At 54.9% G+C, this 110,571-nt stretch carries 126 protein-coding genes and 2 tRNA genes (2 of these 128 cut by a window edge); 81 read left to right on the forward strand and 47 right to left on the reverse strand.

The window, feature by feature from the left end:
- Together ACZ5FM_RS05940 and ACZ5FM_RS05945 are read left to right on the forward strand one after the other, a co-directional pair.
- Window positions 1-199: the 3' end of an AzlC family ABC transporter permease gene (locus tag ACZ5FM_RS05940; RefSeq protein WP_464039969.1), read on the forward strand. 557 nt of this gene lie to the left of the window's left edge; only the last 199 of its 756 coding nucleotides appear in the window; its start codon lies beyond the left edge, outside the window; its stop codon occupies window positions 197-199.
- Window positions 199-540, forward strand: a complete 342-nt coding sequence (locus tag ACZ5FM_RS05945; RefSeq protein WP_464040429.1) for an AzlD domain-containing protein — start codon at window positions 199-201, stop codon at window positions 538-540. Before ACZ5FM_RS05940 ends, ACZ5FM_RS05945 begins: the two co-directional genes overlap by 1 nt.
- A gap of 90 nt (window positions 541-630) precedes the next feature.
- Here the strand turns inward: ACZ5FM_RS05945 and ACZ5FM_RS05950 are convergent, their stop codons facing one another.
- The 4 genes from ACZ5FM_RS05950 to ACZ5FM_RS05965 are packed head-to-tail and all read right to left on the reverse strand — an operon-like array spanning window position 631 to window position 3,510.
- The gene (locus tag ACZ5FM_RS05950) at window positions 631-1,053 is read right to left on the reverse strand and encodes an HIT family protein (protein ID WP_192487767.1); all 423 of its coding nucleotides are present in this window, start codon (window positions 1,051-1,053) and stop codon (window positions 631-633) included.
- 53 nt (window positions 1,054-1,106) lie between these two features.
- A complete protein-coding gene (locus ACZ5FM_RS05955) occupies window positions 1,107-2,291 on the reverse strand; it encodes a GNAT family N-acetyltransferase (protein WP_464039970.1) in 1,185 nt (394 codons plus the stop codon).
- The gene (locus ACZ5FM_RS05960; protein ID WP_250982632.1) at window positions 2,288-3,043 is read right to left on the reverse strand and encodes a glycerophosphodiester phosphodiesterase; all 756 of its coding nucleotides are present in this window, start codon (window positions 3,041-3,043) and stop codon (window positions 2,288-2,290) included. Before ACZ5FM_RS05960 ends, ACZ5FM_RS05955 begins: the two co-directional genes overlap by 4 nt.
- The gene (locus ACZ5FM_RS05965) at window positions 3,040-3,510 is read right to left on the reverse strand and encodes a RidA family protein (protein WP_250982631.1); all 471 of its coding nucleotides are present in this window, start codon (window positions 3,508-3,510) and stop codon (window positions 3,040-3,042) included. The genes ACZ5FM_RS05960 and ACZ5FM_RS05965 overlap by 4 nt, the downstream gene beginning before the upstream one ends.
- A gap of 118 nt (window positions 3,511-3,628) precedes the next feature.
- Here ACZ5FM_RS05965 and ACZ5FM_RS05970 point away from each other — a divergent pair, with 118 nt between their 5' ends.
- From ACZ5FM_RS05970 to ACZ5FM_RS06050, 17 genes are all read left to right on the forward strand, one after another.
- A complete protein-coding gene (locus ACZ5FM_RS05970) occupies window positions 3,629-4,474 on the forward strand; it encodes a cell envelope integrity EipB family protein (RefSeq protein WP_192487771.1) in 846 nt (281 codons plus the stop codon).
- A 227-nt stretch (window positions 4,475-4,701) separates the two neighbouring features.
- Complete coding sequence (gene rpsB / locus ACZ5FM_RS05975) at window positions 4,702-5,469, forward strand: 30S ribosomal protein S2 (protein ID WP_192487772.1); 768 nt, start codon at window positions 4,702-4,704, stop codon at window positions 5,467-5,469.
- Window positions 5,470-5,724: 255 nt separating this feature from the next.
- Window positions 5,725-6,651, forward strand: a complete 927-nt coding sequence (gene tsf, locus ACZ5FM_RS05980) for a translation elongation factor Ts (RefSeq protein ID WP_250982630.1) — start codon at window positions 5,725-5,727, stop codon at window positions 6,649-6,651.
- A 98-nt stretch (window positions 6,652-6,749) separates the two neighbouring features.
- Entirely contained in the window at window positions 6,750-7,472 is a 723-nt protein-coding gene (gene pyrH / locus ACZ5FM_RS05985) for a UMP kinase (protein WP_192487774.1), read from the forward strand.
- 65 nt (window positions 7,473-7,537) lie between these two features.
- The gene (gene frr / locus ACZ5FM_RS05990; protein ID WP_192487775.1) at window positions 7,538-8,095 is read left to right on the forward strand and encodes a ribosome recycling factor; all 558 of its coding nucleotides are present in this window, start codon (window positions 7,538-7,540) and stop codon (window positions 8,093-8,095) included.
- A 72-nt stretch (window positions 8,096-8,167) separates the two neighbouring features.
- Window positions 8,168-8,911: an isoprenyl transferase gene (locus ACZ5FM_RS05995; RefSeq protein WP_250982629.1), complete on the forward strand. Its 744-nt coding sequence runs from the start codon at window positions 8,168-8,170 to the stop codon at window positions 8,909-8,911.
- Window positions 8,911-9,744, forward strand: coding sequence for a phosphatidate cytidylyltransferase (locus ACZ5FM_RS06000; RefSeq protein ID WP_312944015.1), 834 nt, complete (start codon window positions 8,911-8,913; stop codon window positions 9,742-9,744). The genes ACZ5FM_RS05995 and ACZ5FM_RS06000 overlap by 1 nt, the downstream gene beginning before the upstream one ends.
- Window positions 9,745-9,797: 53 nt before the next feature.
- On the forward strand, window positions 9,798-10,919 hold the full coding sequence (gene rseP, locus ACZ5FM_RS06005; protein ID WP_312945947.1) for an RIP metalloprotease RseP: 1,122 nt from the start codon (window positions 9,798-9,800) through the stop codon (window positions 10,917-10,919).
- 200 nt (window positions 10,920-11,119) lie between these two features.
- Window positions 11,120-13,441, forward strand: a complete 2,322-nt coding sequence (gene bamA / locus ACZ5FM_RS06010) for an outer membrane protein assembly factor BamA (protein ID WP_275641037.1) — start codon at window positions 11,120-11,122, stop codon at window positions 13,439-13,441.
- A 50-nt stretch (window positions 13,442-13,491) separates the two neighbouring features.
- The gene (gene lpxD / locus ACZ5FM_RS06015; RefSeq protein WP_312944019.1) at window positions 13,492-14,556 is read left to right on the forward strand and encodes a UDP-3-O-(3-hydroxymyristoyl)glucosamine N-acyltransferase; all 1,065 of its coding nucleotides are present in this window, start codon (window positions 13,492-13,494) and stop codon (window positions 14,554-14,556) included.
- Window positions 14,549-15,016: a 3-hydroxyacyl-ACP dehydratase FabZ gene (fabZ, locus tag ACZ5FM_RS06020; protein WP_192487780.1), complete on the forward strand. Its 468-nt coding sequence runs from the start codon at window positions 14,549-14,551 to the stop codon at window positions 15,014-15,016. Before lpxD ends, fabZ begins: the two co-directional genes overlap by 8 nt.
- Complete coding sequence (lpxA, locus tag ACZ5FM_RS06025; protein ID WP_464039972.1) at window positions 15,013-15,825, forward strand: acyl-ACP--UDP-N-acetylglucosamine O-acyltransferase; 813 nt, start codon at window positions 15,013-15,015, stop codon at window positions 15,823-15,825. Before fabZ ends, lpxA begins: the two co-directional genes overlap by 4 nt.
- A gap of 2 nt (window positions 15,826-15,827) precedes the next feature.
- Entirely contained in the window at window positions 15,828-16,694 is an 867-nt protein-coding gene (locus tag ACZ5FM_RS06030; RefSeq protein WP_464039973.1) for an LpxI family protein, read from the forward strand.
- Entirely contained in the window at window positions 16,691-17,875 is a 1,185-nt protein-coding gene (gene lpxB, locus ACZ5FM_RS06035; RefSeq protein ID WP_464039974.1) for a lipid-A-disaccharide synthase, read from the forward strand. The genes ACZ5FM_RS06030 and lpxB overlap by 4 nt, the downstream gene beginning before the upstream one ends.
- 228 nt (window positions 17,876-18,103) lie before the next feature.
- Window positions 18,104-18,991 (forward strand): DMT family transporter, encoded by an 888-nt coding sequence (locus tag ACZ5FM_RS06040; protein ID WP_192487784.1) that lies wholly within the window; start codon window positions 18,104-18,106, stop codon window positions 18,989-18,991.
- Between the two features lie 134 nt (window positions 18,992-19,125).
- The gene (locus ACZ5FM_RS06045) at window positions 19,126-20,097 is read left to right on the forward strand and encodes a glutathione S-transferase family protein (protein WP_464039975.1); all 972 of its coding nucleotides are present in this window, start codon (window positions 19,126-19,128) and stop codon (window positions 20,095-20,097) included.
- 11 nt (window positions 20,098-20,108) lie between these two features.
- Window positions 20,109-20,732 carry an alpha/beta hydrolase gene (locus ACZ5FM_RS06050; RefSeq protein ID WP_464039976.1) on the forward strand — a complete coding sequence of 208 codons (624 nt, stop codon included), beginning with the start codon at window positions 20,109-20,111 and terminating at the stop codon, window positions 20,730-20,732.
- 45 nt (window positions 20,733-20,777) lie between these two features.
- Here the strand turns inward: ACZ5FM_RS06050 and ACZ5FM_RS06055 are convergent, their stop codons facing one another.
- A complete protein-coding gene (locus tag ACZ5FM_RS06055; protein WP_464039977.1) occupies window positions 20,778-21,674 on the reverse strand; it encodes a LysR family transcriptional regulator in 897 nt (298 codons plus the stop codon).
- Window positions 21,675-21,983: 309 nt separating this feature from the next.
- Between ACZ5FM_RS06055 and amaB the strand changes: the two genes are divergently transcribed.
- Window positions 21,984-23,516, forward strand: coding sequence for an L-piperidine-6-carboxylate dehydrogenase (amaB, locus tag ACZ5FM_RS06060; protein ID WP_464039978.1), 1,533 nt, complete (start codon window positions 21,984-21,986; stop codon window positions 23,514-23,516).
- Between the two features lie 736 nt (window positions 23,517-24,252).
- Here amaB and gltA read toward each other — a convergent pair.
- On the reverse strand, window positions 24,253-25,542 hold the full coding sequence (gene gltA, locus ACZ5FM_RS06065; RefSeq protein WP_192491214.1) for a citrate synthase: 1,290 nt from the start codon (window positions 25,540-25,542) through the stop codon (window positions 24,253-24,255).
- Between the two features lie 301 nt (window positions 25,543-25,843).
- Here gltA and ACZ5FM_RS06070 point away from each other — a divergent pair, with 301 nt between their 5' ends.
- On the forward strand, window positions 25,844-28,342 hold the full coding sequence (locus ACZ5FM_RS06070) for a ComEC/Rec2 family competence protein (protein ID WP_464039979.1): 2,499 nt from the start codon (window positions 25,844-25,846) through the stop codon (window positions 28,340-28,342).
- A 104-nt stretch (window positions 28,343-28,446) separates the two neighbouring features.
- Here ACZ5FM_RS06070 and lexA read toward each other — a convergent pair whose 3' ends face one another.
- Window positions 28,447-29,175 carry a transcriptional repressor LexA gene (gene lexA / locus ACZ5FM_RS06075; protein ID WP_250982617.1) on the reverse strand — a complete coding sequence of 243 codons (729 nt, stop codon included), beginning with the start codon at window positions 29,173-29,175 and terminating at the stop codon, window positions 28,447-28,449.
- 450 nt (window positions 29,176-29,625) lie between these two features.
- Here lexA and ACZ5FM_RS06080 point away from each other — a divergent pair, with 450 nt between their 5' ends.
- A complete protein-coding gene (locus ACZ5FM_RS06080; RefSeq protein WP_250982616.1) occupies window positions 29,626-31,143 on the forward strand; it encodes an ATP-binding protein in 1,518 nt (505 codons plus the stop codon).
- Window positions 31,144-31,344: 201 nt separating this feature from the next.
- Here the strand turns inward: ACZ5FM_RS06080 and ACZ5FM_RS06085 are convergent, their stop codons facing one another.
- Window positions 31,345-32,328 (reverse strand): TerC family protein, encoded by a 984-nt coding sequence (locus ACZ5FM_RS06085; RefSeq protein ID WP_250982615.1) that lies wholly within the window; start codon window positions 32,326-32,328, stop codon window positions 31,345-31,347.
- Between the two features lie 443 nt (window positions 32,329-32,771).
- Here ACZ5FM_RS06085 and rpsD point away from each other — a divergent pair, with 443 nt between their 5' ends.
- From rpsD to ACZ5FM_RS06125, 8 genes are all read left to right on the forward strand, one after another.
- Entirely contained in the window at window positions 32,772-33,389 is a 618-nt protein-coding gene (rpsD, locus tag ACZ5FM_RS06090; RefSeq protein WP_192491219.1) for a 30S ribosomal protein S4, read from the forward strand.
- Between the two features lie 257 nt (window positions 33,390-33,646).
- Window positions 33,647-35,158, forward strand: a complete 1,512-nt coding sequence (locus ACZ5FM_RS06095; RefSeq protein WP_464039980.1) for a glycosyltransferase family 39 protein — start codon at window positions 33,647-33,649, stop codon at window positions 35,156-35,158.
- 29 nt (window positions 35,159-35,187) lie between these two features.
- Window positions 35,188-36,180, forward strand: a complete 993-nt coding sequence (locus ACZ5FM_RS06100) for a glycosyltransferase family 2 protein (RefSeq protein WP_464039981.1) — start codon at window positions 35,188-35,190, stop codon at window positions 36,178-36,180.
- A complete protein-coding gene (locus ACZ5FM_RS06105; protein WP_464039982.1) occupies window positions 36,177-36,995 on the forward strand; it encodes a ChbG/HpnK family deacetylase in 819 nt (272 codons plus the stop codon). Before ACZ5FM_RS06100 ends, ACZ5FM_RS06105 begins: the two co-directional genes overlap by 4 nt.
- A 287-nt stretch (window positions 36,996-37,282) precedes the next feature.
- Window positions 37,283-38,212 carry a glutaminase gene (locus ACZ5FM_RS06110; RefSeq protein WP_250982611.1) on the forward strand — a complete coding sequence of 310 codons (930 nt, stop codon included), beginning with the start codon at window positions 37,283-37,285 and terminating at the stop codon, window positions 38,210-38,212.
- 76 nt (window positions 38,213-38,288) lie between these two features.
- Window positions 38,289-39,197, forward strand: coding sequence for a tRNA 2-thiocytidine(32) synthetase TtcA (gene ttcA / locus ACZ5FM_RS06115; RefSeq protein WP_312944055.1), 909 nt, complete (start codon window positions 38,289-38,291; stop codon window positions 39,195-39,197).
- A gap of 14 nt (window positions 39,198-39,211) precedes the next feature.
- A complete protein-coding gene (locus tag ACZ5FM_RS06120; protein WP_464039983.1) occupies window positions 39,212-40,042 on the forward strand; it encodes an inositol monophosphatase family protein in 831 nt (276 codons plus the stop codon).
- Between the two features lie 15 nt (window positions 40,043-40,057).
- Window positions 40,058-40,882 carry an inositol monophosphatase family protein gene (locus ACZ5FM_RS06125; RefSeq protein ID WP_464039984.1) on the forward strand — a complete coding sequence of 275 codons (825 nt, stop codon included), beginning with the start codon at window positions 40,058-40,060 and terminating at the stop codon, window positions 40,880-40,882.
- Between the two features lie 368 nt (window positions 40,883-41,250).
- Here ACZ5FM_RS06125 and ACZ5FM_RS06130 read toward each other — a convergent pair whose 3' ends face one another.
- From ACZ5FM_RS06130 to ACZ5FM_RS06160, 7 genes are all read right to left on the reverse strand, one after another.
- The gene (locus tag ACZ5FM_RS06130; RefSeq protein ID WP_464040430.1) at window positions 41,251-42,456 is read right to left on the reverse strand and encodes a multidrug effflux MFS transporter; all 1,206 of its coding nucleotides are present in this window, start codon (window positions 42,454-42,456) and stop codon (window positions 41,251-41,253) included.
- Window positions 42,457-42,594: 138 nt separating this feature from the next.
- Window positions 42,595-42,930, reverse strand: coding sequence for a Grx4 family monothiol glutaredoxin (gene grxD, locus ACZ5FM_RS06135; protein WP_259146559.1), 336 nt, complete (start codon window positions 42,928-42,930; stop codon window positions 42,595-42,597).
- A 158-nt stretch (window positions 42,931-43,088) separates the two neighbouring features.
- Entirely contained in the window at window positions 43,089-43,352 is a 264-nt protein-coding gene (locus ACZ5FM_RS06140; protein ID WP_250982608.1) for a hypothetical protein, read from the reverse strand.
- A 7-nt stretch (window positions 43,353-43,359) separates the two neighbouring features.
- Complete coding sequence (locus tag ACZ5FM_RS06145) at window positions 43,360-43,593, reverse strand: BolA family protein (protein ID WP_192491229.1); 234 nt, start codon at window positions 43,591-43,593, stop codon at window positions 43,360-43,362.
- Window positions 43,594-43,611: 18 nt separating this feature from the next.
- Window positions 43,612-45,846, reverse strand: a complete 2,235-nt coding sequence (purL, locus tag ACZ5FM_RS06150; RefSeq protein ID WP_464039985.1) for a phosphoribosylformylglycinamidine synthase subunit PurL — start codon at window positions 45,844-45,846, stop codon at window positions 43,612-43,614.
- A gap of 306 nt (window positions 45,847-46,152) precedes the next feature.
- Window positions 46,153-46,707 (reverse strand): acyloxyacyl hydrolase, encoded by a 555-nt coding sequence (locus tag ACZ5FM_RS06155; RefSeq protein ID WP_464040431.1) that lies wholly within the window; start codon window positions 46,705-46,707, stop codon window positions 46,153-46,155.
- Between the two features lie 321 nt (window positions 46,708-47,028).
- Window positions 47,029-48,447 carry an aminotransferase-like domain-containing protein gene (locus ACZ5FM_RS06160; protein WP_464039987.1) on the reverse strand — a complete coding sequence of 473 codons (1,419 nt, stop codon included), beginning with the start codon at window positions 48,445-48,447 and terminating at the stop codon, window positions 47,029-47,031.
- A gap of 94 nt (window positions 48,448-48,541) precedes the next feature.
- On the opposite strand from ACZ5FM_RS06160, the gene ACZ5FM_RS06165 reads away from it, so the two are divergent.
- Window positions 48,542-48,829, forward strand: coding sequence for a DUF1127 domain-containing protein (locus ACZ5FM_RS06165; RefSeq protein WP_259146551.1), 288 nt, complete (start codon window positions 48,542-48,544; stop codon window positions 48,827-48,829).
- A gap of 382 nt (window positions 48,830-49,211) precedes the next feature.
- Here the strand turns inward: ACZ5FM_RS06165 and ACZ5FM_RS06170 are convergent, their stop codons facing one another.
- From ACZ5FM_RS06170 to purC, 4 genes are all read right to left on the reverse strand, one after another.
- The gene (locus ACZ5FM_RS06170) at window positions 49,212-49,619 is read right to left on the reverse strand and encodes a hypothetical protein (protein ID WP_192491233.1); all 408 of its coding nucleotides are present in this window, start codon (window positions 49,617-49,619) and stop codon (window positions 49,212-49,214) included.
- A gap of 66 nt (window positions 49,620-49,685) precedes the next feature.
- Window positions 49,686-50,357: a phosphoribosylformylglycinamidine synthase subunit PurQ gene (gene purQ / locus ACZ5FM_RS06175; protein WP_275641053.1), complete on the reverse strand. Its 672-nt coding sequence runs from the start codon at window positions 50,355-50,357 to the stop codon at window positions 49,686-49,688.
- 16 nt (window positions 50,358-50,373) lie between these two features.
- Entirely contained in the window at window positions 50,374-50,616 is a 243-nt protein-coding gene (gene purS, locus ACZ5FM_RS06180; RefSeq protein ID WP_464039988.1) for a phosphoribosylformylglycinamidine synthase subunit PurS, read from the reverse strand.
- A 21-nt stretch (window positions 50,617-50,637) separates the two neighbouring features.
- Complete coding sequence (gene purC, locus ACZ5FM_RS06185) at window positions 50,638-51,402, reverse strand: phosphoribosylaminoimidazolesuccinocarboxamide synthase (protein WP_192491236.1); 765 nt, start codon at window positions 51,400-51,402, stop codon at window positions 50,638-50,640.
- 637 nt (window positions 51,403-52,039) lie between these two features.
- Here purC and ACZ5FM_RS06190 point away from each other — a divergent pair.
- Window positions 52,040-52,351, forward strand: coding sequence for a DUF1476 domain-containing protein (locus ACZ5FM_RS06190; protein WP_250982602.1), 312 nt, complete (start codon window positions 52,040-52,042; stop codon window positions 52,349-52,351).
- Window positions 52,352-52,397: 46 nt separating this feature from the next.
- Here the strand turns inward: ACZ5FM_RS06190 and ACZ5FM_RS06195 are convergent, their stop codons facing one another.
- Complete coding sequence (locus tag ACZ5FM_RS06195) at window positions 52,398-54,956, reverse strand: sensor domain-containing protein (RefSeq protein WP_464040432.1); 2,559 nt, start codon at window positions 54,954-54,956, stop codon at window positions 52,398-52,400.
- 573 nt (window positions 54,957-55,529) lie between these two features.
- Between ACZ5FM_RS06195 and ACZ5FM_RS06200 the strand changes: the two genes are divergently transcribed.
- A tRNA-Ser gene (locus tag ACZ5FM_RS06200) sits at window positions 55,530-55,619 on the forward strand.
- Window positions 55,620-55,862: 243 nt separating this feature from the next.
- On the opposite strand, the gene ACZ5FM_RS06205 is transcribed toward ACZ5FM_RS06200, so the two are convergent.
- Window positions 55,863-56,612: a hypothetical protein gene (locus ACZ5FM_RS06205; protein WP_464039989.1), complete on the reverse strand. Its 750-nt coding sequence runs from the start codon at window positions 56,610-56,612 to the stop codon at window positions 55,863-55,865.
- A 137-nt stretch (window positions 56,613-56,749) separates the two neighbouring features.
- Between ACZ5FM_RS06205 and ACZ5FM_RS06210 the strand changes: the two genes are divergently transcribed.
- From ACZ5FM_RS06210 to ACZ5FM_RS06225, 4 genes are all read left to right on the forward strand, one after another.
- Window positions 56,750-56,956 carry a hypothetical protein gene (locus ACZ5FM_RS06210; protein WP_464039990.1) on the forward strand — a complete coding sequence of 69 codons (207 nt, stop codon included), beginning with the start codon at window positions 56,750-56,752 and terminating at the stop codon, window positions 56,954-56,956.
- Between the two features lie 60 nt (window positions 56,957-57,016).
- Window positions 57,017-57,649, forward strand: a complete 633-nt coding sequence (locus ACZ5FM_RS06215) for a hypothetical protein (RefSeq protein ID WP_464039991.1) — start codon at window positions 57,017-57,019, stop codon at window positions 57,647-57,649.
- A 118-nt stretch (window positions 57,650-57,767) separates the two neighbouring features.
- The gene (locus ACZ5FM_RS06220; protein ID WP_464039992.1) at window positions 57,768-58,142 is read left to right on the forward strand and encodes a hypothetical protein; all 375 of its coding nucleotides are present in this window, start codon (window positions 57,768-57,770) and stop codon (window positions 58,140-58,142) included.
- A gap of 145 nt (window positions 58,143-58,287) precedes the next feature.
- Window positions 58,288-60,498: a bifunctional DNA primase/polymerase gene (locus tag ACZ5FM_RS06225; RefSeq protein WP_464039993.1), complete on the forward strand. Its 2,211-nt coding sequence runs from the start codon at window positions 58,288-58,290 to the stop codon at window positions 60,496-60,498.
- Between the two features lie 180 nt (window positions 60,499-60,678).
- Here the strand turns inward: ACZ5FM_RS06225 and ACZ5FM_RS06230 are convergent, their stop codons facing one another.
- Both ACZ5FM_RS06230 and ACZ5FM_RS06235 read right to left on the reverse strand, forming a co-directional pair.
- Window positions 60,679-61,434 (reverse strand): RelA/SpoT domain-containing protein, encoded by a 756-nt coding sequence (locus tag ACZ5FM_RS06230; protein ID WP_464039994.1) that lies wholly within the window; start codon window positions 61,432-61,434, stop codon window positions 60,679-60,681.
- The gene (locus ACZ5FM_RS06235; RefSeq protein ID WP_464039995.1) at window positions 61,431-62,531 is read right to left on the reverse strand and encodes a ParA family protein; all 1,101 of its coding nucleotides are present in this window, start codon (window positions 62,529-62,531) and stop codon (window positions 61,431-61,433) included. Before ACZ5FM_RS06235 ends, ACZ5FM_RS06230 begins: the two co-directional genes overlap by 4 nt.
- Window positions 62,532-63,157: 626 nt before the next feature.
- Between ACZ5FM_RS06235 and ACZ5FM_RS06240 the strand changes: the two genes are divergently transcribed.
- From ACZ5FM_RS06240 to ACZ5FM_RS06345, 22 genes are all read left to right on the forward strand, one after another.
- The gene (locus ACZ5FM_RS06240; protein ID WP_464039997.1) at window positions 63,158-63,337 is read left to right on the forward strand and encodes a hypothetical protein; all 180 of its coding nucleotides are present in this window, start codon (window positions 63,158-63,160) and stop codon (window positions 63,335-63,337) included.
- A gap of 135 nt (window positions 63,338-63,472) precedes the next feature.
- The gene (locus tag ACZ5FM_RS06245; RefSeq protein ID WP_464039999.1) at window positions 63,473-63,952 is read left to right on the forward strand and encodes a VRR-NUC domain-containing protein; all 480 of its coding nucleotides are present in this window, start codon (window positions 63,473-63,475) and stop codon (window positions 63,950-63,952) included.
- 8 nt (window positions 63,953-63,960) lie between these two features.
- The gene (locus tag ACZ5FM_RS06250; RefSeq protein WP_464040000.1) at window positions 63,961-64,866 is read left to right on the forward strand and encodes a hypothetical protein; all 906 of its coding nucleotides are present in this window, start codon (window positions 63,961-63,963) and stop codon (window positions 64,864-64,866) included.
- Between the two features lie 234 nt (window positions 64,867-65,100).
- A tRNA-Met gene (locus tag ACZ5FM_RS06255) sits at window positions 65,101-65,177 on the forward strand.
- Window positions 65,178-65,342: 165 nt separating this feature from the next.
- The gene (locus ACZ5FM_RS06260; RefSeq protein ID WP_464040001.1) at window positions 65,343-65,696 is read left to right on the forward strand and encodes a hypothetical protein; all 354 of its coding nucleotides are present in this window, start codon (window positions 65,343-65,345) and stop codon (window positions 65,694-65,696) included.
- Complete coding sequence (locus ACZ5FM_RS06265; RefSeq protein ID WP_464040003.1) at window positions 65,693-66,076, forward strand: hypothetical protein; 384 nt, start codon at window positions 65,693-65,695, stop codon at window positions 66,074-66,076. Before ACZ5FM_RS06260 ends, ACZ5FM_RS06265 begins: the two co-directional genes overlap by 4 nt.
- A gap of 5 nt (window positions 66,077-66,081) precedes the next feature.
- Window positions 66,082-66,399, forward strand: coding sequence for an HNH endonuclease (locus tag ACZ5FM_RS06270; protein WP_464040004.1), 318 nt, complete (start codon window positions 66,082-66,084; stop codon window positions 66,397-66,399).
- Window positions 66,400-66,625: 226 nt separating this feature from the next.
- A complete protein-coding gene (locus ACZ5FM_RS06275; RefSeq protein WP_464040005.1) occupies window positions 66,626-67,081 on the forward strand; it encodes a terminase small subunit in 456 nt (151 codons plus the stop codon).
- Between the two features lie 14 nt (window positions 67,082-67,095).
- On the forward strand, window positions 67,096-68,751 hold the full coding sequence (locus tag ACZ5FM_RS06280) for a terminase large subunit (protein WP_464040007.1): 1,656 nt from the start codon (window positions 67,096-67,098) through the stop codon (window positions 68,749-68,751).
- Window positions 68,748-68,921, forward strand: coding sequence for a hypothetical protein (locus tag ACZ5FM_RS06285; protein ID WP_464040008.1), 174 nt, complete (start codon window positions 68,748-68,750; stop codon window positions 68,919-68,921). The genes ACZ5FM_RS06280 and ACZ5FM_RS06285 overlap by 4 nt, the downstream gene beginning before the upstream one ends.
- On the forward strand, window positions 68,921-70,156 hold the full coding sequence (locus tag ACZ5FM_RS06290) for a phage portal protein (protein ID WP_464040010.1): 1,236 nt from the start codon (window positions 68,921-68,923) through the stop codon (window positions 70,154-70,156). Before ACZ5FM_RS06285 ends, ACZ5FM_RS06290 begins: the two co-directional genes overlap by 1 nt.
- An 11-nt stretch (window positions 70,157-70,167) precedes the next feature.
- Window positions 70,168-71,034 (forward strand): head maturation protease, ClpP-related, encoded by an 867-nt coding sequence (locus ACZ5FM_RS06295; protein ID WP_464040011.1) that lies wholly within the window; start codon window positions 70,168-70,170, stop codon window positions 71,032-71,034.
- A complete protein-coding gene (locus ACZ5FM_RS06300; RefSeq protein WP_464040012.1) occupies window positions 71,031-72,407 on the forward strand; it encodes a phage major capsid protein in 1,377 nt (458 codons plus the stop codon). Before ACZ5FM_RS06295 ends, ACZ5FM_RS06300 begins: the two co-directional genes overlap by 4 nt.
- A 54-nt stretch (window positions 72,408-72,461) precedes the next feature.
- Window positions 72,462-72,848: a hypothetical protein gene (locus tag ACZ5FM_RS06305; protein WP_464040013.1), complete on the forward strand. Its 387-nt coding sequence runs from the start codon at window positions 72,462-72,464 to the stop codon at window positions 72,846-72,848.
- Window positions 72,848-73,171, forward strand: a complete 324-nt coding sequence (locus ACZ5FM_RS06310; RefSeq protein WP_464040014.1) for a hypothetical protein — start codon at window positions 72,848-72,850, stop codon at window positions 73,169-73,171. Before ACZ5FM_RS06305 ends, ACZ5FM_RS06310 begins: the two co-directional genes overlap by 1 nt.
- 2 nt (window positions 73,172-73,173) lie before the next feature.
- On the forward strand, window positions 73,174-73,761 hold the full coding sequence (locus ACZ5FM_RS06315) for a head-tail connector protein (RefSeq protein WP_464040015.1): 588 nt from the start codon (window positions 73,174-73,176) through the stop codon (window positions 73,759-73,761).
- 147 nt (window positions 73,762-73,908) lie between these two features.
- On the forward strand, window positions 73,909-74,265 hold the full coding sequence (locus tag ACZ5FM_RS06320; RefSeq protein WP_464040016.1) for a phage head closure protein: 357 nt from the start codon (window positions 73,909-73,911) through the stop codon (window positions 74,263-74,265).
- Complete coding sequence (locus ACZ5FM_RS06325; protein WP_464040017.1) at window positions 74,262-74,756, forward strand: HK97 gp10 family phage protein; 495 nt, start codon at window positions 74,262-74,264, stop codon at window positions 74,754-74,756. Before ACZ5FM_RS06320 ends, ACZ5FM_RS06325 begins: the two co-directional genes overlap by 4 nt.
- Entirely contained in the window at window positions 74,756-75,163 is a 408-nt protein-coding gene (locus ACZ5FM_RS06330; RefSeq protein WP_464040018.1) for a DUF3168 domain-containing protein, read from the forward strand. Before ACZ5FM_RS06325 ends, ACZ5FM_RS06330 begins: the two co-directional genes overlap by 1 nt.
- A 32-nt stretch (window positions 75,164-75,195) precedes the next feature.
- Window positions 75,196-75,630: a phage tail tube protein gene (locus ACZ5FM_RS06335; protein WP_464040019.1), complete on the forward strand. Its 435-nt coding sequence runs from the start codon at window positions 75,196-75,198 to the stop codon at window positions 75,628-75,630.
- Between the two features lies 1 nt (window position 75,631).
- Window positions 75,632-75,991 (forward strand): hypothetical protein, encoded by a 360-nt coding sequence (locus tag ACZ5FM_RS06340; protein WP_464040020.1) that lies wholly within the window; start codon window positions 75,632-75,634, stop codon window positions 75,989-75,991.
- Entirely contained in the window at window positions 75,988-76,191 is a 204-nt protein-coding gene (locus ACZ5FM_RS06345; RefSeq protein ID WP_464040433.1) for a phage tail assembly chaperone, read from the forward strand. The genes ACZ5FM_RS06340 and ACZ5FM_RS06345 overlap by 4 nt, the downstream gene beginning before the upstream one ends.
- A 6-nt stretch (window positions 76,192-76,197) precedes the next feature.
- On the opposite strand, the gene ACZ5FM_RS06350 is transcribed toward ACZ5FM_RS06345, so the two are convergent.
- A complete protein-coding gene (locus ACZ5FM_RS06350) occupies window positions 76,198-76,461 on the reverse strand; it encodes a hypothetical protein (protein WP_464040021.1) in 264 nt (87 codons plus the stop codon).
- Between the two features lie 53 nt (window positions 76,462-76,514).
- Between ACZ5FM_RS06350 and ACZ5FM_RS06355 the strand changes: the two genes are divergently transcribed.
- Complete coding sequence (locus ACZ5FM_RS06355) at window positions 76,515-78,812, forward strand: phage tail length tape measure family protein (RefSeq protein WP_464040022.1); 2,298 nt, start codon at window positions 76,515-76,517, stop codon at window positions 78,810-78,812.
- Here the strand turns inward: ACZ5FM_RS06355 and ACZ5FM_RS06360 are convergent, their stop codons facing one another.
- Window positions 78,813-78,992, reverse strand: a complete 180-nt coding sequence (locus ACZ5FM_RS06360) for a hypothetical protein (protein WP_464040024.1) — start codon at window positions 78,990-78,992, stop codon at window positions 78,813-78,815.
- A gap of 63 nt (window positions 78,993-79,055) precedes the next feature.
- Here ACZ5FM_RS06360 and ACZ5FM_RS06365 point away from each other — a divergent pair, with 63 nt between their 5' ends.
- The 15 genes from ACZ5FM_RS06365 to ACZ5FM_RS06435 all read left to right on the forward strand — a co-directional run bounded on the left by ACZ5FM_RS06365 (window position 79,056) and on the right by ACZ5FM_RS06435 (window position 91,785).
- Window positions 79,056-79,433 (forward strand): hypothetical protein, encoded by a 378-nt coding sequence (locus tag ACZ5FM_RS06365; RefSeq protein WP_464040025.1) that lies wholly within the window; start codon window positions 79,056-79,058, stop codon window positions 79,431-79,433.
- A complete protein-coding gene (locus ACZ5FM_RS06370; protein WP_464040027.1) occupies window positions 79,433-80,077 on the forward strand; it encodes a hypothetical protein in 645 nt (214 codons plus the stop codon). The genes ACZ5FM_RS06365 and ACZ5FM_RS06370 overlap by 1 nt, the downstream gene beginning before the upstream one ends.
- Window positions 80,077-80,742: a hypothetical protein gene (locus ACZ5FM_RS06375; protein ID WP_464040028.1), complete on the forward strand. Its 666-nt coding sequence runs from the start codon at window positions 80,077-80,079 to the stop codon at window positions 80,740-80,742. Before ACZ5FM_RS06370 ends, ACZ5FM_RS06375 begins: the two co-directional genes overlap by 1 nt.
- A complete protein-coding gene (locus ACZ5FM_RS06380; protein ID WP_464040029.1) occupies window positions 80,742-81,173 on the forward strand; it encodes a GNAT family N-acetyltransferase in 432 nt (143 codons plus the stop codon). Before ACZ5FM_RS06375 ends, ACZ5FM_RS06380 begins: the two co-directional genes overlap by 1 nt.
- 19 nt (window positions 81,174-81,192) lie before the next feature.
- Window positions 81,193-83,679, forward strand: a complete 2,487-nt coding sequence (locus ACZ5FM_RS06385) for a phage tail protein (RefSeq protein WP_464040031.1) — start codon at window positions 81,193-81,195, stop codon at window positions 83,677-83,679.
- The gene (locus ACZ5FM_RS06390) at window positions 83,676-85,220 is read left to right on the forward strand and encodes a hypothetical protein (RefSeq protein WP_464040032.1); all 1,545 of its coding nucleotides are present in this window, start codon (window positions 83,676-83,678) and stop codon (window positions 85,218-85,220) included. The genes ACZ5FM_RS06385 and ACZ5FM_RS06390 overlap by 4 nt, the downstream gene beginning before the upstream one ends.
- A gap of 4 nt (window positions 85,221-85,224) precedes the next feature.
- Window positions 85,225-85,419, forward strand: a complete 195-nt coding sequence (locus ACZ5FM_RS06395) for a hypothetical protein (protein ID WP_464040033.1) — start codon at window positions 85,225-85,227, stop codon at window positions 85,417-85,419.
- Window positions 85,412-87,286: a discoidin domain-containing protein gene (locus tag ACZ5FM_RS06400; RefSeq protein ID WP_464040034.1), complete on the forward strand. Its 1,875-nt coding sequence runs from the start codon at window positions 85,412-85,414 to the stop codon at window positions 87,284-87,286. Before ACZ5FM_RS06395 ends, ACZ5FM_RS06400 begins: the two co-directional genes overlap by 8 nt.
- Before the next feature lie 2 nt (window positions 87,287-87,288).
- Window positions 87,289-87,597: a hypothetical protein gene (locus ACZ5FM_RS06405; protein WP_464040035.1), complete on the forward strand. Its 309-nt coding sequence runs from the start codon at window positions 87,289-87,291 to the stop codon at window positions 87,595-87,597.
- A gap of 22 nt (window positions 87,598-87,619) precedes the next feature.
- Window positions 87,620-87,835, forward strand: a complete 216-nt coding sequence (locus tag ACZ5FM_RS06410) for a DUF7940 domain-containing protein (RefSeq protein WP_464040036.1) — start codon at window positions 87,620-87,622, stop codon at window positions 87,833-87,835.
- On the forward strand, window positions 87,822-88,451 hold the full coding sequence (locus ACZ5FM_RS06415; protein WP_464040037.1) for a lysozyme: 630 nt from the start codon (window positions 87,822-87,824) through the stop codon (window positions 88,449-88,451). Before ACZ5FM_RS06410 ends, ACZ5FM_RS06415 begins: the two co-directional genes overlap by 14 nt.
- Window positions 88,448-88,816, forward strand: a complete 369-nt coding sequence (locus tag ACZ5FM_RS06420; RefSeq protein WP_464040038.1) for a hypothetical protein — start codon at window positions 88,448-88,450, stop codon at window positions 88,814-88,816. The genes ACZ5FM_RS06415 and ACZ5FM_RS06420 overlap by 4 nt, the downstream gene beginning before the upstream one ends.
- Window positions 88,817-89,035: 219 nt before the next feature.
- On the forward strand, window positions 89,036-89,380 hold the full coding sequence (locus tag ACZ5FM_RS06425; protein WP_464040039.1) for a hypothetical protein: 345 nt from the start codon (window positions 89,036-89,038) through the stop codon (window positions 89,378-89,380).
- 24 nt (window positions 89,381-89,404) lie between these two features.
- Complete coding sequence (locus ACZ5FM_RS06430; protein WP_464040041.1) at window positions 89,405-89,719, forward strand: hypothetical protein; 315 nt, start codon at window positions 89,405-89,407, stop codon at window positions 89,717-89,719.
- 38 nt (window positions 89,720-89,757) lie between these two features.
- The gene (locus ACZ5FM_RS06435; RefSeq protein ID WP_464040043.1) at window positions 89,758-91,785 is read left to right on the forward strand and encodes an SGNH/GDSL hydrolase family protein; all 2,028 of its coding nucleotides are present in this window, start codon (window positions 89,758-89,760) and stop codon (window positions 91,783-91,785) included.
- Window positions 91,786-91,955: 170 nt separating this feature from the next.
- Here ACZ5FM_RS06435 and ACZ5FM_RS06440 read toward each other — a convergent pair whose 3' ends face one another.
- From ACZ5FM_RS06440 to ACZ5FM_RS06460, 5 genes are all read right to left on the reverse strand, one after another.
- Window positions 91,956-92,846: a hypothetical protein gene (locus ACZ5FM_RS06440; RefSeq protein ID WP_464040045.1), complete on the reverse strand. Its 891-nt coding sequence runs from the start codon at window positions 92,844-92,846 to the stop codon at window positions 91,956-91,958.
- A 125-nt stretch (window positions 92,847-92,971) separates the two neighbouring features.
- Window positions 92,972-93,235: a sunset domain-containing protein gene (locus ACZ5FM_RS06445; RefSeq protein WP_464040046.1), complete on the reverse strand. Its 264-nt coding sequence runs from the start codon at window positions 93,233-93,235 to the stop codon at window positions 92,972-92,974.
- 388 nt (window positions 93,236-93,623) lie between these two features.
- A complete protein-coding gene (locus ACZ5FM_RS06450) occupies window positions 93,624-93,815 on the reverse strand; it encodes a hypothetical protein (protein ID WP_464040047.1) in 192 nt (63 codons plus the stop codon).
- 220 nt (window positions 93,816-94,035) lie between these two features.
- Window positions 94,036-94,290, reverse strand: a complete 255-nt coding sequence (locus ACZ5FM_RS06455) for a hypothetical protein (protein ID WP_464040048.1) — start codon at window positions 94,288-94,290, stop codon at window positions 94,036-94,038.
- 541 nt (window positions 94,291-94,831) lie between these two features.
- Window positions 94,832-95,200 (reverse strand): hypothetical protein, encoded by a 369-nt coding sequence (locus ACZ5FM_RS06460; protein ID WP_464040049.1) that lies wholly within the window; start codon window positions 95,198-95,200, stop codon window positions 94,832-94,834.
- Between the two features lie 146 nt (window positions 95,201-95,346).
- Here ACZ5FM_RS06460 and ACZ5FM_RS06465 point away from each other — a divergent pair, with 146 nt between their 5' ends.
- Window positions 95,347-95,862 carry a Panacea domain-containing protein gene (locus ACZ5FM_RS06465; RefSeq protein ID WP_464040050.1) on the forward strand — a complete coding sequence of 172 codons (516 nt, stop codon included), beginning with the start codon at window positions 95,347-95,349 and terminating at the stop codon, window positions 95,860-95,862.
- A 53-nt stretch (window positions 95,863-95,915) separates the two neighbouring features.
- The gene (locus ACZ5FM_RS06470) at window positions 95,916-96,599 is read left to right on the forward strand and encodes a hypothetical protein (RefSeq protein WP_464040051.1); all 684 of its coding nucleotides are present in this window, start codon (window positions 95,916-95,918) and stop codon (window positions 96,597-96,599) included.
- Here the strand turns inward: ACZ5FM_RS06470 and ACZ5FM_RS06475 are convergent.
- Both ACZ5FM_RS06475 and ACZ5FM_RS06480 read right to left on the reverse strand, forming a co-directional pair.
- The gene (locus ACZ5FM_RS06475; protein ID WP_464040052.1) at window positions 96,596-97,636 is read right to left on the reverse strand and encodes a tyrosine-type recombinase/integrase; all 1,041 of its coding nucleotides are present in this window, start codon (window positions 97,634-97,636) and stop codon (window positions 96,596-96,598) included. The genes ACZ5FM_RS06470 and ACZ5FM_RS06475 overlap by 4 nt on opposite strands.
- 129 nt (window positions 97,637-97,765) lie before the next feature.
- Window positions 97,766-98,110, reverse strand: coding sequence for a helix-turn-helix domain-containing protein (locus tag ACZ5FM_RS06480; RefSeq protein WP_464040054.1), 345 nt, complete (start codon window positions 98,108-98,110; stop codon window positions 97,766-97,768).
- 86 nt (window positions 98,111-98,196) lie between these two features.
- Here ACZ5FM_RS06480 and ACZ5FM_RS06485 point away from each other — a divergent pair, with 86 nt between their 5' ends.
- Complete coding sequence (locus ACZ5FM_RS06485; RefSeq protein ID WP_464040056.1) at window positions 98,197-98,562, forward strand: hypothetical protein; 366 nt, start codon at window positions 98,197-98,199, stop codon at window positions 98,560-98,562.
- A 376-nt stretch (window positions 98,563-98,938) separates the two neighbouring features.
- Here ACZ5FM_RS06485 and ACZ5FM_RS06490 read toward each other — a convergent pair whose 3' ends face one another.
- From ACZ5FM_RS06490 to ACZ5FM_RS06520, 7 genes are all read right to left on the reverse strand, one after another.
- Window positions 98,939-99,148 carry a helix-turn-helix transcriptional regulator gene (locus ACZ5FM_RS06490; RefSeq protein ID WP_464040057.1) on the reverse strand — a complete coding sequence of 70 codons (210 nt, stop codon included), beginning with the start codon at window positions 99,146-99,148 and terminating at the stop codon, window positions 98,939-98,941.
- Between the two features lie 68 nt (window positions 99,149-99,216).
- Window positions 99,217-100,479: a tyrosine-type recombinase/integrase gene (locus tag ACZ5FM_RS06495; protein ID WP_464040059.1), complete on the reverse strand. Its 1,263-nt coding sequence runs from the start codon at window positions 100,477-100,479 to the stop codon at window positions 99,217-99,219.
- A gap of 162 nt (window positions 100,480-100,641) precedes the next feature.
- Window positions 100,642-100,977: a GCG_CRPN prefix-to-repeats domain-containing protein gene (locus ACZ5FM_RS06500; protein ID WP_275641055.1), complete on the reverse strand. Its 336-nt coding sequence runs from the start codon at window positions 100,975-100,977 to the stop codon at window positions 100,642-100,644.
- A gap of 487 nt (window positions 100,978-101,464) precedes the next feature.
- Window positions 101,465-101,683 (reverse strand): hypothetical protein, encoded by a 219-nt coding sequence (locus ACZ5FM_RS06505; protein WP_250982594.1) that lies wholly within the window; start codon window positions 101,681-101,683, stop codon window positions 101,465-101,467.
- A 33-nt stretch (window positions 101,684-101,716) separates the two neighbouring features.
- Window positions 101,717-101,953, reverse strand: coding sequence for a 30S ribosomal protein S21 (rpsU, locus tag ACZ5FM_RS06510; protein ID WP_192491246.1), 237 nt, complete (start codon window positions 101,951-101,953; stop codon window positions 101,717-101,719).
- Window positions 101,954-101,980: 27 nt separating this feature from the next.
- Window positions 101,981-102,271, reverse strand: a complete 291-nt coding sequence (locus ACZ5FM_RS06515; RefSeq protein ID WP_464040060.1) for a cold-shock protein — start codon at window positions 102,269-102,271, stop codon at window positions 101,981-101,983.
- 109 nt (window positions 102,272-102,380) lie between these two features.
- Window positions 102,381-102,590: a cold-shock protein gene (locus ACZ5FM_RS06520; protein WP_192491248.1), complete on the reverse strand. Its 210-nt coding sequence runs from the start codon at window positions 102,588-102,590 to the stop codon at window positions 102,381-102,383.
- Window positions 102,591-103,215: 625 nt separating this feature from the next.
- Here ACZ5FM_RS06520 and ACZ5FM_RS06525 point away from each other — a divergent pair.
- The gene (locus tag ACZ5FM_RS06525; protein ID WP_464040061.1) at window positions 103,216-103,419 is read left to right on the forward strand and encodes a hypothetical protein; all 204 of its coding nucleotides are present in this window, start codon (window positions 103,216-103,218) and stop codon (window positions 103,417-103,419) included.
- On the forward strand, window positions 103,400-103,606 hold the full coding sequence (locus ACZ5FM_RS06530) for a PAS domain-containing protein (protein ID WP_464040062.1): 207 nt from the start codon (window positions 103,400-103,402) through the stop codon (window positions 103,604-103,606). The genes ACZ5FM_RS06525 and ACZ5FM_RS06530 overlap by 20 nt, the downstream gene beginning before the upstream one ends.
- A gap of 194 nt (window positions 103,607-103,800) precedes the next feature.
- Here ACZ5FM_RS06530 and ACZ5FM_RS06535 read toward each other — a convergent pair whose 3' ends face one another.
- From ACZ5FM_RS06535 to ACZ5FM_RS06565, 7 genes are all read right to left on the reverse strand, one after another.
- Window positions 103,801-104,007, reverse strand: a complete 207-nt coding sequence (locus tag ACZ5FM_RS06535; protein WP_192491253.1) for a CsbD family protein — start codon at window positions 104,005-104,007, stop codon at window positions 103,801-103,803.
- Between the two features lie 78 nt (window positions 104,008-104,085).
- Window positions 104,086-104,658, reverse strand: coding sequence for an RBBP9/YdeN family alpha/beta hydrolase (locus ACZ5FM_RS06540; protein WP_192491408.1), 573 nt, complete (start codon window positions 104,656-104,658; stop codon window positions 104,086-104,088).
- A gap of 176 nt (window positions 104,659-104,834) precedes the next feature.
- Window positions 104,835-106,142, reverse strand: a complete 1,308-nt coding sequence (gene purB / locus ACZ5FM_RS06545; RefSeq protein ID WP_464040063.1) for an adenylosuccinate lyase — start codon at window positions 106,140-106,142, stop codon at window positions 104,835-104,837.
- Window positions 106,143-106,202: 60 nt separating this feature from the next.
- On the reverse strand, window positions 106,203-106,691 hold the full coding sequence (locus ACZ5FM_RS06550; protein ID WP_464040064.1) for a hypothetical protein: 489 nt from the start codon (window positions 106,689-106,691) through the stop codon (window positions 106,203-106,205).
- 24 nt (window positions 106,692-106,715) lie between these two features.
- Window positions 106,716-107,447, reverse strand: coding sequence for a DUF2259 domain-containing protein (locus tag ACZ5FM_RS06555; protein WP_464040065.1), 732 nt, complete (start codon window positions 107,445-107,447; stop codon window positions 106,716-106,718).
- Entirely contained in the window at window positions 107,444-108,121 is a 678-nt protein-coding gene (rpe, locus tag ACZ5FM_RS06560) for a ribulose-phosphate 3-epimerase (protein ID WP_192491257.1), read from the reverse strand. Before rpe ends, ACZ5FM_RS06555 begins: the two co-directional genes overlap by 4 nt.
- A 149-nt stretch (window positions 108,122-108,270) precedes the next feature.
- Complete coding sequence (locus ACZ5FM_RS06565) at window positions 108,271-109,365, reverse strand: ABC transporter substrate-binding protein (protein ID WP_464040066.1); 1,095 nt, start codon at window positions 109,363-109,365, stop codon at window positions 108,271-108,273.
- A 222-nt stretch (window positions 109,366-109,587) separates the two neighbouring features.
- On the opposite strand from ACZ5FM_RS06565, the gene ACZ5FM_RS06570 reads away from it, so the two are divergent.
- Entirely contained in the window at window positions 109,588-110,040 is a 453-nt protein-coding gene (locus ACZ5FM_RS06570) for a flavin reductase family protein (RefSeq protein WP_192491410.1), read from the forward strand.
- A 461-nt stretch (window positions 110,041-110,501) separates the two neighbouring features.
- On the opposite strand, the gene ACZ5FM_RS06575 is transcribed toward ACZ5FM_RS06570, so the two are convergent.
- Window positions 110,502-110,571: the final stretch of a glycosyl hydrolase 108 family protein gene (locus ACZ5FM_RS06575; protein ID WP_464040067.1), read on the reverse strand. 746 nt of this gene lie beyond the right edge of the window; 70 of the gene's 816 nt are visible here — the last part of the coding sequence; the start codon falls outside the window, past its right edge; the stop codon is at window positions 110,502-110,504.

The following is a 110,571-nucleotide window of genomic DNA, read 5'->3' on the forward strand; positions in this document are numbered from 1 at the left end:
CATCTGGGCGTCTGCCACCCATTCGGTGGTCAAGGTCGCCTTTATCATCGGCCTGATCGCCGGCCCGCTCTTTGCGATGATCGAACCGGAATTCGACATCATCTACGCCGGACTAGGCGGCGGTACGCTGGCTTATTTCATTGACCGCCGGTGGTTTCGCCGCAAGATCCAGTCGCAACCCGGGGAGATCGAACCATGATCGCCCTGGAAGGCTGGTGGCCTTATCTGCTGATTGCCGTTGCCGGCTGGCTTGCCACCGACATCTGGCGCTGGCTTGGCGTGATTGCCGGCAACAGGCTGAAAGAGGGCTCTGAGGCGCTGTACTGGGTGAGGGCGGCTGCCACCGCTCTTGTCATGGCCGTGACTGCCAAGCTGATCGTGTTTCCAACCGGCACGCTGGAGCAAACGCCGATGTGGTTGCGCATTGGTGCTGCAAGCCTCGGTTTTGCGGCGTTCCTGCTTTTGGGCCAGCGCGTGCTGGTGGGTGTGGCAGTGTCGATCCTGCTGCTGACCGCAGGGCTGTTGTTCATCGGTTTCTGAATTTGATACCGCGCATGAAAAAGGCAGCTTACCCCGGGGGAAGCTGCCTTTTCGTTTTTCTGTCAGACGCATTGATATGCGCCGAGATGATTACAGTGCGTCGCGCACCTTCTGTGCATTGGCAGCCAATACAGCGCCATCTTCCATCGTGCCGGAATGCGGCTTCAACGGCTCGCCTTCCTTGCGTGGCACGACGTGGAAATGCAGATGGAACACGGTCTGGCCGGCCGCCGGCTCGTTGAACTGCGCGACGTAAACGCCATCCGCATCAAAGGCTTCCTTTGCGGCATTGGCGAGTTTTTGCACGACAGGCAGGGTCTTTGCCAGCACGGCCGGGTCCGCATCGAACAAATTGCGCGAACCGGTCTTTGGTATCACCAGCAGGTGACCCGGCGCCTGCGGCATCACATCCATGAAGGCCAGCGTGTCGTCATCCTCGTAAACCTTGTGGCAGGGAATTTCGCCACGCAGGATTTTTGCAAAGATGTTGTTGTCGTCATAACCGGTGGTCATTGGAAGCTCTCCTCATGAAATAAAGGGCAATAGACGGTCTGGAGATTAAAGGTTCACTCCTGCCGTTCGCCTTTGCGGAATGGGCTGTGGTCGTCAAGATAGTCGCTGATCTGCTCCACTTCCTCGCGCTCTCGTTCGAGATAGGCGGAAATGGCGTTGCGCAGACCGGCATGGGCAATGAAATGCGCCGAATGGGTGGTAACCGGCGTATAACCGCGCGCCAGCTTGTGTTCGCCCTGTGCACCGGCCTCAACCCGCTGCAGGCCGCGAGACAGCGCAAAATCGATGGCCTGATGGTAACAGACCTCAAAGTGCAGATAGGGGTGGTCTTCAATGCAGCCCCAATGGCGGCCATAAAGCGCATCGGAGCCGATGAAGTTGATGGCGCCAGCCACATAACGACCGTCACGCTTGGCCATGACAAGCAGAATGTCATCGGCCATGCGTTCGCCAATCAGCGAATAGAAGCTGCGCGTCAAATAGGGGCGGCCCCATTTGCGGCTGCCGGTATCCATGTAGAAGGTATAGAACTGGTCCCAGATTTCCTCGGTCAGGTCGCTGCCGGTTAGCCAGTCGATGCTGATGCCGTTATCCAGTGCTGCCTTGCGTTCCTTCTTCAGGTCCTTGCGTTTGCGCGACGACAGCGCATCCAGAAAATCCGCATGGTCGCGGAACCCAGTATTGATGAAATGGAACTGCTGGTCGGTGCGATGCAGAAAACCTGCATCCGTCAGAGCCCGTGTGTCACCATCCGGTGTGAAGGTGACGTGGGCGGAGGAAACGCCAATCTTTTCCGTAACCTGACGAAGACCAGAGGCCAGTACCGGCCGGAAGCGGGCAGCATCGACATCACCTGCCGTCAGCAGGCGCGGGCCGGTTGCCGGCGTGAACGGCACTGAACATTGCAGCTTGGGATAATAGTGGCCGCCAGCCCGCTCGAAAGCATCGGCCCAGCCATGGTCGAACACATATTCGCCCTTGCTGTGGTTCTTGAGATAAGCGGGGATGGCGCCAACGAGAACGCCGTCACCGCGCTCCAGCAGCATATGGTGGCCAAGCCAGCCGGTTTCTGCGGTGGCTGATCCGGACTGTTCCATGGCCGATAGAAAGGCATGGGAGACGAACGGATTATAAGGTTCCATCCGCATTGTTTTCGACGCGCCGGAAAGCCTGTTCCAGTCTTCCGGGTCGATATCGCCAAAGGATTGTTCAATACGGATGGAGTATTCTTCGCTCATGCGTTTGCCGACTGGCTCTCTCTTGGGTCAGAACCGCGAGGGTCAAATCCCTCGAATGTCATCTGGTCTGCATATTTATAGGTAATCGCACGGGCATTTTCATCCCTTACCGTCCAGGTAATTACCGGAATGCTCAATTTGCGCTGCGCTTCGATGAAGCTGTTGGGCAAATGACCGTAGTGATAGGAAATGAAATCGATACCGATCTGCATCGCCTCGTCGTGACGGAAAAACTCTTCCGGCTTGTCACCTTCCGCTGTCAGGCCGATTGGCCATGGCGAACCGGCCCTTTTAAGGTCCTTCAGCAGGTGGTGGTCAAAGCTCATCAGCGCAACTGGGCCCTGATAACCCTCAAGGTCTTCCAGCACGGCTTCGGCAAAACCGTCATCCACGCCTTCACCTTCGCGGCCCTTCAGTTCGATGACCAGCGGCACCTTGCCGGCGCACAGCTTCAACAACTGTTTCAGGGTTGGAATACGGTCCTTTGTCTGGCCGACCGACAACAGACCAAGCTCGGCGGAGGTCTTTTCGCGCACATCGCCCTTCATGCCGGTCAGGCGCTCCATATCGTCATCATGGAAAACAACGGGAACACTGTCTGCTGCCAGTTGCACGTCGCACTCAATGGCGAAACCGGCCTCGATGGCACGGCTGAAGGCGGACAGCGTGTTTTCCCACACCTGATGGTTCATGTCATGATAGCCGCGATGGGCGACGGGCTGGGCTGTCAGAAAGGCAAGCTTTACGGTCATACGTCTATTTCCACGATTGCGTCGATCTCGACGGCAGCATTGAAGGGGAGGGAGGCAACGCCAACGGCGGCGCGGGCATGTTGGCCCGCTTCACCGAAAACATGGCCAATGAGGTTGGAAGCCCCGTTGATGACAAGGTGCTGTTCTACAAATTCCGGAACCGAGGCCACGAAGCCGGTCAGCTTGACCACGCGGCGTACTTTGGAAAGGTCTCCATCAAGGGCGGCTTTGACCTGTGCGATGATATTGACGGCGCACAGTTCTGCGGCGCGTTGGGCGCCTGCCACGTCGACATCTTGGCCCACATGACCGGTCACCGCAATCTTGCCTGATTCCATGGGCAATTGCCCCGAGACATAAAGAAGATTGCCGCTGATGGCGAAAGGAACGTAGTTTGCCGCAGGTGCCGCAGCAACTGGCAGTGTATAACCAAGCTCTTTAAGGCGCCCTTCAATGACATCAGACATTTTTGACTCGCGGTTTTGTTGTAAAACGAACAAGAATCCGGCATTCAGGATGGACGATCCCAAGCGACGGGCGCATGCTTTCTACAATATGGGCGATGAGTCCAACAGGAGATATTGAATGTTAGTTCGCAACATTGCGTTTGTTTTCGTCGCCAGCCTTTCAGGCTCCATTGCAGGCGCGGCGCAAGCAATACCTGGCACTGCTGCGACAGGCCTGATTGCCCACCGTGCGGTTTATGATCTCGAACTGCGCGATTCCACCGATCGTTCCGGCATTGAAGACATGTCCGGCCGCATGGTCTACGAATTTACCGGCTCTGCATGTCAGGGATACAAAACCGATTTCCGTTTCGTCACCCAGATCAATACCGGCGATGCCGTGCGCATGACCGACCAGCAGACGACGACGTTTGAAGACGCGGCCGCAAAAAAGTTCACCTTCGACACCAAGTCGTTCACCGACGACAAGCTGGACAAGGAAGTCGGCGGCTCGGCAGCCGAATCGGACGCCGGCACGGTTGTCGATCTGGTGCGGCCCGATAGCCGCAAGGTCGATCTGGTGGCCAGCGACTTCCCGACCGAACACATGCTGCAGGTCATCGACAATGCCCGCGCCGGCAAGCGCATGTTCGAATCACGTATTTTTGACGGTTCCGACAATGGCGATGAAAGCCTGATCACCTCAACGCTTGTCGGCAAATCGCAGACACCAGTCTCTGATGACAAGGAAGCAGGCGAGGCGGGCCAGTTTTCCAAGGCGCCGTTCTGGCCTGTGACCATTGCCTATTTCAATGACAAGAGCGGCACGGATGCGCTGCCGATCTACCGCATGTCGTTCAAGCTCTATGAAAATGGCATCACCCGTGATCTGGTTCTCGATTACGGTGACTTTGTTTTGACCGGCAAGCTGAAAAAGCTCGATATTCTCGAAACGGCTTCCTGCGACAAGCAAACCCAGAAATGACATGGGCGTGCCTGAAAAGCGTGTAACAAACGCAGTTCAGGCGCCTGTTGTGTCAAAATTCTCTCTTATTCGCTTGCTTTTTTCGTAAAGCGGCGGTATGCGCCACACCATTCCACACGCGAAGCTTGGGATGTTCCGGGAGAAATCCGGTTCGTTCCGCCCGGTGGCACTCTTTAAAACAGTGCTGTTCGCTTCGCGGGGGTTAAACCGGAAAAGGAGTTACAGGCATGGCATTGCCAGATTTTTCTATGCGCCAGCTTTTGGAAGCAGGCATTCACTTCGGTCACCAGACACACCGCTGGAACCCGAAAATGAAGCCGTACATCTTCGGCGATCGTAACAACATTCACATCATCGACCTGGCTCAGACCGTTCCGATGCTGTCGCGCGCCCTTCAGGTCGTGTCCGACACCGTTGCTCGTGGCGGCCGCGTTCTGTTCGTTGGTACGAAGCGTCAGGCTTCCGACATCATCGCAGACAGCGCAAAGCGTTCGGCTCAGTACTACGTCAACTCGCGTTGGCTCGGTGGTATGATGACCAACTGGAAGACGATCTCCAACTCGATCCAGCGTCTTCGCAAGCTCGACGAGATCCTGAATTCGGAAGGCTCTGGCTACAACAAGAAAGAGCGTCTGAACCTTGAGCGCGAGCGCGAAAAGCTCGACAAGGCTCTCGGCGGTATCCGCGATATGGGCGGCACCCCAGACCTGATGTTCATCATCGACACCAACAAGGAAAAGATCGCAATCGAAGAAGCCAAGCGTCTTGGTATTCCGGTTGTTGCAATCATCGACTCCAACTGCGATCCAGACAGCATCGACTTCCCGATCCCAGGTAACGACGACGCTTCCCGCGCAATCGCGCTGTACTGCGATCTGATCGCTCGCGCTGCCATCGACGGCATCGCACGCCAGCAGGGCGCTTCGGGCCGTGACCTCGGCGCTTCCGAGGAGCTGCCAGTTGAGCCAGCTCTCGAAGACGAAGCAGGCGCCTGATATTAAGGCCGTTGGGCGACCCTAGGGTCGCCTTTCACAATCAGGATGCGCAAGGCCGTTTCTGACCGTCAGGTCGACGGCCTTGTTTGTTTAAGCCCGCTCTGTCCTTTGAGTTTTCGGGGCAGGGCGAGCTGATAAAGTTTCGTGATGGGTTTTTCATCACGCTGTCATAATACCGGGACATTCGTTCCAAAACTTGGCGTCGGTGCCGCGTGATTCCGCCGGTTGACCGACTGAAGCGACAAGAGGCACACAATGACTGAAATCACAGCCGCAATGGTAAAGGAACTGCGCGAGAAGTCCGGCGCAGGCATGATGGATTGCAAAAAGGCTCTGGCCGAAACCAATGGCGACATGGAAGCCGCTATCGATTGGCTGCGCGCCAAGGGTATCGCCAAGGCTGACAAGAAGTCTGGCCGTACCGCTGCTGAAGGTCTCGTTGGCATTGCAACGATCGGCCACAAGGCTGTTGTCGTTGAAGTTAACTCTGAAACCGACTTCGTTGCCCGTAACGATGCCTTCCAGGACATCGTTCGCGGTATTGCGCAGGTTGCTCTGACAACCGATGGCACTGTTGAGGCAGTTGCTTCCGCCAACTACCCTGCAACTGGCAAGTCTGTTTCCGACTCGCTCAAGGACGCTATCGCGACCATTGGCGAAAACATGACCCTGCGTCGTTCGGCTGCTCTTGAAGTTGAGCACGGCGTTGTTGCAACCTACATCCACAACGCTGCTGGCGACGGCATCGGCAAGCTGGGCGTTCTGGTTGCTCTGAAGTCTGTTGGCGACAAGGAAGTTCTGAACTCTGTTGGCCGTCAGGTTGCCATGCACATTGCTGCAACCAACCCGCTTGCTATCCGTTCTGAAGAAGTTGACGCTGCTGTTGCAGAGCGCGAGCGCAACGTATTCATCGAGCAGGCCCGTGAATCCGGCAAACCAGAAGCCATCATCGAAAAGATGGTTGAAGGCCGTATGCGCAAGTTCTTCGAAGAAGTTGCTCTTCTGTCGCAGGCTTTCGTTGTTAACCCGGACATCACCGTTGGCCAGGCTGTCAAGGACGCTGAAAAGCTCGCTGGCGCTTCCATCGAAGTAACCGGCATGGTCCGTCTTCTGCTCGGCGAAGGCGTCGAAAAGGAAGAAAGCGACTTCGCTGCTGAAGTTGCAGCGGCTGCAAAAGGCTGATTGCCTCTTCACCAAACAGTGAAAAAGCTGAGGGCATCGCGTGACAACGCGGTGCCCTTCGTGTATCGGCGTTTCGGATAGATTGCGAAGGATCAACAATGTCTCCCAAACCGCTTTATAACCGTGTTCTTCTCAAAGCGTCTGGCGAAGCCCTGATGGGGGATCAGGGGTTCGGTATTGACGTGAATATCGTCGACCGTATTGCTTCTGATATTGCCGAGGCCCGCGCTATGGGTGTCGAGGTTGGCGTCGTGGTCGGCGGCGGCAATATTTTCCGCGGCGTGGCCGTGGCGTCCAAGGGTGGTGACCGCGTCACCGGCGACCATATGGGCATGCTGGCAACCGTCATCAACGCGCTGGCGCTGGCGACATCCCTGCGCAAGCTCGACATCGACACCGTTGTGTTGTCGGCCATTGCCATGCCTGAGATCTGTGAGAGCTTCTCGCAGCGTGCGACGCTCTACCACCTGTCGCTTGGCCGCGTTGTGATCTTTGCCGGTGGCACAGGCAACCCGTTCTTCACCACCGACTCGGCTGCCGCACTGCGCGCAGCGGAAATGGGTGCACAGGCCATTTTCAAGGGCACGCAGGTGGACGGCATTTATTCTGCCGATCCGAAGAAGGTTCCGGATGCGACCCGCTTTGACGAGCTGACGCATTCCGAGGTTCTTGCCAAGGGCTTGGCAGTCATGGACGTTGCAGCCGTTGCTCTGGCCCGTGAGAACCATATTCCGATCATCGTCTTCTCGATCCACGAGAAGGGCGGTTTTGCACAGATATTGACCGGCGGCGGCCGCAAGACCATCGTGCACGATAAATAATCAGTATGAGGTGATTCCGTTTCCCGGAATTTTGCCTTTGCTGCCTGAAAAAGATGGAGTGAAAAATGAGTGGTGTTGACCTCAATGACATCAAGCGTCGTATGGATGGCGCAATTAACGCATTCAAGAGCGATATCGCGTCCCTGCGGACGGGCCGTGCTTCGGCCAACATTCTTGATCCGGTAACAGTTGATGCCTATGGTTCGCGTGTTCCGCTCAATCAGGTGGCCAACATTACCGTTCCAGAATCACGCATGCTTGGCGTGTCCATCTGGGACAAGACCATGGTTGGTGCTGTTGACCGCGCCATCCGCGAATCCAACCTCGGCCTGAACCCGATTGTTGACGGTCAGAACCTGCGTATTCCTCTGCCTGAGCTGAACGAAGAGCGCCGCAAGTCGCTCGTCAAGGTCGCGCATGATTATGCGGAAAAGTCCAAGGTCGCTATTCGCCACGTTCGCCGTGACGGCATGGACGACCTGAAAAAAGCCGAAAAGGATGGCGACATCGGCCAGGACGAGAGCCGTTCGCTTTCTGAAAAGGTGCAGAAAATGACGGATGATACCATTACGGATATCGACCGCTTGCTTTCTGAAAAGGAAAAGGAAATCATGCAGGTTTGATGGCGTATTTACAGCCTCGTTATACTGCAGTCTTAATGCTTTTCGTGTCCGTTTTTGTTGACTTGGATCCCCATGCCAAACGTTGATAGTTCTTCTATTCCCGAGCATGTTGCCATCATTATGGATGGTAATGGACGCTGGGCAAAGCAACGTGGCCTTCCTCGTGTCATGGGACACAAGCGAGGCGTTGAGGCTGTGCGCGAGGTTGTGCGTGCATCTGCTGATTATGGCATCAGGTATCTGACCCTGTTTGCCTTTTCCTCTGAAAACTGGCGCCGTCCGGAAGCCGAGATCAATGATCTCCTGGGCCTCCTGAAGGCGTTCATCCGCCGCGACCTGGCTGACCTGCATCGCTCGAACGTGCGCGTTCGGGTGATTGGTGAGCGCACAAATCTCGGTTCGGACATCAAGTCTCTGTTGCTGGAGGCTGAGGAAACCACACGCAATAACACCGCGCTGACGCTGGTGATTGCGTTTAATTACGGCTCGCGCGATGAAATTGCGCGTGCTGTCGCTGGCATGGCGCGGGATGTTGCTGCGGGACTTCTGTCTCCCGCCGACATTACCCCCGACAGCATCTCTGCACGGCTGGATACGGCCGGTATTCCAGACCCGGACCTGATTATTCGTACCAGCGGCGAGGAGCGTCTGTCCAACTTCCTTCTGTGGCAGGCCGCTTATTCCGAACTGGTGTTTGTGCCGGACTTCTGGCCAGACTTTGATCGCCATCACTTCATGGCAGCCCTAGAGCAGTACAGATTGCGTGACCGCCGCTTTGGCGGGTTGACAGCGCAGGCTGCTGTGGCTGGTGCCTGATGAGCCGTGAACTCAAGCTGCGGATCGTTTCCGCATTGGTCATGGCTGCGGTCATTCTGTTCGCAACATGGAACGGCGGAATGATCTTCCGTTTCGTGGCGGCGGCTATTGCCTTGTTGATCTATTACGAGTGGACCAAGATCACCAAGCTCGGTGAAACCAACCCTGCCGGTTATTCCTGGGGCTGGTTTGCCATTGCCGTCATTGCCGGCAATACACTGTTTGGTGAACCGTCGCTCGACCTGCCATTGTTGTGCGGTTTTACCCTGACGGCGACGATTTTCCCCATTCTGCGCGGCAAGAACTGGTGGCTGGTTGGTGGCATCGTTTACGCCGGCCTCAGCGGCATTTCGCTGGCAGCCATCCGTGGCGATGACATCCCCGGTCTCGTATCGATGCTGTTCATCTTCGCGGTTGTCTGGGGAACCGACATCCTGGCCTACTTCGTGGGCAGGGCGATTGGCGGTCCAAAGCTTGCGCCATCCATCTCGCCTGGAAAGACCTGGTCAGGTGCAATCGGCGGTACGGTTTCTGCTGTCATTGCCGGTGGTATCGTGGCCTTTGCCTATAAGGGCGAGTTGAGTTTCAGCGTCATTTTGCTGGCCGTGGTCTTGTCTGCCTTTAGTCAGATCGGTGACCTGTTCGAATCATTTATCAAGCGTCGTTTCGGCGTGAAGGATTCCAGCCATTTGATCCCTGGCCATGGCGGGGTTATGGACCGGGTTGACGGACTTGTTTTCGCCTGCTTTACCGTATTTGTAATCGCGGTTGTCCATGCCGCCTACACCGGTTACGCACCCGGTTCGACTGGTGGGCTTCTGCTGGGCTTTTGATTCGCAGATATTTCGCAATCGTGTGAAGAACGGAAGTTATGATGAGTGTGCTGATGTCGGTGCTGGGTTTCCTCGGGGGCTATATTGTTCCGTTCATCCTCGTGCTCACGGTTCTGGTGTTCGTGCATGAGATGGGCCACTACCTCGTCGGTCGCTGGTCTGGTGTGCGCGTAACCGCCTTTGCCGTCGGTTTCGGCCCAGAACTTCTCGGTTATACCGACAAGCACGGCACGCGCTGGAAACTCTGCGCAATTCCGCTTGGCGGCTATGTAAAATTCTTCGGCGATGAAGACGCAGCCAGCAAACCGGACAGCGATGGCCTGTCCAGAATGTCGCTGGAAGAGCGCGGCCAGACGCTGGCTGGCGCAAAACTGTGGAAAAGAGCGGCCACTGTTGCCGCCGGTCCCATCGCCAACTTCATTCTCGCCATTGCGATCTTTGCCGTCATGTTCGGCATTTACGGTCGCATGGTTGCCGATCCTGTGGTGGCCGAAGTGCGCGAAAACAGTGCCGCGGCCGTCGCCGGTGTCTTGCCGGGTGACCGCCTGATCGCGCTTGATGGCAACCGCGTTGCAACCTTCGAAGATGTGCGTCGCTACATCAGCATTCGTCCGGGTTCGCAGGTCGATGTGACGATCGAGCGTGGTGGCCAGCAGCAGGTTTTGAAGATGGTGCCGGAACGCACCGACACGACTGACCAGTTCGGCAACAAGATCGAATTGGGCATCATTGGCATCGTAACCAACCAGGATAGCGGCAATTTCCGCCATATTACCTACACGCCAATCGAGGCATTGGGTGAGGGCGTGCGCGAGACCGGACAGATCGTCACCGGTACATTCCGCTATATTGGTAATCTCGTCATGGGTCGCATGAAACCCGATCAATTGGGTGGCCCTGTGCGGGTCGCACAAGCTTCGGGCCAGATGGCAACTCTAGGTGTTTCTGCAGTTATCCAGTTGGCGGCGGTCCTGTCGGTTTCGATAGGCTTGCTTAACCTTATGCCTGTTCCGGTTCTGGACGGCGGCCACTTAGTATTCTATGCGGTCGAGGCAGTGCGGGGGCGGCCATTGGGTGCTGGCGCACAGGAAGTTGCGTTTAGGATAGGGCTTGCCATGATTTTCAGCCTTATGGTATTCGCGACATGGAATGATATCAGCAGCTTGCTCGGGTAAGGTGCGTATTTAAGTAGTTTTGTTAGTCGATTGTTTACTATGTTTTCACGCCGTCGTGGCGATTTGGTCACGCGAAGCGACGAAGTAAACAGAAATTAACGTTGGCGCTTGCTTGTAGAGGAAAAGCAGGTAAAACGACGCAGATGGCCGGAGTCGGGTTCTGCCCGCTGAGGGACAACGGGAAAAGGTAAGAAGTGAAAATGAAGGCTGGTTCAAGATTTTTGAACGCGGTATCGGCGGTTGCGCTATCTGCTGGTGTTGCTTCGGTTGTGGGCGTGGGAGTGCTTGCTTCTTCGGGTGTTGCTAACGCTGCTGTTATTAACAGAGTGGATGTGCGTGGCGCTGAACGGGCAGGGGCTGATGCCGTTCGTTCCAACATCACGATCCAACCCGGCAAGAACTTTTCCAACGCTGATATCGACGAATCCGTAAAGCGTCTTTACGCGACGGGTTACTTCTCTGGCGTCAGCATGAGTGTTTCCGGCAGCACACTGGTTGTGACTGTCAGCGAAAACCAGCTGGTCAACCAGGTTGTTTTCAACGGTAACCGCAAGATCAAGGATGACAAGCTGTCTGGCGTCGTGCAGACCCAGCCGCTCGGCCCTTACGATCCTTCGCTGGTAACCGCTGATATCGAGCGTATCAAGCAGGCTTATTCTGCAATCGGTCGTAGCGACGTTGAAGTCACGACGCAGACGGTAACGGTTGGCGAAGGCCGCGTTAACCTCGCATTCGTGATCAACGAAGGCGAGCGCACCAAGATTGCACGCATCGATTTTGTTGGTAACAAGGCTTACAGCGACGGCCGCCTCGCAGCCGTTCTGTCGACCAAGAAGTCCAACATGCTGTCGTTCCTGACCCGTAAGGACGTTTACAGCGAAGACAAGTTGCGCGCCGACGAAGAAACTCTGCGTCAGTTCTACTACGACCGTGGTTATGCTGACTTCCGCGTTGTTTCGTCTGAAGCCGTTCTGGACGAGCAGTCCAACGAATACACAATCACCGTTACGGTTGAAGAAGGCCCACGTTACGACTTCGGTCCTGTTGCTGTCGAATCGACAGTTGACGGCGTTGACTCCGGCGAACTGCAGGGTCTGCTGGAAAGCCGCGAAGGCAATCATTACAGCGCCACCAATGTTCAGAAGAGCATGGAATCCATTTCCAAGCGTGTTGCTGCTGCCGGTTATCCGTTTGCTCGCGTGACCCCACGTGGTGACCGTAACTTCGGAAATAACACGATTGGTGTGACCTACATCGTTGACCAGGGCGAGCGCGCTTACGTTGAGCGTATCGAAATCCGTGGCAACACCCGTACACGTGACTACGTTATCCGTCGCGAATTCGACATCAGCGAAGGCGATGCGTTCAACCAGCAGGTTGTAACCGCTGCCAAGCGTCGTCTTGAAGCTCTTGGTTACTTCGCCAACGTCAACATTTCCACAGCTCCTGGCAGCGCCGCTGACCGCGTTGTGATCGTTGTTGATGTTGAAGATCAGCCAACAGGTTCGTTCGGTATCGGCGCAGGTTACTCCGAGTCGGATGGCGTTCTGCTCGAAGCGTCTGTTGAAGAAAAGAACTTTCTCGGTCGCGGTCAGTTCATTCGTCTGGCAGTCGGCGCTGGTGAAGACAATGCTCGTACCTACAACCTTTCGTTCACCGAGCCTTATTTCCTCGGTTACCGTCTGGCCGCTGGTTTCGACGTGTTCCGCAGCCAGAGCTCGAGCGAAGACTACTATGATTACCAGGAGCAGGGCTTCACGCTTCGCGTAACAGCTCCAATCACCGAAGAGTTGGCAACAACCTTCCGCTACACCTACAAGGACTTCAAGTACACGGGTGATGGCGATTGGCAGTCTGGTACCAACCTGGCACAGCCTTACAAGGACCTGATCACTGGCGAGAAGTGGACCCAGTCCGTTATCTCCAACACGATCAACTACAACACGCTGGACGACCGCCAGACGCCACGCTCCGGCTGGCAGGCTCTGTTGACCAACGAGTTCGCGGGTATCGGCGGTGACTCCGAGTACTACAAGATCTACGGTAAGGCGCGTTATTACCACACGCTTTCGGACGAGTTCGACATCATCGGCTCTCTGACCGCGGCTGCTGGTTACGTTGTTCCAACCGGCGACAATCTGTACGTCTTCGACCAGTTCAAGATCGGTGGACGCCAGATCCGCGGCTTCGAAAACGACGGTATCGGTCCACGTATCGACGGCGACTCGATTGGCGGCACGACCTACTTCACCGTTTCGGCTGAAGCAACGTTCCCAATGCCGGGTATTCCTGAAGACGTCGGTCTGCGCGGCGCGGTTTATGCCGACGCTGGTACACTGTACGGCAACAAGACTGGTTACGCTTCCGAAGGTGAAAGCAGCTCGCTGCGTGCATCTGCCGGTATCGGTGTGATCTGGGCATCGCCTTTTGGACCACTGCGTGTTGACTACGCAGTACCGTTCATGAAGGAAGACTATGACCAGGAACAGCGTTTCCGGTTTGGAATCTCGAACAACTTCTGATATCGGCAGTCCAGAACTGCGAGTTTGAACTGTTCTGGAGTTCCCTGTTGATGGACTATAATGAATTTTTTCCGCCCCATGATGGGATTAAGCTGGCCAATCTGGCTGAAATGCTTGGGGCGGAACTCTCGGAACCGAACGAGGGTGAACGTATCGTTCGTTCGGTAGCTCCGGTTTATCGTGCTGCGCCTGATCAGGTCTGTTACATCCTGTCTCGCAAGAACCGGGCCGAGCTTGAAACATGCAATGCTGCAGCCATCATTTGTGATGTCGCGCTGAAAAGCCTCATTCCCGCACATATTCCTGCTCTTTTGACCAAGGTGCCCCACACGGCCTTTGCCAATGCCGGTGCAATCCTGCATCCCATTGCCATGCAGCCTTCGCCGGTTGTCGACGTTGTTGGCGATATTTCTCCTGCCGCGCACATCGATCCGACTGCACGGTTGGAAGAGGGCGTGATTGTTGAGCCGATGGCCGTTATCGGTGCGCGTGCCAATATTGGTGCCGGTACCCGAATCGGTGCAGGCGCGATCATCGGCTCTGATGTCAAAATCGGTCGCAACTGCACGATTGCAGCCGGCGCCAGCGTTTTGGCCGCCCTGATTGGCAACAATGTCATTTTGCACAATGGTGCGCGTATCGGCCAGGACGGTTTCGGTTACGCACCGGGCCCGCGCGGCATGTTGAAGATCGTGCAGGTTGGCCGCGTCATCATTCAGGACCATGTTGAAGTGGGCGCCAACACCACCATCGACCGTGGCACCATGGATGACACGGTGATTGGTGAAGGCACCAAGATCGACAATCAGGTCCAGATTGGCCACAACGTGCGTATCGGCCGCCATTGCGGCATCGTCAGCAAGGTTGGCATTGCCGGCAGCACCCGTATCGGTGACGGCGTGATGATCGGTGGTGCTGCAGGCATCAATGGTCATATTTCTATTGGAGACGGCGTGCAGATTGCTGCGATGAGCGGTGTTATGGCTGATGTACCGGCTGGTGCTCGTTACGGCGGCGCACCCGCACGTCCTATGAAACAATATCTGCGTGATATGGCCGAGCTTTTGGCCCGGGCGGATGAAAGAGATAAAAAAACAGGAGAAAAAAATGGCTGATGGCGAGGGGATTACGCTTGGATCCGCGGATATCAAGGAAATCATGCGGCTTTTGCCGCACCGTTATCCGTTTTTGCTGATTGACCGCATTGTGCAGATTGATGGCGACAACTCCGCCATCGGCATCAAGAACGTGACGGTCAACGAGCCACATTTTACCGGTCACTTCCCTGACCAGCCGATCATGCCAGGCGTTCTGCTGGTGGAAGCCATGGCCCAGACCGCAGGTGCGATCTGCTCGCGCAAGCAGGGCGGCGGCGGCAACCTGGTCTATTTCATGACCATCGACAATGCCCGTTTCCGCAAGCCGGTTGTGCCGGGTGACCGCGTGGAGTTCCATGTCGTCAAGCAGAAGCAGCGCGGCAATGTCTGGAAGTTCCATTGCGATGCCAAGGTTGATGGCGTTCTGGTTGCTGAAGCCGACATCGGCGCGATGATGGTGCCAGAGGGCCAGCAATGAGTGTTATTGCCGCTTCAGCCAAAATTCATCCGATGTCATTCATCGAAGATGGAGCCGTCATCGGTGAAAATGTGTCCATCGGACCATTTTGCCATGTAGGCCCGAAAGTTGTGCTGGGTGATAACGTGCAACTGGTGAGCCATGTCGTGGTTCTCGGCAGAACCACGGTCGGCAAGGGTACCATCATCTGGCCGTCGGCGGTGATTGGTGGCGATTCGCAAAGTGCCCATCACAGCGCCGTTGATACGACGCTGGTGATTGGCGAGAACTGCACGATCCGCGAAGGCGTGACCATGAACACCGGTACGGTGGAACATGGAGGCACCACGATCGTTGGCGACAACAATCTGTTGCTGGCCTATTCACACGTCGCGCATGATTGCCGCCTGGGCAACAACATCATCCTGTCCAACAATGTCATGCTGGCTGGCCACGTTACCGTTGGTGACCGTGCCATTCTGGGCGGCGGCAGCGCCGTGCACCAGTTTACCCGCATTGGTAGACAGGCGTTTATCGGCGGTCTCTCGGCGGTCAGCTATGATGTCATTCCCTATGGCATGCTGAACGGTAACCCAGGCGTGCTCAGCGGCCTCAACGTCGTTGGCATGACCCGCTCTGGTGTCGAGCGTTCCGAAGTGCACCGCGTTCGTCGCGCCTACAAGGCGATCTTCGAAGGCGAGGGCTCGGCACGTGCCAATGCGGCCGCCATCCGTGATGAATATCTGGATTGCCCGCAGGTCATCGAAATTCTTGATTTTATCGGCGCAGATAGCGACCGGGCCCTGTCGTCGCCATTCAGAGGCAAATAACCGTGGCAAGCGGTGATCGGCTGGCCATTATTGCAGGAAGCGGTCTGTTGCCCCATTATGTGGCAAAGGCAGCCGTCGATGAAGGGGAAAGCCCCTTCATCGTGCGCCTGAAGAATGAAGCCGATCTGAACTGGGATGGCTATGAAAGCGAGATTATCGGCGTCGGTGATCTCGCAGGCCTTGAGCGAATTTTCAAAAACAACGGCATCGGCCGTGTCGTGCTGTCGGGCGGCGTAAAACGTCGTCCGGAATGGCGGGAAATCCATCCCAACCTCAAATCTCTCCTCAAAATTCCGTCCGTCATCAAAACCCTTCTGGCGAAGGGCGATGACGCCGTGCTGCAAATGGTGATGAAACTCATCGAGGCGCAGGGCTGCCGCGTGCTGGGCGCCCATGAGATCGTGCCCGGCCTGCTGGCCGTGACTGGCCCAATGGGTGCGAGGGCGCCTGACAAGGCCGACCAAGACGATATCAGTAAAGCCATGCATGCCGCCAAGACCATTGGTCTGTTGGATGTGGGGCAGGGTGCTGTCTCCGTTGGTGGCCGTATCGTCGCGCTGGAAGGTGTTGAAGGCACCGATGCCATGCTGGAGCGTGTGGCACACTTGCGTGCCAATGGTCGTATTTCGCAGCGTCGAAAGGGCGTGCTCGTCAAACTGTGCAAACCGCAGCAGGATGTACGCGCCGATCTGCCAACCATTGGTCCCTCAACCATTGCAAATGCTGCCAAGGCCGGTCTTGCCGGTATTGCGGTGGAGGCGGGGCGCTCGTTGGTTCTCGACCGCGAAACCATGTTGAGAGATGCCGATGAGGCAGGCATATTTGTATGCGGCATCGATATGTCGCTGGGCGGAGACTTTAGGGGATGAGCGATACACTCAAGGTTGGCGTCATCGCCGGTGAAGTCTCGGGCGACCTGTTGGGCGCCGATCTGATCCGCGCCCTCAAATTACAATATCCCGGCACGATTGAGCTGGTGGGTGTTGGCGGTGACGCACTTGAGGCGGAAGGCCTGACCTCGCTGTTCGACTTTTCCGAACTGTCGATCATGGGTTTCACGCAGGTGCTGGCCAAGCTGCCAAAACTTCTGTCGCGCATCAAGCAGACGGCCAATGCGATTATTGCGGCAAAACCCGATGTTCTGCTGATCATTGACAGTCCCGATTTTACCCACCGCGTGGCAAAACGCGTGCGTGCCGCTCTACCATCGCTGCCTGTGGTCAATTACGTCTGCCCAAGCGTCTGGGCGTGGAAGGAATACCGCGCGCAGGCGATGTTGTCCTATGTTGACCATGTGCTGGCAGTATTGCCGTTTGAGCCTGAGGTCATGCAGCGCCTTGGTGGCCCCAAAACCACCTTTGTCGGCCATCGCCTGAGCGTTGAACCCAACCTGCTCGCCGTGCGCAATGAGCGCAATAAGAGGCTGGAGACTGGCGCGGAACAGACGAAAACCGTGCTTTTGTTACCCGGCTCACGATCTGCCGAGATTTCCAAGCTGATGCCGGCGTTTGCGCAGGCTGCGCAGTCCTATGTCGAGCGCAACGGCGATACGGAATTTGTACTGCCGACCGTGAAGAGACGCGAACCGCTGGTCCGGCAGTTTGCCGCCAGCTGGCCGCAAAACATCAAGCTGACCATCAGTGCCGCGAGCGATTTCAAATGGTCGTCCTTTGCCACGGCTGATGCCGCCATTGCCGCATCCGGCACGGTCATTCTGGAACTCGCGCTGGCCGGTGTGCCGACCGTTTCGGTCTACAAGACCGATTGGTTGTTTACGATGCTCAGCAAACGCATCAAAACCTGGACAGGCGCGCTTCCGAACCTGATCGCCGATTACGTGGTTGTGCCGGAATATATCAACGAGGTGGTGCGTCCAGGTTCCATGGTGCGGTGGCTGGAGCGCTTATCTTCCGACACGACGCAGCGCCGGGCCATGCTGGAAGGTTACGCGCTGGTTCAGCAGCGCCTGCAAACCGAACATTCACCGGGTGAACGCGCGGCAGAAATCCTGCTGGATGTCGTGAATGCCCGCAAGCCGGTACAGAATTAACCTCTAAACACTCTGTTTTGAGGCTTGGTTCACCATTCCCTCGGCATTTCCGCAAAATATGTCATAAACGAACGAAAGCGGCCGCCGGTAGCCTTGCAGTTGCTGGCGGTTGGGAGTACCGCAGAACGACATATCTGTGCCTGCTTCGGCCGCACATCTTCTCTGCGCATACAATTCTGCCCCCATTTTTCGCCTTCATCACGCTCTGACACTGTCGAAAGTCTGCCAATGAATACGGGTTTTCTTCTGGGATTGCTTGCTTATGCCAGCTTTTCGGGGGGAGACGCCCTGATCAAATCGCTGGGCGGCAAGGTCAGTGTGTTTGAGATCGGCTTTTTCAGCATTTTGTTTTCCGCCTCGATCATCTTTTTCACCAAGCCGAAGGACGAGCGCTGGCGTGAATTCTGGCGTATCAGCCGCCCATGGGCGGTGCATGGCCGTGCGATTTCCGGCTTGCTGGCCGGTATTCTCGGCATTTATGCCTTCACTACCATTCCGCTGGCCGAAGCCTATGCGCTGATCTTCCTGTCGCCGCTGTTCGTTACCATTCTTTCGGCACTGGTGCTGAAGGAGGATATTGGCATCTGGCGCTGGGCCGCCGTTTGTGCCGGCATTGTCGGGGTGATGATGGTCGTGCGTCCGGGTTTTCGTGAACTGCATCTTGGCCACGCCGCAGCGGTTGCGGTGGCCTTTCTGGCGGGCCTGACCATCGTGCTTCTGCGCTCACTGGCGGGTAAGGAAAAACGCACCTCGATCATGGGCGTGCTGTTGATCTACGGCCTGTTGTTTAACGGCCTTGCCTCCGTTCCGACCTTCCAGATGCCGGAATTGAAATATTTCGGCGTGTTCGCGTTGATCGGCACCTTTACGGCCATCGGCCAGATTACCCTGCTGATTGCCACCAAGATTGCGCCAGCCAGCCAGATTGCGCCCTCGCATTATTCGCAAATCCTCTGGGCGGTGGCGATTGGATCGCTGTTTTTCGGCGAATATCCGGACCGTCTGGCGGTCGCCGGTCTGGTGGTTATTGCCGGTGCTGGCCTGCTGACCATGTTCCGTGAAAAAATCCGCTTGGGCACCGTGCGCTGGAACCCGTTTTTCCGCAATCGGCTGTGAACCGGCGACAGTCTCAATCGTTATTCCTGAAAACGTTCTGATCGGTTACAGTGCGTCAACAAATGCGTGGCTTGTGGCCATTAAGCCTATGGCTTCATAACGATCCCGTCAGATGACCGAATGAGGATCTTAACATGCTTGTCGACGGAAAATGGACTTCAGATTGGCACCCTGTTCAGGCGACGGATGCCAAGGGTGGTTTCGTGCGCCAGACATCCGGTTTCCGTCATTGGGTCACTGCGGATGGTTCGGCAGGACCGACAGGTGAGGGTGGTTTCAAGGCAGAAGCGGGTCGTTACCATCTCTATGTCGCGCTGATCTGCCCTTGGGCATCACGCACGTTGATTGGCCGCAATCTCAAGAAACTGCAGGACGTGATTTCCGTTTCAGTCGTCGAGCCGTCCATCTCGGATGAAGGCTGGCGTTTTGGTGACTATCCCGGTGCAAACCGCGACGAGATCAATGGCAAGTCCTACATGCATCAGATCTATACCAGCGCAGACCCGCATTACACCGGTCGCGCCACCGTGCCCGTGTTGTGGGACAAACAGACAGCCACCATCGTCAACAATGAATCTGCGGATATTCTGCGTATGCTGAATTCCGGTTTTGGGGATCTGGCCGACAATTCGGTTGATCTTTACCCGACGCAGTTGCGCACCGAGATCGATGCGCTGAACGAGCGCATTTACCCCAACCTCAACAATGGTGTGTACCGCGCCGGTTTTGCCACCACACAAGGTGCTTATGACGAGGCCTTTGCCGATGTGTTCAAAACGCTGGAAGAGCTGGAAACCCGCCTTGAGCGTAAGGGTCCGTTCCTGTTCGGTGACACGGTCACCGAAACCGACATCCGCCTGTTTGTAACGCTGGTGCGGTTTGATGCGGCCTATTACGGCCTGTTCAAATGCAATCTGAAGCGCATTGCCGATTATCCGGCCCTCAGCCGCTTCCTCAATGAGATGCTTGATGTGCCGGGCGTGCGTGAAACCGTCAGTATCGACCACATCAAGCGCGGTTATTATTCGATCAAGGCGCTCAACCCGACGCAGATCGTGCCTGTTGGCCCTGATCTGCCGGGGCTAGCACCGGTTTCGCTATCCTAAGGGAGGTTGTCATGACATCCAATTCCACACGCAAACTGGTTATCGGTCTGCACGGCGTTGGCAGCAATGGCGCAAACCTTGCGCCATTGGGGCAGTTTTTGCGCCAGTCGACACCGGATATGGATTTCGAAAGCCCGGATGCGCCATTCAGCTTTGGCAATGGCCCGGGCCGGCAATGGTTCAGTATCGATGGCGTGACAGAAGCCAACCGCCCTCAGCGCGTCGTGGAGGCGCGTGCGGCCTTTGATCAGGTGCTGGGCGATATTATTGCCCGCCACGCGCTGACGAGCAACCTCGACCGCGTGGCGCTGGTTGGGTTTTCGCAAGGCTCCATCATGGCGCTGGATGCGGTGGCATCAGGCAGATGGCCTGTGGCGGCTGTGGTGGCCTTTTCCGGCAGGCTCGCCTCACCGGAACCCTATGCGCCGTCGGAAACCACACGCCTGTCGCTCATTCACGGCACGACCGATCACGTCATGCCCTTTGCCGAAAGTGAAAAGGCAAAGGCAGCGCTGGCCAAGGCAGGCATCAGTGCCGAGTTGCACATGCTGCCCGGTGTTGGCCACACGATTTCGCAGGACGGCGCGGTGATCGCCGCCAATTTCCTGCTGACTGCCTTTGGCGCCAGGGCCTGAACCTTCCAGCAATAGGGTATCTGTGGGGGCGGCCTGTGGCAGCCCCTAGCGACTGACCTCACTCAACAGCCATGTCTGGAAGGCGCGCGCCAGCATGTTGTCCTGCCGACCCTCGGGGGTGGCGATGTAATAGCTGTTGTCGGTGGTCAACGGCAGGTCAAATAGCACCTGCAACCGGCCGGATGCCAGCTCGGCCTCAATCAGGTAACGCGGCAGAAGGGCAATGCCCATACCGCTGGCCGCCGCTTCTATCACCATGGAGAACTGGTCAAAACGGTTGCCGCGAAAGGCATTGTCGGCCGTGACCTTGCTCATCTCGAACCATTCCGACCACAGTTTGGGTCGGGTGGTCAGGTGCAGCAGCGGCATGGTCTGCAGATCAGTGGGGTTGGCGATGGCCGCCTTCGCCAACAGCGAAGGGCTGGCCACAGGCAGGATCACCTCATTGCACAGAAAGGTGCAGGTGCCATGCGCCCAGACCGGCTGCCCGTAATGAATGGCAAGGTCAAACCCTTCCTCGTCAAAATCAAACGGGTGCGAACGCGACGCAACGGTGATGACCGTATCGGGGTGGCTCTCGATGAACTTGTTGAGACGCGGCATCAGCCAGCGGCTGCCAAAGGTCGGCAGGGAGGCAATCGACAGGGCAGAGCCGGACTCGCCTGATGCAACAGCGCGCACCATCAACTGTTCGGACTGCTGCAAAAGGCGCTGCACATCGGGCAAAAACTTGCGTCCGGCCTGTGACAGTACCACGCGTCGCCTGATCCGCTCAAACAGCTGCATGCCGGTTTGCGCTTCCAGATCACGGATCTGGCGGCTGATGGCACTCTGTGTCAGGTTCAGTTCTTCGGCGGCCCGCGTGAAGTTGCCATGCCGTGCCGCACACTCGAAAGCCTGTAAGGTCACGATGTCAGGTATCAGGCGGCGTCTGGGGTCCATTATTCCGATCTCGCATCAACATAATTGGTTTCGTCATTTGAAACCGGTCAATCCTGGCGTATATGATTACGAGAAAGAATAAACTGGCACTTTTCGTCAAGTGGGAAACGACAGCATGTCGTGCAAAATCCATGGGTTTTGCAATAACGACATGCGTAAAACAAACAGCCAAGGCCCGTAACAAATAACAGGTTTTGGCCTGTCCAGACCCGCGACACGGTAAAGAAGACCGAAAATTGAAGTGCAGGGCAGAGTGTTTTTCGCCAGTATGGATGAAGCGCCGCCACTGCGGGGAAAATGGAGCTTAAAATGGACGCAGCAACCCAGAAAATCGATGTGGTAAAGGAAGCGGCAAACCTGCTGGAAAAGATGGGCGTTTCGTCCAGCCTTTATACTGGCGGTAACATGCCATCCTTCAGCCCCGTTACCGGACAGAAGGTTGCAGACCTCAAGACCGTGTCGGTCGCTGAGGTGGCAAAAGTGGTTGAAAAGGCCGATGCTGCCTTCAAGGCATGGCGTCTGGTGCCGGCACCACGCCGTGGCGAACTTATTCGCCTGCTGGGTGAGGAACTGCGCGCCTTCAAGACCGATCTTGGTCGTCTCGTATCATTGGAAGCCGGCAAGATCCCGTCCGAAGGTCTCGGCGAAGTCCAGGAAATGATCGACATCTGCGATTTCGCGGTTGGTCTGTCCCGCCAGCTTTACGGCCTGACCATTGCGACCGAGCGTCCCGGCCACCGCATGATGGAAACCTGGCATCCCCTCGGTGTTGTCGGCGTTATCTCCGCCTTCAACTTCCCGGTCGCTGTCTGGTCGTGGAATGCGGCGCTTGCGCTGGTCTGCGGCAACTCGGTCGTGTGGAAGCCGTCTGAAAAGACGCCGCTGACGGCGCTTGCCGTTCAGGGCATTTTCGAGCGCGCCGTTGCCCGTTTTGGCGATGCGCCAGAGGGGCTGAGCCAGGTGCTGATCGGCGATCGTTTTGTTGGTGAAGCACTGGTTGACCACCCGAAGGTGCCGCTGGTGTCTGCCACCGGTTCCACCCGCATGGGCCGCGAGGTTGGTCCACGCCTTGCCAAGCGTTTTGCCCGTTCCATTCTGGAGCTTGGCGGCAACAATGCCGGTATCGTTTGCCCATCGGCCGATCTCGACATGGCACTGCGCGCCATCGCTTTTGGCGCCATGGGCACCGCTGGCCAGCGCTGCACGACCTTGCGTCGTCTGTTTGTGCATGACAGCGTGTACGACCAGCTCGTTCCACGCCTCAAGAAGGCCTACAGCTCGGTGTCCGTCGGCAACCCGCTGGAAACATCCTCGCTGGTTGGTCCGCTGATCGATAAGGCCGCCTTTGATGGCATGCAGAAGGCGCTCAGTGAAGCCAAGAACCACGGTGGTACGGTTCTTGGTGGTGAACGTGTCGATACGGGCGCCGCTGACGGCTATTACGTCAAGCCTGCTCTGGTGGAAATGCCAAAGCAGGACGGCCCTGTGCTGGAAGAAACATTCGCACCTATTCTCTACGTGATGAAGTACAGCGATTTTGACGCTGTGATCGATGATCACAATGCCGTTTCCGCTGGCCTGTCGTCGTCGATCTTCACCCGCGACCTGCAGGAATCGGAACGCTTCTTGTCTGCTGATGGTTCGGATTGCGGTATTGCCAACGTCAATATCGGCACGTCAGGTGCGGAAATCGGTGGCGCCTTTGGTGGCGAAAAGGAAACCGGCGGCGGCCGTGAGTCCGGCTCGGATGCGTGGAAGGCCTATATGCGCCGCGCAACCAACACCATCAACTACTCCAAGGCCTTACCACTGGCGCAGGGCGTGTCCTTCGATATCGAATAATAGAGCCGCAAAGGGCAGGGCGGCGACATGCCGCTCGGTCGTGGTGATTAAATGTGAAAAGGCCGGGGCGTGATGCTTCGGCCTTTTGTTTTGTGCTGGCTCGTTTGTGGAGCGCACAAACGGTCGATTGGGGCGATCGGTGTCCCGCACTCTTCCGTCATGTCAGGGCCTGTCCCGAGGATCCAATCACCTATCATTGAGCGAAACTGATGCGGCGTGGTTAGATCCTCGCCACAAGGGCGAGGATGACGCCAGGGAAATGTCAGCCGCTCCGACTATCGCTGGCTTTTACGCGAAGACGGTCACCACAATCTCCCTCTTCCCTGTGCTTGTCACAGGGATCCAGTCCCAGCCCAAGTCTCTGGGCTGATATAAGTTTCTCCGGCCGCGCAGACGCGCGCCGACTGGATTTCTGTAACAAGTACAGAAAAGAGGGGTGGGTGGCGTGCCACTTGCGCCCCTACCTCTACCCTTGTGGGAGAGGAAGAAAAATCATGGCCTTAGCAACGCTAAGTCATAGATTTTTCAGGTGAGGGGTTATTTGCTTGCGCCACGCTCATTGTCTGGCTCCAACATCTCAACAAGCTCTCCTCATTATTCCCGTGACAAGCACGGGAATAAGTAGGCGAGGTACTGTCTGTCAGCGAGTGTCGTCACACCACATGATGCCACCGGAATCACGCGCATAAAAAAACACCGGCGAGCGCGCCGGTGTTTTGTGTCATTCACTAACCAATCAACGCTTGGAGACTGGTACGTAATCGCGCTGTGGTGCGCCGGTGTAGAGCTGGCGCGGACGGCCGATACGCTGCTGTGGGTCTTCGATCATCTCGTTCCACTGGGCAATCCAGCCGACGGTACGTGCCAGGGCAAACAGAACCGTGAACATGGTTGTGGGGAAGCCTAGAGCCTTCAGCGTGATGCCGGAGTAGAAGTCGACGTTCGGGTACAGCTTCTTTTCGACGAAGTACGGATCGGACAGGGCGATCTTTTCAAGCTCAAGAGCAACCTGCATGATCGGGTCGTCGCCGTTGCCCGTTGCTTCGAGCACTTCGTACATGGTCTTCTGCATGATCTTGGCGCGCGGGTCGTAGTTCTTGTACACGCGGTGACCAAAGCCCATCAGGCGGAACGGATCGTTCTTGTCCTTGGCGCGGGCAATATACTCAGGAATACGGTCAACAGAGCCGATTTCGTTGAGCATGTTGAGCGCTGCTTCGTTGGCGCCGCCATGGGCAGGGCCCCAAAGGCAGGCAATACCAGCTGCGATACAGGCGAACGGGTTTGCACCGGAAGAACCGGCCAGACGAACGGTCGAGGTCGAAGCATTCTGCTCATGGTCAGCATGCAGGATGAAGATACGGTCCATGGCGCGGGCCAGAACCGGGTTCACCTTGTACTCTTCGCATGGAACGGCAAAGCACATGTTGAGGAAGTTCGACGCGTAGTCGAGGTCGTTCTTCGGGTAAACAAATGGCTGACCGACGTGATACTTGTAAGCCATTGCCGCGATTGTCGGCATCTTGGCGATCATGCGAAGGCTTGCGACCATGCGCTGGTGCGGATCGGTAATGTCGGTCGAGTCGTGGTAGAAGGCAGACAGGGCGCCAACGGTGCCAACCATCACAGCCATCGGATGCGCGTCACGACGGTAACCGCTGAAGAACTTCGTCATCTGCTCATGCACCATGGTGTGGCGCGTTACGCGGTTGTCGAAATCCTTTTTCTGTTCTGCTGTTGGCAGATCGCCGTATAGAAGCAGGTAGCACGTTTCAAGGAAATCGCCCTTTTCGGCAAGCTGCTCGATCGGGTAACCACGGTGCAGAAGGACGCCTTCGTCACCATCGATATAGGTGATCTTGGATTCGCAAGATGCAGTCGATGTGAAGCCGGGATCGTAGGTGAAATTGCCGGTGTGCTTGTACAAAGCAGCGATGTCGATGACGTCTGGGCCTATCGCTCCCTCTCGAATGGGAAGTTCTACTGTCTTGTCGCCGAGCGTAATAGAAGCGCTTTTTTCCGTCATCATAATCCTCCGAGAACATGCGTTTTGGATGCCGTGAGGCATCTAGGCGTTAAGCGTTCAGGATAGCTATCTGATCCTGCGCCATATGCCAAGCTATCCAAAAGGCAAATTGTGCGTTGCGGTATCAACTTGTGCCAAAAACTAGGCTTTTGGCGTTTGACTGTTTCATATTAGGTCAATGCTTCCTTAAAATATAAGTGGTTGCATTGTTGTCGTGCCGGTTGCAAATTACCCCTTATCCGGCGGGGGAGCTGCGGGTTTGACTGTAAGACCATCGCAAGAATTGCGACAGCAGGAACCGTTGAGACTGGATCTCCCCGGTGAGGGTGATTCCTTTGCTCTGCAACGATATCAGGGCGGGGTAGCAGAGGTTTATGAACAGTCTGCAACGGCAGGGAATTTATCCGGCCGGATATCGTCGCTGTCGCAAATGCTGGACATCGAAAAGGCCTATGGCCACGGCTTTCTTTGCATTCCGGTTTTTCTGGCAGTCGGTGCCATCATCTGGTTTTCAAGCCTTCAGACACCGTCCCCCTACCTGCTTGCTGGCGGCTTTTGTTTAGCCGGCACACTGGCGCTCACGCTTCGGTACCGCGCGGCACAACTGGCAGGATTGCTTAACCTTGTTGCGCTGTGTCTGGCAGGCATGCTGCTGGCGCAATTGGAAAGCTGGCGGCAGGATACTGTCATCATCGATACGCCCGTCACCACAGTCGTGTCAGGTGTTGTCGAGCGACGCGAGGTGGATGCGCGCGGGTACTGGCGCTATATCATATCGGTCACCGGAACTGAAAACCCTGTGCTGTCGCGCCCACCGAAAAAGATCACGGCACTATCAAGAAGTCGCCATCAACCGATAGAAATCGGGCAGGGCGTTACCGGCCGCGCACGCCTGTCTCCACCCTCAGGACCGGCCTTGCCTGGTCTGAATGACTTTGCCTTTTCCGGCTATTTTAACGGCATAGGTGCAACCGGTTTCTTTTATGGAGCGCCACAGCCTACGGTGAGCGAGGCGATCAAACGCCGCATTGCGGAACGCGGCCACTGGCTCAGCGTGACTGATACAGGACTTTATCAATTACGCAGCGCCATTGCCGAGCGCATCCGCAGCACGATCGGCGGCGACGCCGGCGCTTTTGCCGCCTCGATCATAACCGATGAACGGCGAGCAATATCAGAAACCACCATGGAAGCACTGCGTGTGTCCGGCCTTGCCCATATCGTTGCCATTTCGGGCCTCAACATGGCGCTGGCATCGGGCATATTCTTCGTTGGCTTGCGCACGGCACTCAGCTGTTTTCCCGGTTTTGCCGAGAGGCGGCCGGTCAAGAAGATCGCTGCCTTTGCCGCCCTTATCATGACGCTCGCCTATTACCTGATTTCAGGGTTTGCAGTGTCCGCCGAACGGGCCTGGCTGATGATGTCGATCATGCTGATCGCCGTGCTGTTTGACCGTCCCTCGATCAGCCTCAGAAATGTTGCCATTTCCGCCATCATTATTATCTGCGTTTCGCCGTCAGAGGTCATGGGGCCAAGTTTCCAGATGTCCTTTGCCGCAACCATTGCGCTGGTCGCCGCGTATGGTTTCTGGACACGGCGGCGCGCCGCACAAGACAGCGCAACCTTCCGGCCAAGTAATATGCCGATCGCCCTCAAGGGTGCTTCCATCCTTGGCAGCTTCTGCGCCGGTATTGTCGTGACCTCGCTGATTGGCGGAGTCTCCACGGCCATCTATTCGATGGAGCATTTTCACCGTGTCACCACCTATGGACTAGCGGCAAATCTCGCCGCCATGCCGGTGATGTCTTTCATCGTCATGCCCTCTGCCTTGATCGCCATGCTGCTGATGCCCTTCGGGCTGGACGGGCCGTTTCTGACCGTCATGGGTTACGGCATGGCGATGACAATTGATATTGCCACCTATGTGGCCTCATGGGGAGGCGATGCCGGAGTCGGACGACAACATCAATGGTTTCTGGGCGCCGGAACGCTTGGCCTATTGGCGCTGACACTGTTTCGCACCCGACTGGCTTGGGTAAGTGCTGTGTTCCTGCTGGCAGGCCTTGTGCTGTTTGTGCTGTCACGGCAACAGGACAATCCCGATCTGGTGGTTTTTGAGGACGGGAAACTGATGGCACTGGTTGGCGAGGATCAGGTTGCCAGCACCAGCCAACGCCCATCCGGCTTTATCTATGACCAATGGGCGCGGGCTTTGTTCTTACCTGACAAATATATTCGGCCAAACATGCTGCAGGAACTGCCAGCCCCAGAACCATCGCCTGACGATGCCAATGACAGAACGACAGGCAATGCCGATGCCGCACCACCACGATCACGACGGCCGATGCTGGACGAACACACCATTCAGACTGAAAGGCAGGCGATGTCTGCCGCCGTTACAAACGCATCTGATGCCTTTACCTGCCGTCGCGACAGCTGGTGTATCGCCAGATCAGCGAAGGGGCAGGTGGTGATTTCCGTGCTGGATAACAGATATCTTGGTCTCGCCTGCGACATCGGTTCTGTGGTTATCACCACGCGTCCCACATCATTTGAAACCTGCCGCTCCGGCGCCTTTTTGCTCAGTGCCCAGACATTGCGGCGCACCGGATCGCTGGAGATCACATTTTCAACTGAGGCTACAACCGCCGCAAATCAGGATTTGCCGATAGAGAGGATGACGGCTGCCATTTATGGTTCCTACCGTCCATGGACCATGCATCGTTATTATAACTGGCGCAGCAGGACATTTGAAACGGCAGTACCGCCGCATGTCTCGCAACTGCTGGACCGTCACTAGACTAACGTAAGCTGAAGGCTAGTTTTGTCGGGCGTTTTCCGACGACAGTAGCGATGACGCGCTGGCGCGTCATCTGGCAGTGATATGGGTCTGATGATGACCGCTTAGTGGTATCTGCGGATCAGGCCAACCAGCTTGCCCTGGATCTTGACGCGGTCAGGTCCAAAGATGCGGGTTTCATAGGCCGGGTTTGCCGCCTCAAGCGCAATAGATGCACCCTTGCGACGAAAACGCTTCAAGGTCGCTTCTTCATCATCGACCAGCGCCACGATGATGTCACCGGGATTGGCGGTCTTGGCGTTGCGGATGATGACCGTGTCGCCGTCAAAGATGCCAGCATCGATCATCGAGTCACCGCGCACTTCCAGTGCGTAATGTTCACCAGAACCCAGCATGTCAGCCGGCACGGACACATCATGTGTGTTGTTCTGGATGGCGGAGATCGGCACACCGGCCGCGATCCGTCCCATCATCGGCACCGATACCGAGCTGCCGCCATCATTGGCGCTGACAGGCGCGGGGGTCGGAGCAGGGGCGACAACCGGTTTTGGTTTGCCAAGGCTGCCTTCGATCACACTTGGTGAGAAGCCACGCTGTGGTTTGAGGCTTGGCGAATAGGCTTCAGGAAGTTTGATGACTTCCAGTGCGCGAGCCCGGTTTGGCAGGCGGCGAATGAAGCCACGTTCTTCAAGCGCTGTGATCAACCGGTGAATGCCGGATTTGGACGCGAGATCAAGCGCATCCTTCATCTCATCAAATGAGGGAGGAACACCGGATTCCTTCATTCTTTCGTGAATGAAAAGAAGCAGTTCCTGCTGTTTGCGTGTGAGCATGAAGTCGCACCCCAACCGTTGATGAAAATCGAAACAAATGCAGAACATACACTATATGTTCCATATGTGTTCCGCAAGGCTTTAATATTTCGTAATCGCCGCGCCGGTGAATTTTCTTTCAAAACAGCCAAGACGTGTAATCGCTGCCTATCGTTCTGTTTTTAAAAAGATTTTACCTTAATTCGGGGCAAAACGACCAGTCAGAAACTGAGGCTCGCAACACCGCCCGATAGCCGGCCAACCGGCACCACTATCAATCTGATATCGTAAGGCGCTGTGATTCGGTTCGTTTGATTCTCTCCACCAGATTGGGTTGGCAGCGCATATTCCCTGTGCATTTTTACCTTCACGAGGAAGCATTGCGTTGAAATCTCTGTTATGGGGAGGGTTCGCTGCTCGTTCGGAGTCGGCATTCAACATCAATTTTTGACAGTATAAGGTTTTAGGGCATTGCAGGTCGGCATCGACATGGGAACGCTATCGGGTGGGCAGGCTGCCAAACTCGACATTGAGGAATTGCTCGCCACGCGTCTGCTGGTGCAAGGCAATTCCGGTTCCGGAAAGTCGCATCTGCTGCGCAGGCTACTTGAACAATCCGCCCCCTGGGTTCAGCAGGTCATTATTGACCCTGAAGGGGACTTTGTGACGCTGGCCGACAAGTTCGGCCATATCGTTGTGGATGGCGAGCGCACAGAAGGTGAGTTGGCCGGTATTGCCAACCGTATTCGCCAGCACCGCGTATCCTGCGTCCTGACGCTTGAAGGTCTTGATGTCGAACAGCAGATGCGGGCCGCAGCTGCATTCCTCAACGGCATGTTCGATGCCGACCGCGAATATTGGTATCCGGTGCTGGTGGTGGTCGACGAAGCGCAGATGTTTGCGCCGTCCGTGGCTGGCGAAGTAACCGAAGATGCCCGCAAGGCATCGCTTGGCGCCATGACCAACCTGATGTGTCGCGGCCGTAAACGTGGTCTGGCCGGCGTTATCGCCACGCAGCGTCTGGCAAAACTTGCCAAGAACGTGGCGGCGGAAGCCTCCAACTTCCTGATGGGCCGTACTTTCCTTGATATCGACATGGCACGCGCAGCCGACCTGCTCGGCATGGACCGCCGTCAGGCGGAAATGTTCCGCGATTTGCAGCGTGGTAATTTCGTGGCGCTTGGCCCGGCTCTGTCGCGCCGCCCACTGCCTATCGTCATTGGTGCTGTGGAAACCTCGGCTCGGTCGTCATCGCCCAAGCTGATGCCGCTGCCCGATGCACCGCAGGACGTGGAAGACCTGATCTTCACGCCAGACCCGGAAGAATTTACGCGCGCCCCTGTGCGCCGCACGCCACCGGCACCGCGCCCGACAACGGACATTCTGGCAGAGCTGTCGCGCTCGACGCCGGCGGCGATCACGCCAGCCTCCGAACAGCCGCAGCGCAGCAGCGCCTCGGACATGACGCCGGAAGAGCGCGAAGAAAAGATCTCAGGCGTTCTCTACGAAATTCTGGATGATCCGCAGTCGGCCTATCGCACGGACGCTGTGCTCTATCAGGACTTTCTTGTGCGCGCCCGCATGCGCCGCATTCCCGGCACGCCGATGGCGCTGTCGGAATTCCGCCGTCAGGTGGCAATTACCCGTTCCGGCGTTGATGCCGAAATGGCGGCAAGTGAAAGCTGGCAAACGGCACTCGATCTGTCAAAGAACGTGTCAGACGACCTGCAGGGCGTATTCCTGATGCTGGTGAAAGCCGCGCTGGGCGAGGAGCCTTGCCCGTCTGATGCGCGTATTGCCCGTGCCTATGGCACGCATTCTGCACGCCGCGCACGCCGTCTGCTCGGTTATTTCGAGGAGAAGGAATTGGTCGTGGTGCATGCCGATTTCTCCGGCAAGCGTATCGTGGCATTTCCGGACCTTGATGCAAAAACCGCACCCGGTGATGCGGATGCGGCTGATGATGAGGCGACGCTGGCAGCCGAATAAGGCTGCTGTTTTTTAAAGCTGTTATTGTATCTTATGGTCGGGTGCGTCCCGACCATCTGCTGTTGTTCATTCTCGGATCACGTCCGAGAATCATCGTGCTGAAATCGCAGACATGGACTGATGTTACCGGCCATCTTGTGGTGCCCATCCTCGGCGTGGCGCCGAGGATGGTGGAGTTTCGGGATGTCGTGAAGCGAGACATTATTCGACAGCCTTTGCTTGCTTGCGTGTGGCAAACAGCGAACCGACAACACCGGTCACCAGAATTGCGACGGTCACGCCAAGCGAGACGGCAGGCGGGATTTTTGCCAGACCCAGCATGTCAGCCACGAAGATTTTCGAACCAACGAACACCAGAACCGCAGCCAGCGCATATTTGAGATAGGCGAAGCGGTGGATCAGGGCAGCCAGCGCAAAGTAGAGTGCACGCAGGCCAAGGATCGCGAAAATGTTCGACGTATAGACAATGAACGGGTCGGTGGTGATCGCAAAGATCGCCGGGATCGAATCAACCGCAAAGATCAGGTCGGCAATTTCCACCATCACCAGCGCCAGAAACAGCGGGGTGACAAAGGTTTTCAGCTTGCCGGTCTTCTCGTCGGTTTCCTTGACGAAGAACTTTTCGCCATGGAGGCGGTTTGTCAGCGGCAGGTGGCGCTTGAGGAACTTCAGGATGCGGTTGTTGTCGAGATCGTTCTCATCATGATCGGCCGAAAACAGCATCTTGAGGCCGGTAAACACCAGGAAGGCCGCAAAGAGGTACAGCACCCAGTGGAAGTTTTCGACGATGGCAGCGCCAGCGGCAATCATGATGCCACGCAGCACGATCACACCCAGAATACCCCACAGCAGCACGCGGTGCTGGTATTGGCGCGGAATGGCGAAATAAGAGAAGATCATGGCGATGATGAAGATGTTGTCCATCGCCAGACTTTTTTCCACCACGAAGCCAGTGATATATTCCATGGCAGGCTGCTGGCCCGACTGGTACCAGATCCAGCCACCGAAGGACAAACCGATGACAATATAGAAAGCGGACATCAGCAAGCTTTCGCGAATGCCGATTTCCTTGGAATTCTTATGCAGAACACCAAGGTCCAGGGCCAAAAGGCCAAGAACGAGAGAAATGAAGACCGCCCACATCCATGTGGGGGTGCCGAGAAAATCCGAGAACAGAAAGTCCATCAGTCAACCTTTGCCGGACAGGTTGGCTATATGGCTGGGGAACGTGTGACAGAAATAAACGTGGGCCCCAACCTAAAGAGACTCGACATCACGTATTGTCCGGTAATACGCCAGAGGGGCCCGAGTCCTGATCACGACAAACGAAATAGTGCAGGAAAATGCGCTTTCAAGGGCGGGATGCAATTTTTTTCTCGTTGACAATTTTATGAAGGCCACCTAGAAGCGCCATCAACGCCGGGCCGCAAAGCCCGGTGTGTTTCGTTGACTGCCTTGCAGTTTTAATAACTGACGTTCGGTAGTCAACATCACCGACATGTCCCGTGGCTTCTCCATTCGCAAATGTGAGAGACCTGTCAGAGTTCATCAACAGAACTCAGAGGAGGGCGTGTTTCCTTAATCCGGTTTGGCAACAAACCGGTATAATATGTTGAGAAGGAAATACGATGAGCAAGCGCGAATCGTCTAAGTATAAAATTGACCGCCGCATGGGCGAAAACATCTGGGGTCGTCCTAAGTCCCCAGTAAACCGCCGCGAATACGGTCCTGGCCAGCACGGTCAGCGCCGCAAGGGCAAGATGAGCGACTTCGGCACGCAGCTGCGCGCCAAGCAGAAGCTCAAGGGCTACTACGGTGAACTGCGTGAAAAGCAGTTCCGCGCAACCTACGACGAAGCTAACCGTCGCAAGGGTGACACTTCCGAGAACCTGATCGGTCTGCTCGAGTCCCGTCTGGACGCGATCGTATACCGCGCAAAGTTCGTTCCAACCGTTTTCGCATCGCGTCAGTTCATCAACCATGGCCACGTCACGGTTAATGGCGTTCGCGTTAACGTTGGTTCTTACCGTTGCAAGCCAGGCGACGTTGTTGAAGTTCGTCAGAAGTCCAAGCAGCTGACCGTTGTTCTGGAAGCTGTTTCGCTCGCTGAGCGTGACGTTCCTGACTACATCGAAGTTGATCACAACAAGATGGTTGCGACCTTTGCTCGCGTACCAGCTCTGTCTGACGTTCCATACCCAGTCGTCATGGAACCACACCTCGTGGTCGAATTCTACTCGCGCTAATCGCTGCGACGTTGATTTTGAAAAAGCCGCCCTTCGGGGCGGCTTTTTTGCATTCATGGCATGGCGTGATGATTTCAGAGATGCGTCACTGGTTGCCGGATTTTCGCACCTAATCCAGCCTTGATTTTCTGCGTAAAAGCGCAGGAATGCACAACTGCGTAATGCTTGTCCCCTTTGGTTGTGCTATCGGGACTTCGACCTTGTGAAGTTATGAAATCAAGCCGCTTGAAGCAGGGCGTGCTGTTGGGAAATCGGCCATGGAACGTTCGGACAAAATTGCGTTTGCTCAGGGAAAGACGGCCTCGATTGTCGGCGTCATTCTGCTGTTCGTTCTGGCGCTGACCATGCATGCCGCATTCTCCAAGCTCAACCTCGACCAATATGGCGATATGGTTGAAAACTACGCCTGGGGCGCGCTGTGGCAGTGGGGCACATACAAACATCCGCCATTCTTCGGCTGGACCACGGCCGCATGGTTTGCCGTTTTCCCACATGAGAACTGGGCCTATTTCCTGTTTTCCGCCGTCAATTGCGGTCTGACTTTTGCTGCCGTCTGGCGCATTGCTGCCCGCTTTGGTGATGGCAATGTGCAGTTGATGGCGGTCATTTGCGCCATGCTGATGCCGCCACTGTCGTTCCTGGCCATCAAATACAATGCCAATTCGGCAATGACGCCAATCTGGGCCTGGCTGTTCGTATTCTATCTGCGCGGCCTTGAAGGACGCCGGATTGTTGATGCCGTGATGATTGGCCTGTTGGCCACTGCGGCCATGCTGACCAAATATCACTCCGGTGTCGTTCTGCTGGCGCTGTTCCTGCATGCATCTTTCGACAAGCAGGCCCGTGCGGCGCTGCTATCCACCTTCGGTCTCACCGTGCTGGTGGTGTTTTTCGTCACCATTGCCGGCCATGTCCTTTGGCTGTTCGAGCATGATTTCCTGCCCATCGTTTATGCCGCAGAGCAGGGTGATGGCGAATGGCTGCACATTTTCACCAAGGCGCTGAAATTCGTGGTGGGCGTGCCGCTTTATACGATTGGCGCTCTGCTGGTTGCGCTTTTGGTGCGTCATGACAAAAGCGAAAAGGGCCCGGCCTTTCAGCCTGCCAATATTGCCCGCCTGCGAGACAGCGTTCAGGGTCGCGCGCTGCTGGCCTTCAGCATCCTGCCATTTATCCTGACGATCATTCTGGGCTTTGCCGCGCAGGCAGAACTGAGCGCCGTCTGGGTACTGCCGATCTTCACGCCAATTGCCGTGCTGATTGCGCTTCTGGTGCCGCAGCAGTGGCTGCAGCGCAATATCGGACGCGCCGTGACAGTTGCCGTCATCTACCTGCTGGGCATGATCGCTTCTGGGCCTGTCATCGCCATGGTGGACCGTAACTACGGTGAGTTTGAATCATTCCGCAATGTGCCCCTGGAGGCCGTGTCCGACCGCATCGATGAGCTATGGCTGGCGGAAAGTGGCGGTGCCAAGGGCTTTTATGTCGCGGGCAGCCGTGGTCTGGCTGATGGCACGTCCTTCTACTCGCGTTACGCACCGCTGATCGTGGATGGCAACTCGGCGGAATATGCCAAAGGTTATCTGACACCGGAACTAGCGCGTCAGAAGGGGCTGGTTCTGGTTTGCTTCAAGGGCGAATCGAAATGCACCGATGCCTCAACCAAGCTGGTCGGCCCGTTGCCCGCGCCACAAGACCTTCAAGTCACCGGTATAAACGGCAAGGGCAGCTGGGATATCCAAATCTGGCTGATCAAGCCGCAGAACTGATAGTGCGAATTTTGTAACGGGATTGGGGCATGGCTCTTTTTTCACTCATCGTACCGTTTTTGAATGAACGGGAAAACGTGCCGGCATTCACCACCTTCATTGAAAAGGTGGCGGGTGAACTGCGTGAAAAATTCGATCTCGATCTCGAGGTGGTGCTGGTCGATGACGGCAGTACCGATGACAGTGTGACACGTTACATCACGTCGATGCCGGGCACATGGCGCATCGTCGAACTCAGCCGCAACTTCGGCAAGGAAGTTGCCGTGTTTGCCGGTCTGGAAGAGTGCAGGGGCGATCTTGTGATGATCATGGATGCCGATATGCAGCACCCATGGACTGTTGCACTCGACATGATTTCGCAGCTGATGGCCGACGAAAATCTCGACGCCGTTTATGCGGTACGTGATGACCGCCTGCAGGAATCGATGAAAAAGGCGGCCGCCGTTCATCTGTTCTATTGGCTGATCAATTTCCGCCAGCGTTTTATCGTGCCGGAAAATGCTGGCGATTTCCGCGTCATGCGCCGCCCGGTTGTCGAGGCCATGCTGAAGATCCGCGACCGTCGCCGTTTCAACAAGGGGCTGTACGCTTGGGCCGGCTTCCGCCAGAAGGCCATTGGTTACGTGCCGGATGAGCGCCAGCATGGTGCTACCAAATGGTCCAACCTGTCGCTGCTGTCCTTGTCGCTGGAGGGCATCACCTCGTTTTCGGCGCTGCCTTTGCGGCTGGTATCGATCATTGGTGCGCTGGTTGGTATCTGCGGCATTTTCTATGGCCTGAAGATCGTCTTCGAAGTGCTGTTTTACGGCGTGTCAGTTCCTGGTTATCCAAGCCTCATGGTGGCGGTGTCGGTGCTCGGCGGCTTCAATCTGGCGCTGCTTGGCCTGCTCGGCGAATATATCTGGGTCGGCATTGCCGAAACCAAGGATCGCCCGCTGTATCTGGTGCGCCGCGTGCATAGATCAGGCGAGATCAAGACGCTGGACAAGACCGCGCAGTCCGCTGAAAAACAAACGCCATGAGCATGGCGGACACTAAGGTGTTTTTGGTTGCTGATGATTATGGCCTGTCACCGGCCGTCAGCGATGGCATTCGCCACCTGATATCAAAGGGCAATCTATCCGGCACCGGCTGCATGACTTTGTGTCCGGAATGGCCCTCTGAGGCGATAAAGCTGAAAGAGTGTCAGGGGTATGGCGACGTCTTTGCCGGCATTCACCTGACGCTGACCGATTTCAAACCTCTGACCGATGCACCCGCCATCAGCAAAGATGGCAGGTTACTGCCGCTGAAAGAGCTGATCCTTGGCGCGTTGCGGCCTACGGAAGAGTTTACCGCGCAGGTGCATGGCGAACTGGACGCGCAGCTTGCAGCCTTCACCAAAGAGATGGGGCATTTGCCGCATTATCTCGATGGCCATCAACACGTGCATTTCCTGCCGCCGGTAAGGTCATGGCTGTTAAGCCGCTCTCAAACCCTTGCCCAAGGTGGTGTGAAGCCATGGCTGCGTGGCGCACCGGCGGTCGATTTTTCGCAAGGTGTAAAGATTGGCCTGAAAACCTGTTTCGTGGCCGGGCTGGCGCGTGGTTTTGATGGTGAGATGCGCAGTGCCGGTTTGTTAGTGCACGGCCCGCTCTGCGGCTTTTATGACTGGCAACAGGCGGAAAAGTTCAGTTCGGTGCTGAATGGTCGTGTTCGTAATGGCAGCGTCATGATGTGCCACCCCGGTTATGTTGATGATGTGCTGCAAGCCCGCGACCCGCTGACCGGTGCGCGCGCAGAAGAGCTGCGCCTGCTGGAGATGGAACTGCCGTTTGCTTTGGAGAGGCGGGTTTAGTCTCCACTTTTTCCTTCATTCCTGTCTTCGGGCTGAAAAGGGTTCTATACCGCGCAGACGCGCGGATGCTGGGTCTCTGTGACAAGCACAGAGAAGAGGGGAGTGTGTGGGAACGCGCATCGAATATCTCAACCCCAGGAGTTTTGATGCCCTGTGACAGGTCTCCGTACATCTGACCAATTCCCGCAGCAATGATTCCGCATTCATCCTCACGCGATAGTGGCATTGATTTTGCTTTTGATGTAGCCAACAGAACCGTAGTGACACTGGCGAACAAAGGCTTGGGCATGCAGGACATTCAGCTGATCATTGACCGCATTTATGATGCGATGGTGCCAAGATTGGGTGAGGGGAAGGTAGCCGACTACATTCCTGAGCTCGCCAAGGTCGATCCCAAGCAGTTTGGCATTGCCGTCACCACCGTTGAAGGCGAAACATTCGTCGCGGGCAATGCTGAGGTGCCATTTTCCATTCAAAGTATCTCCAAGGTCTTCATGTTGACGCTGGCGCTCGGCAAGGCTGGCGAAACCGTGTGGAACCGGGTAGGGCGCGAACCATCAGGATCGTCCTTCAACTCCATCGTACAGCTGGAACATGAGGCGGGCATTCCACGCAATCCCTTCGTCAATGCCGGTGCGATCGTCGTCAGTGATATCGTGATGGCCGGCCACCAGCCGCGCGAAGCAATCGGTGAGTTGCTGCGCTTTGTGCAATATGTCGCCGATGATGACAGCATCATCATCGACAATGCGGTCGCGAAGTCGGAAAATGCCACCGGTTACCGCAATTATGCGCTGGCCAATTTCATGCGCTCGTTTGGTAATCTGCATCACCCGGTCGAAAATGTGCTGGGTGTGTATTTCCATCAATGTGCGCTGGCTATGACGTGTCACCAATTGTCACGGGCGGGGCTGTTTCTGGCCAATCAGGGCCGAAATCCGCTCAGCGGCCATACGGTCGTATCGGCGCGACGGGCAAAACGTATCAACGCGCTGATGCTGACCTGCGGCCATTATGATGGGTCCGGCGACTTTGCCTATTCTGTCGGCCTGCCAGGCAAGAGCGGCGTTGGCGGCGGCATTCTGGCCATTGCGCCGGGCAAGGCATCGATTGCGGTATGGTCGCCCGGCCTCAACAAGGTCGGCAACTCCGCACTTGGCTCCGCAGCACTGGAAATGCTGGCCAACCAGACAGGCTGGTCGGTATTCGGGGCTTGATCTTGCCGGAATATGCAGGCATTGGCTGGAGGACAGCCCGTATTAGCGCCCGAATTAGCGAAAGTGCAATCGTCCCATGAATATTGCGACAGACATGAATTCCGTCGATGACGTCGAGGATGGTGCTGAGGACATTTCCTCGCACGCGCTGTTTGCGCATGCGCCACGGTCGGTCTCCTTCAACAAGCTGCGCAAGCGCCTGTTGCGCAATGTCCGCCAGGCATTTGAAGATTTTGACATGCTGAAAGGCCAGAAGCGCTGGCTGATTGGCCTGTCGGGCGGCAAGGACAGCTATGGCCTGTTGGCGCTGCTGATGGACCTGAAATGGCGCGGCCTGCTGCCGGTCGATCTGGTGGCCTGCAATCTCGATCAGGGCCAGCCGAACTTTCCCAAACACGTTTTGCCGGAATATCTGGCGTCGATTGGCGTGGAACACCGCATCGAATACCGCGACACCTATTCGGTGGTGAAGGAAAAGATGCCGAATGGCGGCACCTACTGTTCGCTCTGTTCGCGTCTGCGTCGCGGCAATCTTTACCGCATTGCGCGCGAAGAGGGCTGTGATGCACTGGTGCTTGGCCACCACCGCGAAGACATTCTCGAAACCTTCTTCATGAACTTTTTCCATGGCGGACGCCTGGCGGGCATGCCGGCGAAGCTTTTGAATGACGAAGGTGATCTGATGCTCTTGCGGCCATTGGCCTATTGCGCCGAAGACGATATGGCGAAGTTTGCCACGGCCATGCAGTTCCCGATCATTCCATGCGACCTGTGCGGCTCTCAGGATGGCCTGCAGCGCAATGCCATGAAGGACATGCTGGCCGATATTGAACGGCGCATGCCGGGTCGCAAGGACACGATGTTGCGGGCGCTGGCCCACGTCAATCCCTCGCATTTGCTGGATACCAAACTGTTTGATTTTTCGATGCTGGGTGTCACGGAAGCGTCATCTAACGCGGATAGGGAAACGAACCCACCTGTTTAAAGAAACGTCGCTTTATGTCCCTTCTTGATAAAGACATCGAATTCCTGGTTGCGACCGTGCGCGATGCCGCAGCAACCGAAATACTTCCCCGTTTCAGAAATCCCGACAGTCAGTCGGTCGCCGAAAAAACCTCGTCCATCGATCTGGTGACCGAAGCGGATATCGAGACGGAAAAGCGCATTACCGCGGCTATTCGCAGGCTTTATCCGGACGCACATATCGTCGGCGAAGAAACCTATGATGCTGATCCTTCCGTTGTGCCGGCACTGGCCGATGCGGATCTGGCCTTCGTAATTGATCCCGTCGACGGCACGTTCAACTTTGCCTCGGGTCTTGCCGCTTTCGGGTCTCTGCTGGCCGTCACCGTCAAGGGCGAGACGGTCGCCGGTATCATTCATGATCCGGTTATGGGTGACACGCTGGTGGCGGTAAAAGGCGCAGGCGCGCATTTCCACCGCCGCAGCGGCGAGGTGACACCAATCCGCGTGGCAGCCCCGGTGGCGCTGGACGAGATGGTTGGCATCTACGCCTGGGGACACGCCACGCTGGAGCGACGCCCGGTCATTGCCGCCAACATGGCCAAGATCCGCATGGCGCTGTCGCTCAATTGTTCTGCACATGAATATTGGCTTGCCTCGACAGACAAGATCCACTTTATCGGCCACGAAAAGCTGATGCCATGGGACCACCTTGCCGGTGTTCTCGTGCATCAGGAAGCTGGCGGTTACACGGTAAAGCTGGATGGTACGCCCTATCGCCCCGGAGAGATTTCCGGCGGTATTCTGTCCGCTCCCGACAAGGAAAGCTGGAAGATGATACGGCGCGAGATTTTAGGTATCTGGTAGCTGAAAGGAATGGCAATGTCCCTCGAACTCGACATAGCGTCGCTTGCAAACACGCTTCAGGAAGCGGCAGCCGTGGAAATCATGCCGCGGTTCCGCAATCTCGGTGAAGGCGACGTTCGCATGAAGACCGAGGCCATTGACCTCGTCACCGAAGCGGACGAAGCAGCCGAGCGGCTGATCCGGGACCGCGTGGCGGAAATCATGCCCAACGCACTGTTCGTGGGCGAGGAAGCCGTGGCTGCCGATCCGTCGCTGCTGGGCGAGCTGGGTCAGGCCGATCTGGCCGTGGTGGTCGACCCGATTGACGGCACCTTCAACTTTGCCTCCGGCCTGCCGCTGTTCGGCGTGATGATGAGCGTCATTTCCAAGGGCGAGACTGTTGCTGGCATCATCTTCGATCCGTTGGGCAATGACTGGCTGATCGCCGAAAAGGGCTCTGGCGCATGGCTGTGCGCGCCGGATGGCAACCAGACGCAGATGCATGTGTCTCCGGCACCGGAACTGTCGCAGATGGTTGGCATTGCCAACACAGGCTATTTCGACATCGAGACCCGCCGCAAGATCCTCGTTAATCTGGCCGATGTGCGCCTGTTCACCAGCTATCGTTGTGCTGCCCATGAATACCGCGTGTTCTGCGGCGGTCACATGCACTTCCTGATGTACAACAAGCTGATGCCATGGGACCACCTGGCCGGTACGCTGATCTCGCAGGAAGCTGGCGCCTATGCGGCGCGTCTGGATGGTTCGCCGTACCTGCCAAGCCATGTGGATGGCGGCTTGCTGCTGGCACCGGACAAGGACTCCTGGAACCTGCTCAAGAACCACATCTTCACGGTTTGATTGACTGGACGTATGGATCAAAAAAGGCGCCGCTGGATGACAGCGGCGCCTTTTGCTTTCGACCCTCATGCCTCGTCCTCGGGCCTGACCCGATGATCTCTCACAGGCATCCAGCTGTCGCGCGTCTGCGCGACGAAAGAGTCTTTTCAGCCCAATGACTTGGGCTGGCCTGGATTCCTGTGACGAGCACAGGAATGAGGTCCGCGAGGGTGGAAGACGCGAGAAAACACACGTCCCGGAAAACATCACATTCAAATATCAATGGTCGCAAAAAAAGGCGCCGCTAGATGACAGCGGCGCCTTTTGCATGTGAGGCATGTTTGCGTTCCTTACCCCCGTGGCGAACACGGGGGCGAGGGGAAGCCGTATCAGATCGGCTTGTTGTGCGGATGGAACAGCTGACCCTTTTCACCGATCAGCACGAACACCAGACCAACAAGCGAGACGATAAAGAAGCCGGCGACCATTGGCAGGGCAGTGCCATCGAAGGACTGACCGATCAATGCACCGATCAGCGAACCGCCAACCGTGCCCATGAAGCCGATGACAGATGATGCTGTACCGGCAACGTGGCCAAGCGGTTCCATGGCCAGCGAGTTGAAGTTGGAGCCGATCCAGCCGAACTGGAACATCGCCAAGGCAAACAGCACGATGAACAGCGCAAACGGCATTGGCTGCGGGCCATAGATCTGAATGAGCAGCCACACGAAGGTGATGACGATAAAGCCGATCAACGAACCATGCGACAGTCTGCGCATGCCAAAACGGCCAACCAGACGGGCATTGATGAACGACGACAGCGCCATGAACAGCGCAACGCCAGCAAAGGCCACTGCAAACCACTGACCAAGCTCATACACGCCCTTGTAGACCTGTTCAGCCGAGTTGATGAAGCCGAACAGCGCACCGAAGATGAAGGTGCTGGACAGGGTGTAACAGAGGGCAATGCGGTTGGTCAGAACGATCTTGAAGCCGTTGAGAACCGACTTGACCGTGAAGGGACGCACGTCTTCCGGATGCAGGGTTTCCGGCAGGCGGTAATACATCCACGCGCCGACGATCACGGCGATGACAGCCATGAACACGAAAATCAGGTGCCAGTCACCAAACAGCAGAACGATCTGGCCGGTACCCGGTGCAATAACCGGCACAACCATGAACACCATCATGATCAGCGACATGACTTCCGCCATCTGACGGCCGCCGTAAACGTCGCGAACGATGGAGATGGTGATGACGCGGGTGGCGGCAGAACCGATGCCCTGAATGAAGCGCAGTGCCAGCACGCCCGCAAAGGAGGGCACGAACACCACAGCAATGGACGAGACGACATAGATGCCAAGGCCAAACAGCATTGGCTTGCGACGGCCATAGCGGTCCGAGATCGGGCCGTAGCCCAGCTGTGCAATGCCAAAGCCCAGAAGATAGGCCGAAATGACATATTGGCGGTGGTTTTCATTGATCACGCCAAGTGCTGCACCGATTTCCTGCAGGCCCGGAAGCATGATGTCGATGGCAAGTGCGTTGAGTGCCATCAACATGGCAGCAAGCCCGATGAACTCCACTTTGCCCATGGATTTCAAAACCGGATTGCCGGATTGTGAAGGATTTGTCACAGAAATATTCCCAAAAGAACGGCAAAGGCGTTGCAGAATGCAACGCCTTGCTACTTCATAACAATCGGGTGTCGGGGTGGAGAACCCCGGCAAAAATCAGGCCGCGCCGCGGACCTCGATACCCTGTTCTTGTAATTGGCTTTGAAGTTCACCCGACTGGAACATCTCTCTGATGATGTCGCAGCCGCCGATGAATTCACCTTTGATGTAAAGCTGAGGAATGGTCGGCCAGTTGGAGTAATCCTTGATACCCTGACGCAGGTCAGCATCGGCAAGCACGTTGATGCCTTTGTATTCTACGCCGATATAGTCAAGAATCTGAACGACCTGACCGGAGAAACCACACTGTGGAAACTGCGGTGTACCCTTCATGAACAGAACGATATCGTTGCTCTTCACTTCGTTGTCGATCACTGCGTTAATATCGCTCATGGCCATTTCCTTTCACACGCGGTTCAAAAGCCGCTGCTTTGATATTCCGACTAGATAACACTTTGGTGTCGTTTTTCCAGCGCGTAAGCTGAAAAAATGCAAAGGTCTCTTATGCCTGGGGTGCATACCAACATGCGCGAGAGCAGGTTTGCGTAAAATCAAACACTGCGCTGTTTGCTGCGTGATGCAGCGGTGCGTCGTTTGCTGGTTTGTTTGCGGGCTGGTTGTCGTTTGGGCTTGGCGGTTTTTTTCGCGCCGCCCAACGCACTCTCCAGTATCGTCTCCGCCAGACTGCCCGCAACAGATTTGCTGCGGGTTTTCCGGCGGGTCCGTTTTGTTGTTTTCACACCTGTCTTTTTAAGAATTTCCGACATGGCGCTTTTCACCACGCCGGAAATGACCTCTTCAATCAGGCTTGCCATGGTTTTCTCAATCCGGGGCCGAAGTTTGCAGGGCAAGGGCATGCAGCACGCCGCCCATGTTGCCCTTTAGGGCATCATAGACCATCTGGTGCTGCTGCACACGGCTTTTCCCCTTGAAGGCTTCCGCCACGACTTCAGCGGCGTAGTGATCGCCGTCACCAGCCAGATCGCGGATCGTCACCTTTGCGCCGGGAATTCCGGCTTTAATCATGTCTTCAATATCGCCGGGGTTCATTGGCATGGTGTCAGCTCCCTTTTCTTATTCTGCTGCGGCCAGTGATGGCCCATCCATAAAGTCAGGGAACCATGATTCATGGGCGGAAAGCAATTGCTTAATCGCCACAGGCTTTGCACTTCCAAGTGATACTTCGCTACCACCGGTCTTGCCGATAACCGGGCACTCAACGCCCGCTTCCTTTGCACGCTGTGCAACGGTTTCAGCGTTATCCTGAGCGATGGTCAAAACATAACGGCCCTGGTCTTCGCCGTAGAAGGCAAGAACCGGATCGTTGTTTTCAGGCTGGTTTACAGTCGCACCAATGCCGGAAGAAATTGCCATTTCGGCAACGGCAACGCCGAGACCACCCGAAGAGCAATCGTGAACGGCGGTGGCAAGACCATCATTGATCAGCGCGCGAACGAAATCGCCGACCTTCTTTTCCTTGGCCAGATCAACATGCGGAGCAGGGCCGTCAATACGGTCATGAATGTCGCGCATGTAGGTGGACTGCGCAATATGTGTGCCCCAGCCCTTTGGTGCGCCGGCCAGCAGAATGGCTTCGCCTTCCGCAGCAAAACGGATGCGGGCCATCTTTGCCCAGTCGCTGAGCAGGCCAACGCCACCGATGGTCGGGGTTGGGAGGATCGCCTGACCGTTGGTCTCGTTATAAAGCGACACGTTACCGGACACGATCGGGAACTCCAGCACGGTGCAGGCTTCGCCAATGCCCTTGATGGCATGAACCAGCTGGCTCATGATTTCAGGCTTTTCCGGGTTGCCGAAGTTCAGGTTGTCAGTGGCAGCCAGCGGCAAAGCGCCAGTGGCGGTGATGTTGCGCCAGCATTCTGCAACAGCCTGCTTGCCGCCTTCAAAAGGATCTGCCTCCACGTAACGTGGCGTTACGTCAGACGAGAAGGCCAGTGCCTTGCTGTAATGGCCTTCAACGCGCACAACGCCAGCGTCACCGCCAGGAAGCTGCAGCGAGTTGCCCTGGATCAGTGTGTCATACTGCTCGTAAACCCAGCGACGGGAAGAGCCGTTTGGCGAACCGACCAGCTTGACCAGCGCGTCGGCAATATCGGCCTGTGGCACGTCATTGGCAGCAAGTGGAGCCGGAACCTTGGCCGGTGTCCATGGACGATCATATTCCGGAGCCTCATCGCCCAGTTCCTTGATCGGCAGGTTGGCCACTTCTTCGCCGCTGTGAATGATGCGGAAACGCAGGTCATCAGTGGTCTTGCCAACGATGGCAAAGTCCAGACCCCACTTGATGAAGATTGCCTTGGCAACTTCTTCCTTGGAAGGCTCCAGAACCATCAACATGCGTTCCTGGCTTTCGGAGAGCATCATCTCATAGGCGGTCATGTTTTCTTCGCGCACAGGCACCTGGTCGAGAATGAGCTCGATACCCAGATTGCCCTTGGCACCCATTTCCACGGCCGAGCAGGTCAGACCGGCGGCGCCCATGTCCTGAATGGCGATAACTGCGCCGGTCTTCATCAGCTCAAGGCAGGCTTCCAGCAGGCACTTTTCAGTGAAGGGGTCGCCAACCTGAACGGTCGGGCGCTTTTCTTCTATGGATTCGTCAAATTCTGCCGATGCCATGGTCGCACCACCCACGCCGTCACGGCCGGTCTTGGCACCGAGGTAAACGACAGGCAGGCCAACGCCCTTGGCTTCCGACAGGAAGATGGCATCAGACTTGGCAAGGCCAGCCGCAAAAGCGTTGACCAGAATGTTGCCGTTGTAACGGGCGTCGAACTCGACTTCGCCGCCAACCGTTGGCACGCCGAAGGAGTTACCGTAACCACCAACGCCGGCAACAACGCCGGACACCAGATGGCGGGTCTTGGGATGGTCAGGGGCACCAAAACGCAGCGCGTTCATGGCAGCAACCGGACGAGCACCCATGGTGAACACGTCACGCAGAATACCGCCAACACCGGTGGCTGCACCCTGATAAGGCTCGATGTAAGATGGGTGGTTGTGGCTTTCCATCTTGAAGACAACACAGTCGCCATCATCAATGTCGACAACGCCGGCGTTTTCGCCCGGACCCTGAATAACGCGCGGGCCTGTGGTCGGCAGCGTCTTCAGCCACTTCTTGGAGGACTTGTAAGAGCAGTGCTCGTTCCACATTGCCGAGAAAATGCCAAGCTCGGTAAAGGTTGGTTCGCGTCCGATCAATTCGAGGATGCGCTGGTATTCATCGGGCTTGAGGCCATGCGATGCAACGAGTTCCGGGGTGATCTGGATGTGATTAGGAATAGCCATAGGTCTCACGAGGTTCGAGCCGGTAGGAAGTTTCCGGTTCTTTAGCGCAAGATACAGTCTGGTGCGACAGGAAAATGTATCGATTAGCCACCAAATGCAGAGTTTTGGACAGGGCAATTATAGATGGCAGCCGCCCGCAGGGCGTGTCTGCGTCTGAAAGACAGCGTTTTCAATCGACCTTCGTCATGTCAGGGCTTGTCCCGACAATCCACGCCCTCAACGACGATCGCAACGTGATTAGATCCTAGGGACAAGCCCTAGGATGACGTTGAGAAAGAAGGTGGCCTTCTGCTATGGCCGCTGTTGTTAAAATCTGTAACCCAGCATCAGACCGGCGCGGGTAATGCCGTCATTCGGGCCGTCGCAGAGATTGGCATGGGAGGCATGTTCAATCTGCGTGGAGATGTTCCAGTTCTGATTGATGCGGTAACCGACGGCCGCATATTCGCGGAACAGGAAACGACAGCCAAGCTGCGCGCCGGTTTCAGAGCCGGTGTTTCTCAGGTTGCCATCGTGCCAGAGTCCGCCAAAGCCCAGGTCGAGAAAGATCTTTTCATTCAGATCCAGCGTCCAGTTGATGCCGCCATAAACGGTGTTGGCAGACCCTTCAGTGCCGATTTCACCGCCCAAATGCACACGTGGGCGCAGCAGCTTGTCAGAAAAGCTGGCGGCCGTCGCACTGTCAAACGGGTCGAAATAGACGGTCAGGGCCGGAAAGACGCCGTCTTCACCATTGTGGCTGCTGGACACTGATGTCGTCGCACCGAAGCGCAATTCATCGAAAATGTTGCCCTCAGCGGCATCGGCAATGGAAGCCAGAGGCAGAAGAAGAGCACAGGAGGTAAGAACCTTGGCAATCATTGCCTTGGCATTGAACAAATGCTGATTGCCCATGCGAATCGTTCCCAGACAAGGTTTCACGGGAACGTGACATATTTGAACGGAAGGTAAAGGGAGCGAGTTTCTAATTCTCGTTACTGTTGCCGAAAAGACTCTCAAGCCCAAAGACCCGTTTCAGACCTCTGAGTTTTGTAAAAGTTCTTCCAGCCATGCACGCGCCAGCTTCGCTTCACCCGGGGTATTTGCCCCTTGGGATGAGCGGATTTTCAGCAAACGGTCGTGAAGCGCAAAAGGCTCGAAATACCCAAGTTTGTACTGCAGGGCAGCACCCGGCATCCGGCATCAAGCCATACTGTCATAACTCACAGAACCATTGTCCAGCAGGCGACGCAGGGTGTGCAGGTGGCGGGCCAGTTCTTCGCGGGTATTGGGCGCAGAAAAGCTGATGCGCACCCGGTGGTAGACCTTCTCCGATCGTCCGGCTTTGAACTCATCCTCATCGTCAATGAGAATGCCTTCCTTGCGGGCTGCGTTACGGAACGTGCCGGAAAGCCAAGGTTCGGGCAATTTCAGCCACACAAAGGCAATGTCGGGATTGGAGTTGAACTCCAGACCGGAAAAGATCTGCCGAACCATCTGCTCACGCGCATTGACCTCGGCAATACAGTCCTGGCGGATGCGATGGGCATCACCGCTCAGCACCAGCCGGGCGCAGAGCTCGGCCAGCAGAAAGGGCAGGCCGCCCGTCATCATCTTGTGGGCGGTGCGCACCCGTGTGCCGAAGTGCGGCGGACAGGCAACCCAGCCGCCGCGAACACCCGCGGCAACCGACTTGGACAGGCTGCCCACCAGAAATGTCTGTTCCGGTGCCAGTTGGGCAATCAGCGGAATGTCATCACGGCACATGGCGCCATAAAGATTATCTTCAATGATCCAGACATTGTGCCTGTGGGCAATGTCGGCAATGGCCTTGCGGCGCTCCAACGGCAATGTGGTGGAGGTCGGGTTCTGGCCCGACGACATCAGGAAGATCATCTTCGGGTGCTGCTGCGCACAGACCCGTTCGAAATCTTCGGGTATGATGCCGTTTTCGTCAGAGTCCACCAGCGCAATACGTCGTCCGGCAAGCGCGGCGCTGCGGCTGATCTGCGAGTAGGTCAGGTGCTCAAAGGCAATACGATCGCCCGGGGAGGTGACGGCACCGATGATACCCATCACCGCGGCATGTGCGCCAATCGTCGGCACGATGTTCTCAGGGCTTGGGGTCCAGCCATTTTGCGCCAACCAGCGTGCACCGGCGACCGACCATTCCTCCGGAAAGTCCCGGGCATAACTGGCAACCTGCGCGGCACGCTCCGCCATGATGTCGGATAGATGCCGCTCGATCAGCACACCTTGCCCAACCGTCGGCGCTGCCGTGGTGTCCAGCTTGGAAAGTTGTTTCGTCTCGGCAGCCGAGACGGCAGCATTTGATGTGTTGGCGGCCTGCCCAATATGGACAGACGGTGTCGGGGTGTGGCGGCTGTTTACATAGGTGCCACGCCCAACCTCGCCACTGACGAGACCACGCTCATGCACCAGGGAATATGCCCGGCTGACGGTGCCAATGGTAACGCCCAAATCATAAGCGAGATTTCTCTGCGGTGGCAGCTTTGTGCCTGCCGCCAGCTCGCCATTCGAAATGGCGGTTTCGATATGGTCGGCCAGACGCATGTATAGCGGGCCGGTGCCTGTGGAGAGATTGGGGAGCCAATTTGTCATGGTGACAATTTAAGCATTGTACCTGTGTGTGAGTCAATTGTATTTATTGTCGCAGAGAATGACCCCGAACAATTAAAGGTGAACAGGTGCAATTATGCGCAAGATGGATCAATACCTATCAACAATAGATACAATGTACCCTGACAGCTATACGCGGGAATATGTCTTCCGTGACGATGGCGACATGGTTGATCCCACACCACTGACAATTGCTGCGCCAAACCATGTATTTGGCCGTTTTCTGGCTGCCATCCGCACATGGCACATCAAGCGGGCCGGCCGCCTTGCTTTGAGAGAACTGACCGATGAGCAGTTGCTTGATATTGGCATCAGCCGGTCGCAGGCGCGCAATGAAAGCGCAAAATCCCGTTTTCTGGTGTGATTGTCATTGAATGGATATACACATTACAGGTCAACAATCGGTACAATCTGGTCTTTCATTCCTGTGCTTTTCACAGAAATCCATAGGGTTGATGTCATCTGACTGATCAGCCCGTGACGCGCCCGGTTCGGCGCGACTTATCGGATTTTTGTGACAAGTACAGGAATGTGGACGCCAGCAGCATCAAGCCGCTGTAGGCGGCGCCGTATTTTCCGTGAACACCATATCCACACGTGTCGCCCGAGCTAATGTTCGGGAGGCGTGCAACACGTTTACTGCCATCAATCGGTTTTTCGTCCCGGAAGCCAAGACATTTGGACGATAAGCCAATGGGCAGGCCCACTGCATCCTTTTTCCCAACCTGTGCAGCTGGGTTTTCTTATTATGAGCAGCCTTTGCCGCCCGCTGCCCAGCGCTTGACGTCTGTGGCAACACGCGAAGCATGGGCCTCGTTCATGACGGGGCCATAGGCCTGAAGCTTGGCGGGCGAGCCTTCAGCTTCGACAACCAGCATTGGCCGGGATTCCGGGCTGTTCCGTGGTACCAGCAAAATGCGTGGACGGCCGGAGAAGGAATTCAGCTCCGGTGCAAGGCGGTACGCCTTGAACGCCGGATCACCGCTTTTGAACCAGCAGGCATTGGCACCAAGCGCAACGCGCTCCATGGTCGGCAGGGCTGCCTGGCTGGCAGGGGCCGGAGTGCTTCGTTCAGACTGGCAGGCGCTTAATGCGACCATGGCTGCCGTAACGCTGGCAAAACTCAGAGCATAGCGAAGGGGCAGGCGGGTCATGGGTGCAACCTTGATGAGAAGAGAAAAAAACCGGCACTGAGTGCCGGTTTGATGGTCTGGATATAATCAGGCCGCGATAACGTTGAGGGCGGAAGCAAACAGGCCTCTGCCATCATTGCCGCCATGGGCCGCTTCAATCAGGTTTTCCGGATGCGGCATCATGCCGAGAACATTGCCACGCTCGTTGATGATGCCGGCAATGTCGTTCAGCGAGCCGTTCGGGTTGGTACCCTCGGCATAACGGAACACGATCTGGCCCTTGTCTTCCATGGACGCGATCTCGGATGCTTCCGCGAAGTAGTTGCCATCATGGTGGGCAACCGGGCAACGCAGGATTTGACCCTGCGAATAGGCGCGGGTGAAATCCGTGTCGCTGTTGACGACTTCCAGCTTCACTTCGCGGCAAACGAACTTCAGCGAGGAATTGCGCATCAACGCGCCCGGCAGCATTTCGGCTTCAACCAGAATCTGGAAGCCGTTGCACACGCCAAGAACCTTGACGCCTTGTTCTGCCTTTTCGCGAATGGCGCGCATCACTGGCATACGGGCCGCAATGGCGCCACAGCGCAGATAGTCACCATAGGAGAAACCGCCGGGGATAACGATCAGGTCGACATCGGGAATTTCCGTTTCCGTCTGCCAGATGGTGATCGGCTCCTTGCCGGAGATTTTTGTCAGGGCCGCAATCATGTCACGATCACGATTGAGGCCGGGAAGCTGAACGACTGCCGATTTCATTGAGCGGCTCCTGCTGTCAGAGGATAGCGATAGAGTAGTTTTCGATCACTGTGTTTGCGAGGAGCTTTTCGCACATAGCCTTGATATCGGCTTCTGCCTTGGCTCCATCAGTGCTGTCGATCTCCAGATCGAAAACCTTGCCCTGACGAACCTGTGCAACGCCTTCGAAGCCGAGGCTTCCCAGTGCGCCTTCAATTGCCTTGCCCTGTGGATCGAGAACGCCATTTTTCAGCGTAACAGTCACCCGTGCCTTGATCACCTGATAGTTCTCCTGATGTGCTTATTTTACGAGGACCGGGCCGGTGCCGCGGATCGGTTCGTTTTCATTGATGATGCCCAAGCGGCGAGCCACTTCGGAATAGGCTTCGAGAAGGCCGCCCATATCACGACGGAACCGGTCCTTGTCCATTTTTTCCTGGGTTTCGATGTCCCACAAACGGCAGCTGTCCGGCGAGATTTCATCGGCCAGGATAATGCGCATCATGTCGCCTTCATAAAGGCGGCCGCATTCGATCTTGAAATCGACGAGCTGGATGCCGACGCCCAGGAACAGGCCCGACAGGAAGTCGTTGACGCGAATGGCAAGAGCCATGATGTCATCAAGCTCGGCAGGGTTGGCCCAGCCAAAAGCGGTGATGTGCTCTTCAGACACCATCGGGTCTTCAAGCTCATCCGACTTGTAATAGAATTCGATGATCGAGCGTGGCAGCACGATGCCTTCATCAATGCCCAGACGCTTGGACAGCGAACCGGCAGCAACGTTGCGTACAACGATCTCGAGTGGAATCATTTCCACTTCCTTGATCAGCTGTTCGCGCATGTTAAGGCGGCGGATGAAGTGGGTGGGGATGCCGATCTTGTTCAGATGCGTAAACACGTATTCGGAGATACGGTTGTTTAGAACACCCTTACCGTCGATAACTTCGTGTTTTTTCTTGTTAAAGGCGGTTGCATCGTCCTTGAAGAACTGAATCAGCGTACCTGGCTCTGGTCCTTCATAAAGGATCTTTGCCTTGCCTTCGTAAATACGGCGGCGACGGTTCATAATATGAGATCTCGTGTTGGCGCCATGCGCATGGCGTTGTGTTTCATTCTTTGAAGCGGTCCCATATCGGAAAAGATGGACTTTAACAATCTGTAGGATGGGTTCTCCGCGTCAATTCGTTGTCGCTTGTGAATGAAACCTCCTGTGTCCTGTGTTGGTTCAATGAATATAGCAATAGTCACGTCCGGCATACATATATGTTATTGCCGCGTGAATGAGGCAAGGCCGGCGCCGCCGCAAAGCGTGTTCGCGACAGCGCAGCTGTTTTTAAACGATACATTTGTGTGTTGTGAATTATCGCGTCGAAAGCCATTTCGCCAATTTAACATAAATTAGAAAAAATGACTATTGATGTTGAATCAATGCGTAATTCCATTTTGTTGAATCTATCTTTCTTACGTAAAGTGCGGATGGCGAAAACATAAATTTATGTCGGGGTATGGCGTTTCAGATTGGCCGTTCCCATGTCTGTTGCGCAAGGCCGCATGGTGTGGCGAAAGGCAACAATACATCCTTTTCGTTTCATCGCGGTCTGTCGTGAAACTTTGCATTGCAGTCTGGTAATGCTTTTGATTTATGGACAATAGGCTGAACTTTCAGCTTTCGGTAAATGTGAATAGATTTGGGAGATTATGACATGGCCCTCGGTGATCGCGATAAGGCATTCGAAAACAAGTTCGCTCATGATGAGGAACTGAGATTCAAGGCTGAAGCTCGCAGAAACAAGCTGCTGGGCCTGTGGGCCGCTGGCCTGCTTGGCAAGGCTGATGCTGATGCTTACGCAAAGGAAGTTGTCGCTGCCGATTTTGAAGAGGCAGGCGACGCAGACGTATTCCGCAAGGTGCGTGGTGATTTCGACGCGGCAGGCGTGAAGGTCAGCGACAGCGAATTGACTGCAAAGATGCAGAGCCTGTTGATTGAAGCAGCCGAGCAGATCAGCCAGGCCTGATCCTCAAGTTGATTGATTGAAACATTGGGCCGGCGACTATCTACTCTTAGCGATAGTCGCCGGCTTTCTTTTTGTTGGCAGCCAGAATTTCACTGAACTTGTTGTGGACGCTGCCATTGCCGTTGTCTTGACGCCAAGACTGGCCAGTTACAAAAGCTTCAACCATTTCCGCGGGTATCGGGCGGCACAGTGCATAACCTTGCAGGTAATCGCAGCCAAGATCGCGCAGGATGCGAATATGTGCTTGTGTTTCAACACCTTCGGCGATGACTCTGATGTTAAGCGAGCGGCCGATTTCCAGGATGGAACTCAGCAATTTGCGCTGCTCGTTGGACTGCGGCAAAAGCCTCACCAGCTCCCGATCGATTTTCAGTGCATCCGGGCTGATGCGCAACAGGCTGATGATAGACGCGTGGCCGGTTCCAAAGTCATCCACCTCAATGGCAATGCCCAGCTTGCGCAGGCGGGCGAGGTTGTCCAGTACCGTCTGGTCGCTATCATCCAAGAAGATGGATTCGAGAAGTTCGAATGACACTGTGCCTGGTTTGATATCCAGCGACTTCAGCGATTTGGTCAGCAACGGATCATGCAGACGCCGTGAGGACACGTTGACCGACACTTTGGGGATCGGCAAACCCGTCTTCTGCCAGATGTTGAAATCGCTGACTGCCTTTTCCAGCATCATCTCGTCAATGGCGGTAACGGCATCCAGATCCTCGGCAATGGCCAGGAAACGGTCCGGTGTTAAAATGCCTTCGGTCGGGTGCTTCCAGCGCGCCAGTGTCTCGGCACCGATGATGTCGAGTGTCTTGGCGTCGAACTGCAACTGGTAATAGGGGATGAACTCGCTGCGCTCCAGACCCAGCAGGATCTCGTCCGACACACGTTTGGTGTTGATGAGAATGTCCTGTGTGTCCGACGAGAAGAAGTCGTAGCGGTTGCGGCCACGTTTCTTGGCATTGTAGAGCGCAATATCGGCGTTGAGCAGCAACTGCTTGGGGTCGATATCCCGGCCGCTTTCACAGGCAATGCCGATGCTGGCACCACACCGAAATTCGTGGCCGTCATGGTGCATGGGTTTGCGCAGTTCCTTGATCAGGCGGTCGGCGAGGGCGGAGAACTTCTTGGAGGTGCCGGTGTAGCGAGAGACGAACACAAATTCGTCGCCGCCAATGCGGGCCACAAAATCTGCACCGCGCACATTCTTGCGCAGAAGCTGTGCCACATTCTGCAACAGCATGTCGCCAGCCCGATGGCCAAATGTGTCGTTGACCTGTTTGAAACGGTCAAGATCAATATGCAAAATGCCGATGCCCTGACCATCACGCGCACACTCCGCCGCCATGCGGCGCAGGGTGTCATCCAGATACCGCCGATTAGGTAGTTCTGTAAGATAATCATGCATCGCATTGTATTCGATGCTATTTTTGGCTTCTTCTAATTCAAGGTTTCTGGCTTCTGCCAGGTTCTTGGCACGTTCCAGCTCCCGCTGTAAAACGATATCGTCGGTGACATCCCAGTTGGCGCCAACCATGCGGGCGTGACCGGAATTGTCGATGAACGGCAAGGTTCTTGCGCGAATGTAGCGCAGTTTTCCGTCGGGCATGATGATGCGATATTCGTCGGAAAAGGCCGTCAATCTTGCAACGTGGAACTCGACGTTTTTCTGCACGCGTGGCAGGTCTTCCGGATGCACCATCTTTTCCCAGACACCATCAATGACGATGTCCTGATCCTTCGATACATTGAAGATCGAATACATGCGGTCATCCCAGGTGGTCTGCCGTGTTTCGAAATCCACCTCGAACACACCGATATGCGAGGCTTCCAGCGCCAGCTTCAAACGGCGGGACATTTTCTCCAGCGCGAATTCAGCCGCCTTACGCGTGGAGATATCATTGTCGATACCGACGATGCGGATCGGATTGCCATCGGCATCACGGTCGACAGCCGCACCACGGCACTCGATCCATACCCAGTGACCATCCTTGTGTTTCTCACGGTATTCGAACACCGCAAATTCCGGATCACCAGCATTTTGCCGCTCAATGGAAAAGATCACCCGGTCACGATCGTCGGGGTGAATAAGCTCCAGCCAACGCTCGTGATTGGTCTCGATCGGATCATCCGGCGCCATGCCACGAATGGACCGCCATGTATCGGACCCGTAAAACACGCCAGTCGACATGTTCTGGTCCCACACACCGCTTTCTGAATTGATCAGCGCGCTGTTCCAGCGGCTTTCACGCGAGGCAAGATCAAGCTCCAGCAGCTTCTGGGCTGTAATGTCTGTGGCCTGCACGAGGATCGCCGGTTCCTCGGGAAACGGATCGTCCCGAAAGGAAAGCAGTGCGTAGTGCAGGGGGCTGCCGTCCTGTTCAAGGCGCACTTCGATCTGTGTCGGCTTGCCGGTGGCCGCCTTTACCAGCGCATCACGCACGGCATCCTGGTCGTCGGCATGGACAAGCGCAATGAGACTGCTGCCTGTCAGAGTGGCCGGGTCCTGCAGAAAATCGCCGCAGACTTTGTTGCAAAAGAGGACGGTTCCATTCGTTTTAACGCGAATGGTCGGTAGAGGAAGCGCATCCAGAATGTCATTCAGCATACGATTTATTGTCAACCGAACCTGCCACCACTTTCACACCGCCGAATGATGTGCTCCGTAAGGATTTTCAGCCTTTGTGTGATTTTTCTTTTACAATCAAAGTCATATGCAAAGACATTGCAGGAGGTGAACGATATTGGAAATTCATATCCTGGGCTTCATGCAATCATTGCATCCGGGCAATCTGCCAGTTTTGGTTTAACTCTGTCTTAATTGCCACGCGGTCATTTTATCGATGATGTCTTACGGCTGCACGCTGAATATCACTTAAATTTTTAATTTCATAAAATTAAATAATGCGCTGAAATCGTTATAAATAATAACAATTAAGGGCAGGGTGTCTCTTGGGTTGAAATCAACTGTGTCGGTGCACCCGCATGGGGCAGCATGATGGCACATTGGCCGGTGGCGTAAAGTTGCAATTCAGCTTTTGCACGCTATTTATGTGGGCGGGTGTTTTTAGTTGCTTCTGCACGTTGACGCGGCGAACCGAACCGCTATAAAGCCAGCCACCGCTTGATTTGGGTGCTGTTGTCACATTGCGTGACAGCCCACCGCCAGATCGAAACTAAAGGAAGAGTGGCCGAGCGGTTTAAGGCACCGGTCTTGAAAACCGGCGTAGGTGCGAGCCTACCGTGGGTTCGAATCCCACCTCTTCCGCCATTTCTCAACAAAATCAATTATTTACAGGCGATATTTTCCATTTGCCATAACTTGCACGGCTGTCCGATTTCTTCCCGCTCGGCAAGAAGCCGCATCTGTCGAGATCAGCCTTTGTGTGATGTCAGTGTTCGACGCCGCCTGACAAGACCGCCATCAAGGAAGCATTGCAGGCTAACAAGATCTATGAGCGGCGCGGAGATGGGTGAGCCAGGCGAGCAGCTCAGCGTGAGGGTGGCTTGATGGTTATGGGCGCCACTCATCCTCCGAATGTTGCTCCACCGGCCAACGAAAATATGGCCCTAGTTCAAACAAAACGCTCGGGTTTTGTCCTCTCCGTTCTAAGAAGTTGTAAAGGGGGTGGCCATCAAAAGAAGCGTAGCTGACACTGGCGTCCTCATTTGCGTTCAACTTCTCGCTTACCTGTATCAGGAGTTCTGCAAAAGCCATTCCAATGCTCGAGTACCACAAAAATTTTGTTTGTGAGAAAGCAGAGTCCTGCCCCTTGGTCTTCTCTTCGAGAGCTTTTTCAAGGCGATGGGTCACGCTCATAGTTATATGAAGCAGCCTTGGATCTCGATCAGCGAAAATAGGAAACGACGCGCGCGCGAAATCTAAGGTCTTGGTCGATGCGTGAAGTTCATCGGAGCTCAGATGATCGGCGACGTGAAGGCATTCAGAACGCACAGTCGCTAACGCTGCGAGAAAGGAGGCATCCTTCGCTGCGACGCCAATGCGGCGCGCCTCATCGATTTGAAGCCGCTGGGAAAGAAGGACAAAGTATCCGCCGACAACAGCCGCCATCCCAGCTAGTAGTGCCTGATACGGAGTAACCCATTTGAGAAGGACTACCCACCGGATGCCTACCCAGTATTCTGACAGGCATCCTGATGAAAAGATAAGACCGCAGGTGCTCTCGTAATGCCAAGATGTGAACGCCAAGAGAGCCCACAGGCTCACAGCAAGCCACCAGTAAAACTTTAATTTCGAGAACAATTCGTCGACCCCGATTCCCCGACGGCGACACTAACATACACCAGCCGCGCCACCAACGCGGCGTTCCGTATTCTCGGTCAGTTGACCGCTTCCAATGTAACCGCCAGCGTTTTCTCAATTCAAAAAGAGGAGACGAGATGGCGCCCAAAACACCAAATAGCACAGGCGATCAGTCGTCAGAATTCGCGAAATTTCTCGTTGAGGAATACAGGGACATTCCAAAGAAGAACCGCGTAAGTGTCGTTCGTGATCGCTTTCCGACCATAGACCAGGCCGCCTTTATGCGTGGGTTTGCGATTGCAGAAGAGATTGCAGTGGCAGATGCCATGGTCGCAGGCGCCTAACACCAATTCACCATCACCAAATACATTCAAACGTCCGGCGCTGCCGGCGAAGGAGAAGCTATGACTGAAGCTCAAAGTCACGACGTCACTCGAGAATGCCTTTACGGAGCGGCCTGTCACGAAGCTGGCCACGCCGTGGCGCTGTTCCTCGCAGCCCAGCGCCTTAACCTACCCGCCCGCGATGTTCTAATTGGCATGAGAGTGGATAAGAACGGCGACGGGTTCTTATTGGATTTTCATGGGCGCCGTATGGACGATAACGTAGGGCTGATTACCGCGGCCAGCATTTGGACTGACAAGCTAAAATTCTTCGGAAACATGTCGAGAGACGAAAAGAAGCAATACGCAGAGACATTAGAGATGCACGCGCTTTTTCTGCTGTCCGGTCCGTACGCCGAGGCTACTAACAGGCGTGGGCTATCCAGTGCGAGCCTAGACATCGATAAGGATACTGGGCGTGTCGATCTACGCGCAGTGAATAAAGTATCTAAGGTGATATCATCATTCCATTTGCCTCACAGCTTTTTTCCTGCGCGAAGCTGCATCCAGCTGAGAATGGAAGCGCGCGCTATTGTACGTCATAATTGGACTACAATCGAATCCATTGGGGCGCGTCTTTACGAAAAAGGCGAGCTATCGGGCCACGAGGCCTACGACATTTTTGCAGCTACTTGCGCTAAGCAGGCCGCCTAAACCGCCCTAACAATCACCGACAAAAAAACAACCTCCCGACGCCTCCCGACGCCTGCCGACGCCTGTCGGCGTCAGTCGGCAGGAGCGTCTTCCATGTGCACAAAAACTTGGGACTTTCATGACAATCGAGACAAGCTTTGCCGACAACTATGCACTTAGTATCCCTTTACCAACCTTCGACTATCTCGAAAAAGGATGGCGTGACTGGAAAGTATGGGCGATCGATCATCACTTGGAAAACGACGTTGTGCGGTTAAACGTCTTTGCAGAACCATTGGGCTGGGACACACCGAAACTTGAGCAATCCTTCCATTTCACCATCGATTTAGACGGTACTAAAGTATCGGAGCGTTTCGTGTCGTTTGCGGTCGCCTGTGGAATTACTTATGAGATCGTGAACACGCGCGAATTTTTAGGTCGTTTTTTTTCGATGCGCCGAGATGGGAAATACGCAATCGACTTCGCGCCGTACGTTCCTAAAAATTCCTCCTGATCGTCGAACGCCCAAGCGTAGTGGTACCATGGGGTAGCAGCGGTCGCTCCTGCATCGCTGGCCCCGCGTCGTGCCGAGGTCTTCACGCCCGACGTTGGTCAAAGTGAACTTGCAAACAGCCTACATGTGGAGCGCGTAGCCGCCAATGTTAAATCCTTCCCTAATCGCCGAAACATCGAGCCCGCTCACGCTTGCACTCTCCTACAATGACCAAGGGCTTCCGGTATTTCCATGCCGGTCACACGCCGAGGAAAACGTTGACCAAGCCACCGGTGAGATCATCACTCTCGGTGAGAAGACGCCTTTGACGCCTAACGGCTTCAAGGGAGCCACAGTTAACCGGCCGCTTATCCAAAGAATGTGGGCGAGGTTTCCAGATGCTGCAGTTGGCCTACCCACCGGTGAAAAGACCGGTTTTTTCGCGTTGGACATCGACAACAAGCCAGGCGGTGCAAACGGCTTCGTTTGGCTTGATGAGATGGAAGCCGAACACGGCCCGCTGCCTGATACGGCTCGTGTCACTAGTCCAAACGGCGGTCTGCATATCTACTTCAAGTACGTCGTGGGTACTCGCAACCGCGGCGCTCTTGGTGCTGGCGTCGATATCCGGTCTGAAGGTGGCTATGTTCTGGCAGCCGGGAGCACGATGGCTAATGGCCGATCTTACAAATGGGTGACGGACACCCGAGACATTGCCGACGCGCCGTCATGGTTGCTGGATCTGCTGTTGCCAAAGTCGGCACCAACGCACACACAGTACAGTCTCTCATCAGCGACCAATAACGCATATGTTGATGCCGCAGTCGATAGAGAACTCGCTGACCTTGCTGGCGCTCCCATGGGAACTCGCAACAATGCGCTGAATGATGCCGCATTTTCTATTGGCACGATCGTCGGCGCCGGTGCATTGGGCGAGGCCGAAGCACGCGCGCTGCTGCAGGACGTTGCGCGCGGATGGGGCAGGGACTGGTCACGCTGCTGCAAGACCATCGAGAACGGCTTGAAGGCTGGCATAGCTAACCCGCGCCACATTCCAGAGCCCGAATATCCAGGCCACGACAACACTCCCTTGATGGACAAGGACGCGATTTCACGGTTCATAATGAACAGCGTGGCCAAGCGTGTGTCGCGCCTTGAGGAGAAAGTTGCTGCGAACGACAACGTCGCTGACGGTCCTAAGTTTTCTATTTTCGACTGGACCGTCGATCGTTTCAAAGGCGAACCGCCAAAAGTTGAATACCTTGTGGACGGGGTGATGCCTGCAGGTGTGCCGGGCATGGTGTCAGCGATGGGAGACACAGGAAAATCATACGCGATGCTTGAGCTTCACCGACGCGTGTCTTTCGGCTCGAGTATCTACGACACTCCGATTTTTGGCGGCAAGGTTCTGGCCAGCGGAACTTCGGTCATGATCACGTCTGAAGATGATGCCAACGAAGTTCACCGACGCATAGCTGCCTTGGATCACAGGGAGCATCGCTTCACCGAATTGGGTGCTAAAATGATAGTGGTTCCACTACCATCGGCCGGTGGCGCCCAAGCATTTTGGAAAGATGATAAAAAAAGAGGGCTGCAGGAGACGGAAAACTACCGGCGTATCTGCGACCAACTATCGCAAATCGATGATCTGCGATTGGTGACTTTTGACCCCTTGGCGAGCTTCGCGCATCTGCCCTTGAACGAAGATCCGGCAGCAGGGCAGTTTGTCTGCACATCGCTGTCTCGCCTTGCTACTGAAACCGGCGCAACCGTGTTGGTCGCGCACCATATGAGGAAAACACAAAAGCCAATCGAAACACTTGGCGATGCTCGTGACAGCATCCGCGGGAGCACAGCCCTTGTTGATGGACTACGGCTTGCCTACGCAATGTGGCCGGCAGAGGAGGCGCGTGCTCGTAAGGTCTGTAAGTCGATCGGCGTAGATTTCATGCCGGGAAAGGTCGTCCTCGGCGGCATCGTCAAAGCTAACGGCGCGGCTCGCCGTATTATTTCAACCTATGTCCGAAACGAGCACGGGTTGTTGGTGGACAAAACTGCGTTGCTGGGTGCGGCAACACCGCCGACCGGTGACCTAATCGGCGCTTTGGTAGTTACGATTGAAGCTGCCGCGAGTGCTGGATCGCCCTTCACGAAGTCTGGCGCAAGCGGCATCTTTGAAATGCGTGAACGTCTTCCGGACGAGCTGAAAACGATATCTAAGTCCAGGCTTCATTCGTTAGTGGACGACGCTCTTGGAAAGGGTGTGGTCGTACGTGCTGCTGCCAAAGGAGAAAAGGGGGCTAAATGGCTGGACGTACCTGGCGGGCATTTTGCGACTGGGCTCGGCACATTCACCACGGGCGCCATACGGATTTGACGAGGTGGGTAAGGGCGGCTTTTTGCATGTGATAGGAACGTTATCTGAGACGGCGCATTAGACAGCCAAGTATCATTCATACTGCAATGTCAGAAGATGAAGAGCGAGAAGAAGGTCGGTGTGTTCGCACCGGCCTTTTTCAATTAAAAGATCCTCCGCGCGTCTTGTCAGAGGAGCAAATTAATCTGCCTGCTGAACTCTCTTTAATGAGTCTAACAGTCGACTGCCGGCCCCGACGATCTTTGAAAGGACTTTAATTTGTTCTCGCAGAGAGACTTGGTCTGTGGGGACTGGATAATTAATCTGATGATCGACTTCACCCCATATTTCTTCGAACAGCGTCCGGACTTGAATTTCACAACATAACTTTGAATCAGATCGAGGCCTTACGAGATAATGGATGCTGGTGTAGGAAGTCGGCTTCTGAGAAACATCTAGATCAAATTCACGGAAAAAATCGGCAGCCTCTGGGTCCCAAGTATAGGCTTTTGGGCGCTCATCAAGGAACCAATCCCCGTCGGCAACTTTTTTTCTGATTACTAGGTCAATTTGACGAAAATCTTCCTGGAAAAGGTGGAGAATTCTGACGCCAGCCAGGTCAGTAACTTTGGTATACAGGTTGTCTGCTGTTATTATCTTCCCCTCGGATGCCTTGCGTACAATTTTATCACGGAGGTGTTCTTTGTCCTTAAGGCGACTCTTATATGAGTGAACCATTCTGTGGCCATTTGCTACTAGATTGGGATTCTCTCCAATATGTCGCTCAACCACGTACATGAACAATCCAAGCTCATGCATGATCGCACTGTATGCCGACAGGATTCCCTCTATTTCATTTTCATTCGGAGGCACGGGCGCGGCAGGCGCAAGTGCGGAGAGTGGCTCGGCATTGTGATCCGCAGGCTCCGCTTGATTATCTCCTCGAGTATCAATCACAGCTTTGCCACCCTCTCAAGAAAATCAGTTGCGAAAGCGTGATAGGATTTCTGCGTTGCTTCGTATTTTTTCCGGTTGCCACCGATCGTGCTGCCGTCATCGCTTTCCAATTCCATTGCAGGTAACTTCCACATAGGAGCGTGATACTTTTGCGACATGCTCGGAAAAGTGTTGTGGCTGTGGATCACCGCCTTATCGCCGATCGAGCCGTTGAGAATATCTGAAAAGGGAAGAGAGTTCTCAGGGGCAACAAATTTTGCGATCGTTTCAGGTATCTGCTGAGCATAGTGATAATGAGCCGTCGCAAGGTCCAAATCGTTGCCAAGACCAGTATATCGTTTGGCATTGTAAATCGTATAACCAATCAGCTTCACAAACTCCTTCGGGAACTGATCTCTTTTTGCATCTGACAACAGTTGAAATATTGTGTCGAACTGCTTTCTCCAAAGATTTAGAGCGCTTCCAATATTTCGTATGCCGTACACAGAAAATAGGTCTGGGGAGCACGGGATCAAAAAACCGTCAGCCAAGGTCAGCAGGTGGCGATTCAACGCGCCTAAACTTGGAGATGTATCGAAGATTACTAAATCGTAGCCATACAATTTCGCGTACTGGTACGCCATCTCCCTAACCCGAGTCGCCGTCCTGATTGCTAACGGATCGCCTTGGTATATCCCGCTCCATCGCTCGCCTATTTTTGCCTCATACAGATGCAAAGTTAGCCGACCTGGGATGAGGTCGACGTTATCTGATAGCGACACCGGAGGCGGAAGAATTTCGATCTCTGCAGTCCCGTCTTCGGTTGGCTTTAGATCAAAATGTATGGAGCGAGGTTTATTTAGTAGAGCGGCGAATTCTTTATTCGACGTCTTTTTGCGGGCTGCTGCAAAGTCCTCAATGTACTCGTCCTCGGCGGACCAAATCTCGTGGATAAATTCCATGTCCAGCGAGAAAATTGTGAGATTACACTGTGGGTCCAAGTCTATAAGAAGGACCTTTTTACCAAGCTCTCCAAGTGCATGCGCCAAATGGAAAGTGAGGGTGGTCTTTCCCACGCCCCCTTTATTGTTAAATATAGTTACAATGTCAGGATTCACGATTGCACCTTGCATATAAAGTCGTTTTATTGGAGACGATTCAACTAACTTCGGACAAAAATTGAGTAAGTTAGTTCAATTTTAGCAGAAAATATCTACGATTTTTCGCACCTTTTCCCCGGTTTAGGTGCCGTCTGATTGCATGCGTAAAAACATTTGTTACAACCATTTAATCTCGAATTGCAACCCCAGATAATATCGACATAGCGATATTTATGTGGGTCTGTGGTCCTGCGGGGCAGAAAAGCTGTTTTCGACCCACCAAATACCGTTCCCGGAAATTTCAGAAATGGCCGTTCCCATGGGAATGGGAACGGTAAGTTATTGATATTGCACGATAAGACATTCCCATTCCCGGCGTTCCCGGCGACTTTGGAAATGGTTTAACTATCTGATTTCATTGACGTTCCCACGTTCCTAGTCTTTACCCCTACTACGTAGGGGGAAGGCGTACAGAAACGCCATTCCCCGTAGAGTGGTTGGAAGTGCTCGCATCTCAAAAGTCGTTGAGGCACGAACTGCTATCTTCTGGAAAGAGCAAATACCACTGTGCAAATGGGCAGGTGAATTACAACTTGGAACCAGCGCTGACCTAATCGCATTTGCTGATCTTAAGGAGAATGCAAATGCCCGATAACAAGATTGAGCCTTACACCGTCGAACAGCTACAACAGCAATATGCTGTTAGCCTGCAGGTGGCAGTGGGTGTGATGGAGCAGTGCAGTGGTGACAGGTCCAGAATTGACAAGTTCCTGAAGCGGTGGCCGCAAAAAAGAGCAAAGCCAGTTTCCGCTTCAAAGGACTGACATATCGCTCCACAGACGAGTATTTGGAAGCCCTGCATCTCGCGGGGCTTTTTTGTGTCGCCAAATTTATTTCACGGCACCACAAGACGTTTGCCTTCGATTTCCTAATATTACCCTCATGACCAAGGAGGGTTCATGCGCAAGTCACAGCAGACCACCCGCATCGACGGAAAACGTGTTGTTATCCGTACAAGCACCAGCGGCAAGGTTACCGTCGCCGACGCGCCGATCAAGGAAAGCGAAGGACAGGCCGCCCAAGTAAGAGCGCTGCGGGCACTTCCAGAATACGGCCGCCAGTTCTTGTTGGCTGGTGATATGAACAGCGCCAAGCGCGGACCACGCGCACAAGCCGAAGCAGCGGCCACAGGTCTCACACCAGGCGAGGCGGATCTCCGCATTTATATCAACGGCGGCAAACTGCGGATGATTGAAAACAAGGTCGGCAAAGGTCGGTTGTCTCCGGCTCAAGTTGTGCGTCATGCATCTCTCGCAAGACTAGGCCATCCTGTTGAAGTCGTGCGCTTCACATCCACTGTAGAAGCGGCCAGCAAGGCGGTGGCACTCGTCATGCAGTGGCTGGCAGACAACGACAACCAGCCAGCATCATCACGATAGGAGGCGACATGGCCAGACACGGATCACTCGCAGAGCAACTTTCGGCGGTGCGCAGATATGCCGCCACTCCGGACCACAAACCAGAGCCGATGCAAACAAACTGGTCTGTAGTACCAGCTAACGACAACAATGCTGATGAGGTGGAAGACCTCAAACATGATCGCAAACGCCTTGTTACTCCATCAGTCGCCGAGATCATGAAAAACGTGACATCTGGTGATGTGGAGCGAAATGACGCAGGGCAGGTGGTTCGCATTGGAAAACTCAAGTTCAGTGACGGAAACCAGACTGAAAAAGCGTATCGCCTGACCGTCGATGGTGGTGTTGAAGAATACGCAGCTCGGATGCCTGCGGGCGCCATGCTTGGATCTCGTGACAAGGTTGATGTTGCATTGGGAGGTGACGACAATCCGCAGGACGTCACAAACAGCAATCAGTATTTCGCTGATCTGCTTGATACCAAGAAGGCCAGGTATCTGACCGGCAAAAAGCACAAAGGCCCACGCCTCAAGATGAGTGCAGATGAGGCCAAGGTCGAATTGGCTAATGCCTACGCCAACACCGACATGAGCAAGGTCACATTCACGAAATGTCCAGACGGCCTACCGTGCGGATCAGCAAAGATCGCAGATAGCTTCCTTGGAATGCAAAAGACCACATGTGCTGGTGGCGGTTCGATGATGTGGCAAGACATTGTTACCGCCATGGCGGATCGCAAAGAATGGTTTGATGCTTTGGACGGGTTAAAAGCGGAGGACCGCGCGACGCTAGACGCGGCGAAGACCGCTAGAAACATGGCCGAACTCGGCACCAAGGCTGGTTATCAAGGGAAGCATGCAGAGCGGCAGGGTAAGCGCCGTTTGATTGCTGCAAATGACAACCTGATGGCGGCATTGCGAAAGGCAGCTTCATAAAAGTCCCTTTCTTCGATCTCGGGGAGAGTAGTGTGAAGGGGTGGCGCAACAGAGTTGCGAGCCCCACACCACTCCGAGCGCTATGCGTCGGACCCATCGCCATGCTGCACCGGTTGCAGCCGCTGAGCTTTGGGTAACTATCCAAATGGCCGACCCAATCCTCTGCTTGCAAGCTTGGCCCTGAATTAACAGGCGTGCACCATGGACGCGTGGTTGCTGGTCGGGATCCTTTATCGTGGAGTAGAGCAGTCCGGTAGCTCGCCAGCCTCATAAGCTGGAGGCCGTGAGTTCAAATCTCACCTCCGCAACCAATCCCATGCGCGTTCTCCTCCGCTTGCATGGCGATCGTGCGGCTGGTTGTAGTGTGACCCTGTTAGCGAAAGCTCGGCAGGTCGTGCACACTCCCAGCCGCTTTTGCTTTTTTGACAAGAACCTCACTGCATGCGAGTTTTTCATCCTGTTTTGGGGTGAAAATCATGATTCTTATAAAAGGCCGACAAGTTGTTCTCAATGAGAGTATTGTTCTTAGAAAGGATGAAGACCAAGTCCTTGTAGAGGGAAATTACGGCCTCAAGGTTCAGCTCAGTTTTATAAATGATGGAACAGCGAAGCCTAGTCTCTCTCCAAATTACTCTGACAAGATGTTCAAATTTTTACTGAGTAATTTTGGCAGTGCGCTTGGCATGGCCGTGTCAGGGGAAATGACATTTACGCCCTCTGGTTCTACCGGCGTGAAACCTATGCGACTGCGATACGCACTATCCGTTCATACGGTAGGTGAAGATTATCGCTGTGTTGCCCTCACGGTATCCGAGGAGGGAGTGGTATGAGTGATCCATTCACATCTGCACCTTCCCAGCCATCGTCGGGTTCTATTGTAGTAAATAACTACGTGCAAAGGACGGTGCGTGTGCTTGCTATCCACGAACACGAGGTTGACGATATCTCGTTTATGAACGGGCTTAGTTCTGCGTGTTTTGCTGTCATGTCGGGACTGGGATCTTTTGCGATCTCAACATGGGTAAACGTGGCTTTTCAAACCCAGATGTCGCCCACCGCGGAAATTCTGTCTTCGGTAGTTAGTCCAATTGCATTTTGTATTGGGCTCGGTTTTGGAGTGGCGGGTATTTGTGCGCTCAAGCGCAAAAAGTCGACACTCGCAACCATAAAAGCGCAATCTTTGTCTCAACAGCAGATCGTCTCGAATTAAGATTGATGACCAAGCCATACGGTCGCTCATCAGAGGCAGCGCTCTATCGTCGCCTATACAAGACTTCGCGTTGGCAGAGCATGCGTGCCGTGCAGCTTGCTGCTGAACCGTTGTGTCGTTTCTGCCTGGCTACCGAGGATGTCACCGAGGCGACGGTGTGTGACCATGTTAGGCCACATAAGGGCGACGAGGCTTTGTTCTTCGATCCGAACAATCTGCAATCACTATGCGCTCCATGTCACGACACATTGAAGGCACGCATTGAGCGAGGCCAGCAGGTTGTTGTGATAGGTGTTGACGGATACCCGATAGAGATAACGTAAAGCTTCAACAAACATCGAAAAATCATTGATTTAATTCGATATTATTTGATTTTCACCTTGACTTTCGCATCGATATTTGATATCCTGTCTGGTTTGTCCGGCCCGGAGGGGTGGGTCGAATCTCTGGGTCGGCCGGTCGCAGGACCGTCGGGGTAACACAACGAAATCGCTAACACAGATTTTTGCCTGGCGTGTGCGCAAGCGCGCGTGCGCGAGAGGTTTTTGCATGCCTGGAAAGAAGAACCGCGTTGATAGCGTGGCCGAGGCGGTACGTATTGCTTCTGTCGCGACGGAGGAGTTCGCGCTCCCTGAAAACGTGCCACTCGATGACACTGATATCCCATTCTTCAACAACGTCATTGCTGAATATGCCCGTGCCGAGTGGTCAGCACATCAGCTTGAAATCGCCGCGATGCTGGCAAGAACGATGGCTGACCTAGTGAGGGAGCAAGGACTGCTCCGGACCGAGGGCGCCGTTTCCTACAGCGAAAAAGGCACGCCGGTCGCAAACCCGCGCAAAGCAATCGTGCAGATGCACGCATCATCCATTCTCTCGTTTCGTCGATCTTTGGCGCTGCATGCTCGCGCCGTTCAGGGCGAGGCACGCGATGCCGCAAAGCGACGTGAGGCTGCAAAAGATATCGAGGCAGGTGCGACATCGGACGACGAACTGCTTGCCTGATTGGAGCTTAGTGCATGACCGGCCAAATCCTGAGTTGGCCGCCCAATGTGCTGGAGGCCATAAAGAGCGGTCCGATACCAGTCAGGAGAGACTGGCGTAACCTTCCTGTCGCTGAGCTAACTCGCGGCGAAAAGGTCTGCCGATTTATCGAGACGTTTCTGGTCGTACCTGAGGGTGATCTGGTCGGCCAGCCGATACGTCTGTTGGCATTCCAAGAGTGCTTCATCCTTGCGGTCTACGATAATCCGCATGGGACGGGCAGGGCGTACCTGTCTATCGCACGTAAGAACTCGAAGACGGCAACAATCGCATGTCTTTTGCTGGCCCATATCGTAGGGCCTGAGGCGTTTCCAAACAGCCGCATGATGTCTGGTGCTCGGTCACGCAAGCAAGCGGCTGAGGTATACAACTACGCCAGCAAAATGCTGTTGTTGTCACAGCAACTGAACAAGAAATATCGCCTGGTCCCGTCCAGCAAGACCATTGTTGGTTTGAGCAAGGCGGTTGAATATCAGGCCAGTTCGGCCGAAGCCAAAAGCGCGCACGGTGGATCTCCATTGGTCGCCATCCTTGATGAGGTTGGCCAGATCAAAGGTCCGCACGACGACTTTGTAGAAGCGATTGTTACTTCGCAGGGCGCCTATGGCGACAAAGCGATGATCTTCGCTATCTCGACGCAGGCCGCCACCGACGGCGACTTGTTTTCCCGCTGGCTGGATGACGCTGAAGCATCCAAAGCCCCGCGCACGGTGTCGCATCTCTACACGGCGGACGCCGATTGCGATGTGATGGACGAGGAAGCTTGGAAGGCAGCCAATCCGGCGCTTGGATATTTCAAGTCTGTTTCATCGGTTCGCGATGACGCTGAACGCGCATCGCGCATGCCGACCGAAGAGGCCAGTTTTCGCTGGCTACATCTCAATCAGAGGATTGACGCCAATGCACCGTTTGTGTCGCCGGCTATTTGGCGAGCGTGTAACGCTGGAGTTGTGGACTTTGATGGTCTCCCTGTCTTTGGTGGGCTCGACCTTTCTGAGGTAAGCGACTTGACTGCTCTGGTGTTGATGGCGCCAAAAGAGCAGGAAGGCAAAACAGTCTGGCACGTGAAGCCGACGTTCTGGTTGCCGGGTGACAATATTCGCGCCAAGGCCAAAGCAGATCGTGTTCCATACGACATTTGGCACAAGAACGAACTGCTAGACGCGGCGCCTGGCAAGACAGTCGATTACGAATTCGTCGCCAATTACCTGCGCGATGTGTTCGAAGATATGGACATCCGCAAGATCGCGTTTGACCGCTGGAACTTCAGGCATCTCAAGCCATGGCTTCAAAAGGCTGGATTTACCGACGAACAGCTCGAAGGTGACGACGCTGTATTCCAGCCATTCGGGCAGGGGTTCGCGTCGATGTCACCGGCCTTGCGAGAGCTTGAGGGCATCATCCTCAACGGCAATCTTGCCCACGGGGATCACCCGGTTCTGACGATGTGCATGATGAATGCCACGGTCAAATCGGATCCAGCAGGCAACAGAAAACTGATCAAGCATAACCGAGAACGCCGCATCGACGGCGCGGTTGCGCTGACAATGGCAACGGCTATGGCCGGTAGTTACGAGAGCGGCAATTCAGGCCCGTCGATCTATAAAACCCGAGGTTTCGTCGAGATATGATCATATCGAACATGGCACGAGCTGCCGTGATCGTTAGGGACGCGCTCGGCGTTTCCGCGGTTGCTTCAATTGCTTACGGCGCTTGGCTTATCTACCCGCCTGCAGGCTTTATCGTCGGCGGTGTTCTGATCCTGGCAGGTGTTATCGCATCGGCACGAGGCGGCAACTGATGGCGGGATTGTTTGGAGCTTTGGCGCGACCTAAGGCCGCCACCAACGAACATCGCAGCTTGACGATGGAAGAGTGGAGCCGCCTTGCAGGAGGCGGCACACTGTCCAAAACGGGTGTTTATGTCTCGGCCGAAACGGCATTGAAATACACCACTGTTCTGATCTGCGTGCGAGTGCTTGCGGAGAGCGTCGCGAGTTTGCCTTGTATTCTCTACAAGCGCAGGGCAGACGGCGGCAAAGACCGAGCGACGGAGCATCCACTATACAAGGTGCTTCACGATCAGGCGAACAGCTGGAACACGGCGTTTGAATACACCGAAGGGACGATGACCAATCTCGCGACGCGGGGTAACGGCTACGCCTACGTTGAGCGCAACCGAAAAGGCCAGACGATTGGACTTGTGCCGCTTAATCCGGATGGCGTGACTATCAGTCAGGCTTTTGATTGGTCGCCGAAATACGAAGTGACCATGCCCGACAACAAGCGGGCAAAGCTATCCTTGAAGGACATGCACCATATCCGCGGCCCTTTGCCGAAGGGATATGTCGGACAGTCGATGATTTCTCTGGCGCGCGAGGCGATCGGCCTTGGCATGGCGGCGGAATCGTTCGGCTCCAATATGTATCGCAATGGCGTGAAGCCCACAGGAGTACTGAGGCATCCGAAGCAGATCGGCCCAGAGGCGACCGAGAACCTACGACAGCAGTTCGCAGACCGGTATGCAGGCCTTGAGAACAGCGGCAAGCCATTGCTGCTCGAGGAGGGCATGGAATGGGTGTCGATGAACATCGCGCCCAAAGACGCCGAGTTCATTGCCGGCAGAAAGTTCCAGCGATCAGAGATCGCCGGTATTTTCCGAGTGCCAGCGCATCTGGTGAATGATCTTGAGAAGGCGACATTCTCGAATATCGAGCATCAGTCGCTAGATTTCGTCATCTACAGCTTGCGGCCGTGGCTCGTCAGATGGGAACAAGCTGCCAATCGAGATCTGCTTACCGAGCAGGATAGGGCGGATGGCTACTTCTGCGAGTTCTTAATGGACGCGATGCTGCGTGGTGACACCAAGGCACGTTACGAAGCCTACAGCTCGGCAATCCAGAACAAATGGATGAACGCTAACGAAGCGCGCATCAAGGAAAACATGAACCCGCGTGAAGGCGGTGACGTGTTTGAAAATCCAGCCATTCAAGTCGATGCGGTGCCTTCGCCAGCTAACGACAACGCTGCGAAATAGAAAGCTCCATAATGGATAAAATTGACGTCGGTTCGCCACTCGCTGGCGAGCGTCGCGATCGCTTTTTTGCGCGCGCCGTCGGGACAAAGTTTGAAGCTAAAACTGAGGGCAATGGCACCATTATCGATCTCTACGACGAGATTGGATACTGGGGCACCAATGCTCGATCATTCCGCAGCCGCTTGCGAGAGGCAACTGGAGACATCACGCTCCGCATCAACTCACCGGGCGGTGATGTGTTCGATGGGATTGCGATTTACAACGACCTTCTTGCCTACGATGGCAAGGTGAAGGTCGAGGTCGTCGGCCTGGCGGCATCGATTGCATCAATCATCGCGATGGCTGGCGACGAGATCACTATCGCTGAGAACGCGTTCTTCATGATCCACAATGCGTGGACCATCGGAGTGGGCAACCGACACGACTTTTCTGATGTCGTCGGCACGCTCACAAAGATCGATGACGCATTGGCCCGCACTTACGCGGCCCGCACGAATACCGGTATCCGCCAGATCAAGACGTGGATGGATGACGAAACATGGCTCACCGCAAAGGAAGCTGTTGATGCTGGTTTTGCCACTGCAGAAGCGGCCACGGCCGATCCTAAGGCCCGGTTTGATCTATCCGTCTTCGGCTCCGTCCCAGACGCGCTGAAATGGCGTGAAGACAGCAACGACGAAGCACCAACCAAACGAGACATGGAACGAGCACTCACGCAGGACGCTGGGTGGTCACGATCCAAGGCCCGCGCAGCTTTGCGCGAGGTTGAAACAAGCGACGAACCGACCAAGCAGGACGCTGGCGACAAAGTCGATTTCACAGCACTTGCCGAGGCCGTTCGTGCCGTATCGGCTTCATTCAATCAGGAGGTCAAATGACCATTACTGCACAGGTCGCCGAACAGATTACGGCTGACATCAAGAAGTTTGGCCACGACGTTAAGGCGCTGAACGACAATACGCAGCGCGAGCTGAAGGCGATGCGCGATGAAATTGACGCATCCGGCAAGAAGGTGGACACCATCACTGCCGAAAAGATCGACAAGCTGGCCGCATCTATCGAAACCAAACACCTTGCCCTTGAAAAAGGTCTACAGGCCGCAAATGACAACGTCGAAAAGCTCGACGCGATCATGAAGCGTCCGAACGCTGGCGGTTGGTCTGGTGACGAAGGTGCCGCCGATGCAAAGGCCGCATTTGAGTTTGCTAAGGCAAAGCTGGCCAATGCCGGTAAGCTTGGCATCAATACCGAGATCGTTGCCGACGAAGAAGCATACGCCGCTTACGCAGCATCCTTCGGTTCCTACATGCGCGCACGAAACGATGCGGGCATGCCGGTTTCGGTTCAAGCCGCAATGCAGACTGGCTCCGATCCTGACGGGGGTTACCTCGTTCCGAAAACCGTTTCGAGCCGCATTATCTCTCGCGTCTACGAGACCTCCAATCTTCGTGCTCTTGCAACGGTCGAGACAATCGGCGGCAAGGAGCTCGAAATTCCCCGCGACGAAGGCGAGTTCGGTTTCGGCGGCTGGGTGGGTGAAACTCAAGGTCCAACGGAGACATCGACTTCGCAGATCGGCGTGTCGAAGATTTTCGCCCACGAGATGTTCGTTGAGCCTCGCGTTACCCAGAACATGCTGGAAGATGCCGGTCTCGATATCGAGGCGTGGGTTGCCAACAAGGTCGGCGAACGCATGGGTCGCATCGAGGCGACGGCATTCTTCACAGGCTCTGGATCAAACCAGCCGCGCGGTCTTCTGACTTATGCAAACTGGGCTACCTCCGGTGCCGATGGCCACCTCGAGAATGGTCGAATTGAGCAGATCGCGTCTGGTGGATCCACTTCGATCACATCGGACTCGCTCTATAATCTCGTGTTCTCCCTGAAGGACTTTTATACCCAGAACGCCAACTTCCTGATGAAGCGCACCACTGTTCGCGACGTCATGAAACTTAAGGACGGTCAGGGTAACTACCTCTGGCAGATGGGCGACGTTAGAGGCGGTCAGCCTGCGACGATCCTCGGCTTCACTGTAAACCGTTGTGAAGATATGCCGTCTGTTGCAGCGAGCTCGCTGTCTGTTGCATTCGGTGACTTCAAGGCTGCTTACACGATTGTCGATCGCCTGGGCATCACACTTCTGCGTGACAACCTGACCGCTAAGCCTTGGATCAAGTTCTACAACCGTCGTCGTGTCGGCGGTGATGTCGTGAACTTCGAGGCAGTCAAACTGCTGGTCACTTCGGCCTAATCATCAGGGGCGCCAAAAGCGCCCCGTTTCCCTCTACGATAGGAGTTAGGCCATATGGCTAAACGCGATCTCTTTTCAAATATCGGCGTTATTGCGTCGATTGCTCCCGCCGTCCTCACGGCAACTACCAATGGCACCGGTGCTGACCTGCGCCCTTACAATTCCGCCACAGTGGTAATCAACACCGGCGCGATTGCAGGTTCTGGCAACTTCACACCAAAGCTGCAGGAATCCGACGACAACGCAGCTTGGACTGATGTTGCTGCTGGTGACTTGCTCGGCACGTTCCCAACTGCACTCGTCGCGAGTTCTGCGATCAAGGTCGGCTATAAGGGTACGAAGCGATACATTCGCCCAGTGCTGACGCTGAACTCTGGCACGTCCATCGCGGCTGACGCTGTCGTAATCGGCGGCCACGCGAACCTCGCGCCGGTGGCCTAATGCCGGTCGTTCTCAAGCCGTTCTACTTCGCGTCGGACGGCTTCACGGTTGAGAGCTTGGTTCCAGGTGACAACCGTGACTTTGGCGCATCGACTGACGGACTGGTGACTGAGGGGTTTGTGGATCTCGATCCGATGGAACCTCCAGCAGAACCTAGCCCAGAGCCTGAGCCGACACCAGAGCCAACGCCGGAACCAGAACCAGAGCCAGTGATTGAGGCCGTCCCTGAGCCGGTCGTCGAGCCAGAGCCAGAAACTCTCCCGGTTGAGCCTGTGACGCAGGATCTTCTGCCGGTCGAACCTGTCAAGAAGCGGGGCAAGTAATCATGCTTAAGCTAGTGACGCCTCCGGCCGAGCCAGTCGTGTCACTGGCTGAAGCTAAGTCTCATCTGCGTGTGTTTCACGACGACGAAGACGCTTACATCGAAGCTTTGGTTTCGACAGCGACTGGCCTTATTGACGGCGCCGACGGATGGCTCGGAAGGGCCATCTGCGAGCAAGAATGGCAATTCAATCTGGATCGCTTTCCATGCTCCGACGAGTACGGCCATGCAGGTCGAATTTACATTCCGCTAGCGCCATTGAAATCTGTTGATAGCGTCGAGTTTACGGCCAGCGATGGCACGGTGACGAACCTATCAGGTTTTCGTACTTTTGGGGTGGGGTCGACACAACCTGCCCACATTGTACCCGCTGTTGGAAACTCCTGGCCAAGCGTAGTTCGCGAGCCGGAGAGTGTTCGGATCAAGTTCACAGCTGGATACGCAACAGTACCGCCAGGCATCAAGCATGCCATCCTTTTGATGATCGGCCACTGGTACGAGCATCGCGAAGATGTTTCAGAAGGCAATCTGGTGGAAGTGCCGCTGGCTTCGCAATCGCTGCTGATGCCTCACCGGAACTGGCGAGGCTGATCATGTGGTTGCGCTTTGAAAAGCCATTCGATTGGCGCCAGCCGGGTTTCACTGTGGCGTATCAACCGGGCGTCTTCAACGTAACACGCGCGTGTGCGGCGGCAGCTGTTGCCGCAAAGGCTGCTACTCCCACGAAGGACAGACCGAATGCCACCACGCAAGAGAGCGGGCGCAGGCGCGCTCAGTGAGCGCATCGGCTTCGAGAGTGAAGTTGAGGGCGATGACGGTTACGGCGGCGTGATTATCGGTTTTGCTGAGCAGTTCATTGAGGCAGCTAGGTTGCAGCCACGCACTGGCAGTGAACCTGTCATCGCCAGTCGTCTCCAAGGCATCCAGCCGTTCACTATGACCATTCGCAGCAACGAGCGCACACGCTCGATTACCTCGGCTTGGCGGGCTCGCAATAAACGCACCGGCGCCGTGTATGCCATCAAGACTGCCGTGAATATCGATGAGCGAAACCAGTGGATTGAGCTCATGGTGGTCGAAGGTGAGGCATCATGATCAAGGCTCGAGTGCTCGGACGTGAGGCTTTGACCAAGAAGCTAAACGAAGTCGCTCCACTGGCGAATAAGTATGCTGCCGAGGCTAAAATCCAAATAGCTGAGGAAGCTGCCGAGAAGATATCCGACAGAGCACCATTTAGTAACAGCGCCACTTCTGGCGACTATGCAGCATCCATTCAAGGCGCTCGCATTGCAGATCGACCAAACGCCAAAGCGATGGTTGGAACGTCGGCCAGCAAAGATCCGGATGCCACCGGTATTTTCGCAGCGTGGATTTGGCACTTTCTGGAATTTGGCACCAAGCCTCACAACGTCGCCAAGGGCGGTGGAACCGTTGCTGGCAAGAAGCAGCAAAAAGGCGCGCGTCTCCATCCCGGGACAAGAGCACAGCCGCACATCTTTCCGATTTGGCGATCACTCAGAGCTAAGGCGAAGAAGAAAATCAACGATGCGGTGTGGCGCGGAGTAAGGGAGGCCATGAAAAAATAATGGCAAGTCCCGATCTTGAGTTGCAGGGAGTAATCGTTGCGCGATTGAAAGCACGAGGCGGTCTGACTGCCAAAGTCTCTCAGCGCATTTACGATAGACCACCTACGAACGCAGTTTTTCCATATGTCGAATACGGCGAAAGCCAGGTGATCCGTGATGATGTCACCTGCCTTAAGTCGAACCTAATCTACGTCACCATCCACGTTTGGTCGCAGTATTCCGCAGGTTTCAAGGAGCTGAAGGAAGTCATCGACGAGGTCGTGGAGGCTCTTGATGAGGCGCCGTTGGTTCTGCCTTCCCATAGGCTGATATCCATCACGCGGCAGAATACCCGTCACTTTAAAGACCCTGACGAAGTCACGACGCACGGCATCGCCGAATTCGTCGCATACGTCGAAACGGCCTAGCGGCCCAAAATCCCAAAATTTGAGGTACAATCATGCCCGACGGTCAGCAGATTGGTCGCACGCTACTCATCCAGATTGGTAATGGCGCGACCCCAACTGAAGTCTTTGCAAATCTGTGCGGACTTACGACACGCAGTTTCAATATGTCCGCTAATGAAGTCGACACGACTATCACGGACTGCGAAAACCCAGAAAACACACCGCAGAAAACAGCTGAACCCGGCATCAAAAACCGTACGTTCTCTGGTTCTGGCAAGTTCGTAAAGAGCGCGTCCAACACTGCGTTCATGGAGCATGTCAACGACGCCACAAAGTTCAACGCCAAGGTTATCGTGCCAGGTCTCGGCACTTATACCGGCCCTTGGTTCGTTTCTGAATTCGAATTCAGTGGCGAGATGGAAGGCAACATGGACTTCAATGCCACGTTTGTAGCGGCTGGTGTTCTCGCGTTCGTAGCGGAGGCGTAATTTGACTGATGCTGAAAAACCTTTTCCGCTTGAGGTCAATGGAGCCCGCGGCGAGGTAGGTCTTTGGGTTGGGAGTGTTCCACTCGTTATTGCTGCCGAAATGGGCGGCCTAGCAGCTGTTTCAACACGCCTCTCGTGCAAAAGCATGTCAGATCTCTTTTTGCGGCTGTCTGGCGTAGAGCCGGCAGCGACAGTTGCGGCGCTTGATCTCCTGACGGTGAATGGCGACAAAGAGAAAGCCATTGGAACGCTGAAGCTCAAGCACTTTGGCTCAGTGGCAAAGGCAATCTCCGACGCGCTGTCCCATCATTTTGATGAGGATGAACCGGGAAACGAGGTAGCCGTCGCAAAGGCGGCATAGAAAAAGCTTTCCCTTGGCGCGACTGGCAGAAAGTCGCGTTCGGCGGGCTCGGTTGGACGCCCGCAATATTCTGGCATTGCACATTGACAGAGTTCACGCTCGCAGCGGCGGGCAAAGCCGAGGCAAATGGCGTGAAAGACACTGTTGATCCTCCATCTGCGGAGGAGATCGACGAGTTATTCAAGAAATACGGTGGTTAGATTGGCTCAACCTTCGGCGCGGAGCTGTTCCTCGTACGTGATGTAGCCATTCTGGCGGCACCAGTCGCGTAACCGCTTCGCGTCTCCCAACTGCCAAGCGTAGATCGGGCTTAACGACAGACGACACCGCTCGACTTTTACTGCCTCCGCATCCTCCTCATTGGGGATGCTTGGCGGTGTTCGGACCTGCGCAAATGCTCCCCCAAACGCGCACAACAATAGCATCGCGGCTAACGCTGCTGTTTGACGCACTGTCGAAAAAATCGCCATTGCATAACTCCCGGCTCGCCTAGTTGCGGGCTTTTCCACGTTAGGAAACCGACTTGGCCGGCAACAATAGTGATGACCTGATTATCTCAATCAGCACCGACCTTGCAACCGTCAAGCGGGCGCTGAATAGGCTGGTTTCTGATGTCGGGCAGGCATCCAGTGGGATTGAAAAGAGATTTGCCGCTACCGGCAAGTCGATAAACAATTCTCTTACATCCTCGATGCAAGACCGCATCAACAATATGGTTGGCATTGGGACGGCGGCCGCAAAAGAATGGAACGGAGCATTAGCTGATCAGCAGAAAGAGCTTGATCGCCTTCGTGCCAAGTATAGCCCGCTATTCTCCACCATCTCCAATTACAAAACGGCCGTTGCCGACATCAGGCAGGCGCACGCAGTCGGCGCCATTTCAGCGAACGAAATGGCGTCTGCCATTCAGCGTGAGCGCCAAGCCGCACTTGCTTCGACAGCGGCCATCAAGGGTAGAAATGCCGCTCTCGCGGCGCGCGCTTCTAGCCCAAGCAGTTTCAATACGGCCAACATCGCAGCCCAGTTTCAGGATATCGGTGTCACGGCCGCTATGGGCATGTCGCCGATACAGATTGCCCTTCAACAGGGCACTCAGCTTTCGGCAGTGTTGCAGCAACTCAAGGATTCTGGCCAAGGGGTAGGCAAGGGGCTGGCGAGCGCTTTTACGTCGGTCATATCTCCACTATCGCTTGTCACGATCGGCGTAATTGCCGCCGGTACGGCTGCGTTTCAGTATTTCGCCACCATTATGAGCGAAGGCGACAAATCGGCTGAGGTGTTGAAAGAGCAGGCTGCACTAATTTCTGCTGTAGCTGAGAGGTGGGGCGATGCGGTTCCAGCGCTACGTGAATACTCTGATGAGTTAAAACGGGCGCAGAGCGGTGCCGATCTCAAAAAAGGCATCGAAATTCTAAACGCCAAAACGTTGGCGGACGTAAGATCAGAGATTGATAAAGCTTCTGTATCATTTGCGGATTTGTTGGGTCAGTTTGATCTCGCCGGTGAAAAGTACGAGGTAGTAAGGAACCTTCAAACTGCTTTCTCAGACTTTGCAGAAGCTGCGAAGGAAGGCAAGGTTCAGACTGAGGAAGTTGAGAAGGTCCAGAACGCGCTAGCCGCGGCGATCAATAGTACAGGCTTGCGGGCGACCTCTGATTTTGCATCAAGCTTTGATGATCTCGCTGCATCTGCTCTAGTTGCTGCTGGCAATGTCCAAAAGGTCAATGACGCAGCTTCGCGCATGACTGATATTACCACCTGGCGCAGCTACAATTCAAATTCAGGAAAGCTAGAGACCAACGCACCTCCGTGGGCTGACAACATTCAAAACCCAGGCTTCATGACGCCTGAATTTGGACCCACTCCAGAACGACGTCCATCTGATCTCGACACAGCGAAAAATCGTGGATTTGGTGCAGCGAAGCGAACAAAGACACCGCAAAAGACTGCATCGGATCGTTTTGCTGAAGATCTGCAGGCAATCCGCGACCGGACTGAAGCCTTGCGTCAAGAAATGAACCTCATCGGCCTGTCCAATGAGGAGCAAATCAAGCGTAGGGCCGCATTGGACCTAGAGCAAAAAGCACTTGCTGATCTTCGAGAAGAGGCGCGTAAGAAGGGTCAAACCGACCTCAGCAATATTCAACTGTCGCCGGATAAAATCGCAGCCATCGAAAAAGAGGCGGCGGCTTATGCAAGGCAGGCAGAAGAACTGCGGAAACTAGCCGATCAGCAACAGCAGACGCAAAGCAGTGCCAGTGAGTTCTATGACACAGCCCGGTCAGGATTCGTCGACGTACTGAAAGGCACGTCCAGCCTTAGCGATGCACTCTCTAACCTCGCCCAAAAGTTTGCAGACCTCGCGCTAAACAGTGCGTTTGACAGCCTGTTCGGCGGTAAATCTGCTTCTGGTGGCAACGGTTGGTTGACCGGTATGTTTAAGGCTTTGGGCTTCTCATCTGGTGGCTATACCGGTGCAGGCGGCAAGTATGAGCCGGCAGGTATCGTTCATAAAGGCGAAGTGGTTTGGTCTCAGGCTGACGTAGCGCGTGCGGGCGGTGTTGGCATGGTTGAAGCACTGCGCAATGGCTATGCGAATGGTGGTCCGGTCGGAGTATCCGTTCCAGCAATACCGAACATACGGCCAGCGAACGATAATGCTGTGAGAGTTAATTACGCGCCCGTCATCGACGCGCGAGGAGCTGATTCTGCTGCTGTTGCAAGGCTTGAGCAGGTCGTCGCCAAACAGGGAGCTGAGATGCAGGGTCGCGTCGAAGCGGCCGTTAGATCGGCACAAAAACGAAACGTGAAGTTGGGGTGATTAGCCCCGCTTCCAATCGTAGGTCTGGTTGATCCATTCGACTGCTTCCTCGAGAGTTTCGAATGTCCCATGTCGGCCGCTAAATCCCTGAGGATTGTGGGCAACATCAAGCTTCCAGCCGTTGTCTTCAAGCTTTAGTCGCACGGTTGATCCGACCTGGATAGTTCCTTTTTCGCTCATAAAATCCCCCAACAATGAACGGTTGCGTCGGCATCAAAGCGCGTCCGCAGGTAGGAGTCCACCATGACTAAAGTCGTACAAAGCAGTGAATACAGCGAGAACTCTATTTCTGTCGGATGCAGCGTAAACGAAGATGGCGAGCCTCTTGTTGAAATCAACCACAAGGCTGTCGGCACAGTTGCTGGACTGCTTGAGTTTATTGGCAAGTATCGCGACCCGAATACAGTCAACGTTAGATGGGTTGTAGATGCTCCACCGAGTGGTTTCTTGGCGCTCAATCTAGGCTCAGTCGTGGCTGGATCATTGAGCGCGGAAGATGGTTCCAAACCGGTGCGGTTGTCAGATCTCAAGATCAGGATAGATGAAATTGAGGCTTCGTTTGCTAAGCGTGTCGAAAAGGTTATCCGATCAGCTAATCGGCGCAACATCAGGAAAACCTGATGACAATTACATATCCACTCCCAACTTCATTCTTCGACGAGTTCCCGGGTTGGACGACTGAGTTTGAGCCGATGTGGCGTCAAGAGTATTCGCGGACTGCTGGCGGACAAACGATTGCGAAGGATCTCGGGTCTCCACTGTGGAAAATGACAGCCCAATCAAAGTCGTTGCGACCGAACGAACTGGACTATTGGCGCGCTCGGCTCATGAGTCTCGAAGGAGTGCTTAAGACATTCCGCGCATTCCCGAAATCCCGCTGTTATCCGATTGCCTACCCGAATGGTAGCTGGCCGACGGGTGATGCTTTCGACGGCGACGCCGAACTGACCACGATCAACGCAAATCGCAAGTCGATCTCGTTGCACGATCTCCCGCTGGGATATCGAGTTTCGGTCGGCGACTACATCCAGATAGGCACGAACGACCTTCACATGGTCATGGAGCCTGCCGTTGCAGATGCCACTGGATACACTGCCCAGTTCGAAGTTCGACCGCATCTATGGCCTGGTGTAACCGCGCCTCTCGCCGTGGCTCTCGTGAAACCATCTTGCGTCATGAGGCTGGTTGCCGGTTCGGTGTCGACCACATCTGACAAAGAAACTGGACGAGCGGTCATCTCATTTCAGGCAATAGAGGCCCGATAATGCGTAACATTTCTGCCGAGAACCTTGCTGCGCTTGAGGCGCGGCAACTGGTGGCGCGCGACTTTCTATGGCTCGTTGTTCGTAACCGCACTACAGGTGTGCCGGTGACTGACGGCATGTGGTCGGATGTCGGGAATATTTCGGCTGCCGTCATTCATCCGGATACGGGTTTACCTGTTACCCGGGATTGGTACGGGTCAGGCACGCTTGTGCAAATAGATGACATTCCTTTGGTCAACAATCTCTCTGTCCAGAACGTCAATATCCGGATGTCACAAGTCAGTGACCATGTCGAACAGCTGGTACGCGAATATGATTGCCGACAGGCTCGTGTCGAGATTTACCGTGGCCTCTTTGATCCGGATACCCGCCAAATGGTGGCGCCAGCGGAATGCCGGTTTGTTGGCTTCGTAGACAATATCAACATCACAACTCCGACAGAAAATGCCGAGGGTTCTGTGACGCTGATATGCGCTAGCCACACGCAGGAAATGACGCGCGCCAACCCTTCGACGCGTAGTCATGCGACACAGGTCCTGCGGAGTCCAACCGACACGTTTTTTCAGGACGCAGCGACGGTGCAGGAATGGGAATTCTTCTGGGGTAGCGAAAAGGGCAAGGTCGCTACACAAAAGAAGCGCAAAAAGTTTCTCGGGATATTCTGATGGACGTGCGTTTTGCTGAACCCGGCGATCGTGAACGGGTTGTCGCGCTGCTTAAGGAAAGTCACGCCGCAGCTGGGTTCACGTTCCCATTCGAAGCAGCACGCGCAGATCAATTGTTTCAGCAGCATTTAGCATCTCCGTTCGCGTGCGCCCTCGTCGTCGGCAAGCCAGCGCAAGGTGTCCTCATGGCTGTTGCTTTTGAACATCCATTTGGCGCCGGTCGTATCGCGAAAGAAACAGTCTGGTTTATCGAACCGTCGGCACGTGGCCGCGGCGCCTTACGCATGCTCGATGCATACGAAGATTGGGCGAGATCAACATCATGCGTGTCCATCGGCATGGCTTCGCTGGCTAGCAACGACGTTTCCAAGATCTATGAGCGGCGCGGATACGCAGCCGCCGAAACTCACTTCATGAAGCCGCTGATCTAGCGGTTCTCAAAGGAAATCGATGGCTATTTTTACTGGGATCGCCACGTTCTTCAGTGGCGTATCTGCGTTCATTGGTGGCCTCGGCGCTGTAGGATCATTCCTTCTAAAGACTGCTGTCGGTATTGGCGTCAGCCTGCTTGGCCAGGCTCTAGCAGGCAGCCAGAGTTCCGCCCAAAACTTCGCTATCAATGGCACCATGCAGGGTGGCGGTGACTTGGCGAGATCGTTCATCGTTGGGCGATACGCCACAGCCGGATCATTGGTATGGGTGAACACGTGGGGCAAGGACGGCGATACGCCAAATGCTTATCTCACGCAGGTTATTGCGCTTGCTGACTTGCCGGTCGCGTCGCTCTCCGAGTTCTGGGTCAATGGCGAACGTGTAGCTCTCGGTGGCAATGGCGCATACGGACTTAATTGCGGTGGTGTTTACGCAGATAACCTGTGGGTTCGTTTTTATGATGGAACGCAGACTGTCGCTGATGGCGTGGCCATGGGCGCGTCAAACGCTTCGCGGCAGTGGAATTCAAATCGCGTTGGTCGAGGCGTAGCTTACGCGGTAGTGACGGCTCGCGTGTCCAAGAATGTGTTTTCAGGTGTTCCATCGTTCAAGTTCGTCCTGCAAGGCCGCAAACTGTACGACATCACAAAAGACAGCACAGCTGGCGGCGTCGGTTCGCACCGGTGGTCTGATCCTTCGACGTGGGGCGGTGACGGCGATAGCTTACCAGCTGTCCAGCTTTACAACATCATTCGCGGCGTGAGCTATAATGGCGAATGGTTCTATGGCCTTCAGAACCTTGCAGCAGCTCGGTTGCCAGCGGCCAACTGGATCGCGCAGATCAATAAGTGTCGCGCCACTATCCTCGGTGCGTCTGGATTGGAACCGACTTATCGCAGTGGCGGCGAGATACATGTCGACGCGCAGATTTCGACTGCTGTTGAGGCGCTTCTGACGGCCTGCCAAGGCAAGATTTCAGAAGTTGGAGGGGTTTACACGCTTCATTGCGGCACGCCTGATGGACCAGTCGTCTCGTTCACTGATGCGGATATTCTTTCGACTGAAGAGCAGGAATTCACTCCTTTCCTTGGTTTAGCAGATACGATCAACGGCGTCTCTGCGACCTATCCATCACAGAGTGATGGCTGGGTAACCAAGACAGCGCCGCCGCTCTACCGGCCTGATCTTGAGGCTGAGGACGGAAACCGCCGCCTGATGGCTGACGTTCCTCTGGACTTCGTGCCATACGCCGAACAAGTGCAGCGTCTGATGAAGTCGGCACTGGAAGAGGCGCGCCGGTTCCGCCGACACACGCTTGTTCTGCCGCCAAAGTTTTGGCCTTACGTTACTCCTGGTGAAGTGATCGAGTGGACGTCGGTCCGAAATGGTTACGTCAACAAGCTGATGCGTGTGGACGGTGTTGCAGACCGTGCCAACCTTGATGTGATGATCGATATCACTGAGGTCGATCCTGCCGACTACGACTGGGACAGCGATGCTGAGTTCCAGCCTCCAGTTGATGGCGCCATTGGCGTTATCAGGCCTCAGCCTCAGCCAATTGTTGACTGGTTCGCTGAACCTGCGACTGTCAAAGACAATCTCGGTGTCGATCGGCGACCTGCAATTCGACTGACTTGGGACAATTCAGACGGACGTCTTGATGACGTTATCGGCATCGAATACGAAGTCAAGCTCTTCGCAACTCTTGAGAAAGTGACAGAAGGGCGCACGGACCAGCCTCAAGCTGGTTCGATGTTGATCTCGCAAAGCCTGCTGCCAAACGAAAGTTATGGCGTTCGCGGCCGATACATTCCGGATGGCGACAGGGTCACGCTGTGGTCTGATTTCATCCCGGTCATCACGCCAAATGTGCTGCTGTCCGATAAGGACGTCTACGTCGATATCGATTTGAGCGGCGTTGGCGACATGCTCGGGTGGTTGTCAAATAGCAGCCGTAATGCACTCGAAGCTGCGTTGGAGCTGCTTGGCGATGTGCAGGAGAACGCCAACGTCGGATTCCTCGACAAGCAGGAATTGCGGCGCGAGCTGACGGCAAGGGCAGGGGCTCTTGAAGCATCCTACACTGAAGTTGTCGAGGTTGCCGTCACGCAGATTTCTGCTGTGGCAGGGAAAGTGGAAACACTATCCGCTGCAATGGGTGGTAATGCTGCGACGGTCAACATTCGATGGGCGGTTGCTGCTGCTCCAGCAGGATATGCGGCACGTTATGGCATTGAGGCGGCGGTCGACGATGGTGAGTATCGAGCAGCTTCGTTCCTCATGGATGTGCCGGTTGATCCTGAGGATACGACGCGCATCATCCTGCGGGCAGATCAGATCCTGATGATCAGCAGTGACGATCAGGACATCCAGCAACCGTTTGTGTTTGAAGATGGCGAGTTGACGCTTGCTGTTGCCAACATCGGCACGGTGCTGGCCGGTACAATCAATTTCGGCAATGGCCGCGTCATCATCGACGAGAACGGAATTCTTGTAACGTCATGACAGTTAGAACGCTGATCGGCATCGATTATGCGGGTGTCTCTTGTGTGAAAATCACCAAGGGCCCCCGCAATCCAAAAGATATTTTGGATAACGAATACGGCGCGTTCTACTACAACAGCAAATGGGCTGCTGATGTGCGGGTGCTGTATTCTGGGGTGAATAGCTCTTTAGGACTTGGATCGTTCGCGACGTACTATTGGCCTCCCGGTTCCGGCCCGAGCAATTACCAATGGTGTGCTGACAACTATTCCAATCAGACTAACTCAGCGGCGCAAAAGAACTACTATAGGAACTCGGCGTTTCCAAATCTGGTCTATTCATTGCCTTTGCATGAGGTGAAGCCGATCCGTAAAACGAATGGGCGGTTTGTGCAAAACAGCATGATCGTGTCCTACCGTGGTTATGAGGATCGTGGTACGCGCCGCTCACCGCCAAATAGTGCTGAATATGGCTGGTGCCAGAACTACAATAATTCTCTCAGGCTTCAGGTTGGTACGGTAAATGGCATTCCTGAAATGCTTTGCTCGCCTTCCACACCTTCAGGATCTGATGAGACGTTCGGGTCTGCTCTGGCGGTTTGGAACTTGCCGGGTGACGAAACGCCGGTCCAGAACGGGACACCGTTACCGCCTGTGCCTGGTCAGCATACGATCATCATCAACAAGGATAGCCTGAAGGTTGCCAAGCCGGGATTTGATGCTCGTACGGCGACGGGCACGCAGCTGGCATTCGACAGCGCCAATCGGCCGGCAAAGGTGGTTGCTGCTGACGACATTGCTCTGAATGCTGGCGTCAGCGAATACGAAATCGGCTTTGCAGTGCCAGCGTCAACGCTGGTCGATGTGCACTATTACGTCGGCAGTGACATCTATTATCCGGCGTCGCCAACGGATCTTTCGTTCGGTGGAGAGCACTGGATCAGCGGCGGCAAGCTGTATTTCAATGCAGGGGCTGCATGCCGTGCCCGCTTCATTGTCTATGCGTTCGATAATACTCCTGCGACATCGGGCAACAATGATGTCTTTAGGCAGATCGAGATCGGTGGCCAACCGGTCATGCAGCTGTTGCGACCTGGTGCTGGTGCTAATCCATCATTCGCAGACATCGTGCTTGATAGCCGCTGGCCTTGCTTGCAGATCATCAAGGAAGGTTTCATTTCGGTGACTGACGGGTCTCAGGCGTACACTGTGACCCATAATGCGGGTAACGATGTCTTCCCAATGGTGAAATACACCACCGTTCATGGCGCCACATCAGGCTCCAGCATCACGATATCCAAGTCCGTCCGGCAACCGCGTGTTGCCCTCGGTCGCCTGACCAAAGGCGGCGGCATCACAATACCGCTCTTCAACTGTGGTGACAGCACTTACTGCAGGCTGACCAACAATGACGCGACATTCTACACGCATCGCGGCGCGCCGACATTCGCTCTGTGGAGTACGGCGAACGATTACAACAACAACACGATAACGCGCGAATACGACCCGGCGCCGCTCTACGGCATTCGCTACTACATTTTCGGGCTTCCCAAAAAGGACTGACCTTATGTCAACCACAACGAACATCGACCTCGATGTGGCGCTGAATGAAGCGCTCACGCGAGAAAAGATGCTGCGAGACCGCTGCCTGATTTTGGCGCAGGCGAACAAGGCTCTGAACGCACAGAATGAAGCTCTGAGAGAAGAGATTTCCGAATTGAAGATGGAAGAAAAGGCTAGGGCGGAGCGCAACGATGGCTGATTATACTTTCCCAACCAGCTACGGCGTTGGTACGGCGACTGTCAGCAATGGTTCTGTGACAGTTATCGGGCAAGGCACCTATTGGATGTCCGATGAACCGAAGCTGTCGCCGTTACGTGCTGGCGATCTGTTTGGCACGCATGTCGGCATCGCTATTCGCATTGATGCCGTTGTCAGTGATACCGAACTTACACTTGCGCATGAATGGCCGGGTGATAGTCAGACGGCTGCTCCCTACGAAATTCAACTGACGCCTCGTATCGTCGGTGCGCAGGAGGCGACTCGTCGTCTGCTTGTATCTCTTGCCAACGGTAACATTGAGGCCTTTGCAGCGCTTGCTGGCGGATCTGATCTTATCCCGATCTTCACCGGCGTTGGCACTATGTCGACCGTCACGCGCACATCGCTAATCAATGGCGTGGATTATGATGTCCTGGTCGATGATCTTGCCGGTCGCGCAGCTTACGATGCAGAGGAAGCTGGTTTTGCGGTTCTCGTAGCCGATATCGGCGATGGGCGTTCGGCGCTTTACACGAAGCGGACAAATGACACCGGTGACTGGACAGACCCGGCTTACATCACCGGCGCAACCGGTGAAACCGGACCTTACACCGATATTACTTTCGCTCCTGTCCAGACGCTTCCGCCCGGCTCTGATGTGGCCATGAACGTCACGCCCACCGGTACTGGTGCAGTCACCATAACCTTCGGCCTGCCAGTTGGCGTGCCTGGAGACATGGAGGGGCCAAACGGCGCAACGGATGGTGGCCGACCTGCTTTTGATGGTCCTTCCGGCAAGAAGTTGAAGCAGGCTGCAATCACTGCATTGGAGACGACGTTCAACAACGCTGTTGCTGGACTGAAAGACAATCCTGCAACCGTACAGGCTGCCATTGATGTGCTGGCCACATCGCCATCTGGTGGTGCGAACGACGCTATCTTTGCAATCGAGATTGCCGACTTGAAGGGCCAGCGCCTCGGAATGGTTGGTGGTGTCGCGGATGCGTTCGATGATGAGAGCGGTGTTCTGTCGAAAACCAATGCGACTTACGATGCTGTCAACGACTGGTATGTGCCAACCACAATAGGTGGATTGAACCAGATACCAACCATGACCGCTGCAACGACGTCTGGTGTGACAATGACTGCCAGCAACACTAATACCGGCGCTGGCTTTCAGGTTTGGTACGCGGGAGACAGAAATAACGCCACGTCGTGGATCACGAACAACAGCGTAACTTCTGGATGGCTTCAAGTTAACTTTGGCGTATCACCTAAGGTGATCGGAAGCTATTCGATCCTCGGTCGTTCTGGGTCGGTAAACCAGTCACCTAGATCATGGGTGCTCGAGGGGTCAAATGATGCATCCTCATGGACGCCGTTAGACACCAGAACAGACGTGACTAGTTGGGTCGATGGGCAAGTCATGTCTTTCACGATCGCAAGTCCTGCGTCCTACCAGTATTACAGGGTCAATGTGTCCGCTGTTCAAAGTGGGGGCATTGCGGTTGGTATTGGCGAACTCACGTTGAATACGGTTGGCGTGCCAGACAATATGACGCTTGTTTCTGTAGCGTACCCTGCCATGTCACAGCCTTCATCTGGTCGAATGGCACTGCAGATACAAGGCGCAGATGCTTTCACAATCAACGTTGATTTGATCGGCGAGTTCTCTCGAGACAATGGCACGACGTGGACTGCATCTGTCCTCTCCATGACGAACAGCTTCTCAGGCATTCGAATGTTTGAGGACAATGACATCGAGCTCTCGTCCCAGCCATCGGGATCAAATGTGAAATGGCGCGTCCGGACTGCAAACAACAAGAACATTACCGTTTCGGGTGTCGTCGCCCAATGGAAGGATTGACCATGGCTCCAAGAACATTTGGTGTTCGTGCTGAGACGCCGACTGAAACAGACTACGAGGCGGCCATCCAGATGTTAGTCGATGCGACTGCTACCGAACGGAAGTTTCGCGACGGCGTAACGATGGCTTCATATGTCAATTCGACCAATTCGCAGTGGGCAGCAGAGGCGCTTGCCTTCGTTGCCTGGCGCGATGGCGTTTGGGCCTATGCCTATTCCGAGCTCGACAAGGTCATGAACGGCCAGAGACCTCAGCCAACCGTCGAAGCGTTTTTGGCTGAGATAGAGCCTATCGACTGGCCGAACGCGTAACCTCCCAAAAACTAGGAAACCAATGCTCATCCACAACTGGCGGCAGGTGCTGAAACGCGCCTGGTCTGTCCGCCTCATTGTGCTTGCCGCGGTGCTAACCGGCGTCGAGGCAATGCTTCCATTTATCGCGCTACCGGTTCCACCCGGGCTGTTTGCCTGGCTCACGCTTGCCGTGACCGCAGGGGCATTCGTGGCGCGCATCCTTGCTCAAAAGGAGGGCAGTGATGCCAATCAATAAAATCGTCGCCACGAAGCGCGGGAAGGCGGCTATTGCGGCTGCGCTGATCGCCGCGGCAGCTGGCGGCTGGCAGTCCTACAAGGACACAAGCGAACACGTTCTGCCACCTGCCGTCATTCTCGCGACGGATGCACTTATCCTCCCTTGGGAGGGCATGGTGCTGACATCTCACTGGGACAGGTTCGCGAAGATCTACGACATCTGCGCTGGCATTACTCGGATCAATGGCAAGCCTGTTGGTCCGAACATGCGTTTTACCCGCACTCAGTGCGAGGAAATGACACGCGAGCAGATCTACAACGACTATTACCTGCCGCTTGTGAAAGCCGTTCCTGGCTACACAAGTTTCCCGATCGGTGTGCAGGCAGCAATGCTGTCTGGCGCTTATAATTTCGGGGTTGGATCTATTGCATCCCGAAAGGGCATGGCTGGCTCGACCGCGACCAGATTGCACATGGCTGGCCAGTACTGGAAGGGCTGCGAAGCCCAGACGGCTTGGAACAAAGCTGGCGGGCAGGTCGTGCAGGGTTTGGTGAAGCGCCGCGAGATGGGCGACGCGCAGCGCAAGGGCGAGGCAGAAATCTGCGTTTCTGGCCTCAAGGATGGCCAGCGATGAGCATCTTCCTCAGCAAGCCAGCCTTTTATCTCTACGGCGTGATCGCCGCTGCGGTGCTTCTGTGGGCCGTGCATACGCACATCTACAACAGCGGCTATGACGACGCCGTTCTGGTGAAGGACGCAGAGATAGCCGAACTGAAGAGGGTGGCCACAGAAGCCCGCAACGCCGAGGTTGAGCGGCAAGACGCCGCCAACAATGCCGCCAAGCTTCGCGAGGCGCAACGCATCGCCGAGATGCAGGCCGAAAACGAACTACTTCAATCTCAAATCGAGGAGCTGGGGCGTGAAGCTGACCAAGATCCTGATGCTGGTCGCGTTGTGCTTGGTGCTCCCAGCGTGCAGCGCATTAACAAGATCCGATAAGGTAGCGGTCCCGCCACCTCCACCACGTCTGACAAAGCCCGACACCATTCTGCTGGAGCAATGCAAAGGCCCGACGGACTTAGGCAACGACCCACTTTCGCAGGCCCGTCTGGAAAAGCTTTGGATCAGAGATCGCGAGCGGCTGGTGTCATGCCTACGAAAGCACTTGGCGCTGCGTGATTTTTACGAGCACCGCGACAACGATCTGCGAGGCACGAAATGACCGGCCCAGAAATCATGGCCGTCATCGGTTGTTTCGTGACGCTATTCGGCTTTCTGTTCGGCCTCTGGAAGTACGTGGACGCAAAGATCAATACCGCAAAGTCAGAAGCTGCAGGCGCCGCAGCTGCTGCGTCAGCAATGGCGGCGCTGTCTCGTGAAGAGCTTGCCGCGCACCGCCTGCACGTTGCAGAGCATTATGTCTCCAAGCAGGGACATCGCGAAAGCACCGAGCAAATCATGGAGGCGATTGGCGGCGTGAAAAGTGCCGTTGAGGCCATGACGCTGCGCATTGATCGCGTCGTTGAAGGCCAGCCCAAGGCGCGTGCAACCCGCGCAAACTAACCCTAAAATCTCCGGAGTATTCCTATGGCTTTTCCAGCCTTCACAGTTACCGCTGCTTATGCCGGCTCGCTCGTCGCACGTGACAAATCCCAGTCCATCCTTGGCAAGCTTGTTTGGCAGGAATCGCCGTCGTCTGGCGTGGCATCCACAAACGTCGCGCCACCAATCAGTGATGGTGCAGGGCAGGCGGTGTTCCGCGTCCGCGCGTCTGCGGATTCTTGGCTGTCATACGGTCGCAATCCAAACTCTGCCGGTCCTGTCCGCGTTCCAATCCCGGCCAACACCGACGTCGACGTTTATCCGGATGCGGGCGACGCTTTCATGTGGCAGGCCGCGTAATGGCAGGCCTTAAGACAAGTTTGAGAATGGGGGTGGCTTTGCCGCCCCTTATTTCTTTGGGCGGCTCTGTCGTGCAGAGCGGTGGGGTGGTGCCGCCGACATTGACCGTGTCAAACGACAACTTGACGCTTCAGGCAACACCTGGCGACGTTATCGGAACACTGTCTGACCCGTTCGCCGGTCTAGGTCTGGGTGCAACAACCTATCGAATGCCGACACCTCTCCTTGGCGGATCAAATGGCCCGGTCGCCAATAAGGGAACTGGTGGCAGCACCGATCCCAACGTCTACGTCGGCAACTTCTGGGCCGAACAAGGGGCGTCATATCCGGTCAACTTCTCGGCAACTTCGGGCGATGCCTCCCAAACCGTGACCGCGCAACTGATCTTTAAAGCTCCTCGCGCCGTAATCCTTGCAGGGCCACTCGCTTTCCGGCAAGGCAAAGCGGCAGGGTCGTTGGTGGCTTACATTGATGCCGTCCCGAATGGCGTGGTTCCAACATTCCTGCCTAACGATGGGCGGCTCGCCCTGGCTGGCAACGCGACGGATGGTTGGCGTCTGGTCGTTGGTGCTGCGGCAAGCACGGTTGGCAGTTTCGCTGTCACCGTATCAGCCTCAGGTGTGGCAAGCGTAACGGAAACCGTGACGGTGTTCGCAGCGGCTTCTCTGCCAGCACTGCCATTGGCGGCAGGTGCAAAGCTCCTATCGGCAGGGCACCAATCCATCGAACTCGACCGATACAGTGGCGACACATCTGGACAAGGTGCTTGCTCAAACTGGACTTACGGGATTATCCCGTGGTGCCGTATCTTTGACCGGCGCATGAATGTCGATTGCTGGCAGACCACAAACGACTTCCTTGGCCGGACTGGTGGGTCAATTCCTACGATGCGCCCGAGGCAAGGCTATGACGGTGCGAATATCAGCGTTGAGGCGGAAACGCTTCGAGGTGTTCTCCCGAACGTTCCCGCCCGCAACACGAAAGGCCTGCTATCGCTGATCCCGGCAATCATTGCCCGTTCTCCTGCCATCGTGTTCCTAGAAATCGGTGATAACGATATTCAGGGGGGGCAGACGGCCGCACAGATCACGGCACACCTTGATCTCGCCCTCGCCATGCTGACTGATGCAGGTATCCACGTCATCATCACAACCCTGCAGCCTGCTTGGCCATCATGGTCTGCTGGTCAAGTTGTTGTTCATGACGCCGTTGATGTCTGGATCAAGGCTCAGTCGTCCCGAACCGGTGTCAAGGTTGCAGACCTCACGAGCGTTTGGAACGACAAGGAAGCGTTGCAGGTCCGCACCATCCCGACGACAGGCCAAACCTATTACGACGCGTTGACGCCCACCGGCGCTTACAAGGCGGCTGTGAATGTCGTGCTTCCTTTAATCCAGACAATGGTCGCGGCTGGTGAGACCTTTAGCTCTGATCCAACCGTGTCGAATCTCTTCCCGAATTATGCAATGACAGGCACGACAGCCGTCAATGCATCAATCGGTTCTGGAACGATCCCGACTGGCTATGCGCTGACCCGTTTGACGGGCACATCGACAATTGTGGGGTCTCAGGAAGCTATTGGGTCAACGGGGCGTTTCAAGCAGGTTCTCACGATTACCCCTGTCGCAGACGGATTGGACCAGCATCGGTTCCGCTTTGCACGGAGCGCGGCTCTGACTTTTGCCACGGCTGGGTTTGCAGATGGTGATTGGGCACGATTGGCTATTCCTGTTGAGTTCGATGATTGGGCCGGATGGGATGAAGTCAGGCCGAAGATCGATATGCAAGGCGCGACGACAACAATTCGATGGATCGCAAGTTTCAACGGCATTGTCTCAACCAGCAATTCTGCTGAGCCGGGGAGAAAGAGAACGCCAGCGCTAAGCGGACTACTCATCAGCGAGCCAACACAGGTCATCGTTGGTAAGGGGCTGGTGAGCTTCCGGCTACAGGAGCTGATGGATATCCATTTCAACCCGACGCTGGATGGGACGGGCACAATCAAAATCGGCAACCCTATCCTTCGTAAGGTGAGTGATCCTCGCCCTGCCTGGAACCTGTCGTAAAAAACACACCACCCCATCAAAAACAAAACCCCAGCCACGGTAATGGCTGGGGTTTTTGCGTAATGAAATACCGTCCCTCAAAACATCTTCCAATATGATTAGCACATTGGCAGATATCCAAGCCGGGTAATACTAATCAATTTGGGCTAGTCGACCCCGCCGCCCAATCATCATTTGTTGTAGCCTGTAAGTGTGCATATTCCCTGCATGTAGGTCATTTTGGCAGAGTCTCTAGTGATTTTGTATTCATACAAAATCTCGCCGTCATTTTTCTTTCCGGTGAATTTATTCTTGTGTGGATCGCGGAAACGCGGTTCAAAAATATGCCTGCTTTTAACCGAGAGCCTCTCACCGACACGTTCAAAGTTTAAAAATGATATCTCGGGAAGATTGTATTTGGTTCCAATGGAGAGATTAGAAAAAAAGTTTTTATCGTCGAGGGGTACGTATTCTTTATCTATGGCGTACACATGGATGTTGTTGGTATAATCAAAAAACTCTTGGTTTTCTAAATCGATCTTTAAGTCGCTTCCTATTTTGTAATCAAAATCACAGTCTTCGCATGAGCTTTTCGTTTCTACGCACTGCATTCGTACCGAGGTGTAATCGTAGCGCCTTTCTAATTTTTTCGATTTCGCTTTTCCTTGGGCAACCCAATCGTAGGTAACCCGCTCCATTTTAACTGGAGCAAGATCTACAGCCAATTTGTCGCAATATTTTCTTGCAGGGTGAGCTTCGCTAAATACAGAGTATCCGTTCACCATTTCAGACGATCGGTGGAATAACTTCTGCGACGCGGCTTTTTCTGCCTCGTTCAGATCGCCTAGGTCATTTTCCCTCGTGTATTCGTAAAGCTTGCGCTTATACATTTCCATGTTCTTAGACATCACTGCTTTCCCGTTATCTCGGGGAGCTTGTAAAGAACGATCGTAAAATGCGACACATCCATTCATTTGCCTCAGCATGATGATGTGGTTTTCATGGTTTTGTTGCGCAGTCCTAGCCAAGGCTGGGTCGCACAAAATTAGCGTCACTGCAAATGCAGACAATGATCTTTTCATTTCAACCTCTGAGGGAGTACTGGTCTCGTTGAAATTACTGGGTGGTTGTAAACGAATCCATAATTCGCCGCGATGCATCAAGGTGGTGACACTTGAGGTGGCGACTTAAGCCCAGCACCCGCTCATCACTGTCGTGCGCGTCGCCAGCCAGCGGCGCGCGCTTCTCCTTCAGAGCAAAACCACCGCTCCCCGTACCTGTAGCTTATAACAGTCGGTTCATAGTACTCTTGGCCTTTGACGTGATAGATTTTCTCGCCTGAGATGATCGAGATATTTCCCTTGATGTTGCAGGCTGGATCGTAGAGTGACCGAGGCAATAAGGTGTATCCACCAGCGCCCAAGAAGGACGCTGAGGAAGCCAACAGTACGATGACCGAAAATTTGCTCATTCGGCTTTTTACAGCCTAAGTCGTGCAGCTTCCGTTTGCGTGAATTGTAAAATTCTATCGACCCGCTAGCCCGTCAGCCACCGTTGGCTGAAGATTTTTCACGTACGCAAGGAAACACCCAGCATTAAGTAGGCCAGTACAGCCAAGCCAGCGTCCCAAGACATCCGGCCCATGCGGCCGTTAAAAGAAACGCTCCCAACAAGAAAAATTTCGCATTCATAACGCAGCCTCCCAGCAGTGTAAGGAAGCGCTATTTTAGAATTCGGTCAAGTTGTGCTTAATATTAAGGTTATGAGGCAAGGTTAATTTGCCATCACACGATCATCTTTTGTTAGGTAAAAAGCCGCTCGGAGCAATCCGGGCGGCTTTTCGTATCGCCAGAGACCGATCACAGCCCCATGAACAACCGATCGGCGTTGCATTCGCCGTTGCGATAGCGTTGCAAAATTACATTGCACTTAGGCAACAGGTCGTCTGGATTGCGATTGTTCTTTTTGCACCACAAAAGCAGCAAGTCGGTGAGCAGGTCCAGTTCGTCAGCGTCGACAAGCTCGTTCAATTTCACCGAGTTCGCAGTCATGCGCACCTCCATCAAATCTGGCTCGTTTTGCGACGTCGAAACGCAGTAAGTGTTTTGACGGTTCCAATTTACGAATTTTGCAAAAAAATAAACCCTCCAAAAGGAGGGTTTTCTAAATTGCGCTGAAAATAACGGACGAGGGGGAATGCGTCCGTTTGCTCAACTACTCAGTTTGAGAAAAGTTCCCGGTTGTGTCATCGTATCAAATGGTGGGCGCGGCTTAATGCCTCGTCTCTTCACGGTAGCTGCGGCCAATCGAATGCAGGTACGCGATGATCTCTTCCTTGAGGTGATCGCGATCACCAAATCTCCGAGTGATGGCCTCCAGTTCGACCTGCACCTCATCACACTTAGGTGCGGGAAGGTCCGCGTCACCGAGGGTGTATGAATGGTCACCGATCGCAGTTATGTCGCATCCGGTTGCAGCAACAGCCTCGACGAAGGCCGGTATGTCGTCTTCGGTCATCAGTTTCATTCCAACCCCATGCAAATTGAACCTGCTCACAGCGCGGCCTATGAGCAGGTCCCTTTTTGCCTGCTTTCGCAAGGCACTCTAGAATGCATTTACTCTGAAATATTTCAACCGAACATGCTATTTCTTATGCACATCCCAGTACGGATAATGCTCTGCGCACCACCAATTGACCCTATCGGCCGCCGTGCGCGCGTAGCCCATTCCGCCCCATTTCTTGCATTCAGGCACACAGCAATAGTGTTGGTCGATTACTCCGTCACCGGCTTTGGTTTTCTCATCGCTCATCGTTATTCCTCTGTTATGGGCTCAACGCCCTCTAGGCACGGAAAGCGCATTCCGCACCGATCGCCTTCGGCATGAAAAAAGCGGTCACATCCCATGGCCAACCGTCGTCTCAATCGCGAAAAGCTTGCGTCAGCACCGAGCTTTCTCACAATCGCTTTTCGTTCGAGAACATCGCGGTGCTGACACGGGACGCATACGACTTCAATGATGGGGCTGTTGACGTCTTTGATTGTGGGCCCGCCCTCGATGTCTGACTTCAGATATCGCCGCATATTGTCTCCGCGGTCTTGGTCTTTTTGTCCGTCATGCCTTTCCTTGTCGCCGCTACTGGCGGCCATCCTGCCGCATCTCTCTGACGGTCATAGTGTTCCTCGACAAAGCGAGCAGCTTCGCGCGCGTCATCAGCATACCCGCCCTGCGGTAGGAGCTTTACCTTGATACGCTTCGAGTGGCCCGCATCCCACTTGTAGGTGTTGCGCATCGGTCCGGTCTCTTGTGCTGATATCCGGCCGACAATTTCTCCCTCGACGATGCAAATGAAATCATCCAGCAGCTTGCCGTTCAGGCCTTTCTCAACTGGCCATGTGCGGATCCACAAATGTCTGGGCTCGTATGTATCGTTCACGCTCTTTTCTCTTGTGTGTTCTCTAATTGTTCTCATTTTATGGCGGTGTCAAGCTACGGCTAATTGGGATTACAAGGGCGATTTCATTGCCGTTTACGGCTGTTGGTCAGCGATGCCTCTCGTTGTACATAAACTGTCAACATGATATGATTCAGCTTGACACACTATTTTGGGAAAAAATGATGCCGACGATTAATGATACATCGGACTATGTTGTCCTGAAGCTGCGTCACGGCGGAGTAATTCTGAATGTGCTGAAACTCCATAAGCTTATGTACTACATTCAAGCTTGGCATCTCGCGTTCAACCGAGGTCCGTTTTTTCCTGGTCGTTTTCAAGCGTGGGTCCATGGGCCCGTGAATCGCGAACTTTATGATCGATATAAAGACAGTAAAAACATGTACTCGCCGGTAGATCTCCAAGACATTCAGCCGGGGTTCAATCCAAGCCAGACGTTAGCCGATCAAGAGCGCGCCCACATTGACGCAGTGCTTGAAGTTTATGCAAACTTCACTGGCGACCAGCTAGAGGAAATGACCCATCGGGAGGAGCCTTGGCTTCAAGCAAGGGCAGGGGTCGCACCGTCGGCGCGATCTGAAAATCATCTTTCCGAGGACGTAATGCAAAAATTCTATTCGGCGCGGCTACCGCAACAAGCATGAAGCCCGTCTTAGGTATCCTACCTGTACCTGTCGATCGCCCTAAGGCAGGGAGAGTGCCGGAGAAAAAGCTCTGGTCTTTCTCTTTGCGCTTCTGGCGACAAGCCGAGTTGTTCGGAGTTGGAGACCAGACTGGCAGTTGGTTCATATCTTTGTGTGAGCGGTTGGCCGACTTGTGCAAACTCAATCTAGATGAGTTCTTTAAGGATCAAGAGCTCCGCCAGAACTTCAGGTTTCATGAAATCAATTGGGATGGAACCAATGTGCCGGTTAAGCGGGCCGACTTTGATTGGGTAAAAAGGGACTATCTTGATAATGAGGACGAGTTCCCGTTCTATCAGTTTCATGTTTCAAAAGCTCTCGGCAGGGTGGTCGGCTTCTTTGATGAAACTCAGGTATTCAACCTATTGATATTCGATCCCAACCATAACATACAGCCTAGTAAATATAACGATTACAAGATCAGGCCAACGCGTATTGGTTGTTGTCACTACTCGACTGTCTCCTCCCTGGCTGTCTCAATAGTGGATGGTTGTAAGTGCGGAATGAAATTGGATCTCGCAGAGCAACTAGACCGCATTGTTTACGAGCAAACTGGTGGACTGACAGTATTCAGGATGGACGAAGCTCATCATAATAGGTTTTCGGCTCTCCGAAAGTCTGGAGAAGCTAGTATCGTTTCAGAAATTTTTGAGTTAGGTCTCATTGTGTATGAAGAAGCCGTCAGTAGGGATCGTTAGTCAACAGCCGTATTGATTACCATCTTCCGCATCGCGCTGGCTGCAAGCTCCGCACGGCCGCCGAGGTAATGCAAATCGAGTATTGTCTCTACGTCCCTTAGACTGTGGCCCGTGACTGCCGCGATCTCTGGCACGGTGCAGCCAGCGAGCGCCATTCTTGTGGCCGCTGTGCCGCGTAGATCATGGAAATTTAGCCCGAAAATTTTTGCTTCCGCGCAGAGTTTGCGCCAGCTGGTGTTAAAACCGTCGACTGTCCACGCGTTGCCTAGCGAGTTAATTAGGATCGTGTCCATGGGCTTCTTAGGATCGAGCAACTGCCGCAGATTAGGATGCAGCGGGACAATGACCTTGGACTTCGTTTTCGACTGTGAAAGACGCAAACATTGGCCGTCATAGTCCCTCCAACGTAACCGCAGCAGATCGCCTTTGCGCTGGCCGGTCCAGAGAGCTAGTTGTAAAGCCAGCCGCATGTTGTCCGGCGCAACTGCCTCGAATGCATCTATGTTGCTGTCAGTCCATATCATTTCCCGCCGGTCTGGTCGGCATATCCGCCCGCCTTTTTCGGCGACGTTGATCGAAAGCAGGCCACGGTCTTTACCAAAAGACAGGACACGCGCGAGCACGGACCATGCTAAATCGGCTTTGCGTGGCGTAGCAGCCATGGAATCGCGCCAGTCTTTGAACCTTCCTCGGGTGCGTGTGTCATGCAGCTGCTCCAGCGATATCGACCCGAACGTTTCCCGAATGATGTCAAGGTAGCGGCTGTACTCCCGCTGTGTCATCAGGGCGGTGGTGCGAAAGTCAGTGGATGCACGATACTGTCGTACCAGCATTGTGAGATCATTTGTTTTGGGGTTGCGGCGCTCGTCGTGGGCTGCCGCGAACGCCAAGGGCAGAGACGGATCACCCGGTTGTATAAGACGTCCCGCCTCATCTTTCAAAAGCGGTCCTCCGCGCCAAGCGTAGCAGTAATAGATGGTCTTGCCGCTTGCGAGGGTCTTTTTGACCTTGGTTAGTCCCTTGAGTTTTTGTCTCATAATAGTGACCACCATTGTACACCATTGCCGCCGGCACGAATGCCGAAAGCTTCTTAGAAGGTGGTCTCCTCAGTGTGGTGTACGCGGGTGGTGGCCGCAGAGCAAAGATACGCGCTTATTGGGCGATGATCAACCGCCTGCGCCGGTAGGCGCGTCAGGCTGCAGATGTTCCGGATATTGTACTGTCTGACTCACATCGGTGTCGAATTGATTGTCTGACTTCAAAAGCCGTACGCCAGGACCGCCACCGGCAGAGGTCTGGCCGTCTTCGATAAATTTCACACCGACTGACTCCAAGACCGCGATTACCGCGAGGACGTTATTGGTTGTGTTCAGAAAACCGTTTCCAGTTCCCTCCATCCTTTTGATTGTCGGGATCGAGACGTTGGCACGCTCGGCAAGTTCCTTCTGCGATACCTCCGCCAACATACGGCCCGCAGATATTTGATTACCGGTGATTTGATCCAAAGGCATAATTTTGATCCAAAGGTATTGACTTCTTTAAACGATTGATCCATAAGTATCACACCGTAACAAACGGATCAACGAGGAGACTTGAAATGACGCATGCAGCGAGAAGAGAAACATTTGCACCGGAGCGCATCGAAGCTCTGCCACGGCGTCTGATCGGAAGAAGACGATGCGCTTTTCTTGAGGTTTTCACGATGAATTCAGCCGACCGTTTCCAGGTCGGCGACATGTTGAACTTTCAGAAGCCAGACGGCACCGAACAGTGGATCGTGATTTTCGGCATCGACATTTGCGGAGCGGTCGAAGCAGCTTTCTGGGATGGGCTACCCCAGCTGTTCGAAACCACCTTAGACGAGCTGTCCTGCCTCCGCGTACTGCGCGTTGAGAAAATGGATATGGTCGACGTAGAGATGTATCGCGAGTGGTTGGGCTTAGATCCGCGTCTCGTCAATTGAGTTCCTAACCGGCGAAGCCGGTACTGCTGGCCGCGTAGTCACGGCCGTGCAGGGGCCCTGCGTAGGCACAGGGCTTGGTTTGCCGCCGACTGCCATCATCAGGCGGCCAACTTGCCCAGCGCGCCCTAGAGGCTGCGCGGGCCTTTTATTCACCAACGGTCACCACACCCAAATGACGGCCCGCGAGGCTCACCACCTCGCGGGTCTTTTTCTATGCGCCGCGCGCGCCAGCTTGACCAAATGGTTGGGATACTGTGCGGCAAATTGATATTGCGCCGTTCACTGAAATCAAGTTGTTGATAGCGCTGTTGTCGGAACAGCCGCACAGTCGCGGCTGTAGCCTCTGAAACGGCGGCCACTCAGAAATCAAAATAACTCATCCAGCCTTACGGCGTTCGATCGCTTCATCAATCCAGGCCTCAACCTCAGCTCTAACAAAAGCGATGCGCTTGGGGCTAAGTTGGACTGGTTGAGGGAAGCGGTTTTCGCGAGACATCATTGTCAGAAGTACGCGTGAGATAGTTGTCGCGGCCGAAGCCTCTTTCGGCGACATTAGGCGTGGTACGTTATCGTTAGAGTGTTGCATCTCGTCTCCTCTTTTTGAATTGAGAAAACGCTGGTGGTTACATTGGTGCGTGTCAAACCGGTCAGGGATCAACCGTCACAGAACCGGGACCAGTCGTCCATCAGGGCGCGTCGCTTAGCAAGTGCGTCAGAGCGGCGATAAGCAGCCTCAGTCTTATCCTTTATCCTGTGGGCGAGGGCGACCTCGATCACGTCCCGGGGATGATGCGTTTCATCGCCTGCCCAATCACGGAAACTGCTTCGTAATCCGTGCAGTGTCTCTGTTCCGCCTGATGCAGATCGGAGCGCCTTCTTCATCGCAGTGTCGCTGACGGGTTTTCCAACCTTTTCGCCTTCGAATACGAGTGGACCGGTAGCGACTTGGCGCCGCTCCTCCAATATCTGCATGGCACGTGAAGACAGAGGAATACGATGCTCGCGTTCAGCTTTCATGCGATGCGCTGGAATTATCCATAGCTGTTCAGCCATATCAAACTCATCCCATGTGGATTGGCGGATCTCCCCGGATCGAACGGCTGTCAGGCAGGCAAACTCAACCGCAAGTGCCGACACTCCAGAAGCTTGACGCAGCTTCTTGATAACCGAGGGCAGAGATTTGTACGCAACGGCTTCATGATGTCCGCGGTAGAGCTTGTTCCTAGCTGGCAGAAGCTCCTTCAGTCCACCGCGCCAGTCTGCAGGGTTGTCACCTGCATAAAGTCCTCGCGCTTTAGCATGATCAATAACCGCTGCAATACGCATGCGTGTGCGGTCAGCCGTTTCGGGCTTTTCTGTCCAGATAGGTTTTAGGGTTTCAACAACGTGATCGCGTGTGATGGAGGCGACAGGCAGTTTATGAAGTGGCTTCGCGTACTCCGTCAGCGTCATGCGCCATTGCGCTTTGTGCTTGTCGTTTTTCGACTCAGCCATCTTCTTCTCAATGACATCTTCCATCAAATCAGCGAAGGTGACACGTTTTTGTAAATCCTCTCCACTGGCCAGCCTTTCACGAATGGCTTGCGCTTTCTCCCGAGCAAGTTCTAAACTTACAGGTGCCGTGCCTTGCCCGTATCCTCCAAGTCCAATTTCTGTACGCTTGCCGCCGCGCTTATAAACGAAAAACCACTGCTTGGATCCACCGGCTCGGACACGCAGATAGAGGCCGTCGCCATCACTGAACATGCCTGGCTCATCAAGCTTCTTTATTTTCGTTTCGGTCAGTTTAAAGCGCGCCATGCCATATCCCGTTGCCATAACTTTAAAACGTAAAATGCGTAAAATATCGTATTTTGCAAGGACAATGAGACGTATATTCAATAACTTACGAGTATAGGCGGACACCTCTTCCGCCATTTCTCAAATGTCCCCAATATTCGCAGTCAGATCTTCCGTTTTCTACAGCCTCGATTTGTCTTGGTTTCGATTACACTAGTTCTCTTCCGATGCTTGTATGGCAAGGCGCTCTTTTTGCCCAAGAAGAAGAAAAGGCCCGCCGATAAAGCGGGCCTAACAGGGTTACCATTGCCACTGGCGATATTCGCGCTCGCGGCGCCAATCACCGCGCTCTTCCCACCGTCTGTGCTCGCGCCACTCGCGACGGGCTTGGTGTTCACGCCACTCGCGACGAGGGTTCCAATCGCTTCGACGGTCCCATTCGCGCTCGTAACGCCGCGGTTCGTAGGGTCGGCAATAACCGCGGGGCGTCAGGTAATAGCCTCGCCCGCAGGCATAGTCGACTTTTTGGACAATTGACGCCACTGGCGCAGATGGCTGCATGATCGGCATCGCATTTGCGCCGCCGCCAATAAATGCGGTGAGAATAATACCTGCACGTAAAAGTAACTTACGCATCTCAAACACTCCCTGTGTGGTGATTGAGATTAGCGCCCATCCGCGTGAACGGCTGCTGAATGAACTGTGACGTTTTCAGGGCGCCGTTGACCCACCCGCGTGCGCGTGGGTCGCACACAAGCTTAAAAATAGCAGCGATGCTCGCAAGAACGATGGCTGACTGGTCAAGAGGCAAGCCTTGCTCCGCACGGAGGGCGCCGTTCCTTGGCGCGACATGCACGCGCCGTTCAGGGGAAGACACGGCGATACCGCGACACGACGCGATGCTTGGCATCACACTCACATTTGCTGGCAACGGTCGCACCTTCTCAAGCACACGGCTGTGCGGGCAGTGTCAAAAGGCGTTGTCTTTTCTAGGGGGCCTGGGGAGAGAAGCGACCGGGTATCTGATGTGACCCGATGCGCTACTGTGTGTTCAGGCGCAGTTGCTGCGCCCGTCATGTCTTTTTAGAGCCGCCAATCATCAGGCAACACATCAAGGACCTTGTCAGGCCTTTGCGCGCGACTTGCGCTTTGTCGCTGTGGGCAGCTCTACAGGCGTTGCGGATTCCTGTGCCTCGCGCAACAAGCGCAAGCGTTCCGTCTTTTTGGCCCGTTGGGCTTCATCCGTCGCAATGATCTGCCGTGCGGCTTGATCCGTTGCTGAGGCTTTGTCCTGTGCAGATGCTCTGCCGGTTTTTAAGATTGGTTCTTTATTAATCGTCATGACGACCTCCTTTCGTGAAGGGGCAACCAATGCTCAGCGTGTGTGCACAGCTTTTTTAGGGGCGGGGAGCAAACCCTCGCGCTGCAATTTTTTCCGCTGCAGTTTGCGGTGACGGCGAACGGCTTCGGCCTGTTCCCGATTTCTTTTTTCGGACGGTTTTTCATAGGCGCTACGGGCACGCATTTCGCGGAAAACGCCTTCGCGCTGCAATTTTTTCTTCAGGACACGAAGTGCCTGTTCCACGTTGTTTTCTCTAACGATGACCTGCAAAATATCTCCTTATCTGTATGTGGTGGACTATTTTTTTGTTCTGACCGCAGTCAGATCAATCCAGCTGGCGTTGGTATCGCCGCGGGATGTCGGGGTCTTGGACTTCGGAGTGCCGCGGGACGATGCGTCGTTGTCGATGTCGTCCTGGCCAATACTGCGGTCAAAATTTTCGCCATCAATACGTATCCGGTAGCGGATGACGCCCTGATTTTCGGGCAACACTGCAACGACTTCGCCAGTCCCATGGCGTTGGACACTGCCGCGTGTGCGCGTTTTGAGGACGATTTTATCGCCGCAGCGATAGGGAACTTTCAGCATGAGAATCTCCCATGTCTTAAAAAAATAAAGGCCGGGCGCAAACCCGACCTCTCACTGTCATCTACTCATGCCGCCAGTACATCCGTGGTCGGCGGAGCAAATGACAAATTTATGCCGCCTGAAGGTTATCGGCAGAGTTCTTGCCAGAACGGCGGTCCTGAACGAGTTCGTAGCGGATCTTCTGACCGTCTGTAAGCGAGCTGAGGCCAGCGCGCTCTACGGCAGAGATGTGTACGAAAACGTCGGTCGCGCCATCGTCAGGCTGAATGAAGCCGAAGCCCTTGGTTGCGTTGAACCACTTTACGGTGCCAGTGTTCATAACGATTTCCTTTCATAGCAATCGTTGTTGTTCCTGCGAAACCTCGCAGGATTGGATCGATATTTTGAGAGGAAATCCGACGGGAGCAAAAGCTCTGGACCGGCGTCACAAGCAATGGTCGATAACACAATATAGGATTAAATCTAAGGTTATGCAATCAACTTACCCGATTTAGTTCAAAACCACCCCGAAGTCATTGATTGGATAGAGATAAAATATCGAAATATTTTCCGATTTTTTATTTTTTTACGCCGATTTTTCTCGCTAGGTTGTATTTTTCACGTCGGTTTTGGAAAATTTTTGAGGCTTTGGTGTGCTGCTGGCGAACACATTGCAACTGCTGTTGCGAACGATATGGGACGACTGTCTCTAAACTCTGGAGAACGCAGCGAAGCGCCACTTGGCGCCGCATTCAAACTTGCCAATCTTCCGGCACCTCAAAAAACTGGCAGTTTTTTCAGATTTTTTGGGAACTATTTTGCGATTGGTGCCCTTAGGAGCCTACGAGCCCACTACCACAAATTGCTGTCCGTAAAATTATAGTCAAAAACTATAGTGCCTGTCCTTACTCAACCAATTTGTGTCCGGTAGGCTTCGAATCGAAATATGCGCGCAGGAGGATGGCGTGGCATCGCAAAGGCTTGAAATGCAGGACGAGAAGACCGGTTATTACACGTGGGATGTAATCGAAAATCTCGTCACGATGGATTATGTGTGTGCAGATTTCTTTGAATTTTTACCATGCCATGGCAGGGCCGGCGTACCCATTGAGGGCATTTTGCAAAAGATCGATGCGGACACCCGGGAGGGTGGCCAAGGAGATTTATGATGCGTTGATTGCCGGTGATTACTTCGAAACCGAATATCCGCTGAACAATACAGATGGCACGCTGCGCTGGATCCATGTGACCGGACGCATGATAATGGACGCAGACAATGTGCCGATCCGGTCAATCGGCACCATGCGGGATATCACCGCAAACCGCCTGCCAGCCGCCAATATGATCGCCTCATAAAAAAAGCCCCGCATAAGCGGGGCCTTGAGTGTGTCATCAATCGTCTAGGCTTTCGATATTCAAGGCATAGAGTTGATGTCTAGGCATGCGTCCGTCTATTTACCGTCAACTACGCGCCGCCCGAAAACGGGGGCTGAACTCTTTGACGGCATGGTCTTGGTGTTTGAACCAAAACCTTTGCGGACTTGTGGTTTTCAATGCCAGGTCTGGCGGCCATACCAATCATCTACATCGGTCTTGGCGCGATCCTTGGCGAGGCCGTAACGCTCCTGCAACTTGCCTTCAAGCTGGTCACGTTTACCGGCAATCTGGTCGAGGTCGTCATCAGTGAGTTTGCCCCACTGTTCCTTGATCTTGCCTTTAACCTGTTTCCAGTTTCCTTCAACACGGTTCCAGTCCATTTGCGTTTCCTCCAAGTTAATTAAACACATAGAAGAAACGCCTGAATGGCGGAATGGTTCAGGAAAAAATGCCGGTTTTTAGTGCTGACTGGATTCAGGGTTTTTCAAACGGCTGAGAAACTGGGCAAAAACCATGGTGCCTTCTGGCCATGGGCCGTGGCCGGATTCGGTGTTGATGTGGCCGGACATGCCGGCATCTACCAGCAGTGAGCCCCATGCAGCGGCAATCTCGTCAGCATGCTCATAGGTGCCAAACGGATCGTTGCGGCTGGCAATGGTCATGGCCGGAAACGGGAACGGTTCGCGCGGGTAGGGACCAAAGGTCATCAGGTGTTTTGGCCGGATGGTCGGGTTGGTCACATCTGGCGGTGCCACCAGAAATGCGCCGGCAACCTTGTGGCCAATTTCCGGAATGGCATGCACCACGGTTGGTACGCCAAGCGAATGCGCCACCAGCACAACCGGCTTCGTGCAGGCATTGACGTCTTCAACCAGCCTGGTGATCCAGTCTTCACGGACAGGCTTCGACCATTCGGCCTGCTCAACGCGGCGCGCGCTGCCAAGCTTTTGCTGCCAACGGGATTGCCAGTGATCTGGCCCGGAATTGGTGTAACCGGGAACGATGAGGATATCTGCTTCGGATGCTTTCATGGCGCTTATCTTGGTATCAATGTCACCGTATTCAAGATGTATTCAAGATAGCGGTGAGGATTGTCGACATTGTCGGGGCTGCCCGACGTGGTTTTGACGATGGGCCGCAAACCTGTCGTCATTATGAAAATGCCCGGACAAGGTCCGGGCATCTGACACGGGCGTTAGCGGTTTAATCAGGCCTTGCCGAACACACGGTTGAAGATCGTATCAACATGTTTGGTGTGGTAGCCGAGGTCGAACTTTTCGCGGATGGCGTCTTCGGAAAGGGCTGCACGCACTTCCTCATCGCTCAGCAGTTCCTCCAGGAAGTCTGCGCCCTGTTCCCAAACCTTCATGGCGTTGCGCTGCACGAGGCGGTAGGAATCCTCGCGGGAAACGCCAGCCTGGGTCAGTGCAAGCAGAACGCGCTGCGAGTGCACGAGGCCACGGAACTTGTTGAGGTTCTTCAGCATGTTTTCCGGGTAGATCACCAGCTTTTCGACAACGCCGGCCAAACGGTGCAGCGCAAAGTCGAGGGTGATGGTGGTATCAGGGCCAATGGCGCGCTCAACGCTGGAGTGGCTGATGTCACGCTCGTGCCACAGGGCAACGTTTTCCAGCGCCGGCACAACCGACATGCGCACCAGACGGGCAAGGCCGGTCAGGTTTTCGGTCAAAACCGGGTTGCGCTTGTGTGGCATGGCCGACGAACCCTTCTGGCCCGGCGAGAAGAACTCTTCGGCTTCCAGAACTTCGGTGCGCTGCATGTGGCGGATTTCAATCGCCACATTTTCAATCGACGAGGCGATGACGCCAAGCGTTGCAAAGAACATGGCGTGGCGGTCACGCGGAATAACCTGTGTGGAAACCGGCTCAGGGATCAGGCCCAGCTTTTCGCAGACATGTTCTTCAACGCGCGGATCGATATTGGCAAAGGTACCAACTGCACCGGAAACGGCGCCGGTGGCAATTTCTGCACGGGCGTTGACGAGGCGGGTGCGGTTACGGTCCATTTCCGCGTAGAAGCGGGCAAAGGTCAGACCCATTGTGGTCGGCTCGGCGTGAATGCCGTGGCTGCGGCCAATGCGGATCGTGTCCTTGTGCTCGAAGGCACGGGTATTCAGCGCAGCCAAAACGCGGTCCATGCCGGCAAGCAGAATGTCTGCGGCGCGAACCAGCTGAATGTTCAGCGTGGTGTCCAGAACGTCGGAAGAGGTCATGCCCTGGTGCACGAAGCGGCTGTCAGGGCCGACAAATTCGGCCAGATGCGTCAGGAAGGCGATGACGTCATGTTTGGTGACGGCTTCGATTTCATCGATGCGCTCAACATTGAAAGTGGCGCTGCCGCCTTTTTCCCAGATTGTCTCAGCTGCCGACTTTGGAATGACGCCGATCTCGGCCAGTGCATCACAGGCATAGGCTTCGATTTCAAACCAGATACGGAACTTCGTTTCCGGCGACCAGATTGCGACCATTTCCGGCCGGGAATAGCGAGGGATCATTGCTACCGCTTTCTATATGGTGAGAATTTGCAGCCCGTTTAGCAAAGTGTGACGCCAATCTCAACGCATTCGAAGGGAAAGGATGAAACTGGTTACAAACAGACACACGATGCCCACGGGAAAATACAGCCAAAGGCCGATGATGGTGAACTGGTAGGTTGCGCCAAGCGTGGTGAACAACTGCTGGAAAAACCAGATCCGTGTCAGGAACGGCTCATGCCACTGCGCATAAAAAATGCGGTACTGCAGGGCAAACAGCAGTGCCGTCACGCCATAGGTGACTAGACAGAGACACAGCGCAAAGGCGCAGAAGCGGGCGGTGGCCGGTTTTGCAAATGCCAGATACCGCGCCAGCACCAAGGCAGGCGTAAAGGCGATGAAAGCACCGGCGAAATAATACGCCACAATCTGCCAGAAATGGTCGGTCTCGCCACGGTGGCGAATATAAAGACCAATCACGCAGGAAAGCGCCATGGCCGCACCCCAGACGAATGGTCCGGCAAGTGCCGCGGTTTTTGAGGGCAGGGCGTGTTCAAGCCGCTGTTTCAATGGACTGCCCTTTCAAGGCACCGCTCATGGTCTGACGGGTACGGCGATCCAGCGTCCATTCTGCCCTTCAAAGCCATGTTGCAGCACCGTTACCAGTGCCATGTGCAGGTTGGAGCCAAAACCCTGATGCGTGACCACGCCACCTAGTCGGTAGCCGGTCACGCAGCCGCGGCTTTCCGGCGCGCGCTGCTCATCATAGACAATTCTATCACTGTTCTTGCCGTCCTGCAGAAGCATTTTCAGCTTGAAGGTGGAACTGCGCTCGGTCCAGGAACTGCATTTTTCGCCTGCTGGCTGGATAACCTCTTCCAGCCCCAGCCTGTAGGGTGAGCCAAAGGGTGGTGCTGCGGCGTAAGCGTAATAGCTGATCTGGTAGGGGTTGCCGCTGGCATCGCTGACCGGGTTGAAGGCGGCGAGCAGACCGGGATTGTCAGCCAGCCTGTGCTGTTCAATCAGCGGGGCTGCTTTTTCCAGCGCTTGTGCGCGTGCTGCACCCACACCAACCGCCTCATCCTTCACCAGCACCCGTATGGGCGTTCCCTCGAGATAGGTGTCTTTGACGGTATCGATGACATAGATATTGGAATAGGCAAAACCGGACCCGTCCTGCACGCCATATTCCTCAAACGCGTAGATGCCGCCGTCTTTGGAAAAGCCGATGGTCTGGAAGGCGGCGATATCACCGGCATGGGCCGGGGCCGCAAAAAATGCGACACCTGATGTCATCAGGGAGAGAAAGAAGCCGGCCTTCTTCACGCACGACCGCTTTCTGCGGCCTGGCGAATGGCGGTGACAGTCTTGCGGTAATCTTCAACGCCGTCGCCCTTGTAAATGGCGGAGCCGGCAACCAGCACGTTGGCGCCTGCGGCAATGGCAGCCGGTGCCGTTTCCACGGTAATGCCGCCATCCACTTCCAGCTCGATCGGACGTGCGCCAATCATCGCCTTGGCAGCCTTGATCTTGTCCAGCATGGCGGGAATGAACTTCTGGCCACCGAAACCGGGGTTGACGCTCATGATCAGGATCAGGTCGACATCATCGATGACGTTTTCCAGCACGGAAAGAGGGGTTGCCGGGTTCAGCGTAACACCGACCTTTTTGCCGAGCGAACGGATGGTCTGCAGCGAACGGTGCAAATGTGCGCCAGCTTCCGCATGCACGGTAATGCCGTCACAACCGGCCTTGGCAAAGGCTTCCAGATAAGGATCGGCAGGGGCAATCATCAGGTGGCAATCAAAAAACGCATTGGTATGCGGACGAAGCGCCTTGATGACATCGGGGCCAAAGGAAATATTCGGCACAAAATGGCCGTCCATCACATCCAGGTGGATCCAGTCCGCACCGGCTTCAACGACATCACTGACCTCCTGTCCCAGCTTGGCGAAATTGGCTGCAAGAATGGAAGGGGCGAGGCGGACGGGAAGGGACATGGAAGGCTCCGTACAGAGTGCATGAACGCGATGGCAAAGGGTTTGCACTCAGAGGTTTGAGCACATGCGCTGCAATATCATTGTCATTGCCGCGGAACAACCGAGATCAACGTCTGATGCGGAGGATGGCTTGCCGATGCGGTGGAGGCTCAGCGCACTGCGCGTGCGGCAGGCACAAAGGCCTGACCATTCCACTGTTGCAGGCTGTAAGGATTGTTCTTCAATTCATGTGCGTCGTTAAAGGCAACGTCGCCAATGGCGGTGGTGAAGGTTGAGTCTTTTAATATGTCGAGAACCGGCTTTTTCTGCTGGTCTGCCAGACCAATGCCGTTGGCGGCAATCTGCACCGCAGCAAAGGCGGGCAGGGTATAACCTTCAGGAATTGTCACGCCCGCTGCCGTCAATATGTCAAGCGCGGCTGCGGCGGCAGGTATTGACGCATAATCAGGCAGCGTCACGGCAAAGGTACCAGCGGTCAGCGCAAGCGGCGCATTGGCGGCATTGAGCGTATCGCCACCCAAAATGGTCAGGGCAATGTTTTCAGAGGCGGCATCGCGCGCAACCGTCGAGACATCATTTCGGTCGGTTGCCATAAACACATTGCCGATGCCAGCACGCGACAGACGCCGTACCAGCGCCACCTGCTGTTCCTGCGCCGGGCGCAGCGTTTCCATGCGGGTTGGTTGCAGGCCTGCTTCTTCCAGCTTGGCACGAATACGGTCCACCAGTTCGCGGCCATGAATGGTGCCATCATCGACCAGAGCAAACAGTGACCCCTGCCAATCACGCAGGATAACCTCGGCCAGCCGATCGGATTCGGCAGTGTCTGATGGCGCAAGACGGAACACCGGCCAGCTGTTTTTGGCGGCATCTTCAAGCAGAATGGTCGAGCGGCTGGAAAGCGTAATCACCGGCGTGCCGGTTTCCTTCAGCGCCGGCAGGCTGCTGGCAAGAGTTTCCGAACACAGAAAGCCGATGGCAATGCTGACCTTGGCGGCAACAAGCCCGTCGGCAATCGCACCGCCGCCACTGTCGGTGCAATCCTCATTGATCTCAACCACATCGAGCCCCGCCTGCGCAGCTGCGGCCTTGGCACCCTGGCGGATCTGGTCGCCGAGAATTTTATAAGGACCGTCCTGTGGTGCGACAACGCCAAGTGTCGCGGCACTTGCGCCATGCGCAAACGCAACAGATGCGACCAGAAATAAAATGCGGCTTGTCAGCATTGAAAGCGGTTTATCCATATTAATTGGCTGTTGTTTAACATGTCAGCCGCACGGAAAAAGGGAAAAATATTGCTGCGAACAATGTTTAGGCGGAAATTGTTCGGGATTTTCAAAAATGTAACTGTTCGGCTACATAATCGCGGTTGTCCGTGTGCCTTGCGGGCGAGGGGACGGATTTAACGCACGGAGTTTCTTTTGACTGTATATAATGCCGTTGATGCGCATATTTACCGCGATGCCATGGCGCAATATGCCGGGCACGTCCAGTTGATCACGACCGAGCACGGCGGCGTGCGGCGCGGCGTGACGATTACGGCGGCGTGTTCGGTATCCGACAATCCGCCCACCGTGCTGGCCTGCCTGAATTCCGGCAATGAAAAAAATGCGATTTTTGCGCAAAGCGGCAAGTTTGTTCTCAACAGCCTCGGCCTGCGCCACCGCGCATTGTCCGATGCCTTTGCCGGTTTCGGAGGGTTGCAAAATGATGAGCGTTTCGCAAAGGCGAAATGGATGACGCTGGCCACCGGCGCACCGGTGCTGGAAGACGCGCTGGTGTCGTTTGATTGTAATCTTGTCGATGTAAAACCCATGTCGACGCACCTGATTCTTTTGGGACAGGTTGAGGCCATTCACTTCGGCACAAAGGGTGATCCTCTACTGTATTTTAACCGTAATTACCTCGGTTCCCAATGATTTGCGGCGTCAATGTGAACATTGTGTGATCATTATGTGTGCAGCGATTTTGGCTGCATAACTTTTTTGCTGTTCTATAAGGTGCTGAATTTAAAGAATTTTATTCCCCATTTTTGCTGCAAAAATGAAATTTCTCTAAAAAATTCCGCAGATGCGAAGGGAAATAACTTGACGATTGGCCAATAGTTCGCTTCAATGGCCTTGTTTCAGGGGACGACTGAAATTGGCCACAGTGGCCACGGGAAGTGTCCATTTATATTAAGCACTGACTCGTTTACACTGAATATATTTTTGATCACGAACAGGGCCGCTTTGGGAAACCGAAGCGGCTTTATTCGTTCTCGCACGTCCAATATCATCGCGCGCACGGACATTTCGACCTTCTGCAACCCGTGTGCTTTCCGCATAACGGGTTGAAAAGCCGCACAACATCTAAGCAAGCACCAGGCTTGGCAGTTGCGTTACAGCGAAACAGTCTCAAGCGGACGGTCCTTCAAGGCGGCAGCCTCTGTCCGGTAGGCTTCTGCCCGC

Source organism: Agrobacterium sp. 5Ca50, assembly GCF_055381905.1.

Excerpts from the sequence above, each read along its gene's own strand:
- ACZ5FM_RS05950 (WP_192487767.1), bottom strand. The coding sequence starts at position 1,053 with ATGACCACCGGTTATGACGACAACAACATCTTTGCAAAAATCCTGCGT.
- ACZ5FM_RS05955 (WP_464039970.1), bottom strand. The coding sequence starts at position 2,291 with ATGAGCGAAGAATACTCCATCCGTATTGAACAATCCTTTGGCGATATC.
- ACZ5FM_RS05960 (WP_250982632.1), bottom strand. The coding sequence starts at position 3,043 with ATGACCGTAAAGCTTGCCTTTCTGACAGCCCAGCCCGTCGCCCATCGC.
- ACZ5FM_RS05965 (WP_250982631.1), bottom strand. The coding sequence starts at position 3,510 with ATGTCTGATGTCATTGAAGGGCGCCTTAAAGAGCTTGGTTATACACTG.
- ACZ5FM_RS05970 (WP_192487771.1), top strand. The coding sequence starts at position 3,629 with ATGTTAGTTCGCAACATTGCGTTTGTTTTCGTCGCCAGCCTTTCAGGC.
- rpsB (WP_192487772.1), top strand. The coding sequence starts at position 4,702 with ATGGCATTGCCAGATTTTTCTATGCGCCAGCTTTTGGAAGCAGGCATT.
- tsf (WP_250982630.1), top strand. The coding sequence starts at position 5,725 with ATGACTGAAATCACAGCCGCAATGGTAAAGGAACTGCGCGAGAAGTCC.
- pyrH (WP_192487774.1), top strand. The coding sequence starts at position 6,750 with ATGTCTCCCAAACCGCTTTATAACCGTGTTCTTCTCAAAGCGTCTGGC.
- frr (WP_192487775.1), top strand. The coding sequence starts at position 7,538 with ATGAGTGGTGTTGACCTCAATGACATCAAGCGTCGTATGGATGGCGCA.
- ACZ5FM_RS05995 (WP_250982629.1), top strand. The coding sequence starts at position 8,168 with ATGCCAAACGTTGATAGTTCTTCTATTCCCGAGCATGTTGCCATCATT.
- ACZ5FM_RS06000 (WP_312944015.1), top strand. The coding sequence starts at position 8,911 with ATGAGCCGTGAACTCAAGCTGCGGATCGTTTCCGCATTGGTCATGGCT.
- rseP (WP_312945947.1), top strand. The coding sequence starts at position 9,798 with ATGTCGGTGCTGGGTTTCCTCGGGGGCTATATTGTTCCGTTCATCCTC.
- bamA (WP_275641037.1), top strand. The coding sequence starts at position 11,120 with ATGAAGGCTGGTTCAAGATTTTTGAACGCGGTATCGGCGGTTGCGCTA.
- lpxD (WP_312944019.1), top strand. The coding sequence starts at position 13,492 with ATGGACTATAATGAATTTTTTCCGCCCCATGATGGGATTAAGCTGGCC.
- fabZ (WP_192487780.1), top strand. The coding sequence starts at position 14,549 with ATGGCTGATGGCGAGGGGATTACGCTTGGATCCGCGGATATCAAGGAA.
- lpxA (WP_464039972.1), top strand. The coding sequence starts at position 15,013 with ATGAGTGTTATTGCCGCTTCAGCCAAAATTCATCCGATGTCATTCATC.
- lpxB (WP_464039974.1), top strand. The coding sequence starts at position 16,691 with ATGAGCGATACACTCAAGGTTGGCGTCATCGCCGGTGAAGTCTCGGGC.
- ACZ5FM_RS06040 (WP_192487784.1), top strand. The coding sequence starts at position 18,104 with ATGAATACGGGTTTTCTTCTGGGATTGCTTGCTTATGCCAGCTTTTCG.
- ACZ5FM_RS06045 (WP_464039975.1), top strand. The coding sequence starts at position 19,126 with ATGCTTGTCGACGGAAAATGGACTTCAGATTGGCACCCTGTTCAGGCG.
- ACZ5FM_RS06050 (WP_464039976.1), top strand. The coding sequence starts at position 20,109 with ATGACATCCAATTCCACACGCAAACTGGTTATCGGTCTGCACGGCGTT.
- ACZ5FM_RS06055 (WP_464039977.1), bottom strand. The coding sequence starts at position 21,674 with ATGGACCCCAGACGCCGCCTGATACCTGACATCGTGACCTTACAGGCT.
- amaB (WP_464039978.1), top strand. The coding sequence starts at position 21,984 with ATGGACGCAGCAACCCAGAAAATCGATGTGGTAAAGGAAGCGGCAAAC.
- gltA (WP_192491214.1), bottom strand. The coding sequence starts at position 25,542 with ATGACGGAAAAAAGCGCTTCTATTACGCTCGGCGACAAGACAGTAGAA.
- lexA (WP_250982617.1), bottom strand. The coding sequence starts at position 29,175 with ATGCTCACACGCAAACAGCAGGAACTGCTTCTTTTCATTCACGAAAGA.
- ACZ5FM_RS06085 (WP_250982615.1), bottom strand. The coding sequence starts at position 32,328 with ATGGACTTTCTGTTCTCGGATTTTCTCGGCACCCCCACATGGATGTGG.
- rpsD (WP_192491219.1), top strand. The coding sequence starts at position 32,772 with ATGAGCAAGCGCGAATCGTCTAAGTATAAAATTGACCGCCGCATGGGC.
- ACZ5FM_RS06095 (WP_464039980.1), top strand. The coding sequence starts at position 33,647 with ATGGAACGTTCGGACAAAATTGCGTTTGCTCAGGGAAAGACGGCCTCG.
- ACZ5FM_RS06100 (WP_464039981.1), top strand. The coding sequence starts at position 35,188 with ATGGCTCTTTTTTCACTCATCGTACCGTTTTTGAATGAACGGGAAAAC.
- ACZ5FM_RS06105 (WP_464039982.1), top strand. The coding sequence starts at position 36,177 with ATGAGCATGGCGGACACTAAGGTGTTTTTGGTTGCTGATGATTATGGC.
- ACZ5FM_RS06110 (WP_250982611.1), top strand. The coding sequence starts at position 37,283 with ATGCAGGACATTCAGCTGATCATTGACCGCATTTATGATGCGATGGTG.
- ttcA (WP_312944055.1), top strand. The coding sequence starts at position 38,289 with ATGAATATTGCGACAGACATGAATTCCGTCGATGACGTCGAGGATGGT.
- ACZ5FM_RS06120 (WP_464039983.1), top strand. The coding sequence starts at position 39,212 with ATGTCCCTTCTTGATAAAGACATCGAATTCCTGGTTGCGACCGTGCGC.
- ACZ5FM_RS06125 (WP_464039984.1), top strand. The coding sequence starts at position 40,058 with ATGTCCCTCGAACTCGACATAGCGTCGCTTGCAAACACGCTTCAGGAA.
- ACZ5FM_RS06130 (WP_464040430.1), bottom strand. The coding sequence starts at position 42,456 with ATGGGCAAAGTGGAGTTCATCGGGCTTGCTGCCATGTTGATGGCACTC.
- grxD (WP_259146559.1), bottom strand. The coding sequence starts at position 42,930 with ATGAGCGATATTAACGCAGTGATCGACAACGAAGTGAAGAGCAACGAT.
- ACZ5FM_RS06140 (WP_250982608.1), bottom strand. The coding sequence starts at position 43,352 with ATGGCAAGCCTGATTGAAGAGGTCATTTCCGGCGTGGTGAAAAGCGCC.
- ACZ5FM_RS06145 (WP_192491229.1), bottom strand. The coding sequence starts at position 43,593 with ATGCCAATGAACCCCGGCGATATTGAAGACATGATTAAAGCCGGAATT.
- purL (WP_464039985.1), bottom strand. The coding sequence starts at position 45,846 with ATGGCTATTCCTAATCACATCCAGATCACCCCGGAACTCGTTGCATCG.
- ACZ5FM_RS06155 (WP_464040431.1), bottom strand. The coding sequence starts at position 46,707 with ATGATTGCCAAGGTTCTTACCTCCTGTGCTCTTCTTCTGCCTCTGGCT.
- ACZ5FM_RS06160 (WP_464039987.1), bottom strand. The coding sequence starts at position 48,447 with ATGACAAATTGGCTCCCCAATCTCTCCACAGGCACCGGCCCGCTATAC.
- ACZ5FM_RS06165 (WP_259146551.1), top strand. The coding sequence starts at position 48,542 with ATGCGCAAGATGGATCAATACCTATCAACAATAGATACAATGTACCCT.
- ACZ5FM_RS06170 (WP_192491233.1), bottom strand. The coding sequence starts at position 49,619 with ATGACCCGCCTGCCCCTTCGCTATGCTCTGAGTTTTGCCAGCGTTACG.
- purQ (WP_275641053.1), bottom strand. The coding sequence starts at position 50,357 with ATGAAATCGGCAGTCGTTCAGCTTCCCGGCCTCAATCGTGATCGTGAC.
- purC (WP_192491236.1), bottom strand. The coding sequence starts at position 51,402 with ATGAACCGTCGCCGCCGTATTTACGAAGGCAAGGCAAAGATCCTTTAT.
- ACZ5FM_RS06190 (WP_250982602.1), top strand. The coding sequence starts at position 52,040 with ATGGCCCTCGGTGATCGCGATAAGGCATTCGAAAACAAGTTCGCTCAT.
- ACZ5FM_RS06195 (WP_464040432.1), bottom strand. The coding sequence starts at position 54,956 with ATGCTGAATGACATTCTGGATGCGCTTCCTCTACCGACCATTCGCGTT.
- ACZ5FM_RS06210 (WP_464039990.1), top strand. The coding sequence starts at position 56,750 with ATGGCGCCCAAAACACCAAATAGCACAGGCGATCAGTCGTCAGAATTC.
- ACZ5FM_RS06215 (WP_464039991.1), top strand. The coding sequence starts at position 57,017 with ATGACTGAAGCTCAAAGTCACGACGTCACTCGAGAATGCCTTTACGGA.
- ACZ5FM_RS06220 (WP_464039992.1), top strand. The coding sequence starts at position 57,768 with ATGACAATCGAGACAAGCTTTGCCGACAACTATGCACTTAGTATCCCT.
- ACZ5FM_RS06225 (WP_464039993.1), top strand. The coding sequence starts at position 58,288 with ATGTTAAATCCTTCCCTAATCGCCGAAACATCGAGCCCGCTCACGCTT.
- ACZ5FM_RS06240 (WP_464039997.1), top strand. The coding sequence starts at position 63,158 with ATGCCCGATAACAAGATTGAGCCTTACACCGTCGAACAGCTACAACAG.
- ACZ5FM_RS06245 (WP_464039999.1), top strand. The coding sequence starts at position 63,473 with ATGCGCAAGTCACAGCAGACCACCCGCATCGACGGAAAACGTGTTGTT.
- ACZ5FM_RS06250 (WP_464040000.1), top strand. The coding sequence starts at position 63,961 with ATGGCCAGACACGGATCACTCGCAGAGCAACTTTCGGCGGTGCGCAGA.
- ACZ5FM_RS06260 (WP_464040001.1), top strand. The coding sequence starts at position 65,343 with ATGATTCTTATAAAAGGCCGACAAGTTGTTCTCAATGAGAGTATTGTT.
- ACZ5FM_RS06265 (WP_464040003.1), top strand. The coding sequence starts at position 65,693 with ATGAGTGATCCATTCACATCTGCACCTTCCCAGCCATCGTCGGGTTCT.
- ACZ5FM_RS06270 (WP_464040004.1), top strand. The coding sequence starts at position 66,082 with ATGACCAAGCCATACGGTCGCTCATCAGAGGCAGCGCTCTATCGTCGC.
- ACZ5FM_RS06275 (WP_464040005.1), top strand. The coding sequence starts at position 66,626 with ATGCCTGGAAAGAAGAACCGCGTTGATAGCGTGGCCGAGGCGGTACGT.
- ACZ5FM_RS06280 (WP_464040007.1), top strand. The coding sequence starts at position 67,096 with ATGACCGGCCAAATCCTGAGTTGGCCGCCCAATGTGCTGGAGGCCATA.
- ACZ5FM_RS06285 (WP_464040008.1), top strand. The coding sequence starts at position 68,748 with ATGATCATATCGAACATGGCACGAGCTGCCGTGATCGTTAGGGACGCG.
- ACZ5FM_RS06290 (WP_464040010.1), top strand. The coding sequence starts at position 68,921 with ATGGCGGGATTGTTTGGAGCTTTGGCGCGACCTAAGGCCGCCACCAAC.
- ACZ5FM_RS06295 (WP_464040011.1), top strand. The coding sequence starts at position 70,168 with ATGGATAAAATTGACGTCGGTTCGCCACTCGCTGGCGAGCGTCGCGAT.
- ACZ5FM_RS06300 (WP_464040012.1), top strand. The coding sequence starts at position 71,031 with ATGACCATTACTGCACAGGTCGCCGAACAGATTACGGCTGACATCAAG.
- ACZ5FM_RS06305 (WP_464040013.1), top strand. The coding sequence starts at position 72,462 with ATGGCTAAACGCGATCTCTTTTCAAATATCGGCGTTATTGCGTCGATT.
- ACZ5FM_RS06310 (WP_464040014.1), top strand. The coding sequence starts at position 72,848 with ATGCCGGTCGTTCTCAAGCCGTTCTACTTCGCGTCGGACGGCTTCACG.
- ACZ5FM_RS06315 (WP_464040015.1), top strand. The coding sequence starts at position 73,174 with ATGCTTAAGCTAGTGACGCCTCCGGCCGAGCCAGTCGTGTCACTGGCT.
- ACZ5FM_RS06320 (WP_464040016.1), top strand. The coding sequence starts at position 73,909 with ATGCCACCACGCAAGAGAGCGGGCGCAGGCGCGCTCAGTGAGCGCATC.
- ACZ5FM_RS06325 (WP_464040017.1), top strand. The coding sequence starts at position 74,262 with ATGATCAAGGCTCGAGTGCTCGGACGTGAGGCTTTGACCAAGAAGCTA.
- ACZ5FM_RS06330 (WP_464040018.1), top strand. The coding sequence starts at position 74,756 with ATGGCAAGTCCCGATCTTGAGTTGCAGGGAGTAATCGTTGCGCGATTG.
- ACZ5FM_RS06335 (WP_464040019.1), top strand. The coding sequence starts at position 75,196 with ATGCCCGACGGTCAGCAGATTGGTCGCACGCTACTCATCCAGATTGGT.
- ACZ5FM_RS06350 (WP_464040021.1), bottom strand. The coding sequence starts at position 76,461 with ATGGCGATTTTTTCGACAGTGCGTCAAACAGCAGCGTTAGCCGCGATG.
- ACZ5FM_RS06360 (WP_464040024.1), bottom strand. The coding sequence starts at position 78,992 with ATGAGCGAAAAAGGAACTATCCAGGTCGGATCAACCGTGCGACTAAAG.
- ACZ5FM_RS06365 (WP_464040025.1), top strand. The coding sequence starts at position 79,056 with ATGACTAAAGTCGTACAAAGCAGTGAATACAGCGAGAACTCTATTTCT.
- ACZ5FM_RS06370 (WP_464040027.1), top strand. The coding sequence starts at position 79,433 with ATGACAATTACATATCCACTCCCAACTTCATTCTTCGACGAGTTCCCG.
- ACZ5FM_RS06375 (WP_464040028.1), top strand. The coding sequence starts at position 80,077 with ATGCGTAACATTTCTGCCGAGAACCTTGCTGCGCTTGAGGCGCGGCAA.
- ACZ5FM_RS06380 (WP_464040029.1), top strand. The coding sequence starts at position 80,742 with ATGGACGTGCGTTTTGCTGAACCCGGCGATCGTGAACGGGTTGTCGCG.
- ACZ5FM_RS06385 (WP_464040031.1), top strand. The coding sequence starts at position 81,193 with ATGGCTATTTTTACTGGGATCGCCACGTTCTTCAGTGGCGTATCTGCG.
- ACZ5FM_RS06390 (WP_464040032.1), top strand. The coding sequence starts at position 83,676 with ATGACAGTTAGAACGCTGATCGGCATCGATTATGCGGGTGTCTCTTGT.
- ACZ5FM_RS06395 (WP_464040033.1), top strand. The coding sequence starts at position 85,225 with ATGTCAACCACAACGAACATCGACCTCGATGTGGCGCTGAATGAAGCG.
- ACZ5FM_RS06400 (WP_464040034.1), top strand. The coding sequence starts at position 85,412 with ATGGCTGATTATACTTTCCCAACCAGCTACGGCGTTGGTACGGCGACT.
- ACZ5FM_RS06405 (WP_464040035.1), top strand. The coding sequence starts at position 87,289 with ATGGCTCCAAGAACATTTGGTGTTCGTGCTGAGACGCCGACTGAAACA.
- ACZ5FM_RS06410 (WP_464040036.1), top strand. The coding sequence starts at position 87,620 with ATGCTCATCCACAACTGGCGGCAGGTGCTGAAACGCGCCTGGTCTGTC.
- ACZ5FM_RS06415 (WP_464040037.1), top strand. The coding sequence starts at position 87,822 with ATGCCAATCAATAAAATCGTCGCCACGAAGCGCGGGAAGGCGGCTATT.
- ACZ5FM_RS06420 (WP_464040038.1), top strand. The coding sequence starts at position 88,448 with ATGAGCATCTTCCTCAGCAAGCCAGCCTTTTATCTCTACGGCGTGATC.
- ACZ5FM_RS06425 (WP_464040039.1), top strand. The coding sequence starts at position 89,036 with ATGACCGGCCCAGAAATCATGGCCGTCATCGGTTGTTTCGTGACGCTA.
- ACZ5FM_RS06430 (WP_464040041.1), top strand. The coding sequence starts at position 89,405 with ATGGCTTTTCCAGCCTTCACAGTTACCGCTGCTTATGCCGGCTCGCTC.
- ACZ5FM_RS06440 (WP_464040045.1), bottom strand. The coding sequence starts at position 92,846 with ATGAAAAGATCATTGTCTGCATTTGCAGTGACGCTAATTTTGTGCGAC.
- ACZ5FM_RS06445 (WP_464040046.1), bottom strand. The coding sequence starts at position 93,235 with ATGAGCAAATTTTCGGTCATCGTACTGTTGGCTTCCTCAGCGTCCTTC.
- ACZ5FM_RS06450 (WP_464040047.1), bottom strand. The coding sequence starts at position 93,815 with ATGACTGCGAACTCGGTGAAATTGAACGAGCTTGTCGACGCTGACGAA.
- ACZ5FM_RS06455 (WP_464040048.1), bottom strand. The coding sequence starts at position 94,290 with ATGAAACTGATGACCGAAGACGACATACCGGCCTTCGTCGAGGCTGTT.
- ACZ5FM_RS06465 (WP_464040050.1), top strand. The coding sequence starts at position 95,347 with ATGATTCAGCTTGACACACTATTTTGGGAAAAAATGATGCCGACGATT.
- ACZ5FM_RS06475 (WP_464040052.1), bottom strand. The coding sequence starts at position 97,636 with ATGAGACAAAAACTCAAGGGACTAACCAAGGTCAAAAAGACCCTCGCA.
- ACZ5FM_RS06480 (WP_464040054.1), bottom strand. The coding sequence starts at position 98,110 with ATGCCTTTGGATCAAATCACCGGTAATCAAATATCTGCGGGCCGTATG.
- ACZ5FM_RS06485 (WP_464040056.1), top strand. The coding sequence starts at position 98,197 with ATGACGCATGCAGCGAGAAGAGAAACATTTGCACCGGAGCGCATCGAA.
- ACZ5FM_RS06490 (WP_464040057.1), bottom strand. The coding sequence starts at position 99,148 with ATGCAACACTCTAACGATAACGTACCACGCCTAATGTCGCCGAAAGAG.
- ACZ5FM_RS06495 (WP_464040059.1), bottom strand. The coding sequence starts at position 100,479 with ATGGCGGAAGAGGTGTCCGCCTATACTCGTAAGTTATTGAATATACGT.
- ACZ5FM_RS06500 (WP_275641055.1), bottom strand. The coding sequence starts at position 100,977 with ATGCGTAAGTTACTTTTACGTGCAGGTATTATTCTCACCGCATTTATT.
- ACZ5FM_RS06505 (WP_250982594.1), bottom strand. The coding sequence starts at position 101,683 with ATGACGATTAATAAAGAACCAATCTTAAAAACCGGCAGAGCATCTGCA.
- ACZ5FM_RS06515 (WP_464040060.1), bottom strand. The coding sequence starts at position 102,271 with ATGCTGAAAGTTCCCTATCGCTGCGGCGATAAAATCGTCCTCAAAACG.
- ACZ5FM_RS06520 (WP_192491248.1), bottom strand. The coding sequence starts at position 102,590 with ATGAACACTGGCACCGTAAAGTGGTTCAACGCAACCAAGGGCTTCGGC.
- ACZ5FM_RS06535 (WP_192491253.1), bottom strand. The coding sequence starts at position 104,007 with ATGGACTGGAACCGTGTTGAAGGAAACTGGAAACAGGTTAAAGGCAAG.
- ACZ5FM_RS06540 (WP_192491408.1), bottom strand. The coding sequence starts at position 104,658 with ATGAAAGCATCCGAAGCAGATATCCTCATCGTTCCCGGTTACACCAAT.
- purB (WP_464040063.1), bottom strand. The coding sequence starts at position 106,142 with ATGATCCCTCGCTATTCCCGGCCGGAAATGGTCGCAATCTGGTCGCCG.
- rpe (WP_192491257.1), bottom strand. The coding sequence starts at position 108,121 with ATGTCCCTTCCCGTCCGCCTCGCCCCTTCCATTCTTGCAGCCAATTTC.
- ACZ5FM_RS06565 (WP_464040066.1), bottom strand. The coding sequence starts at position 109,365 with ATGGATAAACCGCTTTCAATGCTGACAAGCCGCATTTTATTTCTGGTC.
- ACZ5FM_RS06570 (WP_192491410.1), top strand. The coding sequence starts at position 109,588 with ATGGCGCAATATGCCGGGCACGTCCAGTTGATCACGACCGAGCACGGC.